Origin of the sequence: Myroides sp. A21, assembly GCF_000807225.1 — a bacterium.
GTDB classification, from domain to species: domain Bacteria; phylum Bacteroidota; class Bacteroidia; order Flavobacteriales; family Flavobacteriaceae; genus Flavobacterium; species Flavobacterium odoratimimum.
Map to the genome: position 1 here is coordinate 477,843 of NZ_CP010327.1, position 115,343 is coordinate 593,185.

Sequence of the window (115,343 nt, forward strand, 5' to 3'; positions counted from 1 at the left end):
GTAACTTTTAAATCTGATGATGCAGAAATAGCTATCTTCAAGATTCTCTGATCTGGATAATTAGCCCCTACATAGAATATAGCAGTACGTTCAGCGCATAATCCTGATGGGAAAGCTGCATTCTCTTGATTAGATCCCACTACGATAGTTCCGTCTTCTAATAAGATAGCTGCACCTACTCTAAACTTAGAATAAGGAGCATAAGCCTTCTTTCTCACTTCTACAGCCCTATTCATTAACTCTTGATCTTTTTGTTCTAATTCTGCTATTGAATCATATTCTAAGAACGTTGTTACGATTTCAATTTTTTTCATAATCCTTGACTATTAGAGATAAAAAATCCAAACGCATCTTATTGGGGATGGTTTGGATTCAATACAAATATACTATTTTTTTTAACCTCTTCGATAAGTTTTTCTACCTAAATCGAATGTTAATGAGAATCGCAATGTATTCTCCATTGGGTTATTTATTTTTGATGTTGAAAATAAATACGATAGGTCTATAGCCATCATATTATATTTAAAACCTGCTCCTAAAGTTGCATACTGTCTAGCTCCTTTTTCTGGACTTTCGTGGAAGTATCCTGTTCTAAAAGCAAATTTATTGTCATACCAATATTCTGCTCCTAGAGACCACGCTACTTCTTTCAGTTCTTCACTAAATCCATTAGGCGCATCTCCAAATGATTTAAACACTCCTTTAAGCCATCCAGTATCATTATACTCGATTAACGCTTCTGGATCATTTCTATATTCTGGTGGTGTCGGAACTAATAACTTATTAAGTTCTCCTGAGATAGTTAATGTATTCTGTTGATCAATAATAAAATCAAAACTACCTCCTAACTTTAAGTTAGCAGGAAGAAAAGATCCATACTGTTCATCTTCATACTTTATCTTAGGTCCTAAGTTTTGAATATTAAACCCAGCTCTCCATCTACCATCGAAAGTACTAAATCTAATTACATCTGATTCATAGAAACCTGCTATATCTACAGCTACTTGACTCGCCATAGAGTTAGATCCATCTAATTCTGGCATTCTAAGATTAGAGTTGATGAAACGTCCGACTACTGCCATACCAAAACGATCACTTAATTTCAATGAATAAGAAATATCAACAGCGAACTCATTAGGCTTTTTTATGATTGAACTTGATTGATAACTATCTCTAAACTCCATTTCACCCATTCCAAAATAACGTAAACTTGCTCCAATAGCACTACGTTCATTGAACTTATTAAAATAGGTTAATTGACCTAAAGCCATATCGCTACTAATTTTAGACATATAAGGACTATAGTTTACAGAAAAACCTTGTGCTTGTGTAGCAAATGCATACTTCGCGGCATTGTGTTGTTGAGAAAACACATCACTAGAAGTCGCAACCCCGATATCCCCCATCCCTGATGATCTCGCATCTCCAGATATTAATAAGAAAGGTACTCCAGTAGTTATAGGTCTTACTACTTTCTGAGCGTATATAAACTGCCCCGCTAAAACAGTAAGAAATAAGGCTGTAACTTTTTTCATCTTTATTTTTTTAAGATTCACAAATATAATCTTTTTAACATTACTAAAATCTGACTCTAGCTATTATTATAACTTATAAAAACAACAATTATTATTTTGATCTTCATTATAAACGAAATATATACCTTACTCTACAAGAAACTTTGACCATCAACATTTTAATTCTTTTTCACGTATCTTATACAAAGTAAACTTAATACTATTTTTACTCAAACTAAGGGCTATTCCTTGTATAATTCAAAGATATTCACCCCCATTTTTATACTATTAAAAGAATCTACTTCTAATTTTTGGTATTAATCTTATTACAGTACATTTTTGCATTATAATTACTTAATTAAACATAGAAACAAAAGCAAATTCACAAGAGAGAACAAGCAATCTTCTCCTTATATTGTCAATTATTTTGTATGGCATTTAAGTAATTCGAACTACATTTGCACTGCGTATAAAGTATGACTTTATACAAAACAATTATTTTTTTGTTAAGCAATACAAAATACTTTTAGACGTTATAAGTGTAATTGCTTATTAAAAAATAAAAATTATTGATACTTTTTCGATTAAATGAAAGTATTCACATTGCTAATTAAACGTTAATTATTAAATTGCGTACAATTTTATATCCATTTATAACGAGATGAAGATTAAAGAACTTTTAAACTTTCGACTACTGGCAGGTATATTAGTTGCTGCTAGTATTACGAGTTGTGGAAATTCAAACAGCAACGTATCAACGGCTACTGGTTGGAAAATCAATGATAGTAAAGGTGGTTTTCAATACAACACCAAATACGAACAACGTACTCCTAAAGGAATGGTTGCTGTAGAAGGAGGTACATTTACAATGGGACGTATACAAGAGGATATCCTTGCTGATTGGAATAACAATCCTAAAGAAATGTACGTACAATCGTTTTATATGGATGAAACAGAAACTACCAATATCATGTATAATGAATACTTATATTGGTTGCGTACTGTATATCCTCAAAACAATGAATTATATCAAGAGATTTATAAAAGTGCTATTCCTGATACGACAGTATGGAGAGGTCCTTCTGGGTTCAACGAATCACTTATCACTAGCTACTTAAGACACCCTGCTTATGCTAACTATCCTGTAGTGGGTGTTACTTGGGTACAAGCAAATGATTATGCTAAATGGAGAACTGATCGTGTTAACGAATTAGCACTAGAAAAAGCAGGTTATTTAAAGAAAGATGCTAAAATTCTTGAAGCAGGATCTGATGCTCACTTTAGCACAGATACTTACCTTATCTCTCCAGAATCTGTTTATGGAGGGAATAGCGATATCGCTTATAAAGGAAAAGGAAACAAAGCACAAGAAGGTGATCGCAACTTATACGCTACTCAAAACTCTGGTTTGTTTACCTCACAGTTTAGACTTCCTACAGAAGCTGAATGGGAATACGCTGCTATAGGATTAGTAGGTAACAGAGAGTACAACAACTATAAAGGACGTAAAAAATATCCTTGGGATAAAAGCAGCAAACGCAAAAAAGGAAAACCAATCGTTCAGAACACTAAATATGCTAACTATAAACAAGGTCGTGGTGACTATGGTGGTATAGCGGGGTGGTCTACTGACAATGGTGATATCACTAATGCAGTAAAATCATACCCTCCTAATGATTTCGGTTTATACGACATGTCTGGTAACGTTGCTGAATGGGTAGCTGACGTTTATGACCCAACTATTGATCTAAACGACACTGACTTCAACTTCTATAAAGGAAATGTTTACTATAAAAACAAAATAGGTGCTGATGGTAAAATCGAAATTACAACAAATGAAACTGTGAAGTTTGATACATTAAGCACTGGTAAATTAAGAGTTCGCAATCTACCTGGACAAATTGCTCAAGAAGAATTAGACCCTTCTATATTTGATGACAATATCCAGACAGGTTTAGGTGGTAAAATAAAAGGAGAAGGTCCTAAACCAATTAAAAAAGTTACTCTTTACGATGAGAAATCTCGTGTTATAAAAGGAGGTTCATGGAAAGATAGAGCATATTGGTTAGACCCTGCTACGAGAAGATTCTTCCCAGAAGACCAAGCTACAGATTATATTGGATTCAGATTAGCAATGACTAAAGTAGGTCCTAAATCAGATAAGCGAAAAACGAAGAATTAACATATTTTAAAATATTCTTTTTTCAAAAGCCCTAATTGTATTAGGGCTTTTTTTTATACTTTTGATTCATGGATATTACTGAAATTTACCAATGTTTTTTACAGTGTGATGGTGTATCTACTGATACTAGAAACATACATCCTAACTCTCTTTTTTTCGCATTAAAAGGAGATAACTTTGATGCTAACGAGTTTGCTCAAGACGCACTTAATAAAGGGGCTGCCTTTGTGATTATGGACAATAAAAAGCTGATTACTGATCCAGCTAAAATGCTTTATGTACCAGATGCCTTAGGAGCTTTACAACAGTTAGCTAAACACCATAGACAACAACTAGGCTTACCTATTATAGCGCTAACAGGTAGTAATGGAAAGACTACTTCTAAAGAACTTATCGCTACAGTACTAAGCAAAAAATATAAAGTAACAGCTACTAAAGGAAACCTAAACAACCATATTGGTGTTCCGCTTACATTACTTTCACTTACAGAAGAGACAGACTTAGGTATTATAGAAATGGGGGCTAACCACAAACAAGAAATAGCTTTCTTATGTGAATTAGCTGATCCTGACTTCGGGTACATTACTAACTTTGGAAAAGCACATTTAGATGGCTTTGGTGGGTTTGAAGGTGTTATTAAGGCTAAAAGTGAATTATACGACTATTTAGAAGATAACTATAAAACAGCTTTTGTCAACTTAGATGACCCTAGACAAGATGCAAAAACAATGACCTTCAGCCGTTATACTTTTGGTACAGATTCCTCTGCTGATATCGTTATTGAACAATTAGAAGCTCAACCTAACGCTACAGTATACTATAAAGGAGAGGTAATTAACTCTAACCTTACAGGAATCTATAACGCGACTAATATAGCTGCTGCATTAACTATCGGTCAATTCTTCAATGTGGATTTAAACGATATTAAAGAAGCCATAGAACACTATATCCCTACTAATAATAGATCACAGTGGATTACTAAAGATAACTCTATGATCTTATTAGATGCTTATAATGCTAATCCTAGCAGTATGGACGCTGTATTGACTAACTTTGATCAACTAAATGATCAACGCGATAAAGTATTCGTCTTAGGAGATATGCTTGAGCTAGGAAAAGAAGGTTATAAAGAGCACAAAGATATCGTGACTAGATTAAGTGATGTTAAAAATAAAACAGCATACTTTATAGGAAGAGAGTTCTTTAAAGCATCTATTAATGTCACACAAGAAGACATACACTTCTTCGAAACGTTTGACTTGTTTAAACAACATATTCTTGACCATTCTAACGAAGTATTTAAGAATAAGCTAATCTTGATTAAAGGATCAAGAGGGATAGCACTAGAAAGAACCTTAGACTTAATATAACAAAAAAGAGCTTAAATAATTATTTAAGCTCTTTTTTATTTATCTTCTTGGCTATCGATTTCCAATCTTGTAATTAACGGGAAGTGATCCGAATTTTTAAACTCTGGATAAGTCTTAAATGACTTGACATGAATACGAGGATCTACGAACACATAGTCAATACGCATCGGATAAGCGAAGTCATACGTCTTACCAAATCCTGTCCCCCCTTCTACGAATGCATCATTTAGATTCCCTCTAATATTCCTATACACATACGAGAATGCACTATTATTCATATCTCCACAGATAATCTTAGGGATAGACACATCATTCATATGAGATTCTATTAACTCGGATTGCATCTGCTGTTCTTTAAATGCCTTTGCTATACGATTAACGATTAGCTTAGACTTAGCCTCATCAATACTCTCGTGGATATCAGGGCTAATACTGATAGATTGTAAGTGAATACTATACACTCTTATTGTATCTTGATCTTTTAGAATATCTGCAAAAATCACATTGTTATTAGAACTAGGTAAGTTAATCTCTCCCTTATCTATAATTCTAAACTTAGAATAAATAGCCTGTCCCGTTTTTATCTTATTACCATGTGAGGTAATAAACTTATAAGGATATTGGCTGAACTTTATATTTGTATTCTTAGAATATTCTTGAAAGCACAATACATCAGGATCATGTAGATCTACAAACTCTTTAATCTTATCAGGAACATGCTCATCTGGGATCCAATTAAACAAGTTAAAAAGACGAACATTATAACTCATTAAAGTGAACTCCTTTTCTCCGACCTCCTCATTTCTACCTGAGAACTTATAAAACTTATTAGCAAAAGTAATCCCAAGTATTAGAATTAAAGAAGACAACCATATTTGCCTTTTTAATTGAATTAACCAATAGATAAAGAACGCTAGATTAATAATCAAAAAGAAAGGTAATATTAGCGTAAATACAGATAATAAAGGAAATAACTTAGGTGCTAAAAAAGGCAAAAAATACCCTACTAATGACATAATCGCCATTAATATATTAGTCCCAAATACAAACTTGTTAAACCAAGATAGGTTCTTCATATTTTACTCTTTTCCAGCTCTAAACAGAAAGTCTTTCTCTTCTTTAGTAAGGCTTTCATATCCAGATTTACTGATTTTATCTAATATTTTATCTATTTTCTGTTGTCTCTCATCCTTGTTTTCACTGACTGTTGTTTCTCGGCGATTCTCTTTATTATTTACATATACCTTCTTAAAACGAGTTCCTTGATTTCGTTTAAATAGGTTACTTATTTTATCAAAGATAATGCTTAAATCGGTTCCTGCCTCTAACATTTTAATATAGATCAGTCCCATTAGCGCACCACCTAAGTGAGCCAGATGCCCTCCTACATTACTTGTATTCAACTGGATAACATCTAAAATAATGATAAAAGTAGCAATATGCCACATCTTTACATTTCCGATTAAAGCTAATCGCACTTGCATCATAGGAGCATGCACTGCCACTCCTACTAATGGAGCTATAGTAGCTGCTGAGGCTCCTACTAGTATAGACCCTGTCGACATAAACATTCCACCTAGCAAGAAGATCACACCACCTAATAAAGCACCTAATAGATACAAAGTTAAAAACTGCTTGTCTGTAAAAAAAGTAGCAAATAATCTTCCTACAAAAAACAAGACAATCATATTAAAAAGAAGGTGAATCACTCCTGCATGTACGAATGAATACGTCAATAACGTCCATGGCTTATACAATAGTGACATAGGGTTACTCCCAAGAGCTAACCAAGATAATAAACTAGCGCTAAAGGAAGAAAAGAATACTTGCAACAACATAATGATTACTGAAATACCTACATTCCAGTAAATCAACTTTTGCACAATACCACCAGCTCTATACTGGAACTTCAAATCATCTAATAGCTTACTCATTATCTATCCCAACGGTTATTGTTAAACTGTGTCTTCTTATAATACATCATTAATAAATACCCCATCAATGCTCCCCCTATATGAGCGAAGTGAGCGATACCTCCACCTCCACCGAATAGACTGAAGCTACCTGCAACACCTCCGTATAAATCTATCAATAAAATACCTGGTACAAAATATTTAGCTTTAATAGGCACAGGAATAAACATCATCATTAACTCTGCATTAGGGAACATAAACGCAAAGGCCACTAACAACCCATACACAGCACCTGATGCCCCTACTACAGGCGTATTATATGCAGATAGAAAATTATGTAACTGACCATCTCCTAGTATACCTCCCCATCTTAGATCATACTTTCCTTCTTTTAATAGCGCCATTACATCACTAGCATTATACCCATTATCTGTAAGAGTAGACACAGCAGAATGAACACTAAAATAATTCACTCCTGTATGTAATAGAGCCGCTCCAAATCCACATAGCAAGTAAAAAGTAAGAAACTTCTTACCTCCCCACATCATCTCTAACGTACTACCAAAAGAAAACAAAGCAAACATATTAAACAGAATATGCATGATACTCCCATGCATAAACATATGAGTTAAAGGTTGCCAAACATAGAATGATGGACTTTCAAAATAATACATTGCGAATAACTCTTTGATCGCTGGTATAAACATACTAGCTCCGAAGAAGATTACATTCACTATAATTAAATGCTTTACTGTCTCTGATATTCTCATTATAATGCGAATTTTTTTTCTATATCCTCTACTTTCATCGTTACAAAAGTAGGTTTCATAAAAGGTGATACACTTGGTTCTTGACAAGCGAATAATGAGTTCACAATATTCTCTTGTTCTTCATCATTTAGCACAGTTCCTGTCTTCACAGATAAACTATGTGCTAATGATTTGGCAATGCGGTCACTTTGTCCCATTGCTGTCTTAGGTACTCCATCTTGGAAGTCACTAATCAAATCTTCTAATACGATAGAAGCCTCACTCTCTGATATATTAACAGGCAATCCTGAGATAACCACATAATCTTGTGTCATGTGTTCAAACCCAAAACCAGTCTGTTGTAACATCGGGTATAACTCTCTTAGTATTTCTACCTCATAAGGAGAGTAATACAATGTCAATGGAAATAATAACTGTTGAGAAGAGGCTGTATGATTCTGTATACTCTCCATAAACTTCTCATACAATATACGCTGATGCGCTCTCCCCTGATCGATGATTACCATTCCTGACTTTATCGGACTGACAATGTACTTTCTATTAATCTGGAAGCGTTTCACTCCCGTGATTTCCTCTTGTTTATTTTCGAACAGATTCCCTGTCACAAAATCACTCTCTAATTTTATGCCAGACACATCTAGATCTTCCCCAGAAGAACGAAGTCCTTCATAGAGATTCTCCCATCCTTCTATATTACTCTTAGAAGACAAGGCTCCTTTAGAGAATGAGGATGACGAACTCTTCTTCACAGAAGGTTTATTAAACTTAGATTCTATAACATCTGGTTCTTTATTTACTTTAGATCCCAGTGTGATTTCCTCTTCATATCTATCCTCTACAGTATTATTTCCTTTGCTCTCTAGTACTTCACCTAGATCATCAGTATAACTTAAAGGGCTATGATTACTTTTACTCTCTAACGTCTCACCTAAAGAAATATTTTCTTCCGTATTACTTTTACTTTCTAGGACATCTATAAAGCGGTTATTCTCTATATCATTCCCCTTATTCGTCACCTTATCCCCGAACGGATTCATGGATACATACGTCTCATTATTCTCCAGATCATCTATAAAGCGAGTGTTCTCTATACTACTATCCGTAGCTCCGATAAACATAGCCGCATTATTATCAAATGGATTATATTCAAACTTATCTGACTCTGTAAGTAGCTCTCTGTGAAAAGGGTTAAAGTTTCTATCTACTTCTATAGTAGGAGTTGATGCTTCTTTTCCCTCGAAGTCATACGGAGTATCTAAACTAGCATCTCTCTGAAAATCTAATACCGGCGCTACATTAAACTGTCCAAGACTATGCTTAATGATAGAGCGAAGAATACTGTATAAGGCCTGTTCATCGTCGAACTTTACCTCAGTCTTCGTTGGATGTATATTGATATCTATACTATCTGGTGGTACATTAAAGTAAATGAAATAGCTAGGATGTGTTCCTTCTTTTAAAAGTCCTTCATAAGCCGCCATAATAGCATGGTGTAAATAACCACTTTTAACAAAGCGATCATTCACAAAGAAGAATTGCTCTCCTCTACTCTTTTTAGCAAACTCAGGTTTCCCCACAAATCCTGTTACCTCTACGATCTCTGTATTCTCTTTTATAGGTACTAACTTTTCGTTTGTTCTAGTACCGAATACATTGACTATACGCTGACGAGCATTCGTAGGCAATAGATTAAACACTTCGCTACCATTGTGTATTAAAGAGAAATGTATATTGTGATGCACTAATACGATTCTCTCAAACTCATCAATAATATTTCTAAACTCTACATTATCGGACTTTAAGAAATTGCGTCGTGCGGGTATATTAAAAAATAAATTCTTTACTGAAAATGAAGTCCCTGCAGGAGTAACAGCTACTTCCTGACTCACTAGTTTAGTCCCTTCTATAACGATATGGGTACCTAGCTCAGCCTCATGTGTACGAGTCTTTAACTCCACGTGAGCAATCGCTGCGATAGAAGCCAAAGCCTCTCCTCTAAATCCTTTAGTACTTAGCGCAAATAAATCCTCTGCTTTGGAAATCTTAGAAGTAGCATGACGCTCGAATGACATACGTGCATCGACATCACTCATACCCTTTCCATTATCAATAACCTGTATTAAAGTTTTACCAGCTTCTTTTAGAATCAACTTAATCTCTGTAGCTCCAGCATCGACAGAGTTCTCTATCAATTCCTTAACCACAGACGAAGGGCGTTGTACTACTTCCCCTGCTGCTATCTGATTCGCTACGTGATCTGGTAGTAAACGAATAATATCTGACATCTATTTGCTCCTCTATTATTAATCTAATTGTTTAGATAAATTCCACTTAAAGGACAAATTTAAAGAATTAAAAATTCCTTTACTATTTCTCTATTGTAATTTATTTCTAAAATATAGAGGACACTTTCTGAATTATAGAATTAAACACTACTCACCTCATCCTATGACAACCTTTTTTTAAATACTTATCTAGTAAATAACATTGCTGATAAGCTCTAGAATAATTATGATGATAGTACTTCCACTCCCGTTATCATTCTGAGCGTACGAAGAATCTCATCCTACACATCCCCTCCCCTTGTCATTCTGAGCCTGCGAAGAATCCCATCCTAAAGCTGATGTAGTTGCTCCCTATTCTCCTATGCCCTAGGCATACATTCTTAATTATTAATTACTAATTCTTAATTCCCCCCTTACCTTATTCTTAGAGGAGAATGCTCTGAGAATAAAAGGAGCATCCTTGGATAAACACGCGCTCTCCTCCACTAAATACGGAGTATTGTCCATGTATTGTCGAAGGATCTTAGCAGAACCCCCTATTTATAAGGGTTGAAAGCCTATTCAAGTAAAACACAAATCTGACCCAAAAACAAATAAACAACTACAAATCAATCACTTAATAAAAACACAAGACTAAAAAAAAGCATATACTTTTTTTAATTTAAAACCCAAAAAGAAGGGAAATAGAGGGTAAAGAGTAAAAAAGTAGGATTAGTTCTCTTTAAACCCCTAAAAAAGGTGCTGAAATAGATCCATTTTTTAAAAAAGAAGAAAGATTATTTTAGAAAAGAAAAAATATAAAGAAAAGGGGTACTCACTAAACAGTATTAATAGTCTGACATCCCCTCTTACAGAAAAATATAAAACAAAAAAAGAGGATTTCTATTGCTAGAAATCCTCTATCTTATATCCTATAAATAGATTGTGCTTACGCTTTTCTATTTAAATCTATCATTTTTAAAGCTGCGATAGCTGCTTCTGTACCTTTATTTCCGTGTTCTCCACCACTACGAGCAATAGATTGTTCGATATGGTTATCTGTCAGTAGACAGAAGATCACAGGAATATCAGAGATTAAGTTAAGGTCTTTAATACCATGTGTCACTCCTTCGCATACGAAGTCGAAATGCATCGTCTCTCCCTTAATCACACACCCTACTACAATAACTGCATCTAAGGTCTCATCTACTTCTATCATTTTTTTTGCTCCGAAAATTAATTCAAAGCTACCTGGTACATTCCAGCGAACTATGTTTTCAGCTAATAGACCACAGTCTAATAAGGCTGCTTCTGCACCAGAATACAATCCATTAGTGATTTGGTCATTCCATTCTGAAACTACGATACCTACTCTAAAATCTTTCCCGTCAGGAAGTGTAGTTTTATCGTATTCAGATAAGTTTTTATTTGCTGTTGCCATACTTATTGTGCTAAACCTATCAAGGCATCTACTCCTCTGTATTCTACAGAACCTTGGTAGTTATTTTTAATCTCGTTGAAGCTCTTAAGCGCTTCTTCTTTTTTACCTAATTCTAAAGCAACTAAACCTGCTTTATTTAAATATCTAGGTGTAGTAAAATCGTTCTTCTGCTTAGCAGCTGCTTTTTGATAATACTCTAAAGCTTGCTCTTGTTGCCCTAATTCAGAGAAAGCATCTCCAATAGCTCCTAAAGCTAATGGTGCTAATACTGCATCATTTCCTTTGAATTTCTCTAAATGCTCGATTGCTTTAGGGAAATCACCTTTATGTAAATATGCTGTACCCGCATAGTAGTTTGCTAAATCTGCAGACTGTGTACCACCGTAATTTTCTATAATTCCTAAGAATCCTAGTTTACCTTCTCCACCATTAAGTGCTAAGTTAAATAAAGAGTCTTTAGCAGTACCATTCATTAAAGCATCGTTATAATAACTCTGTGCCTGAAACATTTCGTTCGCAGCGTCATCATTTTTTGGCTCAACAACAAATTTGTCATAACCAACATACCCCAAAGTAGCCAAAGCAACAGCACCTACGATACCAAAAATTACTTTTTGATTGCGCACTACCCAGCTTTCCATTCTATTTGCTCCTTGATCTAAAGAGTTAAATACCTCAGCTGTCTTACTGTTAGATGAATCAATATTGTTATATTGTTCAAACTCATTATCTTCTTTTTCTTGTTCAGGTTTAGGGGCTTTATAACCTCTTTTATTATAAGTTGCCATTTATACAAAGTTTAATGAGTCGCAAAAATAGGATTTTTATTGTAATATAAAAGTGCTTTCTATCTATATTTTTGATAATTTGCACCAAAATTTGATAAAGCACTCTCTAAAACGTTAAAATAACCAGTAACCACGTGTATTTAAAAAAATTAAACATATTAAATTTCAAGAATATTAGCGATAATACTTTCTCTTTTGACCAGAAAATAAACTGTTTTATTGGGTTAAACGGAGTTGGTAAAACCAATATCTTAGATGCTATATATTATATGGCTTACGGGAAGAGTTACTTCAACCCTATAGCTGTACAGAATATCAAACACAACGAAGATTTTTTTGTAATCGATGGTACATTCATTAGAGATGAAAAGGAAGAGCACATCGTATGTAGCCTAAAAAAAGGACAGAAAAAAATCCTAAAGAGAAACAATAAAAACTACGAACGATTCTCTGATCACTTTGGCTTTATTCCCCTAGTGATTATCTCTCCTTCTGACAGCGACTTAATTACAGAAGGAAGTGAGACTAGACGTAAGTTTATCGATAGTGTGATCTCTCAGATGGATGGCAACTATCTACAACTGCTTATACAATACCAGAAGCTAATCAGTCAGCGTAATGCGCTTCTTAAGAGCTTCGTTCAGAATCACTATTTCGACGGAGAGACGTTGGCAGTCTATAATGAGCAGATTGCAGAATTGGCACACCCTATTCACGAGAAAAGAAGAGATTTCATCAAAGAATTCACTCCTATATTCTCTCATTATCACAGTCTGATCACAGAGAATAAAGATGATGTATCTCTAGAATATGAGACGCAGTTAGATGATAAATCTATGCTAGACCTATTCGCAGAGAATCTTGCCAAAGACCGTATGCTACAGTACACCTCTGTCGGGATACATAAAGATGACTTGGCATTCGAACTGACAGGACATCCTATTAAAAAGTTTGGTTCACAAGGACAGCAAAAGTCATTCTTAATCGCATTAAAATTGGCTCAATTTGAGTTTTTAAAAACACAGCGAGGCGTAGCTCCTATCCTCTTATTTGACGATATCTTTGACAAATTAGACGAGAATAGAGTCCGCAAGATTTTAGAGCTAGTTAATTTAGATACCTTTGGTCAACTCTTTATTTCGGATACACACGCTGATCGAACAGAAAGCTTGTTAAATAGTGTAAACCAAGGTTACGAGATTTTTAAAATTCAACAAAACGAAGAATAAACTAATAATACCCCTAAGACAATGAATATTCACGAGAATGTATCGCTAAAACCATATAATACGTTTGGATTAGATGTAATGGCTAAATATTTTATTGAAATAAAACAGATAAATGATCTAAAAGAAATAGTCAAGGCTAATAAAAGTGACAAGCTATTCATCTTAGGAGGAGGTAGTAATATGCTACTAACACAAGACATCAATAAGATTGTCATCAAGCTAGATCTAAAAGGAATCAATATCATCAATGAGGATAACGACTATGTATATGTAGAGGCTGAGGCTGGAGAGAATTGGCATGAGTTCGTCCTATGGTGTATCGAGCACAACTATGGAGGTGTGGAGAACTTATCTCTTATACCAGGTAATGTAGGGACTACGCCTATCCAAAATATTGGTGCTTATGGAGTAGAGATTAAAGATGTGCTACACAGCTGTAAGGCTCTTAATATGGAGACATTACAAGTGGTTGACTTCACGAATGCTGAATGTGAGTTTGACTATAGAGAAAGTGTGTTTAAAAATGCGCTAAAGAATCAATACATCATTCTATCTGCAACGTATAAACTAACTAAACAAAATCACAATCTAAAGGTAGAATACGGCGCTATAAAAAGTCAATTAGACGCTGATAACATTACTGCTCCTAGTATTAGAGATATTAGTAATGCTGTGATCTCTATCAGACAGAGTAAGCTGCCTGATCCTAAAGAAATCGGTAATAGTGGTAGCTTCTTTAAAAACCCTATCGTAGACAGAGACACCTTCGAGAGACTGCACAGAGTATACCCTAGCATGCCTCATTATGTCATCAATGAACAGGAGGTAAAAATACCTGCAGGATGGCTAATCGAGACCAGTGGCTTTAAGGGATACCGACTAGGTGATGCTGGTGTACATGAGAAGCAAGCTCTAGTGCTAGTTAATTACGGAAAAGCAGAAGGAGGACAAATCAAGAAATTAGCAGAGACTGTACAGCGAGAAGTTTTTAAGCTATTTGGCATTTCTATTCATGCAGAAGTTAATATCTTTTAAAAATGTATTTAGCTTGTTTAAAATACTTTTATAAGTAAATATATACACCTACTTGGGGTGAATTACTACATATTTTCTTTTAGTTAATTATATCTATCTAAAAAAATATAATACAGTAGTAACCTAAAAGGTGTGTAATCAAAATATATAAACTATTTTTAAACAGGCTTCTATATTCTTTTAACAGATTAATCGTACATTTGCAGACCTTACGGGAATAGATATTCACTATGCTAACACTTTTATTTTACATTTTCATTGCTGTTATAGTTATAGAAATATTACAGTATATTATCATCTATGGACCACTAGCTATGTCTAGTAGCCTTCCGACTAAACGATACGCTGATCTAGAACCTATCTCTGTCATTGCTTATGTAAAAGATCAACAGGAGAAGTTAGAAAACTTCCTTTCTGTACTTATACAACAAGACTATCCTGAGTATGAAGTAATACTAGTCTATAGTGCGTCTGATGACGAAAGCTTAGAAATATTAGAAAAATTCTGTTTGACTTACCCTAACACTAGACTAGTCAATGTAGAAAATATCGAGGCCTTCTGGGGCAATAAGAAGTACGCTTTAACTCTAGGGATGAAGGTAGCTAAGTATGAGCGCTTCATCTTTACAGAACCTGCTGTCACTCCTATATCAGATAAATGGTTATTAGCGATAAGCAAAGGATTCTCTTCTACTAAGAAAGTAATACTAGGACATACTAAAATCGAAAAAAAGAAAAGGTCTTTTATCAATCAATTAATCCGTTTCCAAAATACGTATAAGACAATAAACCTATTCTCATGGGTATCTTATGGTAGACCTATCCACGGCAATGCTTATAATCAAGGATATAATAAAGAGTTGTTCTTTAAAGTAAACGGGTTTATAGACCATATGAAAACTCCTTATGGAGATGAGTATGCCTTCATCAATCAAATAGGGACTAGTAGTAATACAACAACTGCACATGACCGCGACAGCTTCGTATGCTTACAAGTGGAGAGCAAGACTAGTACATGGACAGGTAATATCAAGAAGTATGACTTACTCCTTAGAACCTCATCTATCTTTACACAATTTAAAATTAGATTCTTTAGTCTATGTCACCTTCTGTTCTTCGGGCTTTTCACTACACTGATCAGTTTTCTTTTTAACTGGGAAATTGTACTAGGGTTATTTGTATTCCGTTATTTGATTATATACATCTATAACTATAAGTTATTTAAAGTATTTGATGATAAAGATTTGGTGTGGACACTGCCATTCTTAGAAATTATTCATATTTTTATCACTACGTATTACTCAATACTACATTTTATTACACGTAAAAAAATTTGAAAAACTTAGTTCAAGAAAATATCCTAGCAGCTCAAAAGGGAGACCAGATAGCGTTTACCTTCTTGCTAAACCATTATTGGTCTGAAGTATATAACTTTATGCTTAAAAGAACAGCAAACGAAGTGGATGCTGAAGATATTACTATTGAAACTTTTTCGAAGGCATTTACCAATATCAGTAAGTACGATCCTACTTATGCCTTTAATACTTGGCTGATCAGCATTGCTAAAAATGTGCATATCGATATGATCAGAAAGCGCAAGAATATGTCTTTCTTAGATATCAATGACGAGGAGAATCAACAGTATCACGATATCATAGATGATACAATGAACAAAGAAGATGAACTGATACAAGAACAGAATCTAGTGATCTTTAAAAGTTATATCAACTTACTTAAACCTCATTATCAAGAGGTAATAGATATGCGCTTCTTCCAAGAAATGTCTTATAACGAAATCGCAGAAGCCTTAAATGAGCCTTTAAACAATGTCAAGGTAAAAATTATGCGTGCTAAAAAACTATTAGCAGAGATTATCCTTAAACAGATAGATCAAAACTTCTCTATCTAATCTTCACAAACTATAATACCTTATAATTAAGTATAAATTTTCGTTTCTAATAATCACAGTACGCGAAGTGACTTTAAAAATATTAGTATTATTTTTATTTACCACCCTTTATTTCACACGCAAGATTAGCAATATACTTCTATAATATCCAGCTATTTAGCCAAAATACTTCCAATCTTATAATTATTTTATAACGAGTAAAAAAAGTTCATTCAATTTTTAAAAACTGATATTTATCACAATAAAAGACAATAAGGTCTTTTATCTTTGATATACAAAAATGAACAAAAGAACACAGTTATGAATACAAAGGTACAAACACTAAAAACCAAACTTGGAGTACTACTATTATCTCTAGGTTTACTAACAATCGGAGGCTGTCAACAGAAGGACAAGACTCCTACAAAGATGACTCCAGAAATGGCTGAACAAATAGTAGTCAAAGGAGAAGCTGAAGCTGAACTAACTGCACCTCCCCTAGTACCTAAACCTGTAGGAAAAAGGGATGCAACGAAACTAATTGTTAATCTAGAGATTTTAGAACAAGAAGGTGAAATGGTAGATGGGGTAAAATACATGTATTGGACCTTCGGTGGTACCGTACCTGGTAGCTTTATCCGTACCCGTGTAGGTGATGAAGTAGAGTTCACACTTAAAAATCACCCAGATAATAAGCTTCCTCACAATATTGACCTTCACGCTGTGACAGGTCCTGGAGGTGGAGCTGCATCATCACTAGTAGCGCCTGGACACGAGGTAACGTTCTCTTTTAAAACACTACATCCTGGTCTATATGTATACCACTGTGCTACTGCTCCTGTAGGGATGCATATCGCTAATGGGATGTATGGTCTAATCTTAGTAGAGCCTGAAGGTGGACTACCTCCTGTAGACAAAGAGTACTATGTGATGCAAGGGGACTTCTATACAAAAGGGAACTATGGAGAGAAAGGGCTACAACCATTCGACATGAATAAAGCATTAAAAGAACAGCCTGATTATGTAGTATTCAATGGACATGTAAACGGACTAGTCAATGAAAATGCAATCACTGCTAAAGTAGGAGAAACAGTAAGGTTATACGTAGGTAATGGTGGACCTAACTTAGTGAGTTCTTTCCACGTAATCGGAGAGATCTTCGATAGAGTACATGTAGAAGGTGCTGATCTAATCAACGAAAACGTACAGACTACACTTATACCAGCAGGAGGTGCGGCGATAGTAGAATTTAAAGTAAATACACCTGGTACATTTGTATTAGTAGACCACTCTATCTTTAGAGCCTTTAATAAAGGAGCACTGGGAATGCTGAAAGTAGAAGGAGACGAAAACCAGAAAGTATTTGCAGGTAAAATAAAAGAAGGAATATACTTACCTGAAGGAGGTACTATACAAAATATGCCTAAAGAACCAGCTAAAAAAGAGGTAATAGAAAACAAAACGCTTGCACAACAAATAGCTGATGGTAAGAGTGTGTTTACTAGAACATGTTTTGCTTGTCACCAATCTGAAGGACAGGGTATAGAGAAAATATTCCCTCCTCTAGCGAAATCTGATTACTTAAATGCAGATGTGAATAGAGCGATAAAAACAGTTATAAACGGACTACAAGGAGAGATTACAGTTAACAAGGTAAAATATAACTCTATCATGACAAGTCAAAACTTAAGTGACCAAGAGATAGCTGACGTATTGACTTATGTGTACAATAGTTGGGGAAATAATAAAACTGTAGTGAGCCCTCAAATGGTTCAAAAAAATAGATAAAATGTTTTTTCTTGATAAATCAAACTTCATTGTGTGTCTTCTGAGCATAGTATCCTATACAGGAATATATGCTCAGAAAACGACACCGATGGTCACTATCAAAAGTGGAACTTTTGTTCCACTTTACGGTAGTACAGAAGAAGGCTATGTAAAAGTAGCTTCTTTCAAAATGGATCAATACGCTGTGACCAATGAACAGTATGTAGAGTTCTTAAAGAAAAACCCAAATTACCAACGCTCACAGATCAAAGCGTTATTCGCTAATAAAAGTTATTTGTCTCATTGGAAAAGTGATTTAGACTATGGCGACTTAAAACCTAATGCTCCTGTGACCAATGTATCTTGGTTCGCAGCTAAAAAATACTGTGAGTTAGAAGGCAAAAGATTACCTACTATGGATGAATGGGAGTATGTAGCCATGGCTGATGCTAAGAATATGGATGCTCGCCAAAAAGAAGAATACAATAAGTATATCCTCGCTTGGTACGAGACTCCTAAGACTTATGTCAATCCTGTAGGGAGCACCTTTAAAAATTACTGGGGTGTATATGATATGCATGGCTTAATATGGGAGTGGGTAGCAGACTATAATTCAATCTTCTTGTCTGGAGAAAGTCGCAAAGACAAGGGCAATGACGAGAACTTATTCTGTGGAAGTGCTTCTATTAATGCTTCTGACCTGATGGACTATGCTGCCTTTATGCGATACGGTTTTAGAGGTAGTCTTAGAGCTAACTTTACAACAAAAAACTTAGGTTTTAGATGTGCACAAAACCCTTAAAAAAAAAGAACATCATTATGAAAAAGACATTGATAGCATTACTAAGCTGCTCTACTTTACTACTAACTAGTTGTAAAGAGACTAAAGCTACAGAAGAACAACCTCAAGCTACAGAACAGACAACAGAGTCACAAGAGATTTCTGATTTGTCTATTTACAATCTACCTTCTACCTGGACTACACAAGATGGTAAGGATATTGAGTTAAAAGACTTACAGGGCAATGTATTAGTCATGGTCATGATTTATACTTCTTGTAAAGCTGCATGTCCTCGATTAGTAGCTGATATGCGTAATATCGAGGAAAGAGTAAAAGGTAAAAACGCAGATAAGGTAAAATATGTATTAGTCAGCATTGACCCACAAGTAGATACTCCTGAACGTCTAAAAGCATTTGCTAAAGAGAATCAAATGGATGGCCCTCAATGGGTATTCTTACGCTCTACTGAAGAAGACACAAGAGAATTTGCGGCTACTCTTGCTGTGAATTACAAAAAGATCTCTCCAATAGACTTCTCTCACTCTAATATCATTAGTGTGTTTAATACCAAAGGAGAATTGGATTATCAACAAGAGGGACTTGGTATAGACTATGCCCCTACTGTAAAAGAAATAGAGCGACAACTCGCTTTAATTAAATAAGAAAGTTAGTTATTAGTTTGATAATATACTGCTCTGCTTCATAATAGAAGTAGAGCAGTATTTTTTTTGTACATAAAGTGCCTTTAATTCTAGTTACTTATTTAAGAGAATAAAATAGTTCCAATAATAAAAAGCTATTACTTGATCACTTCAAAAGTATAATCAAACAATAGCTTTATATATAATAATACTAACAGGTATTTTAATAGTTAAGCAAATAAAATCAATAATACCTTTTATTTATAAATTCATTCCTCTTTATATCCCTCCATATCTAATAAAGCTACCTAATATAAGCATCACAATACTAATAGTCGTGACAGATATAATATGGAATGTCATCAAAGGTAGTTTCTTAATATCAGTCTTTAGACGAGGCAATACGTAAAACTGAGCACTTAGTGCAAATAATGCGATAGTGAATAGACATGCTAATTTTAAAGAAACAACACGTTCTATTGGAGTTTCAAAAGCAAACCAACTCGCTAACTTGACATTGTAGATATAGGCCATACGCACACCTGTCAGTAGCATAACGAATAAAGCTGGCATACCGAACCACTCATATCTACTCTCAAAGTTAAATAGCTTCTCTACTGACTTCTCTTTCCATACTTGAGGTAATATCACCACACTTAATAAGATATGTCCTCCTACCCATATAGTAGCCCCTAATAGGTGTAATATTAATAAAAGGTGTAATTCATTCATGACTTTCTAATTTTAATGTATGAGAATAATAAAAATAAGATACTGATAGGAAGTAATACAGATGCCCAAAATAAGAGTACAGGTGTATTAACTACCCAAACAACTCCTATAAAACCTTGTAAGCCTTGTATAAACAAAATTATTTCTGTCAATACAAAACCTACTACTAAGAATAGTATTCCTATCTTTAACCAAGTATTTACAACTATTCTTTTTTCTTGAACCATTAACCAAACTCCAAAACCACTCAAGACTCCTAACATATTCAAATGGATAAAACCTATGATCCAACTGCGCAAAGCTTGTAACTGAATCGCTATTGATTCTGATATAGCTAATAACTGTGTACCTATTCGCATTATAAGGCATATTCCTGCTAATACTAATAAAAGCCACACAAAGATGCTTTCATTATTATTTCGTTGCTTAAATATCTTGAAAAAGGGTTTTATTAAATATCCCACTGAATACAATTGCAATAAAACACCTACTGCATTTAAGTAATGAAGTATAGGTAATTCTACATACCAACTCACGGGTAGAGCATAAGTGAGTATTACAGATACTATCCAAGTGTAATAGAAAGGTTTAAACTTAGATAAAGAATACCCCTTAAACACAATGGCAAACAATAAGGCTAAAAAGGCAGTTAAGAACCATCCATCAAACTGAAAATGTAAGAAAAACTGTATACATATCTGATAGAAGGCACTAGCCTTCCCCATCATGCCTACTGCTGGCCCTAAGCACCAAACCCCAAAGGTAGAAAATGCCATAAAAAACAAAGAGGTTTTTAGTAAAACTCCTTGCTGTGTTCCTGAGGCAGTGTTGTTCTTCCATAAATGAATGACAAATACATAAGAACAAATAATGTGTAAAGTAGAAAAAGCAATAGATGCTGCGGCATATCCCATAAAAGGAAATGTCAGTGCCATTCCAAGCACTGCTAATTGAGTCATCCAAAAAAGTCGGGCATAAAACTTTTCTTCTTTAGGAGTTTTTATTCCAAACTGCTGGACAAACAATACATAAACCAATAAATACAACCATCCTAATAAAGCAATATGAGAGTGCGTATGTAAAATATACAAAAATGTCACTCCTTCTATCGGGTAGACGAACATACTTCTTAGCAAAAGTCCTAATAGGGCTGCTGTAAAAAAGTTGACCAAAGGAATGATATAATAGACTGGTTTCATAAGCTGTTATACAAGAAGTGCCTTAAACCCAGAATAAGCGTTAGCCAAATACTACAAAGCAATTCTACTTCATATCTCTTTCATTAGCTCTAAAACCATACTATAGTATGCTTGTATCACTAATTCAGAGCTATTTTGTATAATTACTTTTTGTTTGTCTGTCTATCACTGATTCTGGGTTAAACTTAAAGGTAAGGCACTTCTATGAAATTTGAAAAAGATTACTCGAATTTTCGTTCTAATACTATTGCACTTGGGAACAAAATATTATTTTCTAAGTGAATGTGTTTATGCAGATCATCTTCGAACTCTTTTAGCATAGCGTAAGTAACCTTATATGTATTACATCCATCTGCTGGTGGTGTATAATTATTAGACAACTCAGCTATTTTTCGGAAACGCTCACCTTCCCCATCATGTTCATGCATCATCATGGCTACTGGATTTTGTACTGTACCAAAATGAGGTGTTTCTAAAGGTTGTCCTGAGATAGTTGAAGACACCATCTTACGAATAAATGGAAACAGAACAAGCTCTTCTTTTTTTAAGTGTTGGCTTAGCTCCGCTGCACATCCAATAAACAATTCATTTATTTCAATTAACTCTGGATGTCTATCTCCATGTACTCTACTCAGTTTATTTAAAAATTGTAATAATACTGGGATCTTCTCCTCTACATATCGATGGTGTGTCTTCTCAATATAATCGGCTAACAAATCTAAAGGCCAATGTCTAAAATCGATATTGTTCTCTGCTTGTTGTGTCAATAATCGTTCTAACTCTCCAATTAACTCTTCTCTATTGACTGATTTCTTTTCACACACCTCTTCAATAGTACGTCCTCCTTTACAACAAAAATCAATTCCGTATCTATTGAATATTGCTGCTGTTCTAAAATCTTCTGCTACAAATGAGCCTACTGTTCTATTTATCATGATTGCTTTTTTTTAATGTTAATTTGAATACGAATAAAACGATAGCGAAAATACCTACTGTAAAGATTACGTCACCGATGGTACGTAGCCATTTCAGCGTATTCATAGCTGGTAGCTGCATAAGTTCGCTAGAACGTGCATACCACATACCGTGTTGAATACTTTCAATCGCTTGCCAAATACCGATAGGTAATAAACTTAAAAGTGCCATTAATAATAACCCTAAGTTCAATCCCCAGAAGCCTATTTTCAATAACTTCTCATTCCATTTAATATCTCTATATATACTTCTTAATACGAATAGCATAAGTCCAATTCCCAACATTCCATATACTCCAAATAAAGCAGTATGTGCGTGAAGAGGTGTTGTATTAAGTCCTTGTACATAATACAGTGCTATCGGTGGATTAATAATAAAGCCAAATACACCTGCTCCTAAGAAGTTCCAGAATGCCACTGCTATCATAAAGTATATAGGCCATTTATAATCCTGTAACCATCCTTTATGTGTAGATATTTTATAGTTCTCATAAGCTTCATAACCTATCAGAGTTAAAGGCACCACTTCTAAAGCACTGAACGTTGCTCCTAATGCCATTACTGCTGTTGGCGTTCCAGAGAAATATAAATGATGGAATGTACCTATAATCCCTCCAGACATAAATACAACAGTAGAGAACAATGCGCCATTAGTAGCTGTCTTGGTTTTAATCAACCCCATTCGTACGAATAAGAACGCTAAAACAACAGTTGCAAACACTTCAAAGAAGCCCTCTACCCATAAATGCACTACCCACCATCTCCAATATTCTGCTATTGCCAAGTTAGTTTGTCTTCCCCACATTAGCCCTGCTCCATAGAATAAAGCAATTGCACCACATGAGATTAAGAAAAGTATAATCAAATTGCGATGGCTTCCTTTTTCTTTCAATACAGGTAACAACGGTCTAATCATTAAAGCTAACCATACAAATAAGCCTACAAATAAGAAGATCTGCCAGAAACGACCTAAGTCTACATATTCATATCCTTGATGTCCGAACCAGAAGTTCTGTACTAAGTTTAGTTTTTGCATAATACCAAACCACTGACCAATCATAGACCCCAACACAATAATCAATAAGGCTATAAATAGGAAGTTCACTCCGAATACTTGAAACTTAGGATCCTTACCTCCTACTGCAGGTGCAATATATAATCCGGTTCCTAACCAAGCAGTAGCTATCCAAAAAATAGCCAATTGGGTATGCCATGTACGCGTTACTGAATAAGGTAGAATTTGATCTAATGGAATACCATATAACCCTTGTCCTTCTACTCCATAGTGAGCTGTTATAATTCCTAATCCTACTTGTAATAGCATCAATAAACATACTACCCAGAAATATTTCTTCAAGATAGTCATACTCTTAGTTACAGTTCCATTTGATACTGGATCTTCCATTGGCACCATATCTTCTTCCTCTTGCTTAGAGGCTACGTGATAATAAACTAATACCCCTACAGCAAAAATCAATAAGATAACACTCACTCCAGACCAAGCAATAAGAGGTGTGGTAGCTACGTTACCTACTAACTCTTCCGCAGGCCAGTTATGTGTATAACTAACATCATTATCTGGTCTATTAGTTACAGTAGCCCATGTTGCCCAAAAGAAGAAAGCATTCATTTGTTTCAATCTTGTTGGATCAGTTAGCGCATTATTAGGTATTGCATAATCTTTACGCAGTTGCGTAAATTCGGGATCATCTGTAAACAATTTAGTATAATACTCCTGAAGATGTAAACGAGCTTTATTTCGTTCCTCTGTAATCGTCAAAACACCAGTTGCTTTGTCATAAGTATTAGCTCTAATATTAGCTTGTAAATGTGCTTTTAAATAAGCCTGTTCTTCTAATGAACTATTTTCATAAGACTTATTATACTTCTCTTGAGCATAATACTCCAATAAATACAATGCTTCTCTATGCAGAAAATCAGCAGTCCAATCAGGAGCAACATAAGCTCCATGTCCCCATACAGAGCCAACTTCTTGTCCTCCTATACTCTGCCAGACATTCTGACCGTCTTTTATATCACTAGCAGTTAATACAATTTCACCATTAGTTGTTCTAACTTCGATGGGTACTGGTGGTGCTTCTTGATAAATTTCAATACCGAAATAACCGAGTACCCCAAATGAGAATAACATTACTATCGTAAATGCTATCCATAACTTTCTTTGTCTATTTTTCATACTTTTAAATAGAAGACTTTTTTATCCTTTATTGTTTTGTAAAAAAAGGGAAGTTACTTCCCACGTATAATTACAACTTCAAGAAAGTATCACCAGACTTGGTACCATTGGCTAACTCTCGCAAAGTAGTAGTTTCTAACATATTTCTCAACCCTTCTCGGATTGCTTTAAATTTAAAGTGAACAGGACATGGGTGCGTCTCAGAACACTGAGCTAACCCTAATCCACATCCCTTGTAGATAGAATCACCATCGATCACATTCACCACCTCACATAGCTTAATATTGTCTAAGTTTGCTATCGGAATTTCAAATCCTCCTCCTACTCCCTTAACTGATTCAATCACTCCACTCTTAGATAGCTTTTGAAGTATCTTAGCTGTAAAAGCTTCTGGAGCATCTATCTCTTTTGCTATTTCTTTAAAGCCTACACGCTCCCCTTTCAGTGAAGATACTGAGATAAAAACAACTGAACGAATAGCGTATTCACAAGCTTTAGAAAACATATCATTTATTTTAATAGTACAAATATAAAACAATTCTACATATAAAAGACAATAAAGTCCTTTATATATAAAATAAAAAAGCAATATCAGTCTATTGAACTAATATTGCTTCATATAGATAATTATAACTTATCTAAAAATTATTTCTTTTATTACCTCTCTCCCTAATTCTTCATTTATCATTCTAATTATCTTACTCTTTCCATAAGTTAATTCCTCACGTACGATAGGAGAAGATAAAGCTACATAAAGTACATCACGTTTTAAGAGTATATCTAATGTATAATTAGCTATTCCTGGTCCTAATAGATTCTTCCAAGCAGCACGAACATCAAGATTATCAATTCCCTTATCAAGGTTATTCTCTTTTATAAATATTTTTAAAAGATCCTGAATACTACTCTCTTCTCGTAATCGTTTATTTACATCATACTTCTTCAATGCCTAAATTATTTTAAAGTAAAAGGTACCGCCTTTTTATAATAGTAGATAATATCATTTTCGTTTTTTACAACAAACTCATCCTCATCCAATTCTACTAACTCTTCCTTCCATTCAGCAAACTCAGTCTTATACATTAACCAAGTCTTACCTGCCTCATTAACTATAGTTAGGTTTTCTTGCACCTCATTCGTTAAATACTCACCATTCACCTGTGGCATTACTTTCTGACGAAAACCAACTCCTTTATCATTTATCTCAAAGAAATCAATAGAAGAATTAATGGTATAATCTTTCACCTCACCATCTGGCAATTTTGCTTTCTCTATTTCCCAATAACCATTAATTACCTTTAAGTCCTCAGGTGTAAATTCTTTCCCACAGCTTGCTACTAAAAAAAGTATACCTATGAAAAACACTTTATATAATCTACTCATAACTATTACTTCTATTTAAAAAATGAATCAACAAATTCAAATTTATTAAACACTTGCAAATCTTCGATTCCTTCTCCTACACCTATATACTTAACAGGTATTTGGAATTGATCAGATATACCAATAACTACACCACCTTTAGCAGTTCCATCTAATTTAGTTACAGCCAAACAGTTTACTTCTGTTGCTGCTGTGAATTGCTTAGCTTGTTCAAAGGCATTTTGTCCTGTAGAACCATCTAATACCAACATCACATCATGAGGAGCATCTGGAATAACTTTCTGCATAACACGTTTAACTTTAGTAAGCTCATTCATTAAGTTTACTTTATTATGTAAACGACCGGCTGTATCTATAATTACAACATCAGCGTTCTGAGTTACTGCAGACTGCAAAGTATCAAAAGCAACAGAAGCTGGATCACTTCCCATTTGTTGTCTTACAATTGGCACACCTACTCTATCTGCCCACACTTGTAATTGATCAATAGCAGCTGCTCTAAATGTATCTGCAGCACCTAATACAACATTCAATCCTGCTTTCTTAAATTGATAAGCTAACTTTCCTATCGTTGTTGTCTTTCCAGCACCATTTACTCCTACTACCATCAATACATAAGGCTTTTTATCTTTTGGAATTTCAAACTCTGTTGCTTCACCAGATTGAGTCTCTGATAACAACCCTGCTATCTCATCTCTAAGAATCTGATTTAACTCATCTGTTCCAACATATTTATCTCTCGAAACACGCTCTTCAATACGCTCAATAATTTTCAATGTAGTATTAACACCTACATCAGATGACACAAGTATTTCTTCTAGATTATCAAGTACATCATCATCTACTTTTGACTTACCAGCAACTGCTTTAGTCAGTTTTGAGAAAAAAGAAGATTTAGACTTTTCTAAACCTTTATCTAAAGTTTCCTTCTTTTCCGAAGAAAATAACTTCTTAAAAAAACTCATATTACTTTTATTAACTACTGCAAATATAAAGAATAAAAAGTGAATCAATTTACCCAAATCACAGGATAAAAAAATAAACAACTTTTGTTCTTTTTATTATAAATGAAAAAAGCATCCATAAAAGGTGCTTTCAAATAAAACTTGGTATCATAAATATATACACAAAAAAAGCTGCCTATAATAGACAGCTTTTCAAGATCTTTATAATGGTAAAATTACTTCTTGTTTAAGAAATCATCCACAAAGTCAGGAGCCATAACAGCTTCAACGAATGTGTAAGCTCCAGTTTTAGGAGATTTAACCATTTTAATTGCTTTCGTCAACTTTTTAGAAGATGTTCTTAAAGTCGCTACGGTTTTCTTTGCCATGACTAATAATTATTTAATTTCTTTGTGAACTGTTACTTTCTTCATGATAGGATTAAATTTCTTAATCTCTAATCTATCAGGTGTGTTTTTCTTATTCTTAGTCGTGATGTATCTTGAAGTTCCTGGTAAACCAGATGCTTTGTGTTCAGTACATTCTAAGATTACTTGAATTCTGTTCCCTTTCTTTGCCATCGTATTCTATTTTTTAATGGTATGAATTATTTTACTAATCCTTTTGCTTTTGCATCTTTCAATACAGCAGTAATACCTTTTTTGTTAATTGTTTTTAATGCAGACGTTGATAATTTCAATGTTACCCATCTGTCTTCTTCAGCAATGTAGAAACGTTTTTTAACTAAGTTCACAGAAAACTTTCTCTTAGTTTTATTCATCGCGTGAGAAACGTTGTTTCCAACCATTGCTCTTTTACCAGTAATTTCACAAACTCTTGACATTATTTCTTATCTTTTATTTCAATATTCAAAATCAGGGTGCAAAGTAACGAAAAAGAAAATTATCTTACAAATTCTTTTAGGTTATTTTTTTAATATTTCATTATATATCAATTCTAAACCCTTTGCTATAGCACTGTTTATAACCTTTTCTCTTGGTTGGCCTAATTCATATTTTTTTGTAAACACTCCTATAGGCGTTGCGATTCCTATACATACAGTTCCTACCTCGACATCAGAATCTCCCTTAGATGGTCCAGCATTTCCAGTAGTAGCAATTGCATAGTCACTATTAAATTTTAATCGTGCTTGCTCAGCCATTTCCATAGCTACTTCTTCACTAACTACTGTATATTTATTTATTGTATCTTGATTAACTCCTAGTATATTTACTTTACTCTCGGTTGCATAACATACCATTCCTCCTTTAAAGTAAGCAGAAGAGCCTGGTTTAGCATTAAACATAACAGCTAACCGTCCACCTGTACAACTTTCTGCAAAAGAAATAGTTTTATTTCTAATTTGCAACTCTTTTATAATAATTTCAGGAAAGTCAATATCCTCATAAGCTCGAATATATGCTTTCACAGACTCAGGCATTCTATCAATTTGCATCTCAATGCTTTGAGACAAGAAATCTTGATTAGAACCTCTACTTGACAGACGTAATCTTACTTTACCAGGGCTTGGTAAATAAGCTAATTTTATATCTGACGGTAAATTATTCTCCCAATCTTCAAGATATTCTGCTAACAAACTTTCTCCAATACCATAAGTAATTATCGTTTTATGGATATTAAATACCCCCTTAAAGTGATCTTTAATATAAGGAACTAATTGCTCACTAAATATTGTTTTCATTTCAAGAGGAACTCCTGGAAAAGAAACAAAAGTAGTGTTGTTTTTTTGCATTAACATACCTGGAGCAGTCCCTACAGTATTAAATAAAACAGTAGAAGTAGAAGGCACTAAAGCTTGCTGTTTATTAACCTCTGAAATAGGCCTTTTAAAGTAATTCTCTATAAGTGTCGTCACATGAGCTAAAACTTGCTCATCTATGACTAGATGATCCTCAAAAAAGTCACAAAACACTTTTTTAGTCACATCATCCTTAGTCGGTCCTAATCCTCCTGTCATTATAACTAAATCCACCTGTCCCATTTGAGAAGACATAGCCTTCTCTATTGATTCTTTTTTATCAGAAATAGTTATAATTTCTGATACTTCGAATCCTAACAAATCAAGTTCCTTTGCTAAATACACAGAATTAGTATCTACAATCTGACCGATGAGAATCTCATCTCCTATAGTGATTATACTTGCTTTCATACTATTTTCTATAAGCTAAAGTCTTTCTGTATCTCTTTACGAGCTTTCTTTACTCTCTCTTTAAAGATTTTAAAAGTCTCCTTTACAGCTTTAGTCTTTCCTTTTTCTTTAGTCCATTCTTCTATTAGAGAAGCCTCTTCGATAGCCTGTTCCATTCCTAAAAACTCTAATGAAGGCATCAATATATTCATACTTTCTGCTACATTGCCATAGTTCTTATCATTGATTCCAAGCTTTATTTTTTTGACCAAATCTTTAGATTCTTCAACAAAAACGATTAAGCCAGCTTTCACTAACGCTTGGTCATCGTTATAAGTCTGTAATATAGGTCCTAAATCATAATGAAGTGCCATACGCTTATTTTACATTTAAACGGAATAACTTTTTACCTGCTAGAGTTCCTTCTAGCACATCTCCTTCATTTACTTTCCCTACTCCTTTTGGAGTACCTGTGAAGATTAAATCTCCTTTCTTCAGAGTAAAATATTTAGACACTTCTGCTATAGTCTCATCTATGTTCCAAATCATCTGTGCAGTACTAGCCTCCTGAACTGTATTGCCGTTTTGTATTAATGAGAATGTAGTATCATAAAGGTTTTCTAATTCTTGCTTATCAATAAACTCTCCTAACATAGCAGATCCATCAAAAGCTTTTGCCTTCTCCCAAGGCAATCCTTTTTCTTTTAATTTACTCTGCATATCTCTAGCAGTAAAATCAATTCCTACAGTAACCTCATCATAATATTTATGAGCAAACTTAGGTTCAATATGCTTACCTACTTTAGTAATTTTCACCACTACTTCTACTTCATAATGAATATCATCAGAAAACTCAGGAATAGCAAATGGACACTCTCTACCTAATAAAGCAGAATCAGGTTTAATAAATAATACAGGCTCTGAAGGTCTTTCATTGTTTAGCTCTTCAATATGCTCTACATAATTTCTTCCTATACAAACTATCTTCATAAAGATGTAATTACAACTTATTATTTAATTTTCTCAATTTCAGACCAGTCAATACTTTCTTAGTATACAATGGAAAATCTGCATTCTGAATCCAACCATAGTACCCAGGCTCATTCTCCAAAACATCGTCTACTAATGCTCCTTTGTGCTTTCCAAAAGTAAATATTTCTTTACCTTCTTCATTTAATGCAATAAACCCAGCGAAGTCAACACTTTTCTTACGAGTAGTAAACTCAGACAACGACTTCATATCATTCTCTAAGTCCTCATATCTATCTAATTGTGCTTTTAATATCTCATAAGTCGCATTTGTATCTGCCGTTGCTGAGTGTGCATTATCTAAATTCTCATTACAATAAAAACGATAAGCAGCACTTAATGTACGCTCTTCCTTTTTATGGAAGATTGTCTGGATATCTACTGACACTCTATTTCCCATTTCAAAATCCACTCCTGCTCTCAATAATTCTTCTGCTAATAGTGGGATATCAAAACGATCTGAATTAAACCCAGCTAAGTCAGAATCTTTAATCATATTGTACACTAGCGGAGCTAATTCTTTAAACGTTGGCTCATTCGCTACCTTCTCATCAGTAATACCATGTATAGCTGTAGACTGCGCAGGTATAGCTCTTTCTGGATTTACTAACCAAGTCTTGCTTTCTTTATTTCCATTTGGAAACACTTTTAATATCGATATTTCTACAACTCTGTCTCTTGCTACGTCTATACCTGTTGTCTCTAAATCAAAGAAACAAATTGGTCTATGTAATTTCAACTCCATTATTCTATTTTTATTTAATTACAAATATAATAAATGTAAACTTTAGCATATTAAAAACCAATACTAACTTTTTTAACATTAATAACTAATATCGACATATTTACTTTTTATTATCTTCATGAATATATAACAATTATCACAAATAATAAAGGCTATTCTTAAACAGAATAGCCTTTAAATAAAACATTTAAAATAACATATCTAACCAAATCTATGACTCAAAAGGTGATTTCTTCACCTCATCATCTATATCACTAGACAAACTTCCTAAGAACACTGTAATATCATCTATTTGCTCTTGACTTAATTTTACATTAGTTTGTAAACTAGCCATAATACGCACAGCCTCTTTCAAATCCTTCACAGAACCATCGTGAAAATAAGGTCCTGTATGCTCTATATTTCTCAATCCAGGTACTTTAAATAAATATTTCTCTGTATCTTTTTTACTTAAATCAGCTAGCCCATTATCTATCTTAGCTGATTTAGTTTCTTGCCAATAATCACCGTACACTCCGAATTTTTGGAACATCTGCCCTCCTAACGCTACTCCATTATGACAAGTAATACATCCCACAGAAATAAATGTTTCTAATCCTTTTTGCTCTTGTGCTGTTAATGCAGCTACATCTCCATCTAAGAACTTATCAAATCTACTCTCTGGCATTAATGTACGTTCAAATGCACCAATGGCATTAGTAATATTTTTAAATGTGATAGGTTCTTTATCCGATTTATACACAGCTGCAAACTTCTCCTTATACATATCGATTTTACGCAACCTATCTTCTAATTCTTTTTCATTTTTAATATTGTGCTCTACTGGATTTAGAATAGGCCCTCCAGCCTGCTCTTCAACATCTTTTGCTCTTCCATCCCAAAATTGCATATTATGCAAAGCTGCATGAAAAACAGTAGGTGAATTACGCCCCCCTAAAGACCCATCATCTCCAGGAGAAAAGGCTAAATTATCTACCCCATAGGTATTTAAGTTATGGCATGAATTACAGCTGATATTTCCATCTTTAGAAAGATTCGTATCAAAATACAAATATTTTCCTAAGGCTACTTTCTCTGGATCTAAATTTGTATTCTCTACAGAAGAAATAGGTTGAAAATAAGTTGAGGCTTTAGTTAATAATTCTGATTTGTTTTCTTCTTTATGATCTGAACTACTTGTTTGTTCCTTTTTACAACTGACAAATGCCAATAATACAGTCAATAAAACTAGATGCTTTTTCATATTTAATACTACTTTGATTTATGATATCAAGTTACTTAGTATAAAGAAGAAGAAGAATGACATATATCACCTTACACCACTACTTCTGGTTTTACTATTTATTCAACTTTAAACCCTTAAATCAACCATAAACTTAAAAATAACTATCGAAAAACAAACATCACATAATATTTATTTTGTTTTATTAAATATTTACTCTATTTTGGCTATAACCAACAACGATAAAATACTATGAAAACAATTTATTCTCTTCTTATCTCTTTCTCTTTAGCGATAATTTGTACAAGTTGTCACACCACAGAAACAATAGTATCTTCACCCTATAAACTAAAGAATGAAAAAACAGTAGTCTATTCCGCTAAAACCTTTATGTTTAAAAATTACTTTTTCACCTATGAGAACGGTGAAGCTACTTTAGTATATCAACAAGATGCTAAACTAAATGAAAAGACAGAGCCTGTATATTTAACACTAAGAGAAAATAAAGAAAACACTAGATTTCAGGAATTCACAGATAAGACTAAACAAATTACTGTAAAAATTATTAGTGATTATGAAGTAAGGTTACAGTTAGACAAAGCCCGATATACATTATATACTTCTAATCATTTAAAAGAAGTAAATGCCGATACTCAACGTATATTAGCAGATATTGCTTTATGGAAAAATGAACGTTATTAATATTATATAGCCTTCAAGGAATCAAAAGGTTTTCTACTAAGTGTAAAATAAGCTAGACTATTATAATATCTAATAAACAGAGAGGAACTATTCAATGGATAGTTCCTCTCTGTTTATTACCACCTATTTTAAAAACTACCGTTATCAAATACTATTAAAAATAGCTCCTATATTATCTTTTCTAAATATTTATAAACTTGGTTCATAAACAGAAACTTCCTCTCTTAGCCAAGTCGGAATCTCTATTGTTTTTTTCTCTTTAATATCGATCATCACCTGTGTACTCGTACCTATCGCATGCAAGATTAGATCTCTATTCTCCCCTTCACTAACAATAGCGTATTCAATCTCAAAACTCTTAACTCCCATTTTTGATATTCTTACACCAATTCTCGGGTGTCTTACATCTAACTTAATCTCTTTAATATAATTACAAGAAATATTAGCGATAACAAACATGTGCTTAAACCAGTCCCACGTTTTACTTGCCTGATTCATATAATACCCTCTACCGATTTGGAAGTAGTCTATATAGATTACATTATTAACATGTCCTAAGGCGTCCATATCACTCCATCTTATTTCTAATGGGTGGTAAAACCTAAAATCATTACTATTAAATTCCATATTTACTCATCTAAAGTTAGAGATTCAAGATATAAAAAACATATTAAACCACAACTCTACTTTCTTCATAATATCTAAACTCTAAGCAAAAAGTTTTTATTTCAGAAGTGTATTGATGTTATTCTTCATTTATGGTATTGTTCACATCATTACTTTTACTTCCAAATATGGCTTCTTTCCAATTGTAATCCTTTTTTAGAAAGCTGATTTCTCTCTTTAAATCAAATCGTTTGATAACAGTAAGATTAAATGTACTTGTCAATAGTCCTGTTTGATAATCCTTTTTCATATTTAGAAATAAACCATTCGCTATAGCAGATGCACTAATTATCCATTCTTCCCCAATATAACCAAGAGAAAAACGCCCTACTACAGAAGGATTAACTGTAAAAATTCTTTTATTCGTTAATAAGTTTTCTTCTATTGCTCCATTCACACCAAATGTAAATGCGCCTGCTACCAATACTTTTTTATACGGTACCCAGTTATACCCATACCCTATATTAGGACCAAAATGATATGTACGTTTATCATAATCTTGCAACTCTTCAGAAAAAACCGGAATATTCCGTAGTGATGAATAAAACACCCCTCCTCCTAATAATAAAGAACCTGCAGATTTTACTTGTACTTTATTAAAGTCGTAAGCAGCACCTAAAGAATACTTTTCATTATTCCATACGTATTGAAACAAGGCTCCATACATATGAATTTTAAAATCTGGAAATATATCATCCTCTGTTGGGGTATCATCTTTATGATCTCCTGTATAACGATAAAATCCTTTATTTCGTTTGTAATATAAATCAATCAGAAATTTATCTCCATAATGATGATATTGAAAATCTGTTGCTTTTGTTTTCCCTTTTTCTTTTTCTCTCATAAAAGAAAAACCATGACTAAAACTAAAAGAAGAACTACCCCATAAAAAACCTACCCCTATACTCACAGGTTTATTAGACTCAAAAGTCTGTGTGCTTTTTTTATCTTCTAAAGTATAGTCTAACGCTAATACATCCTTACCAAAAGCAAACTTAACACCATAAGACTTTATATGATCTCTTACATAAGTAGAATCAACCTGTGCAACAACAGACATTGACAACGAAAAGAATACTAATACTATTAAATACCTCACTATAACTGACAATTAATTATCTCAAAACAATATTAATAAAAAAACCTCTAGTCTTACAACTAGAGGTTTATTAAGTTTTTAATAGACTAAAAGATTTAGTTTACATCATAGTAGTCATATACATGATATTCGTTAAATGCAATTTCTTCATCACATTCTAAAGTTGAATAATGCTTCTCACCAGCATCAAATAGAACAAGATTTAAACGTTTAAATAATAAATTCAACATTTCTTTCTGTCCTTCTTCATCCAACTCTAAGGTCATTTTTACAATGTGCTCTTTACTTTCTGTGCTTTTTTGTTTATCTACACAGATTAGAGTTGCTTTAAAGTCACTAATACCTGTCAAAGATATTCCTACAACTTTAAATCTTTCTTGATCTACATCAAAGTACTCCCCAATACTACTGATGTAATTCCCTTTTTTTGCTGCGATGATATCTGATATATCAGCCGCAATACTTCCTGTGAAGTCATTGAATTGTACTTCTGCTTTCATAAAACAACAAAATTTAATTTTCTTTTCATTGATAAAGATACTAAAACATTAGTTATCACAACATTATATATTATTTTTAAATTACTATCCATTTTTAAGAAACTTTGAGACACTATAACCTATTTTTTTTGATAAAAAATAATATAAAAACCAATTATATCTTAAACAATTCAAATTATTTGTATTTTTTTAATATATACAAATACGTTTTAAAAAAGTCAAACACTCATTTTTATCAAAAAAACAAAAAATAAACATATAATATAAATATAACCTTAATTTCAAACAATATTGAAATTAATAAAACAACGAAATTTCAATATTAAAAATATATCCAAACAAAAACTATTAAAACAGTTCAACAAAAAAGTAAAAAACAACACTAACAATTCACATTACGTCAATCATTGACATTGTGAAAATCTCATAAAAGCGCGAAACAAGATATTTTTTATTAAAAACACATATTTTTTTTTATTTACAAGCTTCTTGTTGCTTTCTTTATGATGTATAAAATATCCTTAGAAGTGCTTTCGTTTTCCCATTGATTACAAATTCCTATAACAAAATCAGGCCTTGTTTTAGATGCATCATTTAACCAATTACCGACACTATCCTTCACATACTTAGAAGTATCTCCTTTCAAAGCTTCTAATAAAGGAAGTCCCATTTCAGGATCCTCTTTTAGTTTGTCAATATGTTTACACCACACTCCTCTAGGTCGAGTTGACTCTGTCGCAAACCTTCTTATGTATTCATTTTTATCACTAGTCCAGTCAAGTAGTAGTTGTATACTTTCCTCTAGATTATCTGTGATATCAGCACGTACCGCCATCCAACAAATTTCTCTAACACCAAAATGAGCATCCGCCGCAAAGTATTTAATCTCTTCTAGCTTTTCACTGATACTTAATGTTTCATCATAACCTATGAAATAGGTCGCCCAACAGCGTACTAAATCACTTTTATGCTTTTTCAGTAGCTCAAACAATTCTTCATCTTCATTTTCTTTTGTTAAACAAAACAGAGTATATCCTATACACTGATTAATAGAATTCACTGTTGGCTTTTTTATACTCTCTATAGCATCTAATACTATGTCTATATAAGTGTCTTTTTTTAAATCTGATAATACATGCTGTACCAACAACCTCTGATCAATAGCTAGCCATTCTGTCAAATTCACACTTGACAACTCACCTTTATTTAACATCGCTAAAACATCTTCAGGAATATCTTTAATTGACCTTGCTCCTTTTCTATTCTCCATAATGAACATTCTTAAAACAAAATAAAGCTCTTACGAGCTTTATTCTTTATCTATATAATATTAGGACTCTACTGTAAAGATAAATATACAGTCTAAATGTTACAAAACATTAATTACCTCTTTCAATTCTAATCGATTACCATAATTCACATCCATATATCTAAAGCTAATTCTTCCCTCTTCATCTACTAAATAGACAGCAGGTATATTTAACTCCGCTTTTTCTGTTTGATTCAGATGCTTTAGATCTATTCCAAGCATTTCATAATGAGGCTGTACGAAATCCTGCAGTTCAAATTTGATATCTAATGCCTCACCTAATGTTAAGTCCTCATCCTGAACAACCGAAAAGGGCATTTGAAGTTCTCTCTTCCATTCTCTAAGTTGCTCTATATTCATTGGAGATACCACAATTACCTCAACTCCTTTTTCTTGTAACATTGGATAATAACTCATTAAATGAGCCGTCTCTATATTACAAAAAGGACACCAATTTCCTCGTACAAAACTCACTAAGGTCTTTTTCCCTTGAAACAACTTGTCAATAGAAACCTTCTGATTATTTTCATTTATCACTTCTATAGAAGAAAACATCATTCCTACTTCTGACTTTGTGCCAAAACTTTTTGTTTGCAAATCTGCAATAGAATTTCCAAAAGCGTTTAGAATTTCCACTGGTACTTGTGATTGCATTCCTTGAGTAATTGTATCTAATGCTTGTTTTATTTCTTTCATATTAAAATCTTATTTTTGCAAAGATGATAATCACTTTATTATCATACAATACCGCATATATTTACCCCATAGGGATAAAAAAGTCACTTTTATGAATACAAAAGCACGAGCAATAGAAGAAAAAATTTGTCCACTTGAATTTGCAGTGAATGCCATCAGTGGAAAGTGGAAAATTCCCATCGTTTGGCAAATCAATCAAGGTCATAAACGACCAAGCGAAATGCTAAAAGGAATCATGAAAGTAGACCGTCGTGTACTTAACCAACAACTAAAAGAATTAGAACAAGACGGAGTCTTGTACAAAGTAAGTTATAATGAACTTCCTCCTAGAGTAGAATATTTCCTTACCCCACTAGGAGAACAATTAGTAGAAGTTTTATGGAAACTAAATACTTGGGGCGAAACCTTATTAAAAGAAAAAGAGACTACCGAATAGTCTCTTTTATATTTTATTAATACAAATCTTTACTCTTTAAAGAAATCATCATTTCATTATTCTCTACGATCATTTCTGAGTTGGTAAACTTAGCAGGGATATTAGTAGGATACCAATTGCGATCAGGTGTCACCATAATAATCAAACCTTGATCATCACCTAAAGCTAAGAATTGCTCTGTAGGCTCTGCCTTTTTAAAATAGCTTAGATTATATTCTTGAATTAACTTCTCTGCCTCGACTATTGGTTTCTCTACCACTACACCTATCTCACTAATACAAGTAATTTGTACAGGATCAAAAGGTCCTTTCAATGAAAGTAAAATATCTTCTCTTGCTATAAACTCTAAGATATTCCCGTTGTTATCTGTAAAATAAATAGACTTCGCCTTCCATGCTTCAAAATGAGTAACCAAATTACCTTCTACATTCTCTATTAAATCAACATGCTCTCTTGACCAGATTAATGCTTCTTCTATCTGATTAGAAGGAATGTTAAAAGCAAAGTGATATACATTGATAGGCGTATTTACTTCTTTAAATGTAAGAATCGTCTCTCCTGCCTGTACAGCAAAACTACCTTTTGACTCTTCAATAATATCAAAATCCAATACCTCTGTATAAAACGCTTTTGTTTCTTCTAATTGGTTTGTCTCTATATCTAAATTTACTATATACATCTTCTATTCTTTTTTATAAAAACAAATATCCTTAAACAGACTCATACTTACATATTAATTCCTCATCATTTATTTATATCTAGATAGATAAAGACTATTAATCTCTTACTTACCTTATATTACTATAAAGCATATAGGTAGTATAGTACATCTCTCCATACTTGCTATCACTTAAGAGAAAATCAAAACCAAAAACACAATCATACTTCACTTCTCCTGATTTTGTTTCGTATTTCTGAGCCAATACCTTGACTTCTTTCTCATTAAATAAATGTATCTCTAGAGTAGATCGATCTATATCCATTGCAGCAACAGCTTGCATCTCTTTACCATCAAACAACAGCGGTATACGTACTTCATTTAATTCTAAACTTTCAATATAGTTTATTCTATTTTGCTTTAGGTCATATTCAGTAGTATGTTTCTTTTGAAACCAAATATTATCAATTCCAGCACGTTGTTCAGCAAGACTGTATCTAAAGTCTTTATTTAAAAAAGCAATTTTATCTTTAGTAGAATCATAATGATAACGGTGTTGTCTTACTTCTGCATTATTTAAAGAAACTGTAATTAATTCTTCCGAAACTAAAGTATACTCTTTGATAGGTATACGTTTCTTATCTGCGTTTTTTTTATAAAAAACTAGACCTCCTATAATCAAAACAATCAACAACAGATACATCATTACCAAAAACTTAAACTTGTTCCTTTAACTTAACCTATTACAATAAACAACTCTTCCCTTTTACTCCTACTCCTTTTTCATTCTGCAGTATTAGTGTAATATTATTTTCTATTCAATCACCTCATCTATCTATAAGCTCCACCATTCCCTCTTACCTCAAACTCATCACAACAATTTATCTCTTGTACCCATTCGATAAGATCACTTTCATCTACACATAAATCACTATAATCTTCTTTATTACCTACTTCAGTATACTTTTGCTTCATATGCTTAAAGCACATCATTGTTCCAAAAGAGCTATTTCCATAAATACTATAATCCCCATATAGACAACCATAACAATTCTTAAATGAATACCCTTGAGGCAACTGTTTCTTTAATTGGTCAAACGCTACCTCAACAAATCCACTCTTCCCTACCAAAACCTCTTCCTTCCATGTCAATTCAGTCCTAACTTCTTCATGGAAACTTGCATTATCGGATTCTTTATAGCTACCATGACTAAAGCACATCATTAATTCTTCAAGCTCTGTAATCCCATCTGATGACAATAAATACTGAGATACAGTAAATTCAAATTGACAATCTGTCAAACAGTTATCTAGATCTGAGGCAAGAGTTATCCATGTACTATGAATGATTCCTTCTTCTAAATCTCCTTGATAACATAAATCAGTAAACTCTCTCCCTTTAAACAGTAATCCTTCTATTTCTACAGAGAGATATTCTCCATCGTTATGTATTTCAATAGGAATACTCTTATTCTTATGAGTATAAACACCTTGATACACCATCCTCAATCTTCTTTTATCTAATTTGGTATTTCAACAATAAAAACTTTCTAAATAACTGAATTAGAATGCAAATGTATAGCAAAATCACAAAATAACTTTATCCCTTTTGGATACTTTACATCGCTGTACACAACTCTATTAAGAAACCATTATGATCTAAAACATACCCTACCGTCTGTCCCCAAGGCTTTACTGTTACAGGCTCATATACTGTGCCTCCTGCTTGTTCTACCTTCTGGATAGCTGAGAGTACATCATCCACAACAAAGCCTAACTCTATCCCAAAAGGTTTCTCTTTATTCACCTGTTGATACCCTTTACTCAAATTACTACTTGCCAATCCTACTTGTGCAAAAGCAATCGTAGTATCTCCTGATACCAACTCTCCATAATCAGCCTCTGGAGTGATGAACTTACGCACAAACCCAAATGCCTCTTCATAAAACTTTACAGTAGTCTCTACATCTACCACATACATAATGGTATAACTATATTTTATCATTTCTTTCTATTTAAAAAATTCTTCTTCTATTTCAGTAAACTCCTCTTGCTCATAGCATTTAATAGTTTTATCCTTTATCATAAAAATAGCTTGACAATGTTTGTATAGCACATCCGCTATATGTGAAGAGATAAACACGATACTCTCTTGAGACAAATGCTCTAGATACTTCATCAAATAATAATTAGCCTCTATATCTAGCCCATTAAAAGGTTCGTCTAGTATATACATCTTATACTCTTTCTGAAGTACAGCATTGAGATAGACCTTTTTCCTCATCCCTGTAGAGAATTCCTTGATTAACTTATCAGAAGGCAAGTCAAACAACAATTGATTCCCCAGTCCTTTTTGTTGTATTAAATGTTGGTAAAAAGTATAAAACTCCTCTGCTGTTAACTCATCATATACAGCAGGTTCGGCACTGCACCAGCCTACTTCTTGCAGAGAAAGAACCTTGTCTTTTAATTCAACAGTACCTTTATATTTTTCTAAACCAAGCATACATTTAAACAGCGTAGTCTTTCCCTCTCCATTTTTCCCCATTACTCCATAAATACCTGGTTTATCTATAGTAAATTGAATGTCTTTTAGAACAAGATGATTACCATAGCTCTTTTCTTTAATATTTACTTTCAACATTCTTTATCTGATTTAATTGACGAATTGCTCGTTTATACAAAAAAGGCATCGCTAATAATGGCAATCCAATTCCTATAAGACAACTTGCTATAAACAATTGATGTTTTAATTCACTTCTATAAAAACGATATTTTAGTATTGTATTACACATTGGTAAAATTAAAACTAATACTCCCCAAAACACATAGTTCCAATCAAAAGACATTGCTAACACCAATAGTAAAACAGGCATTATAACTAGTAAAGAATTAAACATCTGTCCTTTTACCTGCTCTTCCATATACTCTCTACCACTTAACACACTTGTCATAATCTCTGTTTCCCTTTCTCTTTCAAAAGTTGGTATCATTGTTAAGATTCCTGCCAAGACAAAACTCCCTATAACCAAGTTTTCATTGCTGTATCTCACTCCCATTATACTAAACAAGATCACCAGAGGTAATATCCATAACAATTTAAACTTCCTAAAACTAATCCTCCAAAAAGGATCAACTAAAGAAAAAGGATACTTAACCACAGTTGACTGTTTCTTGGGGATAAAAGATAAGAGGTAATATAACACGACTACACTCCCCATTCCCACATACTCTCGGTTCGCTATCAGCACAACTAAAAAAGGAAAACTATACAACAGATATTCAAACCACAATACTATCCGATAATGTTTATATACTTTTAATAATTCTATATCTGTTCTACTCAAGTGATATAGAATAACATCTAGGAATACAAAATAAAAAAGACCACGAACTACTTCATAATTAAAATATGCCAACACAGCTGTACCAATATATAATCCGATGATTAATGACATAGCTGTATAGTCCCCTTTAGAGATATACTTTCTAAAACGTATTTCTATTAAGTATTTTAAGAGGGTTAACATATCTTTTTAATTTATACTACAAGATAAGTATTAAAAACTATCTATTCGTTACGAACAAAAACAAAAAAGTCGAAGCACTAACTTCGACTTTTTTTATATCTTTTTATTGGTCACTGTGTACTGTTAACAGTACACTGCAAACCTACTCCTATCCTTCAAAATCACCACAATCGTGAATATCAAAAGACTCTAATAAGCTCTTTAAAGTATAAAAGCCTGCAGGTCTATACAACTCTTGATCGATTACCTGTCCTTTTACAGTTAATTGATATACAGGATAATCATCTACTCTTTCAAAAACGAACTCATTTAATGGAGTATGTATGGTTATCATCTTATCCTTCTCTTCTATTTTAGTAATCTTATAAGAAATTTGTGTTTGCAAATCACATGCATTCATCAAGTTTATCATCTCTCCATCTATAATAATATTAGCAACGTCGCAAGCGTAGCAACTTCCTCCAAACTCTAATCCATACTTCTTAGTCACTTCTTTAGCCTCTTTATCACTAATCTCCATCGGAACTAATAGCTCACTTTGTAACTGTTTTACTAGCTCGCTTTCAGAAACAGATACGGTCGTCTCCGTACCAGCCTGTTCTACAGCTTTCTCCTCAGTTGTATTATTCTGTTTGCAGCTCATCGTTATAGCTACTATACATATCAGCATTAACGCTCTTTTCATACCTTCTATATTTTCAGCAAATGTAAATATTATTACAACTAAACAGCATCCCTAAAAACAACTAATTTGCATACTGTCGTTTTATCTGATAAGGATATAGTTCATAGATAGCATTCGCTTCATTGATAGAGTATCCCTTCTTATTATACTTCTTGAATAGTTTAAAAGTTGCATCTGCTCCTTTCTCATTCAACTTATCTTGACAAAGAGTCTTATAGAAGTATGCATCAGAGAACTCTTTATACTCCTTAATCGCCATATCAAAATAGTTAATTGCATCTTGATACAATTCTTGTTCATACTTGACAATCCCTAAATAGAACAAATCAACGTGGTGTATATCTTGAAACATTTCTTTCTGCTTCTCTACTGCTCTTAAAAAGTATTGTTCTGCTGTGTCAAATTCATTCAATTGTAAATAAGACAATCCGATATAAAAGGTATATGTATGATCCATTTCATACCTATCTCCCCAACGAGTTAGACATTCTTCAAAATCTGCAATTGCATCTTTATAAGTCTTAAGAAATACACACTTAATAAAAGCCCTATAAGGCAAATAACGCTTCACATCATAGCGTACAGCTTTATCTAAATATTCCATACCTACCTCATACTTCCTATTTTTAAAATAAGGCATTGCTTTCTGTTGCCATAGATAAGCTATTGTGCTATCCTGCTTCAGCCCTTCATCTAAATTGGTTTGCCACTTATTCATATCTAAGTAGTAATTATACTGATGGGCTCCATTAGTAGCATATTGGGTAATAATACTATCCTGTTTAACTACTTGCGCCTCACTAATTTGACGTTCTTCAATATATTTATTCTTCTCTTTAGATGATTGACATCCTACTAATACAAATAATCCAAAAGCAATAAAAGGGTATTTCATAACTATCTACATCTAAATAAGTTATTTAAAGATACTCTTTTTAACCCAGAATGAGCGATAGACATATAAACGAAAAGGAATTATACAAAAGAGGTCTGAATTAGTGATAAAAGCATACTATAGTATGGTTTTAGAGCTAATGAAAGAAATATAAAGTAGAATTGCTTTATACCATTTGGCTAATATGTATTTTACATTAAACCACTTATTCTTCTTTCTGCATGATTTCTATCTTATACATAATTAAATCTATCGCTTCATTTCTCCAGATAATATCTCCATACTCTACGATAGCCTCACTATCTATAAAAATCCCTGTAGGACTACTCCAACACAGCCATGCAATCATTTCTTCTCTTGTCCACGTAGACAGTTCTTCTTTTATCTCCACTGGAGACATACTACAAATCCTATAATTAGGATGTAAGTGAGCTTCTATATCCATAACTAAGTATTTTAAAACTAAACACTTAATTATCATCAAAGAACATTCCAAATCAATGAATAATATCAAAATAATTATCTTTTATCCACAAAAAAAGCACTGTCATAAACAGTGCTTCTCTTCTAGTATATCTTTTAAAATTCTTATATCTCATTGATTTTTTTGACAATCAACTCACATGTATAATCACTAATTGCTTTAATATCCTTAGTTTCTAATTGTTGATCATACTCTTTTTCGAATACTGTACCATTGCCTAAGTCTATCATATAAGTCAATTCAGTAAACACACAAGCTAAACCTACTTCTATAGCTTCTGCTCCTTCTATTAGTTTGAATCCATCTAAACGGATAACAGATTGTATTCCTTCAACTCTATCCCATACAATATTTGGGTTGTCTAAATCTATTTCATTAGAACTTTCCTCTTCTACTTCATTCTCTTCTGATACCTCATCTTCAGTAGCAACACTTTCTTCCTCACTAATCATAGACTCTTCTTCTACTACTTCCTCTTCATTAATAATAGACTCCTCATCTTGGTGCTCTATAGTATCAGAAAGTAATTCTTCTAACTCCTCTTCTAACTCCTCTTCTAACTCCTCTTCTAACTCCTCTTCTAACTCCTCTTCTAACTCCTCTTCTGAAACATCTAAAGTATACTGACCTATAATTTCATCAAATAAGTCTCCAAAACTCTCCGTTACATTATTTTCTACTTCTGTAAATAAAGGACGTATCGAATTCGCAAATATAGACTCTAACCAGGCAGCTGATTTTACCTTACTCTGCTCTTCTTCTTTCGCTTTTAATTGACGCTTAAGCATCTCTATTTGGTTGTAGAACTTCTCAGATTCTTCAATAGACTTCCCTTCTTGAATATCCACCACCATCTGTTGCGAACGAAGAATTTGTTGACCTATATGACCAAACAAATCATCTTTAGCTCCCTCATAGCATAATACATCCGCAAGGTATTGTTCATACGCCTTGTTCTCCTTATCTGTAATCCAAAACGGAGTATATACAAATGCAATCAAAATCTGATTACTCAGCATACGTGCGATAACTCTATTCCCTCTATCAAAAGGGCTAATCTTCAAGAAATCAACATGAAAGTTTAATGCCACATCGATAGGGTGCGGTGCATATTTCTTTCCTTTCAGTATGTAATCAATAGCCTCATTCGTACGATTAATCAACTCCTTCATCTCAGCTTTGACCTCTGCCACTCCCGTATAAGGATATTTATCCCCCTTATAAGTAACCATCTCATTAGGAGATTGCTTCCATTGTCCTATCGTTAGCTTCTTCTCTGCATCTTCTTCATACATCAGCTTAGCGTAAAGCTCTTTGATATACTTCTCAGACAGATGCACTTCTACTAGCCCTCCACCTAACATATCTTTTAAGACCTCATCGTGCTTCTTGATTTCCATCAAATCACGAAGAGGCTTATTCTCCACATTCACCATTCCCGCAATCATGCTGCGTATCTCTTCTTTAGTCAGTGTATTTCCCTCTGTACCGTTAGAGTAATAGTTACACTCTAATCTATACTTCTCTGACAGCGTTACAAATTGCTCACTATTCAATCCTCCTAGTGCCTCTACCTGTTGCTGTAAGTTATCTATCTTTATTTTTACCTCTGTATAAGTCATCTTCACTGATTAATTTAAATCTATATACCTGATTCTATTTACCTTATAAAACTCAGCGTATATAACCTCGCTATTTCTAATCTCACACCCTTTATCTAGCACAAAATACAAATAGCTAAACAGCCCTCTAAGTCCTATTGTTTACTACAAAAACAACCTTCTTATGAACTGTTTCTTTTCGGCAGGCGAAGTTAAGAATTATCCCTCATCCTAAAAAATCATGTAGTATACTATTTAGATAATATTCTGAGAAAAAATAAGCCCTGAAGTTTTATACAGTAGTATACTATTCTAAACAACAAAAGGATGCTTATTATGCATCCTTTCAATTGTCTTTATTATTCTTAATTCAGATATTATATCACTTTTATAAATTCTCCCACTATAGACATACTATCTGCATTCTCTGAATCTATAATTATATCACGATATGAATCATCATAAGAGTTTGGTCTTAATATTATTTCTGTATGCTCCCAACCATCTTCAGTCACTCTTTTTTGGCTTGAATAGGTCTTAACAGTAAATGCAGAATTAAAGTCAGGATCTTGAACATCTCTATTCTCAACCAAAACTATCTTACCATTCCTAGAACCAGCTTCTATCTTCTTAAAAATACAAATAGCACCATTCGGAATTCTCCTATTCATAGACTCTCCAACTACCTTACATGCAAAGTACTCTCCATCTTTTGTATATTTTGGTTCTACTTCAATTTCCTCAAAATCCTTTTCTGCTTGTAATTCACTAAAACTACCTGCTGCCGCATAAAAATCATATAATGGAATTGTATATTTTTCACTATTCTGTGGTTTATCTAATCCATCTGTTTCATCTTCATCACTAACACTTGTAACAATATAATTATACAACTCATTATTAACAGGCTGTTCTAATTGAAACTTAAAATGAACAACTGGTATTTCTGAATTAGGCATAAATGCTTGCTCAATGGTATTATCAATAATACTAACATCTCCCATATAATAAAAATCAGTTCCCTCCCCATCCTCTTTTTTAACAAACAATAGAATACGCTCAGAACCTATTACATTCAGAATCTCTTTACTATCCACCTTTCTTTGAGATCTTGACTCCCAAGCAAACACAGAAGGATTAATAAAGTGATCATTATATTTTATTGTTTGTTCAATGTCATCTGATTTATGATAAGTAACAAAGCAAGGTGTTATTTTATTTACAGTTCTATAACCATATACAGTACTACTAATATCAGTCTCCCAGTTTAATAAACGACAAACATCTTTGCGGCTGTACTTATTATACAATAACAATCCTTTTTTATAGTTTGTTGATGTATAATTTGCCTCATACATATTAATAGAATAATCTATAGAGTCAACCAAAAAGCTTTTAAAAATCACATCGTCCAAAAGCTCTAAAAACTCATCATGAAATTTTATAATATTATTCTCTTTAACAACTACATTCTGCTTCTTTTTAATAAATCTAAAGTTTAGATTAGATAAACATGATTCTATAGTCTCATCTAATAAAAGGTAATTAAATCTATCATTTATTATCTCTTTAAATGTTAGTACACTTAAAGCTCCTTTTTCTATGAGTTCTTTAAGTAATAAGCTCTCTTCTATTCTTTTTGCATTATTAATCTCCTGTGAAAATAGATTGAGAAGGTTTAATTTATGTGCATTTAAAACACTTTCAAAACTATTATCCACTTTAACTACAAAATTATAATATGATTTTGAATAACTGACAAACTGAAAAGGATCTCTTAACTCATTATTTAAAAAATCCATCATCATTGGTATTCTACCAAGCCTATATTTTAATGTTTGATAGTCTTTCTTTAAATCAACTAAAGCAGACATATTTGCAGTTGCTATTGACTGATAGATTCTCTCTTTAGTAATCTCATCAAAATTAATCGTTGAAGAACCTGGTAGATTCTTACTCCCTTCAGATATTAGTTTGCGTAAAGTATCTTTATTGTATGTTGTATCTCCATATAAAGCAATTGGTATTAAATAGTTATTCTTATAATTACCAATAAAATCTACTACAGTTAAAAAGTCTTTATTCTGTGTCTTTCTCAATCCTCTTCCTAACTGCTGAACAAAAACAATAGCAGACTCTGTAGGCCTAATCATCAATATCTGATTCACTTTAGGTATATCTATACCTTCATTAAAAATATCAACGGTAAAAATATAATCTAACTTATCAATATTGTCTTCTGATTCAAGTTTTTCTATAGCTATTGCTCTTTCATGTTCTGAGCTCTTTCCTGATAAAGCAATAGACCTTAAACCTTGTTCATTAAATCTTTCTGCTAAAAAACTCGCCTCATCATTAGTAGCACAAAAAACTAATCCTCTCGTAATACCATTATCACAACCATATAGTTTGGCATTTGCAATTATTTTTTCAGCTCTCTCATATTCTGTAATTAAGTTAAAATCTCGAACATTTTCTATTTCCTCATTGTTAACTATTAAATCTGAAATTCCAAAATAATGAAAGTTACTCAACATATTCTCTTTCATAGCATTATGCAGCCTAATTTCATATGCTATATTATGATTAAAAAGACTAAATATATCAAATCCATCTGTACGCTCGGGCGTAGCTGTCATACCTAATAAAAACTTCGGTGTAAAATATTCTATTAGTCTTAAGTAAGAACTCCCCCCAGATCGATGAGATTCATCTATAATTATATAATCAAAAAAGTCTTTAGAGAATCTATTAAGATTCTCTTCTTTTGATATTGTTTGTACTGTTGAGAAAATAAAATCAGCATCTATATTACGTTGATCTCCAGAAAAGACACCATATGTTTTAATATCTCCAATTAAGCTTTTAAATGTGTTTAATGCATCATTTGCTATATTTAAACGATGGACAACAAACAACAATCTCTTTGGATTAAAGTTTCTAACATCAAATGCTGATAAATATGTTTTACCAGTTCCTGTAGCAGAGATAATAAGTCCTTTATTCTCCCCTTTTACTCTTAACTTTTCTAAGTTAGATAAAGCTACCTCTTGCATTGTATTAGGCTCTATTACCACATCTTCTTCTCTATCCGCTGTACTTAACTTATCTCTTACTAACCTTTTACTTAAATAAGTTTTTTCATATGAAGATATATAATCATCTGTCACAGATATTGCTTGTTCAAAATCTGTATTAAACTCATTCAAAACATTATCAACAATATCACTAGAATCTAAACCTGATATTTTTAAATTCCATTCTTTATTAACAGTTAGAGCTTTAGAGGTTAAATTACTACTCCCTATTATTATATTATAATAATTATCCTTTTTAAAAATATATCCTTTTGAATGAGTATTGCCTTCAGTAGATATTTTTAACTCAATATTCTTAAAAGTCTTAAGCTTTTTAAGTGCTTCAGGTTGCGTAAAATCTAGATATTGAGAGACTAATACTCTTCCTTTTACACCTTTCTTTTCTAAAGCAATTAAACTATTCAATAATACGGCTATTCCACTTGTTGTAACAAATGCAACAGAAATACAGAACTCTATACAAGTATCGAACTCATTTATTATAGTAGACAATACTTTTTCTTTAGGAATATCTTTATTAGTTAATAGCCTAGGTAGATACCCTTGTTCTGCAGTAATAGTTTTATCCAAAAAACCCTTATAAATAGCATTGCTAAAATTATCATTAAACAAACTACTCATTCTTTATCAGTTTATGTACAATAGGTAAATCAGCAGCAGCCCAATCCAATGTTAATAGTTCTTCTCTCTTTAGCCATACTGAAGATATATGTTCATTCAATGTCACATCTTTATTATCCATCTGACATAAAAAACTGTGCATTGTTAATTCGAAGTCTTTATACTGATGAACTACAGTCATATATAATTCATTGATCGCTGGGCTTATATTTAATTCTTCTATTAGCTCTCTCCTTAAAGCTTCTTTTTTTGTTTCTCCTTCTTCTATCTTACCACCAGGAAATTCAAACTTTTTTGAAATATAATCTAATTTACTTTCTGCTCTCTGCGCACAAAGAATATCATTTTCATGTATTAAAATTGCCGCTACAACTTCTACTTTTTTCATACTTTCTTATAATATTTAGTAAAAATATTTTTCATGTTATCTCTTAATACCCTAAAATAACTTAGGATTCTATTTACCCCAAAATCAAAATTAGTCATATTTATCAAAAGAAACTCATTTATCCCTTTCCTTAACTCCATATGTTTCTTATCAAAATATAATAAAAAAGTTCAATACTCTATTATATTTTCATTCAAACTTAACTAAACTATTATGTTCCTATATGAGGTTTTCCGTAACCAACATCAACTTCCTCCCCCCCCATTCAAAAATTACCCCCTATTCTATTTTTCAAAAAAACACCCTACCTTTCACTATATCAAAATATTACATAAATAATAGATTCTTTTATACTAAGCAGTTATGTATGGATGAAGGTAGACTGTATCTAGCTTTAAGTGAAGTTCTTCAACACTTCTTCAACAATACCCCAAGATTGCTCTAGGAGAGAGGTAGTTTGTTGAAGGAATCTTGAAGAAGTATTGACGCAGTGTTGAAGAAATAAGAAGTTTTCTACACAGACGATAGTATCACGAATCAAAGATTTAAAGCGACATATCCTCCTTATTGGCAGATAATATGTTTGATTCCTTTATTTTATAAACAACTGATTATCTATACCTTGTATAAAACTAAAAAACGATAATTATGGCAGAAATTAAAGAAGGTATCCTAGGTGGTGTACAGGGTAAAGTAGGTACAGTAGTTGGGTATAAATACAGAGGAAAGAATATAATCAGAAGCTTAGCGCCAAAAAGCACAAAGGAGGCTAGTGAGAAACAAATTATACAGCGAAGTAAATTAACGGTAGTAGTCAAATTCTTGAAAGGGATAAAGGACTTCGTCAATATGCATTACCCTCTTTTGGAGACCGAAGATAAGACTAAAACGGGCTATGATCAGATTCGATCTGAGATCATGAAGAACGGAGTATTACTGATTGATAATATGATTCATATTATTCCTCAGCGTGTATTGCTATCCATAGGAGTACTAACTCCTGCGGCGATACAGAAGATTAGCTTTTTAAAAGAGAATAAGGTAAAAGTCAAATGGGATGATTCATTCATTAATTCGTTGACGAATACTGATGATCAATTGACGATGATTGCTTTTAACGATGAGCTTAACACCTTCTATATTACTGAAAATATTGGCAAAAGAGCAGATAAATACACTCATTTTGAGCTTCCTGCTAATTGGCAGACAGGTACTATTCACTTTTGGAGTGTGTGGAAATCTGCTAATCATGCTATGCATAGCACTAGTGTGTATCATGCACCTATAGAGTTAATCCAAAAATGATATAAAGCAGCTAAAGTCACAAATCAATAAGCGATGCAATAAATAAGGTACTAAAACGTATTAGCTAGGATAGCATTCTTTATTCTAAGTTGATAAAGAATGCTATTCTTCTGCTATACAGTTGTATTTATTATGAGAAAAAAGGTTATGCTATTTCTAAAGCTTTGACAGTGCATTTCTACTTAAACAGCTAAAAAAAGAAAAATATAATTCACTAATTCCCATAAATCAAGTAGATAATATAGTTGGTCTCATATCAATCATGGCAAAATGAATAGTAAAAAATAGCTAACTAGATACAAGCGGTTCATTATTTACTATATTTCAACATCCTTATCACAACATTTAACAATAATCAATATTATTAAAACAAAAAAAGCACAAATTAACATCCATTTTTCAGCATAATGTCCAATAAACTCATCTAAAAGTCTTTTAAAGACAAGTTTATTCTGTTTAAACTTGATACATTTGCACCCTTTAGAAGTTTTACTTCTAAAAAATTAATATATTCGCAACAGAAGCTTATAATATATTTGCTTTAACAAATTAGGGAGTCGTCGAAAACTTCTAACAAAACACACCACTGATTTAGCCTATTAGAATGCCTCCTATTATAGAGGCATTTTTACTTTATTTAGGGTTTGTTTTGTATCATACACTTCTCATATAAGCTAAGAATATTTACACGTGGTACAACCGCTGATAATGGTTTATACTTTTCCTCCTCTTTATAATAGATATAAGCTTCTGTAAATCGCTGCATAAAATAAGCTGTTAAAAAAGAATCTTCTCTCTGTTCTTTCACTAAAAAAGGAGCTGCTTTTTGATTCGCAATAGTACATTTTTGTTTGAGTTGCGGTAGTGTACTGATACTGATATTGTGTTCTCTGACCAGATTTAGATTATAAAACTCTTCTGTCATCTCAGATTCTATCGTTAGTTTGTCATTATTATTCACGCTGAAACTATACCTATACCCCTTAGCATCATCATGCTTTAATACAGTATTATACTCGTATTGGAGAATATTGATCAGTTTGTCTTTATGCTCATTAGGAACAAAGACTAACTTCTGATTAGAGACTACTTCTTTATCTTCAACCTCTCCTGTCTTTAGAATATCTACTGTGATATTGAGTTCTATGTTCTTATTATAGATATAAGGTTGATCAAAACTTATCACTGGATAAAAAGAAACATCCGCCTGATAATCCCAAACATGTTTTGCTACACCTGATATTACAATCTCATTAGCTTCATTTAATATCGCTATACACACATTCCAATCAGACATACTCGAAGTCTGATAAGGTATAAGGTAAACAAAATGTGAGGTGGTAATCGTGCTTTCTTTAAGGGCTATATTATCAAAATCTACATATTGGTAATAGGCATCAATGTCTAGATGAGTCATGATGATCTCTACACTATGCTGTAATTCATTGGATTCTACCCCCTCAGCGTGTTTGTCGATATATACGTGTTCTTGCCTAGCATAAATACAATTTATACCTGTAATGAAAAGAAACAAAACAATACGATCTAAAACCCTCATTAACTTAAATTAGACATCTATACAAACCAAATTAACTAATTTAACAAATATATACGTTTTTACTAAGCTAAAAGCATATATACTCAAATAAATATTTAACATATTGAATTAAATTAATTCAAGGTTTTAAGCTTATTATCTGATTTGCGTTTATTGGGATAAAACTCGCTTACTATAGCAATTCATTATTTCCTTAAAAAGGGTTCTATATTGTCATATATTACAGTTAATCACAGAGAAGGTCAAGCTTTACACAAGCTTACTTAGTATAATGTCTATAAAGTCTGAAAGAGAGAAAAATATAAATCACTAATGCATATAATAGCGATATTCTGCTATACATCCAGGTATAACTAATAGATTCTGTAAAAGAATATGTACTCCATGAAGCTTCCCTATCAATGAAAATACTTAGGTCTTGTAAAAACCATAATCCCACTAGTAGCATACTGTGAATAATAATCTGAATACTAAAACGCGGAATCTTAATAATAAATACCAGCAGTAATATATAAAATAGGCTAACGAATAAGGCACTTAGAAAGATATCTTGAAAGAAATTAAATGTAATATCTCCTGAAGGTTGATCTTTAAAATGATACATCGCTATACTAGTCTGTACAAAAGACATGATGATAAACAACAGTCCATAATACATGAGGTGACCCCACTTCTTTCTTGTTTTTTGTTCTTTCTGGTTCATATAATTAAAAGTTTGTTTCTATATCTTGCACTAGCTAAAAAAACACAAAACCAATGTACGATAAACCTTTTGATATTATAAAATTTTCGGCTGATAAACGCCAATATATCCCTGCTTCACTAGGGAGACAAAGTTGGATGAAAGAAACAGATGTGTTACACACAGAGATAGACATTTCTCTAGGCCAATCTCGTTATGGCGGTCCTGTAATCGACTTACCTCCTGGAGTAGATCATCCTGAAGGATTATACTATGCAGGCCAAATAGATTTGGCGTTATGTTCTCCACATGATAAAACAGGGTTATTACCAAAGACAGGGCAGCTCATTTTCTTTGCAGATATCCTAACTGATACGGGAAAGGTTATCTATACAGATGTACCTAATCATCAATTGGTAAGGCATATCGTAGAGCATGAGGACAATTTCTTCTATGGGGTACTTATCAATGAAATCACTGCTGATACAGAGCCTTTCTCTGATCGATATAGACAGCCTGAGGATGAATATGAAGAAGACGATGTAGATGAGAATGGAATGTACTGGGACTACTTCGGAGGAACCTATCTCTCTAAAATATTCGGTATATTCACTCATTGTCAATTAGGTAAGGAAGAGGTAGAAGAGTTTATTCATTCTGATAAAATAGTACTGTGGCAGATAGGAGAGAACAACTTTAATGACGATGGAGTGTTCAGTGTACTAATCAAAGAAGAGGACTTAAAAAACCTAAACTTTGACAACTGCGAATTCTATTGGGCACAGTCTTAAAAGGAGAGTCAAAATAGAAAAGTAAATACAACTTTAAAGATATTTCCTTGTTAAAATAAATTATCTTTAAGGCTAAATCAACCAGCAAATTATGACAATAAAAAGAACTTTAGTAAGCTTGTTTATACTGGTTTCCTTAACAAGTATAGCACAAGACAAAGAAGTTATTCCTTTCTCTTATAACAAGAATAACAATCAATACAAGGGACTCTCTCCTATCACTAATGCGATAAAAGATCATACAATAGTAGCACTAGGTGAAGGAACACATGGTACTAAAGAATTCAATGATTTAAGAGTAGAGTTAATCAAGGACTTAGTCACTAATCACAACTATAGAGTCATCTCTTTTGAAAATGCTTATGGAGATACTTATATGATTAATAAGGTTATTAACTCTAATGGAGATCTACAAAAAGAGATGAAAACAAACTTAGTCTCGGTATGGCAAACCAAGGAGATAGAAAATCTATTCTTATGGATAAGATCTTATAACAAAAAGAATAAAGAAAAGGTTACGCTAACTGGTGTTGACACCAATTTTCTTCACAATAGTACTTTAATTCTATTAAGTGAAAAAGATTTAGCACGCAATAAAACATATTATGAAAACTGTTTAAAACTAGCTGAAGCAGCTAAGGTACTCGATTATAATTGGGCAAAATCCAATGATGAAACCTTTGAAAAAGATTATGACAACTTGATCAAAGTAGGTACACAAGCTTTTCAATTAACAAAAGAAATGACTATTAAATACGGTGATAAACTTTCTACAGATGCAAAGATTGCATTGTATAATTTAGAGCTAGGTTTTAGAATGTTCTATGAAGTAGGTCAAAGAAATGAAAATTATACACGAGACTACGCTATGGCGGAGACAGCGATGAGAACACAATCTCTACTTAATCAGAAGATAATTATCATCGCTCATAATGCGCACATCGGTCTTACTCCATCTTTTATTGATCCAATGGGAGAATATATCAAAAAGCAATATGGTAATGAGTTTTACTCTTTAGCAACTTTTACTGCCAATGGTACCTTCAGTGCAATGAACGATAATATAGATGTAAAAGAAAGTAAATACGCTTCGTATGACTTACCTACAGTACAAGATAATTCATTAGAACAACAGATGGAGCAGTACACTGAGAAGAACTATTTTGTCAACTTTAAAAATACTCCTTCAAGTATATTTGATACACCTAAAAAAATGAACTGGATAGGGTATAAAATAATGACTCAAGAAGAACAAACAAAATACATGACTATTCCTAATGTGAAACTAAGAGAACACTTCGATGGTTTTATCTTTATGAATACAACGAATGCTTCAGAACATTTTTAATTACTAAAAAATATACTATGGGAATGATTGGAAACCTGCTTCGAGTAAGTCAAGAAGAACTAACAAGCTATGTACAGGATAGCAATTTATTTGAAGAAAGAATCTACAAAGATTACGATGAGAACGATATAGATGAAGCTCTGGTAGATATAGACAAGTCTTGGGAAGCTATTGCTTTTTTATTTGCAAACAATGTAGATGACTACTTAGAACATCCATTAGCTATGGCAATATTTGGTTCACATACTTTAGATGAGAATCAGGATATAGGATATGGTCCTGCTCGTTTTGTTACAACAGAACAAGTCAAAGAAATACACAATCTACTGACTCAACTATCAAATGAAGAATTGAGAAAGAGGTTCTCTCCTCAAAAACTTAATGAAGAAGAAATATATCCTTCATTTTGGTCAGAAGCAGATAAAGAAGAAATATGGGAATACCTATCTGCTAACATCAATACAATACGAGAGATTTATAGTACTGCAGCAAAAAACAATGAGGCTGTAATTACATTTATCAATTAAACTAAAAAAGCCTACTAAGTATTCTATTAGTAGGCTTCTTTAATTATTTCTTATCAATACATTTTACTAGTGATTCAAAAGCTTTAGTATCTATTTTTAGCTTCTTAAAGTCTGGTTCTTCAGGATCCAAAGCATTCATAGATTGATATATCCCATCTCGCTGAGGCTGTATAATAAACCACGACACTACACTTTCTACCATCTGTTGTTGTTTAGGATTATCAGATAGATTATTTCGAACATACGCCTTAATAATCACAGTCCCCCCAGTGGTATCTTCTATTCTTACATAATAATCCTTGTTAGGGTATTCGAAGTCGCTATCCTTTATTATTTTAGCTAATTGTACATTACAATCTCGCTTCACCACACTTGTTTTCTCTTTTGCGAATACACTTATACTACATACCAAAAGAAATATAGTTAAATAACTTCTTATATCTTTTCTCTTCGCCATAAATCTCCAATTTTTATTTCTAACAAAGTAATCATAATTACTATAAGAAACGCTAAAAATTGACATTCATTATTTATAACATTCATTTTTAACACATTGTAGTCTATAAAAAAAACACTTCAATGATAATAATGAAATATTACACAACAACAACCTAAACCCACTCCGAAAGATGTACAATTCTTATCATTTACAGAAAAATACATTTTAATCAATATATTCTCTTTCTTAGTAAAAAAACAACCTTTTCTAATGTTCACTTTATAATTAAACAAACAAGGCCACTAACTCTTGTCAGTGACCTTGTTCTACATATTTTTATTATCTATTAATCCTCTTTACTCCCATCATCAGCCATTCGGACAATCTTAGGCGTAAACATCGCTACTACATCGACTAACTCTCCCTGTGCAGCCATCACCTGATGAATATCTTTATAAGCCATAGGAGCTTCATCTTTACCTGCTCCTATTAACTCTACACCATGATCTGACAATACTGCTTTTATATCAGCTGCTTTCAGAGTCTTGATAGCTTGTGTTCTGCTCATCTGACGTCCTGCTCCATGTGAAGCAGAGTTTAAAGCTTCCTCTTCTCCTTTACCTCTCACTAAGAATCCTGGCGCAGTCATAGAGCCTGGTATAATCCCCATCACTCCTTTACTCGCAGGAGTAGCTCCTTTACGATGTACAATAACCTCTCTACCTTGGTACATCTCCTTCCACGCAAAATTATGGTGATTCTCCACTTTGGCTAATACCTCAGCACCTATTGCTTTAGTTAGTTTATCATGAATGACCTCATGACAAGCTGAAGCATAATCCCCTGCCAAGTTCATCATCGCCCAATACTCTTGTCCTGCTTCTGAGTTTAGATCAAGGTAAGCCAAGTTTTTTGCTTCATAAGGTAACTTACAGATATCTTTAGCGATTTGCGTATATCTACCTGCTATAGTCGCTCCCATTCCACGAGATCCTGAATGTGTTAGTAAAGCTAAGTAAGTCCCTTTATCTATATTCAATACCTCATCTCTCTCCATGAACTCCATCAATCCCCATTCTACAAAGTGATTACCTCCACCTGAAGACCCCAGTTGTTCCCAAGCTTTATCTTGTAAGTTCTTAATAAATGGGTTTAGATTAAACTCTCCTCTATCTAAGACATCATGTTGTGCTTTATATTGTCCTTGGAATCCATGCCCTGCTCCAAACTTAGTATGCTTAACCAACTGTTCTTTCAATAAGTCTTCCATACCGTAGAACTCCACACCTTTAATATCAAAAATAGACAACGCCATTCTACACCCAATATCTACTCCTACACCATAAGGTATCACAGCATTCTCAGTAGCTAATACTCCTCCGATAGGTAATCCATATCCTTGATGTGCATCAGGCATTAACGCACCTGCTACAGCCACAGGTAGCTTTACCGCAGTTTGCATCTGCTTAATCGCTCCGTCTTCTATATGATCAGCACCGTATACTGTATACCCTACAGCCTCCTCTCTCAGTGGAATAACCTCTTCTTCTACACGTTGTCCCACGCCTTCTATAATAGCGGTAGCCAACTTCCCAAATACCTTATCGTTTAAGTAATCTTCTGCATTAGTAAGCACTGCTTTATAATGTGCTAACATCTCCACCTTCGTATAACCTGTTCTTTTCTTATTCGCTTTTAGAGCAATACCCAATAACTCTGTTTGTGGGTATCCTAAAACAATTAAATCATTTCCATTAATCGGTGTATTATCTTTCATAGTTTCTCAATTTACAGTCAACGGTTTACGCTGTGAACTGTAAACCGTCCACCGTTAACCAATTAACTAATTAACTAATTCTTAAAATATTTTATATAAGCTGTATTGTGATACTCCTCTTTTGTTTCATAAGCAATGAGTACCTTAGCCTGTTTACTTGTTTTATCTATTGTTGTTACTCCTCGTGTTGTTAAGAACACCAACTGTCCATCTTTTGTTTCTTCAATATTGGTCAATGGTTTAAACTCCTCTGTGATTGGGTAAGTTGCTAATTCTTTACCTTGAAAGTCTAATACAAACACCATAGTCATAGTGTACCCAATAAGATGCTCTCCTGATTTGTGCCAATTCACAATTTCTTCTGTTGAACCATAACTCCATTGCTCTTCACCTGTCTTAGCATTTAGCCCTATTAGAGCTTGAGCATCACTATCTGATTTGCGCACTTGTACTACATAAGTTTTTCCATATAGTGCTGTATTACTATCAGCATTAGTCGCTAACCTAGAGTATTCTTTAGACTGATATCTCCATTTATAAATAGACAAGTTGTCTTTAAAATTATTCTTTGGATCCATAATATCGTCATTGTCTCCCTTCACATCAGCATTCTCATTAAAGGGAATAGCATAGAACATACCGTCTTCTTCTCCAAAGTACAACGTTTCTCCATCACTACGCATCTGTGCGTATAACGGGCTGTCAAATGTGATACCGTCATACATGCCATAGCTCGTACCAGTTCCTTTCAGTGAATACTTGTTTAAGTAAATACCCGAATTAACGAATACCATCTCTTGACATAGAACCGGTTGAGAAAGATTGTACTTCGTCTCTATCCCTTCTATTTTATATTCACTACCATCTGTTTTATTAATCACATAGAAGTAAGGATCATTTCCTCCACCTATACTGACCATATACACCTTGTCTTGATACTGTAGAGGTTGACTCATAAAGTAAGGCTCTCCTCTGTCGGCTGCATTACTGCCTTCGTCGCCTACAGCCATATCCATTACACCAGTCTGAGGAGCTGTGAATACCCACTTCTCTTTCCCTGTCAAGAAATCTAAAGCGACTAACTTTCCACTCTCAAAAGGCATATACAACGTATTCTCATCAAAAGTGAACTTGTTTCTGTTTGCGCCTTCATCTTGTGCAGAAGTGTATTCCCACACTACTTTTTTATTATCTAAGTCAAAGTTGACTACCTTGCCACTAGAACTGAACACAACAGTCTGATTAGATACATTAACAACAGTATCTTGCGTCTGTTTATTCTGACACCCAAAAAAGGCAAATAGCGCTGTAAGTGATACTAAGAGTTTTTTCATATTGTTTTGTTGTTTTTAAACTGCTCGCAAATATATTATTTTTCACAATTCACTAAGCAGTGAATTAACTCACTTATTCAATAAAATCCTCTTATCTTTATCGTTCTATTCTCAGAATGAATGAAAGAACCCCGTCTATATGTTGACTTCAATGAAATGATAGATTTCAACATAGTACTACTCTCCCAAACGGACTATAAAACTGACTCCTTAGGTAACGTTATTTACAGGAAGGCAACAATGTACTAATCTATATGGATGATTCTGATGAATATGGCACTCCTGATAACTTACTCGCGGAAGGTATTGCTATCCTTAACCCAATACCTAACCACATTGCTAAATGGTGTTGCTTAATCAACGACAAGGGTATTTATCATGAGTCAGTTCTATAATACTTAACCATCTATCACGCTTATTTAGAATTGAGACACAATATCTTGCGCCTCTACAAAACCGCTAGTCATTCACCCATACAACTCCTCTCTTATCTCTACCAATACCTTTTCTGCCCTATCAAGGTCAGGTCGATTAGGCAAAGGCGAATCTACATACAGTCGTTCTACTTCTTCTTGTAACTCTGTTACCTTATCTAACAATTCTTCATAGCTATAATGTCCGGACTTTATCTTGAGCAATTCTTCTCTATACGGACTGCGTACTATAACTATACCCGTCATAAAGATGTCTCGCACAGTGAGCATCAGCCTGACCGTATGCATCATATTCTTACTGTCGTATCCACCAGCATGGCTCATTGTTGTCACATACCTTGCCTCGTTACGCTTTTCTACCCAATCCCAATACTCTTTGTACTTCTTGCAATGTGTAGAGTAATCATCTGCCTTGCACAGCAAATAAGCTGTTAGCTCTTCACCTTTAGCCACACTGCTCAGACTTACTTCATTCGAATTGTCATAACGCACTATCCCTTTATACCCCTTATCTCCTACCTTATCACAAAATAGTGCATAAAGCTCTTTTTGAGAAGACAGCTTGACCAATCCACATTGCCCTTGTGCTATCTCTTTCTTGTTGAGCCAATCTCTTAACGACATAGTTTGCACCCCCTCTAAGACATAACAGAAGTCGAGCAACTCTTTTCGCTCCTGACCCATTGGGTTAAACACTTTCTTATTTAATCCCTTAGCTTTCTTCACTTGACTCATTGCATATCCAGCAAAAGTATCTTTAGACAACTTAGACAGATAATCTCTCATCACTATCTTATCCATTACGGGATGCTTATACAGCACCATCTCATCAGGTGTAGCTAACAGTTCCAGTATATTAGGGTTATTCTTACTCAACAACTCTATAAAACGCCCTATCTCATAATACACGATATCATTAGTCTCATTGCTGATCTGTGGAAGGTAATCCATACCGTAAAACTGTTCTTTAGGCAAGTAATACACTCCTCTTATATCCGTATCCGAATCTTTAGTTGCTAAGCCATATGCCCTACTCCCACTTATACATTCGAACAGGAGCAATCCTCTGTCTTTCATCTCTGTTATTGTCATTGTCTTACCTCCTTTCTAAAAAACCTATTTACCAATTCATTGTCAAAACTTCCCTTGCTCTTTACCACTGTAACCTTAGACAAACTCTCATACAAGTCATACACATAGTCCTTTAACCTCGCATCCCAAGTGTACCAGTCCTTCTCAGTCAAGCCTTCTTTCTCTTTTATCAATAAGAGTATGTATGCAGTAAGCTTATCATCATTAACCACCTTTAGCAAGGGCTTAAACTCCATAGGTGCTATCCTATTAAACTCTACATTCCACTTAGCAGACAATAGTGCTCTAAGGATATAGAACAGTGTCTTGTACTTCACCTGCTCATCCGTATGCTCCAACAACATCTTCTTTGCTAAGCCCAGATAATGATGTGTATGTGTCTGTTGGCAATAATAGTCATGGCTCAATGCCCACATTGCTACTCTAAACCCTTCTGCCTCTTTATAAACAATAGGCGATTGTAACCACTCAAACACTGTTGTATTAGACTTAATTAGCAATACCAATACCTTCTTGATATCCCAAGCATTAAAGTCCCATACCTCATCTATCGGCATATCTATAAAATCACTTGTATCTACCACACTCAAATAATTATCTATCTTCTGCTTATAAACCAATCGAACATCGTAATCACTGTCCTCAGAAGCAAAACCCCAAGCTCTACTTCCTGACTCACACGCATACAATACTTCTATGTTATGTGACTCTTCTATTTCTTTTATCTTTTTTAATATTATCTCTTTCATAGCATTTTATCTTATTGATTCCTCACAAAACTACTTATTCACCTTTCATGCTTTTTTTGAAGTGACTATAATGAACTCATTTGACTCATTATAGTCGCTTTTGGTATCAAAAAGTGGGACAAGAAGAATGGCTTATGGTTATTGTTTTACAGTGAGTCAAGACGCAAGAAATTGAATCTCTACAACACCATTAACTGTCAACTAATTAACCTCATCACATTAGCCGAATCAATAGCCCATTTAGCATCGTACACCTCATCTGCTGCTTCTACTGAATACACAATGTTCATTCCTTGTGCTTGAGCCTTAATCATTAACAAATCTGCTACTTTCGTTTTGGCTTCTAACTTCTTTAAGAATATGTTTAATGTTTTGCTATCCAATGACTGTATATTTTGTCCACCGAATGCCATCTCTAACCATATAATCTCTCCTTTCTCAACATCCAACACCCCAAATACCAATCCTTTTGTCAAGCTATTTGTCACACGTACTTGGTGAATTACAGCTGACGGATCGTACGCTACGCCCTTATTGTTTGATACAGTCATCGGATACTTAGCATCCATCCACCCTACTACCAAGTTTGGCGTTATAGCTCCATTACTATAAGCATTGCTTGTAAAAGTTACATACTTCGTCTTTGCTCTTCTCAATGCTTGCACATCTATGTTTATATACTCGGCAGTACCTATCTGATTAGGAATACTTCTGATATCTCCACTATGCTGACATCCTAATGGCGACAAGCTGTAATAACTACACACTTCTACCTTATCTGTATAAGCGATATGACAGCTCAAATCCATATCTAAATGTTGAGCAGGCAAACCTGCCCCCCACTGCATAAACAATCTTACCTCATGTCCTTCTAATGGAAACTTAGTCCCCATTAACGCTACAGGCAAGTCTTGAACATTATCTGCTCTATCCCCTATTGCTAAAGGAATGTTATACAAATCCTCGCTGATATAGATTGTTTTATTCTCATTCTTTTGCATTGCAAATCGACGCATCACTTCTGTCAACACAAAAGACTCTATCTTACCCACCATTGCTTTTAATGTAGCCTCATCATACGCTTTTACCCATTGATTCACAGCTATCACTTTATTCACTCCACCTAATGGCTTCATTACTCTACTGGCAGTTGGGTCAAAATACGTATCTGCATACATATTCAACGTCAATAACAACCTCATTGGTACTTTATCTACCACCTTAGCAAAGTGTTCTAAAGTAACGTCGTCACCAAAACACAACATACTTGAAAACAATGAACGAGCGAATAACCCAGGACGCGACTTTAGCAATGCAAAAGCGCGGTCTGCATCCATCTTTAATCTGTAGTGTTCTATTCTACCTGCTGTCACAGTATAGATTTGATTATAGAATACATCTAATAACTCTGTTAATTGTTCAAACCCCGTTCTCTTGCTGTATTCAGCTAAACGCAAGGCTCTGATGAAACGGATCCACATACCGCGTTTAGGGTGCATATTCTCACACATCAACTCGATATCCATCGCCATCTCGTTTAACCAAGTAGCCACCATTAATGCTTCTTTTCTCGAATACTTTAACTTCAAGTTTTCTTTCACATCTTCTTTCGCTCTATTACTCGAATCTAACCTCATCTTAAAATGAGCGTGATTCTTCGCTTGACGAGCGATAATAGTCTTTGGCAGTATCAATTGTAAGAAACCTGTTTTCTTATACCACAAGTATCTCATGATATCTGTTGGGCTTTTTAACAACGCTCCCGCCTTAGCTATCTCACCTGCCTCTACATAACAGTCGATTAACAACATCAATGTCTCCTTCATCTTCACCTCTGCCGCAGGCAAAGGATATACTGCCAACAACATTTTTAACGAGTCTATCTGCGTCGCATCCAAAGCAGTATTAGCCTTAATCAAACCTTCTAAATAAGTAGTTGCCTCTTGATCTTGCCATAAGTCCAATACCTTCATTTTACTACCTCCACCATACAACTTTAATTGTTCAAACTCAAATGGCGTCCCACAGAATGGACATCCGTTATATCGTTCTAAGGGAAAGGTCTTTTTAGGAATCTTATGTCCACAACTTAACGTCTCATCATTAGAAGTACCAAACCAATTTGCCATATAAGTAATATAATGGTCTAAGTCTGTTTCTCCTGTTGGTATTAACCAATCTTTCACTAACGGAGTCCAATTGTGCTTGGTTCCTAATATACCTTGCAAAGTGTTATAAATAACTTGGTATGTTTCAGAATCAACGTATTTTAACGCATTCAACAACTCTTCACTCAACCCAAATCCAAGCTTTCTCACATTCTCTACAAAAGAGAATACTTCTTTATTAAACGTTACAGTTATAGCTGTATCTGCAACATAAATAGCTTGATTTCTAATCGCTACTCTTAATACATTTGTTTTCATAATTATTAAATTTAATCAGGTAAGGGCAGGTTTGATACAAGGGAAATGTTTAGAAGTAAAACCTACTTGACCTCAATTACTAATCTTTATTTTGAGCTTTTATTAGGTCGCTCTAACCTATCATTCTTTTGTTAAATCAGGTAAGGGTGGGCTTATTAGCTATCCAAAAGTGTAAAGAAGTAAAACCCACTTGACCTTGATTATTATTGTGAAACAGACAGGAATCGAACCTGCATCTTGGAGTCCCTCAGTGGAGTAAATCACACTTGACCTTTTGGTAATTGCATAATTACTATACTCCACGTTTTACCTAATTAAACTACTACCTCTTTACCATCCACTGTTAACAGTCAACCGTAAACTATCTTGAAAACACCTCTTTCAATTGTTTCAAGACATTACCGCCACCAGACAAGCTGATTTCTCCTACTTTATCAGCGATCTTTTCGATGTATTCCATTTCTTTTAATCGCATTAGCATTTCGTTCTCTTCCATCAACTTCGCTGTGTTTAACAAGCTACGTGTAGCAGCTGTCTCTTCTCTACGCGTGATCATATTTGCCTGAGCTTTTTTCTCGGCGATCAACACCTGATTCATGATCTCTCTGATATCCCCTGGTAAGATGATATCTTTGATACCACAGTTTTTTACTTCGATACCTAAAGATGCTATTTCTTCTTTCACCCCATTCAAGATTTCAGAAGACAAGTTCTCTTTGCTCTCCATCAATTCATCAAAAGACATTCTACCGACTTTCTCTCTTAACATCAATTGCACTACATTATACATCTGTTTCTCCACCTCCTTGTTGTCCACATAGGCATTCAACAAATCTTGTACTTGGTACACCAAATTGAAGTTGATACGCAACTGTACTTTGTCTTTCGTCAATATCTCTTGCCCATTCATATCCATCACTTGCTGACGTATATCGACAAGGATGATTTGTACCTTGATATCGTTTTTCCAATATCTGTATTCACCAGCATTCAAGACCTCTTGGAACTGCCCATCCACGAATAACAATCCTTTCTCATTAGCCCCTACCGTGTACATTCTCACGAAGTTTGACATATTGCCTTTCCCCATGATATTACGAGCGATAGTCTTGTCCACTTCTAATCCATCTATAGTATACCGCTCAAAAGAGTACTCAGTCGCAGCCTTCCAATAGATATGTCTACCAGCACCTAATACTACATTAAACACTTTGTTTTTATACACCAATACCACTTCATTATCCATCACGTCGATCACCTCTAACATTCCTCTTAACTCTGTATTTAATAACAGAGCTTCTATATCTCTACGCATACCGAAGTACTCAGACATATTGTATTCCATCACCTCTTTCTCACCCCATAACCAGTATTCACCAGCAGTATATACTCTCTGTAATTCTCCTTGTTTAAACACTAAGGCAACGTGATTTGTTTTTACTTGTAACTTTTTCATAGCTGTATATTTTTAATATTTTACGTCTTTATCATAAAGAACAGTCTAAATAGCCTTCACTTATCTCAGGCGGAAAAAGAAGTAAACTGTACAATAGAATAGCTTGTGTATAGTCCTGAATGTCTCACTGAGCAAGTCATCCACCCTATATCATCCCTTATCCCTCTTCTACAGCATAGCTTGTTTTTACAGGCTTTGATAAGTTGTCTTTTATTCTCTTAGTCTAAGACTGTATGAAGAAAAGACAGAAACACTATTTAACTGAACCTTTTTTATATGGAGAGGATTTTTAATGAAGTTCCTCTTCTTCTCCAAAATTGCTTAAAAGGCAATTGTTCTGATCTAACCGCTAATCTATATTACCCTGAGGTAATAGTAGGATTCGAACCTACGACATGAACATTTTACTAATCCCATATTAGTTGTTCTTCTGATTACAAACAGGATAAGGTAAACTACTGCCCCTTACTTCTGCGCTATACTGAAACGCTTCCAAGGTTTGTATCTTTCGAACAGTACAAAGATGCATACCTACCTACGCAATCAAATTGCGCACTAATAAATATTTGTAAAACTTTTTATTAACCACTAAATATCAGCTAATTACAATTATAAATAATTCAAACAAAAAACAACTACGCAATTATACTGCGTACATAAAGAGAAGAATAAGTATATTTGATTAAGAAAAATAACATAAAACGCATGGCAACGAACAAATTAGCACTATTGCGCTACCGAATTATTGATGAATGTCTACGAAACAGATTCAGAAAATGGACACTGAATGACCTCATCGAGAAGGTAGCTGATGCCCTATACGAATACGAAGGTATAGACACTGGTATCAGCAAGCGTACGATACAGCTCGACATACAAGCAATGCGTAGTGATAGCCTTGGATATAACGCTCCTATCATCGTAGTAGATAGAAAATATTATACCTATGAGGATGCTAACTACAGCATCAAAAACTCTCCTATCAACGATGCAGATACAGAAAAGCTAAAAGAAGTAGTCGCTATCCTGAAACACCTCAACGGATTCAGTCAAGTAGATGAGATGAGTGAAGTCATTGCGAAGTTGGATAACAGTTTACTGACCCGTAGTACGAAAGCGCCTAACTATATACAAATGGAGGGCAATAGTTTGCTAAAGGGAATTAAATTTATCAGTCCTTTATATGATGCCATTAAGAATAAACAAACCCTACTAATAGAATACAAATCTTTCAAGTCTAAAGAAGCTACTAAGAATATCTACTATCCATACTTATTAAAAGAGTATCGCAACAGGTGGTTTGTAGTCGTGCGCAGTAGTAGCCATAAACATTTACTGACATTGGCACTTGACCGTATCATCAATGTATATGCCTTAGCAAACGAACCTTATAAAGAATATGAAGGAGTAGACTTTGACCGATATTATAATGATACCCTTGGAGTAACTAAGACAGAACAAGATCGAGCTCAGAAGGTAATACTATGGGTGAATGCCTATAATATGCCTTACGTAAAGACCAAACCCCTACACCACTCTCAGCAAGTATTAGAAGAAGATGAGACAGGTATGAAGATACGCATAGATGTGGTTCTTAACTTCGAACTCGAGAGAGAAATACTTGGCTTCGGTGAAACGCTGAAAGTCATCGCTCCTAAGATATTACAAAAACGAATAATGAAGCGAGTGATGAAAATGAATGAACAGTATATGCCCCCAACAGAAAAAGAAGAAATTTAAAAGAATACTTTCTAAATTAAGTAACTTCGTCACTTATTATTTTGAATGAACAAACCCCCATACCTAATGGACAAACAACAAATAGAAGAAATATTCAATATGACTTTTGCAGGGTTAGCCCTATTCTATCGCGACTGTGAACTAAGTCAAGAGTTAATCGATAAATATCATATTGGGCAGATTATACAAGAATGCGGTTTCACAGATGCTACTTATAAAGGAGGCGGACTTACTACCAACTTGCGTTACCTTATCGCCTCTGCTCATGCTAAAGATGTAGCAGCTCTTGTTCCTCAGATGGAAGAATACGGATTAGTAATGATACAGTCAGGCGCTTACTATAAAGTATTGGATATTCACACTATTGATAATAAAACACAAATTGTATTACTGCATATTGCTGAAGAAACCAAAGAATTCTTTGCGACCAACTCTTCTAATATAGAAGAGCAGATTGTACAGAAAGCAAGAGAAGGATTTGAACTTAAACTACACACTCAACCTATCCCTTGCTTACAAACAGAAGAATGGATAGACAGAACAGCTCTTCCTATGGGAATGAGTGATACAGGAGAATTCTTTATATAATAATTCTCTTATTAAAATATACTGAGAGCTTAGGTAATTCATATTATCTAGGCTTTTTACTTTAATACTCATTCATTTCAAAAAATAATAATCGCAAATGATTATGAATCACTCACATAAAATCATGTAACTTTGTATTCTCAAAAAAGAAAGCACTTCCTATGACCAAAAGAATATTATTGTTTATAATTATTATAGGTTCAATATTAGGTATTTTCTTATTTATACATCATAATAACACCTCTCCTGATCATTCTTATTTTAAAAGAATAGTAGTCCAACAAGATACAATAAACATCAATATTGACTTTAATAGGATTCAACTCAATGAAGAAGATTTTATAGAAGCTATCCCTACATTTAACAATAGAAACAAAGAATATCTACAACAAGATTATAATTCTGACACAAGTCTTGTACAAGAATACATCACCTTTCATTTAGAAGAATTACAGAGAGAAGAGCTAGCGTCATTGGGGATAAATAACCTATCCAAAGAAGGAAATACTATCTTATATCAAAAACTCAAACTAGTTCATATTTGGTTGTATCCAGTAGATGAGCTAAACAAAAAGTATTATTTAGTATTTGACTACAGTATTGGTAAAGAATACGCAGATGCCGTAATTGTGATAAGAACAGACTTACAGGGTCATTTGATAGATATTAATTGGGAAAGTTAAATCCTTATATTAATGCTCTAATAAATACCACTATTTACTAAATTCAATAGAAGCTTAGAAGCCTCATCTCTACCATACAAGAATAAACAGAGTTACAAAATATCTAAAAACCAAAAGCCATAGTGTAATATTTCCTTTTGATGACATTGTTTAGGGGCATCATAGGTCTTATAGACCATCTCACCTACTTCAAAAGGAACAGGCTTTTTAAACATTGGCCCGTCATAGACAAAGGTATGAAACTCGCCATTCTCTCCACAAGGATCAACTCCATCAGGCAAATCTTCTATAAACTGCTTATCTATCGTACGTCCAACAAAGCTTTTGTCGAGATATTGCTCATTGACACAAACGACAATTGTTTTCAAACCACAGTCTACCATTTCGTGAATTAATGCTGTTGTATCTCTATTCCACAGTGGAAATACGCCTGTGATTCCTAACCTTGCTAGCTGTGCCTCTCTAAACGTTTTTAAGTCTTCTAAGAGAATATCTCCATAAATACTATCCAATATACCTACACGCTTATACTCTTCCAATTGAGTCATTATAATAGCTTCATACTCCTGTAGAGAGAGCTTTTCATGAAGGTGTACTATATCTAAAGAGATTCCTATGCATTCTGCTTGTCGTTTTAATACTTCTTCTCTTATCCCATGCATAGATACCCGCCCGAAATGTTCATTAACAGTAGTCATTAGACGCACTACTTCTAACTCATTACTTTGTTGTATCTGATATAAGGCATAAGCAGCATCCTTCCCACTACTCCAGTTTAAAAAAGCATTCTTCATTATTTCGTTATTTTTTGGTCAAAACAAGATATAAAAAAACGGTCTCACTACTGTGAAACCGTTCTATATTTATTTTATCAAGAATTATATCTCTCTATTAGGATCGAATGCTTCTAATATTTGAGCCACTCTCTGTACGAACTGTCCTCCTAATGCTCCATCTACTACTCTATGGTCATAGCTGTGAGATAAGAACATTTTCTGACGGATACCGATAAAGTCTCCTTCTGGAGTTTCGATAACAGCAGGTACTTTACGGATAGCTCCTAATGCAAGGATACCTACCTCTGGTTGGTTGATAATTGGCGTACCGAATACACTTCCAAAAGTACCAACGTTAGTTACTGTATACGTACTACCTTGAGTATCGTCTGGTTTTAATTTACCAGCTTTAGCACGATTACCTAAGTCATTAACCGCTTTAGCCATACCTACTAAGTTTAACTGATCAGCATTTTTAATTACTGGTACAATTAAGTTTCCGTTTGGTAATGCAGCAGCCATACCTAAGTTAATATTTTTCTTCTTAATGATATAATCACCTTCTACAGAGATATTCATTCCAGGGAAGTCTTTTAATGCCTTCGCTACAGCCTCCATAAAGATAGGTGTGAACGTAAGTTTCTCTCCTTCTCTCTTCTCGAATGAATTCTTCACTTTATTTCTCCAGTTCACAATATTCGTCACATCTACTTCGATGAATGACTGTACGTGAGCAGAAGTCTGTACAGACTTCACCATATATCCTGAGATCAGCTTACGCATACGGTCCATCTCTACGATTTCGTCAGCACCGTTTACAGATACTGGAGCTGCTTTAGAAGCAGTTTGAGCCGCTGGAGCAGGAGTAGCCTTTGGCGTTTCTACTTTTACAGCTGCAGCTTGAGGTTGGTTTCCTCTATTTTTAATATAATCTAAGATATCATTCTTAGTTACTCTTCCATCTTTACCAGTACCCGCTATCGCTTCTAATTCAGCTACAGATACCCCTTCTTCTTTAGCTATATTTTTAACTAATGGAGAAAAGAACTTATCAGAGTCTGAAAAATCAACAGGCGTAGCTACTGTATCTTGTGCTACTGCTACAGTCTCCGCTACAGCTTTTGCCTCTGCAGGTGCACTGCTTGCTGCTGGAGCTGATGCAGGAACATCACCTTCTGTTTCTATGATTGCGATTGTTTGTCCTACTTGAACAACATCATCTACTTGGAATAAAATCTCTACTAAAGTTCCTTCAACCTCTGATGGAACCTCACTATCAACTTTGTCTGTAGCAATTTCTAATACTGTTTCATCAGCGTCAATATGATCCCCTACATTCTTCAACCAGTTTGTAATTGTTGCCTCTGCAACACTCTCTCCCATTTTGGGTAATTTCAATTCGAACTTTGCCATATTTATAACCTAAGGTTGTGTTTTCTTATACAAATTACAAATTTAATAATATTTCAGACTTTTTACAGCCATTTATAAAATTATCATTCTATCAAAAACTATACTTCTCTATCCTTATTTCTCTCATTACATCTATTTAAATAATCCATTTTTACATATTTTCTTTTGAATTTTATTCCAAACTACGCAATTCATTTTTTTAAATAAAAATGTCGTATTAAGTCAAAAAAGCTCTTCTCATAAGGATACTTCGTGAAATATACAAAAAAACAAAGCACCAAAAACTTTCTTCAATATTAAAACTTTGCAAAATAAAAAAACCGACCATCACTGGTCGGTTTTTCTTATCTCTAAAAATAATATTTTTTATTATTTGATAGTATTACGTTTACGATCTGTCTCTTTTAAGAAGATTTTTCTTAAACGTAATGACTTAGGAGTCACCTCAACGTATTCATCTTTTTGGATGTACTCTAATGCTTCCTCTAATGAGAATTTGATAGCTGGAACAATTCTAGCTTTATCATCAGCACCTGAAGAACGTACGTTAGATAGTTTTTTCGTTTTAGTAACGTTAACAGTCATATCATCACTACGTGTATTCTCACCGATTACCTGTCCTTCATAGATATCCTCGTTAGGATCAACGAAGAATTTACCACGGTCTTGTAACTTATCGATAGAATAAGGAATAGCCTTACCATTCTCCATAGAAATTAATGAACCATTGTTACGTCCAGCGATTTCTCCTTTGTATGGTTGGTATTCTAAGAAACGGTGTGACATAATAGCCTCACCAGCAGTAGCTGTTAATAACTGGTTTCTTAAACCGATAATACCTCTAGAAGGAATTAAGAATTTAATAATCATACGATCACCTTTAGGCTCCATACTTAACATCTCACCTTTTTTCAAAGTAACATATTCTACAGCACGTCCAGATAAGTTCTCAGGAATATCAATAGTTAATTCTTCTATCGGCTCACATTTAACACCATCAACTTCTTTGATGATTACCTGTGGTTGTCCGATTTGTAATTCGTATCCTTCACGACGCATTGTCTCGATCAATACAGATAAGTGCAATACACCACGTCCGAATACCATAAATTTATCAGCACTATCCGTTTCGTTTACACGTAGAGCTAAGTTTTTCTCTAACTCTTTAGCTAAACGATCTTTGATGTGTCTAGATGTAACGTATTTACCTTCTTTACCGAAGAATGGAGAGTCATTAATAGTAAATAACATACTCATTGTTGGCTCATCGATAGTGATAGTTGGTAATGCTTCTGGGTTTTCGAAGTCAGCGATTACGTCACCGATCTCAAATCCTTCGATACCTACTACAGCACAGATATCACCTGCGTGTACTTCAGATACTTTTTTACGTCCTAATCCTTCAAAAGTATGAACCTCTTTAATTTTAGATTTAACAGTTTTACCGTCTCTCTTAATTAAAGAAACATTCATTCCCTCTTTTAAAATACCTCTATGTAAACGACCAATAGCAATACGTCCTGTAAATGTAGAGTAATCTAAAGATGTGATTAACATCTGAGGAGTACCTTCATTCATTTTAGCAGCTGGAATATGCTCTAAAACCATATCTAATAATGGTTCGAAAGAGTCTGTTGGTTTTTTCCAATCATCAGACATCCAGTTGTTTTTAGCAGAACCATATACAGCTGGGAAATCCATCTGCCATTCTTCTGCTCCAAGTTCAAACATTAAGTCAAACACTTTCTCGTGTACTTCCTCTGGAGTACAGTTTTCTTTGTCTACTTTGTTAACAACCACACATGGTTTTAAACCTAAACTAATCGCCTTTTGAAGTACGAAACGAGTTTGAGGCATTGGTCCCTCAAAAGCATCTACAATCAAAAGAACACCATCAGCCATATTTAAAACACGTTCTACCTCTCCTCCGAAATCCGCGTGACCTGGAGTATCGATAATGTTAATTTTTGTTCCTTTATAGCTTACCGAAACGTTCTTAGAAGTAATAGTAATACCTCTTTCTCTTTCGATATCTTCGTTGTCTAAAATCAACTCTCCTGATGTTTCATTCTCACGAAATAATTGACAGTGGTGTAAAATTTTATCAACCATAGTAGTTTTACCGTGGTCAACGTGTGCTATAATAGCAATATTCCTAATTGGTGTCATATAGGGATTTTAAAATTAGAATTTCTTTCTCGCTGCAAATATATTCATTTAAAAATGAATAGTATCAACAAAAAAAGCTCTCAGTATTGAGAGCTTGATATTTTTTACTTACAAACCAAATCGTTGTCTCTATAATACTATAAAGCAGCAACGTGTTTTGTTAATTTTGATTTCAAGTTAGAAGCTTTGTTGTCATGAATGATATTTTTCTTAGCTAATTTATCAATCATAGAAACAACTACAGGTAATTTAGCAGCAGCATCTTTTTGATCTTCGATCAAACGTAAAGCTTTGATAGCATTACGAGTTGTTTTGTGCTGATATCTGTTTAATACTCTTTTCTTTTCGTTACTTCTAATTCTTTTTAAAGCTGACTTATGATTTGCCATTTCTTAAATATTTTATTAAGTCTATACTATTTTTCTCTTGTAGTCCGTAGGGGAATCGAACCCCTGTTACCAGGATGAAAACCTGGCGTCCTAACCCCTAGACGAACGGACCAATTAATTGTAATAAATAAAATTCTCAAAAAGAGAATCTGTAGTCCGTAGGGGAATCGAACCCCTGTTACCAGGATGAAAACCTGGCGTCCTAACCCCTAGACGAACGGACCAATAATTGTAATATATAAATCCCCAAAAGAATATCTGTAGTCCGTAGGGGAATCGAACCCCTGTTACCAGGATGAAAACCTGGCGTCCTAACCCCTAGACGAACGGACCAATAATTATAATCTATAAACTCTCAAAAAGAGAATCTGTAGTCCGTAGGGGAATCGAACCCCTGTTACCAGGATGAAAACCTGGCGTCCTAACCCCTAGACGAACGGACCAATAATTATTTATATATTTTTTAGTCAAAGAACTTTTGTAGTCCGTAGGGGAATCGAACCCCTGTTACCAGGATGAAAACCTGGCGTCCTAACCCCTAGACGAACGGACCAATTTGCATTAGATAAATCCTCTTTAAAGAGAACTCTGTAGTCCGTAGGGGAATCGAACCCCTGTTACCAGGATGAAAACCTGGCGTCCTAACCCCTAGACGAACGGACCATTTGTTTCTCTAATGCGGATGCAAAACTACAATAAATTTTTTATCCCGCAAGAGAAAAACAAAAAAAAATGAAATTAATATGCTTTTGCAAATAATACTCTACCCTTAGAAGGCTTGCCTGTTAGCACACATATTCCCTCTTCCTCTTTTCTATCAATTGGAATACAGCGAATTGTAGCTTTTGTAAGGTCTTTGATCTTTTCTTCTGTCTCAACAGTACCATCCCAGTGTGCAGAAATAAATCCTCCCTTACCTTCTAGCACTTCTTTAAATTCTTCAAAAGAATTCACCTCAGTGATATGCTCAGCTCTATAATCGTAAGCTTTCTTAAATAAGTTACTTTGGATAGTCTCTAATAGATCTTGGATATATTCTACGATACCCTCTTTAGACACCACCTCTTTAGTAAGCGTATCACGACGTGCAACTTCGAAAGTTCCATTCTCTAGATCTTTAGGCCCTACAGCTACACGCACAGGCACTCCTTTTAGTTCGTACTCAGCAAATTTCCATCCTGGCTTATATGCTGTACGATCATCAAATTTGAAAGAAATATTTAATTTCTTAAATCTATCTGTAATCTTTTTCACTTCCTCACGAATAGCATCTAACTGCTCGTCAGTTTTATGAATAGGTACGATAACTACTTGTATAGGTGCTAAGTTTGGTGGCAATACTAAACCATTGTCATCAGAGTGAGTCATGATTAATGCTCCCATCAGACGAGTACTCACTCCCCATGATGTAGCCCATACGTGCTCTTGTTTCCCTTCTTGTGAAGTAAACTTAACATCAAATGCCTTAGCAAAGTTTTGTCCTAAGAAATGTGATGTACCCGCTTGTAATGCTTTACCATCTTGCATTAGTGCCTCAATACAGTAAGTCTCAATAGCTCCTGCGAAACGCTCATTCTCTGTTTTGAATCCTTTTACTACCGGAATAGCCATAAAGTTCTCTGCAAAGTCTGCATATACGTCTAACATTTGTTCTGCCTCTGCCACAGCTTCTTTCTCAGTAGCATGCGCAGTATGACCTTCTTGCCATAAAAACTCAGCTGTTCTTAAGAATAGACGAGTTCTCATTTCCCAACGAACTACGTTCGCCCATTGATTCACTAAGATTGGTAAGTCACGGTATGACTCAATCCACTTTCTATATGTATCCCAAATAATTGTTTCTGATGTAGGACGTACGATTAACTCCTCCTCTAACTTAGCATCTGGATCTACCTCTATCGTTTTTCCGTCTTCTCCTGTTTTTAATCGGTAATGAGTTACAACTGCACACTCCTTAGCAAATCCATCTACGTGACTTGCCTCCTTACTAAAATAAGATTTGGGGATAAACAAGGGGAAATAAGCATTTTGGTGACCAGTTTCTTTAAATTTCTTGTCTAACTCTGCTTGCATCTTCTCCCAGATAGCATACCCGTAAGGCTTGATAACCATACATCCACGTACACCTGAATTCTCTGCCAAATCTGCTTTGACAACTAATTCATTGTACCATTTAGAGTAGTCCTCACTTCTTTTAGTAATATTCTTGCTCATTTTTAATATATTAGCAGTTAAAATTGTTTAACTCTTAATTAACTATAATAATTCCACAAAACTAACTAAATTTGTTTTGACCGACAATTAAAAAAACAACGAAATGAAAACAATTATCCAAACTTCTAGATTATTAAGCAAATTAGGTATGTTTTTGCTTATAGGAGGATTAACTGTTTCTTGTGGTTCGTATTATAATACCTCTTATCACGATGGTATATATAGTCAAGGTGAGAATACTCAACAATATCGCAACAATCAAAATCCTGACGCTAATTACTATGCGGAGTATTTCAAGTCAAAAAGTGACGAGTTTGAATATTTCACTGATGTAAATCAATATACTTCACCAGTCAATGACAGTGTTATTCAACACAAACCGAAACAAGCTGTATCTTACGGCTCTTGGGGTACTGAGCCTAGCAGTGTAAGTATTAATTACTATAATAATAGTTACGGATACCCTTACTATGGATATGGTGGCTATGGTTATCCATACTATGGCAGTTATTGGGGTGGTTATTACGATCCTTTCTATAGCCCATACTATTGGGGTGGTGGATTTGGTATGAGCTTCGGTTGGGGCTGGGGCGGTGGATACTATGGTCGTCCATGGGGTGGCTATTATGGCTATCCTTATTATGGAGGATACTACTCACACAGACCTAATTACTACTATAATAATGTAGCTTATCCTACAGGAGGAAGATCTAGCTACACTAGATCATCATACAACTCTAACAACGGATATAGAGGGAATAGCAACTCTGCCTATACAAGAAGTAGCTACTCTGGAAGAAGTAATAGTAACTACTCTAATAGCAGTAGATCGAGTTATAGCAGATCAAGCTACCAAACGAATAATAGAGGAAACAGCAACTCAGGTTATAACAACAACTCTAGAAGTTCTTACTCAAGATCTTCTTACGGTACTAGTTCATATAACAACGCTCGTTATAACAATAACTCTTCTAATAATAGCAATAGCAACTATAATAATAACTCCAGAAGTTCTTATTCACGTAGCAGCTACTCTACCCCTTCTTCTTCATACTCGCGCAGTAGTGGAAGTAGTTACAGTGGAGGATCTAGAAGCTCTTCTAGCGGTGGAGGTAGTTCACGCAGTAGTTACAGTAGATAATATATAAGTAAACAAGACAGAAAAAATGAACAAGTATTTTTATACATTAGTAAGTTCTATCTTACTATCCGCAGCAGCCTATGCTCAAGAAACTGCACCTACAGATGTCATGAGATATAATCAATCAGATCTAAATGGTACAGCTCGTTTTAGAGGAATGAGTGGAGCTTTTGGTGCAGTAGGGGGAGATTTATCTGCCACGAATATTAACCCGGCAGGGGGAGCTATATTTAATTATAATACAGCAGCTTTCAGTTTATCTTATTTAGCTAGAAACAATAAAGCTAACTACTATGGTAATAATACGTCAAAAAACTATGATGGTCTAGACTTAGGTCAGATGGGAGCAGTATTTGTTTTTAACAACTACAATGACAACGCTACGATGAAAAAGTTCACGATAGGACTTAACTATGAGAGCACTAAGAATCTAAGAAACGACATCTTATTCAGAGGAACGAATACACACAATAGTTTAGGAGACTATTTCCTAAACATGGCTAATGGAGCTAAAGTACCCCATGGTATCGCACAACCACAAGCTAACTCTGCAGAGCAAGCCTATATGTATGCTGGTCATAATGGAGGGTTCGTAGGACAACAAACCTACTTAGCACACGAAGCATGGTTAATCAATAAAGGTACACAAGACGGAACATATACAGCGAACTATAATCAAAATAGTCAGTATAACCAAGCTAGAACATTTAGCAACAGCGGGTTCACAAACAAGTTTGCAGCTAACTTTGCAGCACAACTTGGGCAACGATTCTACGTAGGAGCAAACCTGAATATTCACGTAGTAGATTACACTCAGAGCAGCCTTGCTCAGGAGACTATCGCTACACCAGGAGGAAAAGGATCTATTCAGTCAATGAGTTACTTTAATGAAGTCTATACTTATGGGACAGGATTCTCATTTAATATAGGAGCTATTGGACAGATTACGGAATCTTTAAGAGCAGGTCTGGCATACGAGTCACCTACTTGGTACTCTCTAAAGGATGAATTAATCCAAGGGCTTTCTACATCTCGTGTAGGTGAGAATAATGCTGTAGTAGATCCTAGAGTAGTGAATGTATTCGATCGTTATAGACTGAGAACCCCTTCTAAATACACAGGGAGTTTAGCTTATATCTTTAAAGATAAAGGACTGATTAGTGTAGATTATACATTCAAAGATTATAGCAATAACGAGTTCAGACCTACAGGTAATGATACTTACTACGGCTTAAACCAAGGAATCAATACCATGATGACAGGAGCAAGTGAAGTACGTGTCGGAGGAGAATACATTATCAAGCAAGTAAGCTTAAGAGCTGGATATCGCTTCGAGCAGAGTCCTTATAAGAAGGATTATAAAATGTATAGTGACCTAAATGGCTACTCTGCAGGTATCGGATATACTTTCGGTAGTTCTCGTTTAGACTTGTCTTATTCTAGAACTTCACAGTCTTATAATTCTTACTTAGTTGATACTACAGGTATAAATCCTTATAAGCCTGCTAATATTAAAACGACAGATAACTTTGTAAGTTTGACATACAACATTAATTTCTAATTAGATTAGAAGTTTAAGTACTTAATCTCTTTATCGGATAAACTGATAAAGAGATTTTTTTATTATACCTTTGCAGTTCGATTTTTATAAAAATAATAATAAGCAAATAATGAAGTATATTTTTAAACTTTTCGCTGCAATATGCTTGCTTGCTACTGCTACAAGTTTTGCTCAAGAAGGTGTAACTACTCCTCTGCGTTATACAGATTCTAACAAAGGTAAATTCTACATTTACTGGGGAGGTAACCGCGGTACTTTCAGTAATTCTGACATTCGATTTAGAGGTGATGACTATGACTTCATCTTACAGAATGTAGAAGCATCTGACAAACCTAAAGGATGGCATATCGACTACCTTAACCCTACTCGTATGACTATTCCACAAACGAACTTAAGAGTAGGTTACTTTATCACTGATAAATATAATATCTCTTTAGGAGTTGATCACATGAAATATGTAATGGATCAAAACCAAACAGTAGGTATCTTAGGATACTACCCTGGTCAAGGTTCTTACGGAGAAACTATCCCTGGACACCCTAACCAAGTAAATCTAACTGAAGATTTCTTAATGTTCGAACACACAGACGGATTAAACTATATCAACGTAGAGTTAAACCGTGTGGATGACATCTCTAAACTTTTTGGAGTATGGAACACAGATAAAGTTCAGATCAACTTAACTGAAGGTGTTGGAGCTGGTATTGTATTCCCAAAAACAAATACTACTTTATTAGGTAAAGAAAGATATGACGAATTCCACGTTTCTGGATTTGGTCTATCAGCTAAAGCAGGTCTTAACGTGACTTTCTTTAAACACTTCTTCGTTCAAGCAGAGTTAAAAGGTGGATACATTGATATGTATGATGTACGTACTACAGCTAGCAAATCAGATAGAGCTATGCACAACTTCTGGTTCGGAGAAACAATCATCGTATTCGGTGGTATCTTTAGATTATAATAAAGACACATAAACAAACAATATACCGAGAGGCTATCATTTATTCGATAGCCTCTTTTTTATTCTCATCATTTACCACACATACCGTATAAATAGAACCTCAGCACTATTTGTTCGTTTAGACCCCCTACTTTATCTCATGATATAGTCCAAAACGAAGACTAAATTTATTCTTCTTCATTTTCTCTTTTACTTCTATTTATTGATCTATTTCGCCCCTTAAGAATCGTTTTATAGTAATTTATCCCCTTTATTTTACTCCTTTTTTACTCAAAACCAGTTTTCCCCCTACTATCACTATCCTTTTCTTATAAAAAATTATATCTTTTTTATACTCATATCGAGAACAAATAACAATAAAAACCTAAATATCAAATCATTACTAAAAAACACCCTTTTATTACCATTCAACCTTAACACCTCACTATCCTACTAAAAACAAGCCTTCATACCTATTCCTTCAACACTTCTTCAACATTTCCCCAAGATTGCTCTAGTTTAAAGCACTTTTCTTGAAGGAACATTGAAGAGGTGTTGTCGCAATATTGAAGGGGTAAATATTATTCTTAAGAAACAGGACTCTTCAAAATCTTTAGGTGTTTCGTAAACACCTAAAATTAAAAGACAACGATGGCGCTGTACAATCAAATCTTATCTCTTACATCGATTGATTTATATCCCTCATAAAATCAAGGTTCTAAAACAGAATGCTTATAATTAGACTACTAGATTCACATAATTATACTAAAGCGCTTAGTTTGTAGCTAAAAAAAATGTAATTTTGCAGTCCAATTTTTTTAAATCAATGAGAACCAAAACTTTAAAAAAGAATAAAATCAACGTAATTACTTTAGGTTGTTCAAAAAACGTTTACGATAGTGAAGTGTTAATGGGACAATTAAAAGCAAGTGGAAAAGAGGTAACACATGAGGCTGCTAATGATGAAGCTAATATTGTGGTGATCAACACTTGTGGTTTTATTAATAACGCAAAAGCGGAATCAGTAAACACAATCTTAGAATACGTAGAGAAAAAAGAGGAAGGTATTGTTGACAAGGTCTTCGTTACTGGATGTTTATCTGAGCGATACAGACCTGATTTAGAAGCTGAAATCCCTAATGTAGATCAATACTTTGGTACGACAGATTTACCTTTGTTATTAAAAGCATTAGGAGCTGACTATAAACACGAATTATTAGGAGAGCGTCTGACGACTACTCCTAAAAACTACGCTTACCTTAAAATCGCTGAAGGATGTGACCGTCCTTGTAGCTTCTGTGCTATCCCTTTAATGAGAGGAGCACACGTATCTCAACCTATCGAGAAATTAGTAAAAGAAGCTGAGGGATTAGCTAAAAACGGAGTAAAAGAGTTAATCTTGATCGCTCAAGATTTGACTTACTACGGATTAGATTTATACAAAAAGAGAAACTTAGCAGAGCTATTAGAGAACTTAGCGAAAGTAGAAGGTATCGAATGGATCCGTCTTCACTATGCATTCCCTACAGGATTCCCTATGGATGTATTAGAACTAATGAAGAGAGAACCTAAGATCTGTAACTACCTAGACATCCCTCTACAACATATCTCTGACAATATCTTAAAGTCTATGCGCCGTGGTACTACACAAGCGAAGACTACTAAGCTATTAAAAGAGTTTAGAGAAGCTGTACCAGGTATGGCTATTCGTACGACATTGATCGTAGGATACCCAGGAGAAACAGAAGAAGACTTCCAAATCTTAAAAGATTGGGTACAAGAAATGAAGTTTGAACGCTTAGGATGTTTTACTTACTCTCATGAAGAAAACACACATGCTTATTTACTAGAAGACGATGTTCCAGAGGAAGTAAAACAAGCTCGTGCAAACGAAATCATGGAAATCCAAGCACAAATCTCTTTTGATCTAAACCAAGAGAAGATAGGACAGACATTCCGTTGTATCATTGATAGAAAAGAAGGTACTGAGTTTATAGGACGTACTGAGTTCGATAGCCCAGACGTAGATAACGAGGTAAGAATAGACGCTACTAAACACTATCTGAAAATAGGTGAATATGCAGATATCCACATCGATAGTGCTTATGAGTTTGACTTATTCGGTACACCAGTAAAATAATATTTAAAAGCTGTTCTTCACTGAACAGCTTTTTTTGTACCTTTCTTTTAGAATCTAAAAAATTATTTAATCATACCGTCTCTGGCTTCTCTCCTATCAAGGCGTTTATTTTAGTTTGTTTACACAACAATAATATTAAGGTAAAGTTGACAATACATAAAACATTCATCTTTGTCCTAATCAATTAAAACAGATACCATGAGATTCCAAAAGAGACTATTAGTTTTATGTTTAGCTATGAGTTCATTTGCATTTGCACAAGATAATAAAGTATTGCGTATCGCACATAGAGGTGCTATGGGGCACGTAACGGAGAACACAGTAGAATCTGTACTGAAAGCTGTAGAGATGAAATCTGATGCAATCGAAATAGACGTTTTTAAAGTAAAAGATGGCGCTCTAATGGTACATCATGATGATACCTTAGAACGACTAACGAACGGTAAAGGAAATATCGAACAATATACTCAAGCAGAACTACAAGCGCTACTAGTAGATGGTAAATATAAAATGCCTACCCTAGAAGATATTATTGCTGCTATCAATAGGAAAGCGGTATTAAATATAGAACTAAAAGGAGCGAATACCGCAGAAGGTACATACGCTATCATCCAACAGTTCAAACAAAAAGGATGGACGAATGCAGACTTTATCATCTCTAGTTTTAAATGGGATGAATTAGAAAAAATAGCTGCTCTAGATCCTAATTTAGACATCGCTGTACTGACTTCTAAAGAGCCAGCTGATGCTATTAAATTTGCACATAAGATCAAGGCTGTAGCGATCAATCCTTACTTCAAAACATTGAATGAGAAAAACGTGAGTAAAATCAAACAAGCTAAGTTAAAAATATATCCATATACTGCGAATGAGGAGAAAGATATCCAACGTCTAAAAGACTTAAAAGTAGACGGTATCATCACCAACTTCCCAGAGAGAATATAATACATTTTGGTTAGGTTATTTTAAGCAGAAAGGCGTATTCAGTGTGAATACGCCTTTTATTTTATTCGTTATTTATACTTTATATTGCTTCAAAGAAACCTGTGAAATACTGTAAGAATAACACCCATAAGATGATAATCGTAGTACCTAATATCGCTCCAAATAATCCACCGAGTACGAAGTCCTTTTGCTTCAACATCCCTGTACCAAAGACAATGGCATTAGGCGGCGTAGATACTGGTAAGAATAATCCACACGAAGAACAAAGTCCTACCACTAACCCTACCGGTAATAACTGATCTGTAGGTAGTACAATAGCGGCAATATTAATCACAATAGTAGCTGTAGCAGTACTACTCATAATATTAGAAAACAACACTGTCACTACTGCGAAAATAATCATCATCACGATCATATTAAACTCCATCCCTGCTAAGAACTGAGAGTAATATGGTGCTAGTAGCTCTTTAATAGCCATCCCTAGAGATAACCCTCCCGCTACTAGCATCAAGGTATCCCAAGGCAATCTGCGCACGTCCTCTGCTGTGATAATCCCCAACATCGGCAAGAACATAATAGGCACCATCGCGGCTCCTGCTGTAGGTATATGTAATCTACTTCCTAACATCCACATCAATACTGTCACTCCTAAGATGATAATAACGGCTAGACGCTGTAAGCGCATACTATTCGTCATTTCTAAGGCTTTGTTTGCAAACGAAACATCTAATCCTTTTACCTTAGAAGTATACTTGCGCACTACAGCATACCAGAATGTTCCTAATAAAACTACGGCTGGTAAGAACCCTAATAACAACCACTGAGAAAACGTAACATCGAATCCTTTAGATTTCAATACGTTCACTACGATTAAGTTAGGAGGTGTAGATACCATACTCATCATCCCTGCAAAGGTAGCAGCAGCTGGAATACTGACTAAGATAGCCTTAGACATATTAGAGTCTTTCCCCTCTCTATCTATCAAGGGCATCACTGAAGCTAATACCATAGCAGCAGTCGCTGTATTCGAGATAATCAAGGATAGAACTGAAGTAACAATGATAATACCTAATACTAGCATATTAGGATTAGAGCCAAAAATAGAAATGGTCTTCTTAAACAACGACAAGTCAAGATTGGTCTTCCGCATTCCTTCACTCAAGAAGAAACCTCCTAAGAATATCCAGATCACACTGTCTGACCAGGTATCTGATATCTCCTGGGGCGAAATCGTGGCTCCCTGTATATTCCCCATGGTATAGACGAGAAAACCTATAATCATAATCCCTACCGCAAAGGGAGGAATGGCTTCTGTCGCCCAGAGTAATATAGAGAATATTAAAATAAACATGGTGTATTTCTGAGCTTCACTAAAAACATCTGGAGCTAAAAAATAAGTACCTAACAGTGCAGCGACTAAAGAAAAGAAGAAAATACCTACCCTCGTTTTGATATTCCACATATTCCACGAAGCCTCTATTAGAAGCTCACTGTAGAATCGGATACCCGTTCTAATCTTCCTAATCTTGTCAAAGTAATCAAATTCCATATTCTTGTATTTAACCTTTAAAATTACAACAAATTAGTACATCAAGCCACTTTTACTATTGTATAATAAAAACAAAAGTGGAACTCTGACGAGTCCCACTTTTAAGAATTAGTGCATTAACCTGATAATCTATTAACTATGAAAGCATTAATTAAAACTATATTTTAACCCTATTTGTATTTGGTATGGGTTTCCTCTATTGACAGGAGTCCCTTTTGTATTTACTCTATAATTAAATTGTTGTGTAGCTTGATCAAAACCTGGTAAAGCAGCTGTCTCCCCTTTCTTAGGTACCCCTAAAGCATATAGAGACTGCGTTCTCATAGATTTATTCACTCCCCAATCTTTATTCAATAAGTTCGCTACGTTAAATACATCTGCTGATAGCTCAAACTTGTGTTTCCCTTTAACATGGAAAGTCTTCGCTATACGCAAATCAAATACACCATAGAAGCTATTCTTTCCTCCGTTTCTCTCTGCTATTTTACCATAGCTATCTTGGATATAATTTTTAAGGCTACTGCTTACTTCTGGATTATCCATAATCGCTTGTAATCCATCCTTAATATGCTGTGGAGTCTTAGGATCATTGATATCAAATACATACGCTAAGTCATTATTACCACTAACAAAATCTCCATTCGTATTACCTCCTGATAATAAGCTATATCTCGTTCCTCCAATACCAGAGAATCTCACTCCTACATTCACTCCGTAGAAACTAGGTGCATTACCATACACTACTAACTTATGTCTAAAGTGATTATCAGAATAGCTCATCTTGCTTAAATCTCTAGGGTCATCTGCTACTGGTAGTCCTAGTGTAGCCGAGTTAGCTACGTTTCCATTATAAGAAGTATTGTCCTTAGTAGAGTTCCAAGTATAACTCACTGCTATCTGTCCATCTCTGTAATAGTTATAATTCGTGTCAAATACTAAAGCATAGTTATTTACTTTTCCTTCACTTACTAACTCTAATACACGACCTAGTTGGTTTGATTTTCTACCTTGTTTCCAATCAGAAGCACCGTTCGCTAAAATAGTTTCTGCAGGGACGAATACACCTCTTCCTCCTTCATTGTCTAAAGTAAAGAATGGTTTATCCACCATATTTCTATCTTTATAGAAGTAGTTATTACGAGCTAAGTTCATATACCCTGTCACACTCACCTTAAATCTACTGCTGAAGAAGTGTGTATACGATAAGTTAGCCTTATACACCATCGGTACTTTTGCATCTTTTCCTGTGAAGTTGATTGTGCTTAACTGATGTTGAGTCAAAGAAGGTATTGTGTTTTTATCTTTTCTATAAGCTTCAAAGTCTGGAGTAGGTACATCAGCTCCCATTACATCCACAGTAGCTAGCTTACTTCCATCAAAAGTAAGGTTGTTAATCAATGCATAGTTATTCACATCCGAACCAAAGATACCTCCACCTAGACGGATATAGTCTGTATTGTTCTCATTGATATTCCAATCAAACTGAATACGTGGCTGTACAATCAAAGACTTAAAGTTATTGTCTGTTCTTAGTCCTAGCTCATCATATACTAACTGGTTAAACTTAGCTGTCGGATACTTCGCATAATCTAAACGAAGCCCTAAAGTCATATCTAAACCAGGATATAAAGAAGTCTTCATTTGTCCATAGATACCCGCATTTAATATATTCCCATCGACAGTAAGGTCATCTACTAAAGGTACTTCTCTATAATATCTATAAGGTCTTAGATTCTCAAAGCTATCCATAGATGAATATCCTAGAGCAGGATCATTATTAAAATGGAAACGTCCATTCACTTCACTACCATATACTGACTTAGAATTAGTCTGCATCACGTCAACACCGAAAGTATAGTTTACTTTATCTGTGTTATAGTATAAATTATTTACAACCTGAAAAACATTGTTGGTGAACTTCTCTTGTGCAAAACGGTGTCCTCCCAACTGTATATTCGCTGAGCGCACACCTCCTCCAATATTAGAAGTTACGTTCTCCACAATAGCACGTGGTATATACCATCCTGGTAACTCTGCACTCTGATGACTATCCTGGAATGTATATAAGTACTGTACTTTTAACTCATTAGTCAGCTTAGGACTGATATTCGTTCTTAATGTAGCTAATAAACTGTTGTCAACACTCTTATCTGTACCATAAGATTCGTATAGATTAATCTGTGTGTTATCTCCTAATCCTAGTGGATTATAGTCATATGTAAGGTTATTTCTAACCGTCAATAAGTTGTTCTCGTTAATCTGCCAATCTAAACGTAAGAAGGCTGCATCAGAGTTTCTTCTCTTGTCAAATGTTCCGTACTGAGGATTATTAGACACACCATATTTATCACGAGCAATACCTACGAACTTATCTAAAGTCTGGTTAGTAATACCGTATCTATCCTCATCTGCTGGCCCATTAATATCTGCAATCACTAGTGATCGAGTGTCTAACTGGTGATCCCATGCTACAAAATAATGTAGTTTATCCTTAATAATCGGGCCACTTAAAGATAGTCCATATTGATAAGTAGAGTAATCTCTATCCCCTTTCTTATTTCCGTTGATATCATACGGGCTAGATAACCAATCTGCACGCATATAAGAGAACATCGAAGCTGAGAACTCATTGGTTCCAGATTTAGTCACTGCACTTACGGTTCCTCCTCCACTTCTTCCTAATGTCACATCATACTGATTCGTCACTACCTGAAACTCACGTACTGCCTCCATAGATACAGAATATGGAGCACCACTTCTACTAGTAGTCGCCCCTCCTGATGTAGGATTCTTAGCAGTAGTACCATCTATCGTAAAGTTAATAGAAGATCCTAGTTGTCCTCCTATAGACCCTCCATTCGATAAAGGTGATAAATCCGTTAGGTTAGCAAAATTACGTCCGTTAATAGGTAAATTCTTTATAGAGCTTGCTGTAAAAGTAGTCGCTGCCCCCAAAGACTCCTTCTGATTCTTTAAGCTCTTTCCATCAATAACGATTTCTTCTAAATGCTGATCATCTAATCCAATAACAATATCTACGAATACATTATCACCTTGGTTTACGTAGTACCCCGTTTTTTTTACTTCTCCACCAGTCTCATCCTGTGTAACAACGATATAAGGACCTCCTAATGGAATTTCTTTAAAGACAAACTCCCCATTAGCATTCGTCTTAGTGCGGGTGGTAAATCCTGTAGAGGTATTTCTAATCATAACTTCTTTTCCCTGTTGGATCGCATTATCCTGTAATACGATCCCTTGGATAGAAGCTTGTGTGGTTTGAGCAAAAACTTGTGCACTAAATAAAGTCGCACATACCAAACCTGCTAATTGTAATTTTTTTTTCATTTACGTTACTACTAGTTGATTAATGAAGTCAAATCTATTCTTCCATTATTATCTCTAGATGTTTAGTGCGTAAAGAAATTGTCATTTTTAAATTCAAGAATTCTAAGAGTTATTATTAAAGTGTTAACTCATAGTCATCTTATACTAAAGTCTGTCTTTTTCTGTCATCTCTATTTCTTTAGAACTGTATTTTACCTTTTGGTTTCCTAAATTATACTTTAAAGAAATAGCAAAACCTTGTGTATCGCTATAGTCTTTAAAGTAGTTATTTTGATTCGCATAGTTAGTACTAATGATCTGTCTGTCACTACCAAAAATATTATACACATACAAATTAGCAGATAACTTATTCTTCAAGAACTCTCTACTCATGATAAAGTCTGTACGCTGATAACTACTTATTCTAAAAGTTCCTTGTACACCTGGTGTATAAAAACTATAAGTCAACATCGCTTTCCAATTACTCTTTTTTTCTAAAAGTGCAGAAGCATATAGTTGCCCTCCAAAACCGAATGCATCATTCTTATACAACTTCTTATCTAGACCATAAAAGTAATCTTCCTTATACTCTAATCTTAAATAGCTATTTAGAGTCAGCCACTCTCCTACTTTATACGGCGTGTTTAAACTCATCCCTGCTACCTGTCTCTTATCTATATTTGTATAGTGATATACTAATGTATTAGTAGCATCCTCTTGATATGATATTTCCATAGATGGATTCTGCTCTCTCTTATAGTACATCTCTAAACTCCACTCTTTATAATCATAACTCAGACTAAAATTATGACTGATTGTTGGTTTTAAATCAGGGTCTCCTTGAAAGTAAGAAAACAAATTATAATAACTCTTCGCTGGGTTCATCCAAGAATACGAAGGTCTGTCAATGCGCTTGCCATACGAAAAGCCCAAATGATGATCGTCTGTTACATCATACTTCACATAGGCTGTAGGAAATAACTTAAAGTATGACTGTGTGTCACTCCCTACCCCTGTGCTCTTCGTCTGAATGCCTGTGTACTCTCCTCTCAATCCTGCTTTAATCTGCCATTTATCCCATTGCTTCGTAAATGAAGTATATCCTGCCCAGTTGATTTCTTGATAATCATAATCGTTACTCTTGTCTTTATTAGGATTCCCTGTTTTAGTATCAAAAAAGTCTAATGAATATAAAGCTTTGACAATACTATACTTTCCTCCTAACTCCCACTTCGTTGTTTCTTTATCTATCGTATAATCAATACCAGATACAGCTAATCGTGTACGCGAGTTATCTTTCGTTGCGAAAAAGCGTTCAGTTGGTACTTGATTTTTAAAGTTTAATTCAGTTCGTACATCTTGGTTATCTTTCTGGTTATCATACGTAAAATAAGAAGACCATAATAAGTTTTTCTCTTGACTAAACTTCTTGTCTAACATAAAATACCCTGTGTACGTATCCATATTAGCACGCTTCTTATTAAAAGTAGTATAGTTAGATTCTACAATCCACTCTTTATTATAGATTAATGTAGGGATGACATAATCACCTTTGGTTTGCTCATTAATATAGCCATCCCCTCCTAATGTCAGTGTCAATGTACTATCTACCTTTACATCCATCTCCGCATTAAAACTATGTCTTCCTCTCATCTTATTCATACGAGTCAGGTCTGTACTCCAACGCTCTCCGGTCTCATAGATAACGTTGTCTTCATTATAGCGTACTCCTGATCCTTTTGTATAAGAATAATTTCCAGATAAATTCACTTTATCACCAGAGTAAAAATGTTGTGTACCTAAGGTGTTAACTGCATAGGTAGTTTGTTTAAAACGATCTGTTACACTCCCTTTATATCCTAAGTTTACGTTCTTTTTTAATTTAATGTTCAATACTGTTCCCCCCTGAGCATCATACTTAGCAGGAGGATTAGTAATAACTTCTACAGCCTCTACCTGTGTACCATCTGTAGATTCAAGCATCTCTTTTAACTGCTCTCCTGTCAGCATCACCTTTCTATCGTTAATCGTCACCAATATACTAGAGCTCCCACGGATACTTAGGTTATCTCCTATCGCATTGACCCCAGGTGTTTGTTTCAGAATATCCCACGCATTCGTAGTCGCTAATGGTGTGTCTTGCACATTAAATACTAATCTGTCTATCTCTCTTTTTATAGTAGGACGCTTAGCGGTAATCATTACTTCTTCTAAAATAGCATTATCTTCTGCTAACTCTACTACAGCTGAAGTGGTACCTAAAGCTATCGTCTGAGATTTAAATCCTACATAACTAAATTCTAATTGGGTAATCAATGTATTAGCGTCTAAATCATAAACACCTTGTTCATCTGTATAAACAGACTGTACTATCTTGCCATCTGCATCTTTAGCTACAACAGTAACAAAAGCCAATAGTTCCTTTTTATTGTCTATTACTTTTCCTTTGATCTGAGAGTTTGTTGTTTGTGCATTTACTAATACACTTAACAATAATATGCTCCATAAAATAAGTATGCGTACCATAATTTCATTAATTTTAAACAAAGGTGCTGTATTCAGAAAAAGAAGGCGGTTAATGAACGGTTAATGAACGGTTAACAGCAAAAGCCTCTTGATGTATTACTCTCTTTTTAAAGTATATTTGTGTATATGAAAAAGCTAAATTCTAAATATTACTTAATCATCTTTTGTTTGTTTTATATACTTCTTGTAGGGGTAATGATTTTTTATTTCATGCAAGCAGTTAAACTAAAACAAAAAGAAATAAGTAGTATCTCTCATCAAAAAATGGATGATTTACTAGAGGAGCATTTCTACAAAGAAATTAGCTTAACAAAAGAAAATTTACTGTATACTTCTTTTTTAGACCTACTGCAGCAAAAAACAACCTTAGAAAATATCAAAACAGACTTTACTTCTGTCCTAGACAAGAATAATGAATTGTTTACAAAAAAGATAGACAGTACGTTCTCTACCTTAGGATATGAAGTGGCTGCAAAAATAGTTATCAAACAAGTAGTTATACATGATAGCAAAGAGGAGTTATTAGATAAACCTTTTGTCCTTTTAGAAACAAAGCGAAAACTGAACGCTCCCCAAAGAATAAATACTTCTGAATGGGAAATTAATGAGACTAGTATAAAGGATGAAGGTGATACATGCACAGAATGTCCTGATAGTTATAAACTACATATCACTATTTACCAAGAAAGATTTATAGAGGTAACTAATTATTTAAGCTTAACACTAAGGCAGTTATTTCCCCTTTTAAGTGGTTCTATTCTAATCTGTGTTTTTATTCTCATATTATATTATACTACTTATAAAGCTATCAAAAGAAAGGAAAGAGAAATAACTAATCTCTACAATATGGTAGATAATGTCTCTCATGAGTTTAAACTACCTATCGCTACTCTAAAATATGGTTGTAAGAATCTGTCGAAAGAATATGAGTCTCCTACAGTGAACCTTCTACTCCGTCAAGTAGATCGATTAGACCGATTACAGAATAGCCTTAATCCTATCCTATCAGATGAAGAAGAAGGTTATAAAAAAGAAGATGCTTTAGTACTGATAGAGGATATCCAAAACCTGTATCCTGAAGTACTATTAGCTATAGAATGGAATGCTAAAGATGAACTAAATCTCTCTAAAACTAAAATAGAAACTGTACTTCTTAATCTATTAGAAAACAGTATTAAATATGGTGGAACAGAGATTAAATGTATTATCTCATCAGAAGCTAATCAGTATACTATCACAATTATAGATAACGGAATGGGTATCGCTAAGGATAAACAGAGTGATGTCTTCAAGAAATTCTATAGAATACGAGAAGGCAATATCCATAATACCCAAGGACTAGGCATCGGATTATACCAAGTACAACAAATAGTAAAATCACTTCACGGAAGTATTAATATAAATAGTAAACTACAAGTAGGGACTACTTTTAAAATCACAATACCTTATGTATAAATTGTTATTAGTAGAGGATGATATTGATTATGGTACAGTTATCCAACAGTATTTAGGTATCTGTGGTTTTGAGGTAAAATGGTTCACTACTCCAGAAGAAGTTATAGATACTGTAACACAAGAACACTTTGACTTAGCGATATTAGATATTATGCTCCCTCAGAAAGATGGTTTTACCTTATCGAAAGAGATTAATACGGTATTACCTAACTTGCCTTTCTTATTCTTAACAGCAAAGAACCAAAGTATTGACCGCTTAATGGGGTTAAAGTTAGGTGCTGATGATTATATATCTAAAACATGTGATCCTGAAGAACTAAAGCTTCGAATAGAGAATATCCTAAAGCGAACTGCTGTACCAAAAACAGAACAGTACTTATTAGGCAGCTATACTTTTAATCCTATACAGCTAAAGCTGAGTCATCCCTCTGAAACGATACGTCTGACAGAACGAGAAAGAGATTTATTACTTCTATTAATCAGTCATAATGGTGATATTATCTCTCGTGAAGAGATCTTACAGAAGCTTTGGCCATCTGCAGACTACTTTAATGGACGTAGCTTAGATGTATTCGTCACTCGCTTGAGAAAATACTTTCAACACGATGAATCAATAAGTATCCTGAGTTTAAGAGGGGTTGGTTTTGAGGTGAACTTATCCCTTAAATAAGCTTGGTACTACTCCGTAGTAGCAATATAAAAAGGGACTGCGAGTAAGATCACAATCCCTTTACTTATTCTATTTATCTTGAAAACGTTTGAGAAAAGTCTCGTTCAGTTTTCCTTTATCTTTGATTCTGCTTAAAGCTTCTAAGGCTTTCGTTTTATAACTTTCATCCTTAGTCTCTTTAAATAATTCGTCTGAAGCAAGTGCATAATTAGCATTAAAGTCATCTAGCGTATTAAAAGTAGTTTGGCACTTATCTAAATATTCTAAACCTGCCTCATACTGAGTATCCGCTATAAAGAGTATTCCCTTCATTAAATATACTTCTTGCTGTCGTTGCTCCGTCCAGGTATTCTCTGTTATATACAACTCTTCTGCAATACTTAATTTTTGTAGTCCATTAGCAATGTCTCCTAAAGAAGTAGCAGTAAGTCCTATTCCATAATATCCATCAGGGTCATTGGGAAAGTCCTTGATCAATTCTTCGTATTTCTTTCTCGCTAAACCAATATTTCCAACTCTTAAAGCTGCTTCTGCTAATTCCTCTTTAAACACTGAATTACTCTTACTAGCTAAACTATCAGCATAGTAATAATACGTTACTGCGGCTTCGTGTTTATTTTGTTTAGTTAAAGCCACTCCAGTGAAGAAATATGCATCACAAAGTGTTTTATCTCTTTCTATTAAACTAAAAAACACTTTACCTGCGATATTATAATACTTAGGTGAATTAAGAGCTTCTAAGCCTACTTTATATAATCGTTCTACTTCTGCATCATCAGATGGACAACTAAGCTCTAAATCATCATAAGAACACTTATAATCAACAGTCTGAGCATAAGTAAAGTTATACGTAAGACACCAAGTAGTAAAAAGTAGAAATACTACAATCTGTAATTTATCTCTGGTAAACAATCTCGCTGGTAGGAGATGCATTATAATATTCATTATTTTCTTGTTCTTTAATACGATCAGTAAACAACACTCCATTCAGGTGATCAAATTCATGTTGTATAATGACAGCTGTAAAACCTTCTATCACTTCTTGGAAATGCTCTCCACTTAAATCATAGTAAGTAATCTGAATAGCTAAGCTTCTATATACTTCTCCATATTCATTAGCAATAGATAAACACCCTTCTTCTCCTCTTCTCAATATTTTAGAATACCATACAATCTCTGGATTAATAAAGAATTCGAATGGTTCTCCTTTTTTATCCATTCGTTGCACTAGAAAAACTCTTCTATTGATACCTACCTGAGGTGCTGCTATCCCTACTCCAGGTTTCTCTTCATTGCGAACAGTTTTATACATTCTCGCAATCAGATATTTTAAGTTCTCATCTGTCGGTAATACTTCTTCACATCTCATTCTAAGCACTTGTTCTTCCACAGGGCTATCTACCTGATAGACATGCATTGGTTCTTCTACAGTACTTTGTTGTATAAGAAGATTTTCTATATCGTTTAACTTGGTGTAAGTATTCATTTTATTTTGTTTTACAAGTCAAAAATATAACTTAAATCACATATAAATAAAAAAAGCCCAGAGAATCTCTGAGCTTTTTACTTATGCCGACTTAGGAAGACTATCAGGGGCTTGTACTGGCAGTACCTCTGGTAGAGCAGGGATAGAATCATTCACTGATTTTACATCTGTACCTTCATCCTCATCTTCGTCATCATCCTTTGCTCCTTGTCCCAATACTTCACTTGCTTTATATCTACCTAACTTAATTTTAAAATCTTCTGCATTACCTGTTATTCTCATTGGTATTCCTATAATACCTAATGGAGGCAATCCCAATCTAAATCCAATATTTAAATCTCCATCTAAACTTACTTGTCCCTCAAAACGTGGCCTAAAACCAGCCATCTTCATTTTAGTTCGTTCAATAGTCATTACATTATCTTTAATAGATGATTTAATATTAACGTCAGATAATGTTCCTTTTTCTAACGATTTAGCATCCGTCTTATCTGCAATAGCTCCTAAAAGTTTAAATCCTTTAAAACTAATATTTGCTAATGATAATGTACCTTGACCTTCAATGCTCTTCATTACAGGGAACATACTACTGTTTAATTTCCCTTTCAAACTATAATCTAAAGAAACCGTTCCGTAAGCATCCTTCGCCATTGTCACCATTTCTCTAAACAAAGTAATTTCTTTATATGCTCTTTGAATATCAAATTCAGAAGCTTTTAAATGATAACTAAACAATGCACTTCTATAACCTGTTGGTTCATAAGTTCCATTCATAGCAACATTTGTTCCTATCAAATTAAACTTAGTATCTTTCAAATCTATACCTCCTTTAAAAACAACTAGATTACCTGTAAAGTTTTCAATATTGTATTCTGTGTATTTAATCTTATCAGCTACAGCATTAAAGGCAATATTAATGTCTTTAGGAACCTGAATAACACCTGCGTTAGATGTATTTGCTGTTGTGACATTACTAGTTTTATTATTTGCAAACATCATAAATTCATCAACATTCATATAAGGAGTTTGTAAATCAAAGTTCCCTTTTAAAGTATCTCCTTTCAGCATATAACCAATCACATTCGTCAAGTATCCATTCATAGAAAATTTAGAACTACCATAAGTAGCTTCAAATTTCTCAAACTTCATCTTTTCTTTATAGAACTTGAATACTCCTTTTTTAATATGTAATGGTTTTGGGAACATCTCAGAAGTCACAGTTATATTGTCTACTTCAAATTTCCCACCATTCTTTAATTTATCAAAATCTCCTTTTACAGCATCACTTTGTAATCCACTTAAGAAAAGACTCGTTAATAATCTACCGCGTACATCTATTCCATCAATCTTAAACAACTTATATAGGTTACCTATATTCAATGTTCCTTTTGACTTCACATTATAATTTAAGTTATTTAAATTATACAAACTAGCAGCTAATTGGAAAGGTTCTCCTGCTATTTTAAAGTCAATTGGTAAGACTTTAATTGTTAAGTCATGTAGAGATCCACGCTTACTCTTAATGATCGTATGAATCTGAATATTCTCTATTGGTAAGTCAGGTATACGTTTAAATTGAACATATCCATTGACAAACTTAATTTCAGAATCAATTACAGGGAATAGTTTACGCTTTGGCTCGTATGTTCCCTTTATACTACCCTTTGCATCAATCACACCTCTAAGCACAATATCTTCTATAGGTATGAATTCCTTTATATTCTCTAAGTCCACTTTAGCATCTACATCCGCCTCAATATTGTAATCACGTAGATTCTTTAGATATATATTACCTTTTATAAAATTACTCATAGCAGATAACGAAATATCAGCAATTCTAACAGAAGTATTTTTATAATTAGAATCCTTAGCTGCTATATCAAAGTTAAAGTTAATAGCTTCTAATGCTTCTGGTAATTGTTCTAACTTAAAATATCCATCTTTTATAGATCCTTTTAAATCGAATTGAGGAATACTAGTGATAGTACTGTCTCTATATACCTTACGTAAGGTTCTTCTTTCAATAATACCTTTAGAGTAAGTTCCATCAAAAGCTCCATCCAAAGCTAATTCACCACGCATAGCAAATCCTTCAATACCTATTGCTTTTTGAAATAAATCAAGATTAACTATTGAATTTATCTTTCCTTTTGCATTGATAACGGTCAAGCCCTCAACTTCTGCATTGATATCAGTATGTTTATTATCTAAATCAAAAGCCAACTTATTAATAGACACTTTTCCTTTTTCTATATCTAACTTTGGCATTGAATAAGCAAAGTCAAGTTCTACATTTTCTAAAGGCTTACTAACTTGTTTATTTTGTATAAATCCATTCTTTAACTTCAATGATAAATCTACATTAGGACTTAAAGTATCAACAATAACATATTTACCTTTTAATAAAAACTTACCATTAACATCTCCAGCAAATTTAGTATCATCCAACCAATATTGATACTCTGGTGGTATTACTGATAACAGTTGTTCTAGAGTAGCATTCTCTGTTTTAATATCAAAAAGCATATCATAGCCATTCTCAATAAAACCAAAATGTCCTTTAAAATCAACAGGTAAACCTTTAATACGTAAGTCGTTCTTTTCAAAGACAAATGTTAAAGACTTTGTATCTACTTTAGTTTGAAGCTTAGCTAAAATAGGTTTTTCTTTCACATAGTGAACTCCATCAAAATTCAAATCAAAAGAATGTATACTTGCTTTACTCAACAAATCAAATACATCATCGCTCATATTTCCTTGACCAACATAATCAAAATCAGAAGCTATGAAACTCAACTTACTAGCTAAATCATTATAGATTATTTCTGCATTATCAATATGAAGTTCGTCAATCTTTAATTCAAGACTCTCATCGCTTTCTTCTTTTTCATCTGATGGTACAAAAACATCATAATTTGCTTCTCCTTTTTCTGTAACATTAATGTGAACAATAGGACTATCTACGTATATTCTATTAAAAGCTAATTTACCACCTACTATACTAAAGATATCGACACCTAAACTAACAGATTTAGCTTCAAATAAATGATCAGAATACAATGAATCTAATTGTACACCAGCTATACTAGGATTAACTACTGTAGCTGTTAATAAAGGAAATCTATTATAAAATGATAGATCAATTTTCTCAAAGTCTACTTCTCCCTTGATGGATTCTTTCATTAATTCCTTTACCTTAACATTTATTTGATCTGCATAAAATACTGGTACAATATACATTAGTGCTAATACTAATACACATAATACTCCAATGCCTATTCCTAATCTAATAAGAATTTTTTTTACAGTTTTCAACATAGCTTACTTAATCTTCAATATGCGTACAAAGTAACATCTTTTTTTCGCAACTTTAACAAACTTAAACAGAAATATAGTACAACATCTTGTCTGCAGAAACAAAATATGACTAATCCATATAAACAAAAAATCCCCAACCTCATACGAGATTGGGGATTCTATAAAGAAAGGCGGCGACATACTCTCCCACTGGTTAGCAGTACCATCTGCGCTAGCGGGCTTAACTTCTCTGTTCGAAATGGATAGAGGTGAGCCCCGCTGCAATAACCACCTTAAATCGGTTGTTACACGATTGAGCGTAACTAATATTTTTAACTATATTGATATTTTAAACTTAACTATACTTTAGAAAGTTGCCCTCCCCTTGTATTAACAAGGGGAGATTCACATAAGCTTACGGGTTATTAGTACTACTCGACTTTGACATTACTGTCTTTACATCTATAGCCTATCAACGTTGTAATCTCCAACGACCCTTTAAAGAAATCTCATCTTGTGGTGGGTTTCGCACTTATATGCTTTCAGCGCTTATCCCTTCCCAACGTAGCTACTCTGCGATGCCCCTGGCGAGACAACAGATGCACTAGAGGTTGGTCCAATTCGGTCCTCTCGTACTAGAATCAGATCCACTCAAATTTCTAACGCCCACAGTAGATAGAGACCGAACTGTCTCACGACGTTCTGAACCCAGCTCGCGTGCCACTTTAATGGGCGAACAGCCCAACCCTTGGGACCTTCTCCAGCCCCAGGATGTGACGAGCCGACATCGAGGTGCCAAACCCCCCCGTCGATATGAGCTCTTGGGGGAGATCAGCCTGTTATCCCCGGCGTACCTTTTATCCTTTGAGCGATGGCCCTTCCATGCGGAACCACCGGATCACTATGCTCTACTTTCGTACCTGTTCGACTTGTTAGTCTTTCAGTCAAGCTCCCTTATACCATTGCACTCTACGCACGGTTACCAAGCGTGCTGAGGGAACCTTTAGAAGCCTCCGTTACTCTTTTGGAGGCGACCACCCCAGTCAAACTACCCACCAAGCAATGTCCTCCTCAATCAAGGAGTTAGATCTCAAATAAGCAAAGGGTGGTATTTCAACAATGACTCCACAACGCCTAGCGACGCCATTTCACAGTCTCCCACCTATCCTACACATCACTTATCCAAGAACAATACTAAGCTATAGTAAAGGTGCACAGGGTCTTTTCGTCCCACTGCGGGTAATCGGCATCTTCACCGATACTACAATTTCACCGAGCTCATGGCTGAGACAGTGTCCAGATCGTTACACCATTCGTGCAGGTCGGAACTTACCCGACAAGGAATTTCGCTACCTTAGGACCGTTATAGTTACGGCCGCCGTTTACTGGGGCTTCAATTCAATGCTTCTCCGAAGATAACATCTCCTCTTAACCTTCCAGCACCGGGCAGGTGTCAGGCCCTATACGTCATCTTACGATTTTGCAGAGCCCTGTGTTTTTGATAAACAGTCGCCTGGACCTTTTCACTGCGGCCAGCTTGCGCTGGCGACCTTTCTCCCGAAGTTACAGGTCTATTTTGCCTAGTTCCTTAGCCATGAATCTCTCGAGCGCCTTAGGATACTCTCCTCGACTACCTGTGTCGGTTTACGGTACGGGTACTAATAATCTAAGTTTAGAAGCTTTTCTTGACAGCCCTTAGGCACACTATCTCGTTGTCCGAAGACTCAAAGTACTATCGCATTTCTCCAAGTCTGACGCATTTTACTATCAAACCTATAGGTACGTGCTTCAACGAACTATTCCGTCAGTTCGCGGTGCTTTCATCACTGTGTCACTCCATCACAATTATTAGTAGTACGGGAATATTAACCCGTTGGCCATCGACGTCCCCCTTCGGGTGTGCCTTAGGTCCCGACTAACCCTCAGCTGATTAGCATAGCTGAGGAAACCTTAGTCTTACGGCGGGGGTGTTTCTCGCACCCCTTATCGTTACTTATGCCTACATTTTCTTTTCTAAAAGCTCCAGCAATTCTCACAAATCACCTTCTGCGCCGTTAGAATGCTCCCCTACCACTCACGCAACTAAATGCGCAAATCCATAGCTTCGGTAGTATACTTATGCCCGATTATTATCCATGCTCGATCGCTCGACTAGTGAGCTGTTACGCACTCTTTAAATGAATGGCTGCTTCCAAGCCAACATCCTAGCTGTCTGGGCAATCAAACCGCGTTTTTTCAACTTAGCATACATTTGGGGACCTTAGCTGATGGTCTGGGTTCTTTCCCTCTCGGACATGGACCTTAGCACCCATGCCCTCACTGATGATTATCATTACTTAGCATTCGGAGTTTGTCAGGAATTGGTAGGCGGTGAAGCCCCCGCATCCAATCAGTAGCTCTACCTCTAAGTAACTATCGATCATCGCTGCACCTAAATGCATTTCGGGGAGTACGAGCTATTTCCGAGTTTGATTGGCCTTTCACCCCTACCCACAGGTCATCCGAAAACTTTTCAGCGTTAAACGGTTCGGTCCTCCATTTAGTGTTACCTAAACTTCAACCTGCCCATGGGTAGATCACACGGTTTCGCGTCTACCACTACTGACTAAAGCGCCCTATTAAGACTCGCTTTCGCTACGGATCCATGACTTAATCACTTATCCTTGCCAGCAACGGTAACTCGTAGGCTCATTATGCAAAAGGCACGCCGTCACCCCACAAAAGGGCTCCGACCGCTTGTAGGCGTATGGTTTCAGGATCTGTTTCACTCCGTTATTCACGGTTCTTTTCACCTTTCCCTCACGGTACTGGTTCACTATCGGTCTCTCAGGAGTATTTAGCCTTAGCGGATGGTCCCGCCAGTTTCAATCAAGGTTTCACGTGCCCCGACCTACTCAGGATACCACTATTCTTATCTTCTCTTACTTATACGGGACTATCACCCTCTTTGGTTTACCTTTCCAGGTAATTCTAATTAAATCCGCAAGAAATCTCGTGGTCCTACAACCCCAAAATTGCCGTAACAACTTTGGTTTGGGCTATTCCGCGTTCGCTCGCCACTACTTACGGAATCACTTTTGTTTTCTTCTCCTCCGCCTACTTAGATGTTTCAGTTCAGCGGGTTCGCCTCCTATTAGGATAATATGTCTTCAACATACTGGGTTGCCCCATTCGGATATCTACGGATCAATTCGTGTGTGCCAATCCCCGTAGCTTTTCGCAGCTTATCACGTCCTTCTTCGCCTCTGAGAGCCTAGGCATTCCCCATACGCCCTTATTTTGCTTATGTGCTTACAATTCTTGCGAATCGTACTTTCTATATATTTCTATATCTTTTTTATTCTTTCTAACTGTTTTGTTAGTTAAGTTTTATCAATATGTCAATGAACTTCTGGACTTCTGTCCTAGTGGAGAATATCGGAGTCGAACCGATGACCTCCTGCGTGCAAGGCAGGCGCTCTAGCCAGCTGAGCTAATCCCCCATATCTAGTGTTTGGTTAACAGCTTACAGTTAACAGTAACTTTTGGGCGGTTAGTTTAACCTCTAGTATTTCCTTCAAATTAGTAAATTAGTAGTCCCGGGCAGACTCGAACTGCCGACCCCTACATTATCAGTGTAGTACTCTAACCAGCTGAGCTACGAGACTCTGTATTACTTAATTCTTTTATTCTTTTTTTTGGTATTAACAGCGAGAGTAAAGTATCATACTTCTATAATTATTCTCTAGAAAGGAGGTGTTCCAGCCGCACCTTCCGGTACGGCTACCTTGTTACGACTTAGCCCTAGTTACTAGTTTTACCCTAGGCAGCTCCTTGCGGTCACCGACTTCAGGTACCCCCAGCTTCCATGGCTTGACGGGCGGTGTGTACAAGGCCCGGGAACGTATTCACCGGATCATGGCTGATATCCGATTACTAGCGATTCCAGCTTCATAGAGTCGAGTTGCAGACTCCAATCCGAACTGAGACAAGCTTTGGAGATTCGCATCCTGTTGCCAGGTAGCTGCTTTCTGTACTTGCCATTGTAGCACGTGTGTAGCCCAGGACGTAAGGGCCGTGATGATTTGACGTCATCCCCACCTTCCTCACGGTTTGCACCGGCAGTCTTGCTAGAGTCCCCGCCACTACGCGCTGGTAACTAACAATAGGGGTTGCGCTCGTTATAGGACTTAACCTGACACCTCACGGCACGAGCTGACGACAACCATGCAGCACCTTGTAAATTGTCCGAAGAAAAATCTGTTTCCAAATCTGTCAATCTACATTTAAGCCCTGGTAAGGTTCCTCGCGTATCATCGAATTAAACCACATGCTCCACCGCTTGTGCGGGCCCCCGTCAATTCCTTTGAGTTTCATTCTTGCGAACGTACTCCCCAGGTGGGATACTTATCACTTTCGCTTAGCCACTCAGTCCGAAAACCGAACAGCTAGTATCCATCGTTTACGGCGTGGACTACCAGGGTATCTAATCCTGTTCGCTCCCCACGCTTTCGTTCATCAGCGTCAATAAATACGTAGTAACCTGCCTTCGCAATTGGTATTCCATGTAATATCTAAGCATTTCACCGCTACACTACATATTCTAGTTACTTCCATACTATTCAAGTCAAACAGTATCAATGGCCGTGTCTTAGTTAAGCTAAGAAATTTCACCACTGACTTATCTGACCGCCTACGAACCCTTTAAACCCAATAATTCCGGATAACGCTCGGATCCTCCGTATTACCGCGGCTGCTGGCACGGAGTTAGCCGATCCTTATTCTTACAGTACCGTCAAGTCCCTACTCGTAGGGAGGTTTCTTCCTGTACAAAAGCAGTTTACAATCCATAGGACCGTCATCCTGCACGCGGCATGGCTGGTTCAGAGTTGCCTCCATTGACCAATATTCCTCACTGCTGCCTCCCGTAGGAGTCTGGTCCGTGTCTCAGTACCAGTGTGGGGGATCTCCCTCTCAGGACCCCTAATCATCGTTGCCTTGGTATGCCGTTACCACACCAACTAGCTAATGATACGCATGCCCATCTTATACCGATAAATCTTTATTATCAATACGATGCCATATCGATAAACCATGGAGCATTAATCCGAATTTCTTCGGGCTATTCCCCTGTATAAGGTAGGTTGCATACGCGTTACTCACCCGTCCGCCGGTCTCAAAAAAGCAAGCTCTTTCTACCCCTCGACTTGCATGTGTTAGGCCTGCCGCTAGCGTTCATCCTGAGCCAGGATCAAACTCTTCATCGTATATTTTTAATTTCGTAAATTAAAAAAGTATAATTCCAAATCTTGCGATTTGCCTTACTCTCTTATTTGTATGCTGTCAATCCAATATGTTTATGAACGTGTCTTCTTATTTCTAAGCCTCACTTGTTTTTCAAAGCGAGTGCAAAAGTAGAACTTTATTTTTTACAATCCAAATGAATTTGAATATTTATTTAAAGTTTTTCCTTTTTTCAGTAAAATTTGTAGATAAAAAATCCTCGCTAGAAAATCAGCGAGGATTTCTAAAGAAAGGCGGCGACATACTCTCCCACTGGTTAGCAGTACCATCTGCGCTAGCGGGCTTAACTTCTCTGTTCGAAATGGATAGAGGTGAGCCCCGCTGCAATAACCACCTTAAATCGGTTGTTACACGATTAGCGTAACTAATATTTTTAACTATATTGATATTTTAAACTTAACTATACCTTAGAAAGTTGCCCTCCCCTTGTATTAACAAGGGGAGATTCACATAAGCTTACGGGTTATTAGTACTACTCGACTTTGACATTACTGTCTTTACATCTATAGCCTATCAACGTTGTAATCTCCAACGACCCTTTAAAGAAATCTCATCTTGTGGTGGGTTTCGCACTTATATGCTTTCAGCGCTTATCCCTTCCCAACGTAGCTACTCTGCGATGCCCCTGGCGAGACAACAGATGCACTAGAGGTTGGTCCAATTCGGTCCTCTCGTACTAGAATCAGATCCACTCAAATTTCTAACGCCCACAGTAGATAGAGACCGAACTGTCTCACGACGTTCTGAACCCAGCTCGCGTGCCACTTTAATGGGCGAACAGCCCAACCCTTGGGACCTTCTCCAGCCCCAGGATGTGACGAGCCGACATCGAGGTGCCAAACCCCCCCGTCGATATGAGCTCTTGGGGGAGATCAGCCTGTTATCCCCGGCGTACCTTTTATCCTTTGAGCGATGGCCCTTCCATGCGGAACCACCGGATCACTATGCTCTACTTTCGTACCTGTTCGACTTGTTAGTCTTTCAGTCAAGCTCCCTTATACCATTGCACTCTACGCACGGTTACCAAGCGTGCTGAGGGAACCTTTAGAAGCCTCCGTTACTCTTTTGGAGGCGACCACCCCAGTCAAACTACCCACCAAGCAATGTCCTCCCCAATAAGGGAGTTAGATCTCAAATAAGCAAAGGGTGGTATTTCAACAATGACTCCACAACGCCTAGCGACGCCATTTCAAAGTCTCCCACCTATCCTACACATCACTTATCCAAGAACAATACTAAGCTATAGTAAAGGTGCACAGGGTCTTTTCGTCCCACTGCGGGTAATCGGCATCTTCACCGATACTACAATTTCACCGAGCTCATGGCTGAGACAGTGTCCAGATCGTTACACCATTCGTGCAGGTCGGAACTTACCCGACAAGGAATTTCGCTACCTTAGGACCGTTATAGTTACGGCCGCCGTTTACTGGGGCTTCAATTCAATGCTTCTCAACAATTACTCATCGATAACATCTCCTCTTAACCTTCCAGCACCGGGCAGGTGTCAGGCCCTATACGTCATCTTACGATTTTGCAGAGCCCTGTGTTTTTGATAAACAGTCGCCTGGACCTTTTCACTGCGGCCAGCTTGCGCTGGCGACCTTTCTCCCGAAGTTACAGGTCTATTTTGCCTAGTTCCTTAGCCATGAATCTCTCGAGCGCCTTAGGATACTCTCCTCGACTACCTGTGTCGGTTTACGGTACGGGTACTAATAATCTAAGTTTAGAAGCTTTTCTTGACAGCCCTTAGGCACACTATCTCGTTGTCCGAAGACTCAAAGTACTATCGCATTTCTCCAAGTTCGACGCATTTTACTATCAAACCTATAGGTACGTGCTTCAACGAACTATTCCGTCAGTTCGCGGTGCTTTCATCACTGTGTCACTCCATCACAATTATTAGTAGTACGGGAATATTAACCCGTTGGCCATCGACGTCCCCCTTCGGGTGTGCCTTAGGTCCCGACTAACCCTCAGCTGATTAGCATAGCTGAGGAAACCTTAGTCTTACGGCGGGGGTGTTTCTCGCACCCCTTATCGTTACTTATGCCTACATTTTCTTTTCTAAAAGCTCCAGCAATTCTCACAAATCACCTTCTGCGCCGTTAGAATGCTCCCCTACCACTCACGCAACTAAATGCGCAAATCCATAGCTTCGGTAGTATACTTATGCCCGATTATTATCCATGCTCGATCGCTCGACTAGTGAGCTGTTACGCACTCTTTAAATGAATGGCTGCTTCCAAGCCAACATCCTAGCTGTCTGGGCAATCAAACCGCGTTTTTTCAACTTAGCATACATTTGGGGACCTTAGCTGATGGTCTGGGTTCTTTCCCTCTCGGACATGGACCTTAGCACCCATGCCCTCACTGATGACTATCATTACTTAGCATTCGGAGTTTGTCAGGAATTGGTAGGCGGTGAAGCCCCCGCATCCAATCAGTAGCTCTACCTCTAAGTAACTATCGATCATCGCTGCACCTAAATGCATTTCGGGGAGTACGAGCTATTTCCGAGTTTGATTGGCCTTTCACCCCTACCCACAGGTCATCCGAAAACTTTTCAGCGTTAAACGGTTCGGTCCTCCATTTAGTGTTACCTAAACTTCAACCTGCCCATGGGTAGATCACACGGTTTCGCGTCTACCACTACTGACTTAAGCGCCCTATTAAGACTCGCTTTCGCTACGGATCCATGACTTAATCACTTATCCTTGCCAGCAACGGTAACTCGTAGGCTCATTATGCAAAAGGCACGCCGTCACCCCACAAAGGGGCTCCGACCGCTTGTAGGCGTATGGTTTCAGGATCTATTTCACTCCGTTATTCACGGTTCTTTTCACCTTTCCCTCACGGTACTGGTTCACTATCGGTCTCTCAGGAGTATTTAGCCTTAGCGGATGGTCCCGCCAGTTTCAATCAAGGTTTCACGTGCCCCGACCTACTCAGGATACCACTATTCTTATCTTCTCTTACTTATACGGGACTATCACCCTCTTCGGTTTACCTTTCCAGGTAATTCTAATTAAATCCGCAAGAAATCTCGTGGTCCTACAACCCCAAAATTGCCGTAACAACTTTGGTTTGGGCTATTCCGCGTTCGCTCGCCACTACTTACGGAATCACTTTTGTTTTCTTCTCCTCCGCCTACTTAGATGTTTCAGTTCAGCGGGTTCGCCTCCATATTGGATAGTATGTCTTCAACATACTGGGTTGCCCCATTCGGATATCTACGGATCAATTCGTGTGTGCCAATCCCCGTAGCTTTTCGCAGCTTATCACGTCCTTCTTCGCCTCTGAGAGCCTAGGCATTCCCCATACGCCCTTATTTTGCTTATGTGCTTACAATTCTTTCGAATCGTACTTTCTATATATTTCTATATCTTTTTTATTCTTTCTAACTGTTTTGTTAGTTAAGTTTTATCAATATGTCAATGAACTTGTGGCGAATCGCCACTGATAATTAAACCAGTTTTGATTTTATGCCGTAGTGGAGAATATCGGAGTCGAACCGATGACCTCCTGCGTGCAAGGCAGGCGCTCTAGCCAGCTGAGCTAATCCCCCATATCTAGTGTTTGGTTAACAGCTTACAGTTAACAGTAACTTTTGGGCGGTTAGTTTAACCTCTAGTATTTCCTTCAATTTAGTAAATTAGTAGTCCCGGGCAGACTCGAACTGCCGACCCCTACATTATCAGTGTAGTACTCTAACCAGCTGAGCTACGAGACTCTGTATTACTTAATTCTTTTATTCTTTTTTTTTGGTATTAACAGCGAGAGTAAAGTATCATACTTCTATAATTATTCTCTAGAAAGGAGGTGTTCCAGCCGCACCTTCCGGTACGGCTACCTTGTTACGACTTAGCCCTAGTTACTAGTTTTACCCTAGGCAGCTCCTTGCGGTCACCGACTTCAGGTACCCCCAGCTTCCATGGCTTGACGGGCGGTGTGTACAAGGCCCGGGAACGTATTCACCGGATCATGGCTGATATCCGATTACTAGCGATTCCAGCTTCATAGAGTCGAGTTGCAGACTCCAATCCGAACTGAGACAAGCTTTGGAGATTCGCATCCTGTTGCCAGGTAGCTGCTTTCTGTACTTGCCATTGTAGCACGTGTGTAGCCCAGGACGTAAGGGCCGTGATGATTTGACGTCATCCCCACCTTCCTCACGGTTTGCACCGGCAGTCTTGCTAGAGTCCCCGCCTTAACGCGCTGGTAACTAACAATAGGGGTTGCGCTCGTTATAGGACTTAACCTGACACCTCACGGCACGAGCTGACGACAACCATGCAGCACCTTGTAAATTGTCCGAAGAAAAATCTGTTTCCAAATCTGTCAATCTACATTTAAGCCCTGGTAAGGTTCCTCGCGTATCATCGAATTAAACCACATGCTCCACCGCTTGTGCGGGCCCCCGTCAATTCCTTTGAGTTTCATTCTTGCGAACGTACTCCCCAGGTGGGATACTTATCACTTTCGCTTAGCCACTCAGTCCGAAAACCGAACAGCTAGTATCCATCGTTTACGGCGTGGACTACCAGGGTATCTAATCCTGTTCGCTCCCCACGCTTTCGTTCATCAGCGTCAATAAATACGTAGTAACCTGCCTTCGCAATTGGTATTCCATGTAATATCTAAGCATTTCACCGCTACACTACATATTCTAGTTACTTCCATATTATTCAAGCTCTGCAGTATCAATGGCAGTGTCCTAGTTAAGCTAGGAAATTTCACCACTGACTTACAAAGCCGCCTACGAACCCTTTAAACCCAATAATTCCGGATAACGCTCGGATCCTCCGTATTACCGCGGCTGCTGGCACGGAGTTAGCCGATCCTTATTCTTACAGTACCGTCAAGTCCCTACTCGTAGGGAGGTTTCTTCCTGTACAAAAGCAGTTTACAATCCATAGGACCGTCATCCTGCACGCGGCATGGCTGGTTCAGAGTTGCCTCCATTGACCAATATTCCTCACTGCTGCCTCCCGTAGGAGTCTGGTCCGTGTCTCAGTACCAGTGTGGGGGATCTCCCTCTCAGGACCCCTAATCATCGTTGCCTTGGTATGCCGTTACCACACCAACTAGCTAATGATACGCATGCCCATCTTATACCGATAAATCTTTATTATCAATACGATGCCATATCGATAAACCATGGAGCATTAATCCGAATTTCTTCGGGCTATTCCCCTGTATAAGGTAGGTTGCATACGCGTTACTCACCCGTGCGCCGGTCTCAAAAAAGCAAGCTCTTTCTACCCCTCGACTTGCATGTGTTAGGCCTGCCGCTAGCGTTCATCCTGAGCCAGGATCAAACTCTTCATCGTATATTTTTAATTTCGTAAATTAAAAAAGTATAATTCCAAATCTTAGCGATTTGCCTTACTCTCTTATTTGTATGCTGTCAATCCAATATGTTTATGAACGTTGTCTTCTTATTTCTAAGTCTCACTTGTTTTTCAAAGCGAGTGCAAAAATAAAAACTTATTTCGAATTAGCAAAACTTTTCTAGAAAATATTTTCCTTTATTTTTTCGCTCAACTCCCGTTTTTACTGAAGCGGACTGCAAAGATACCACCTTATTTTTTACTTATCCAAATTTATTTTTATAAATTTTTCAAAGCTTATTTTTAGTCGTTCTTGCTTCACTTTTTGTTTATGATCGTCTGCCTCTAGAGTCGTTATCACTTCTCTAATGCGGATGCAAAAGTAGTATCTTTTCCCTTACTTCCAAACTTATCTTTGCCTTTTTTTAAAGGTTTTTGAAAAGTATTTCATAACTCATTATTATACCACCTTTTACGAGTAAAAGTTTTTTTATCTTTTTTTAAAGGTTATAGCGTTATGGCGTCTCTATACTATATATACGTAAAGAGCAGCGCTTCATCTTGTACTCTATTATATATATGTAATAATTGAGAATATGCCTTCTTATGCCCTTTCTGTCTATTTCTAAATGTTACTTTATCCTATATAAAGGTGTTTTATCTACTTTTTTGTAGTTGATCTACTTATATAGGTGTGTGTTTTTTGAAGAAAAGTTCATTATTAAGTAGCTATATCCTTGTTTTGAAGAAAAACTAACACACTTTTTTTATTCTCACATTGAGCACTTACCCTCACAAACAACTGTCTATCAACAAGTAAAGTATATTACCAGTATTATCTTTCTAAAACCAAAACACTTCCTAATCCCAGTAATAACAAGCCTTTATACCTACTTCTTCAACACTGCTTCAACATTTCTCTAAGATTACTCTACCTGAGCACCTCTTTCTTGAACCAATATTGAAGAAGTCTTGTCGCGCTCTTGAAGGGGGTTAACTTATGATGACAATAAAAAAGCCCTAGACTATATAGTCCAGGGCTGTATATGAATATAAAACTATTCTAAAATATTATCTAATCGTAATCGTGCAGTTCGACAGATCTTCTATTATTGCTAAAGATTCTACCCTTACTCCTTGCTCTTCTATTAACTTACGTCCGTCTTGAAATGCTTTTTCTATAATGAATCCCATTCCTACTAAATTAGCACCAGACTGTTTTATTAAATCTAGTACTCCTAAAGCAGCATTACCATACGCTAAAAAGTCATCTACAAATAAAACATTGTCTGTAGGCTGAAGAAAATCATTACTTATAACTACATCATACGTTCTATCTTTAGTAAAAGAGTGTATCTGTGTATGTAACATATTTTCCATTGTGCTAGGTTTTTTCTTCTTAGCGAATACCACAGGAAGATTTAATAAATATCCTGTCATAATAGCTGGAGCAATCCCACTAGCCTCAATAGTCATAATTTTATTCACATTAGTTCCTGCAAATCTTCTTACGAATTCTACTCCAATAGATTTCATTAGTACAGGGTCCATCTGATGGTTGATAAAACTGTCTACTTTTAAAATTCCTCCTTCAAAACATCTTCCATCTTGCAAAATTCTCTCTCTTAATAATTCCATATATGTTGTGTTGTATAATTATAAAATGAAAAGGACGACTAAACTTCCTTTGAAAATTGCAAGCGAATTTACGCATAATCCTTTTATCCCTATCCTAGTTCCTTTAAATTCTTTACTCAAGCAAGAAAAAACAGCCTCTATTCTTCTATTAATTTATACCATCCTCTTAAAACTACGTCTTAACACAAAAATCACTACAATAAAAATAGCCCAATCAATCAAAGCACTTGCCCAATAAATACCATTAATCCCAAAAATACGGGGCACAACTAACATAATAGGAACATACAACACTAGCTGTCTAAAAAGCGCAACCAAACTAGCTGGCCTCGCATTCTCTACAGATGGAAACCAAACCATACCCATGAATATAGCTGGCAACACCAACAAAACACTCATATAGACACGAAAATTAATCAATTGATCTATTGAAAATAATTGGTTTGGTATCATTAAGGATAAGACATCCTGAGGGAAAAACATTACTAAACACCAGAAGGGTAATAATAGCCCTACTCCAGTCCAAGTAAATAACACATACGATCGCTTAGTACGAACATAATTCTGGACACCATAATTCATCCCTGCTACTGGCTGAAGTGCACGCATCAATCCGAACATAGGTGTACACAATAATAAATAAAAACGATTAACAGCAGTAAAGAAGGTAATGTCACTATCTGTACCATACTTAGACAAGGCATTAAAAATGACTATATTCTGAATGACAACCATCACCATCATAATCATGGCAGGCATTCCTAGCTTAATAATAAATCTAGTAATCTGCTTATCATTAAAAAATGACCAAACATTAGTCTTAAAAGAAGATTTAGAAAAATGATAATACCCTATACCTAGAATAGTATAAACAATCATCGATACATTAGTAGCCCAAGCAGCACCAACTACCCCACCTCCTAATGTAGAGATAAAAATAGGCTTAAGTACTATATCGATTATTAACCCTATCGCTATCATTATAGCTGCAGTCTTCATCTTTCCTTCTGCGCGAATCATCATATTCAACGCTAAACCATGTACCCAAAAGAAAGTACCTAATAGAATAACCTTATAATACTGGGAAGCTAAAATAGCTATCTCCCCTCTGCCTCCCATCAAATAGATTAGTTCATCGGCAAAAATATAGGCGGGAAGCATAAAAGCCACGGAGAATAAAATGCTAAGAAAATTAACTGAACCTAAACATCTAGCCAAATTACTCTGATCATCTGCTCCTATCCAAATACTAATAGCGGCACCTGCACCCGTGCCTATAAGGCTACCGATAGCTTGTCCAATCTGTGCTAAAGGAAAAGCTATCCCAACAGCTGCCAATGCTGTATCATTAATCAGGTGCCCAACAAAGACACCGTCTAAAAAGTTATTTAGCCCAAATAAGACCATCGCTATAATAGCTGGCCAAGACATCTGCCACATCACATTAGGCAAATTGCCTTTTAAAATCAATTGTTTCTGTTTATCCATATTTATAAGTGAATGATTTAATAATTCTCACAGATAAACATTAGAAACAAGGATAAGAAGATTTCTTTCTTTACAACTTAGTCGCTTTTAGAATAACAAATGGACGTACAACAGCTTGTCCCAACTTATTAGTTGTATTCTCCATATACTGCCATTGTTCTATATTATAGAAACCAATATTAGTCAATAAACGAATAAGCCACTCTGTCTTATGAAAATGGAAGACTTCTTCTGTAGCAAAAGCTTGTTTTAGAGCAAAGTCCTTCTGAATATACGATAAAGTTAATTGTCCTTCTGAACGTAAAATACGATATATATCTTGAAAATACTTATTTGGCTCTTCCCAAAAATAAATAGTGTTGATCGAAAAGAAACCGTCAAAAGATTTGTCTTCAAAATCCATTCTTCCTGTATCATTCCCTAAAGACAATTTGACTTTACTTTCTTTTATTAGCTCTTTATTGAATTCGGCTGCTTCACTTAACATGACATCAGATAACTCAATACCTTCATAACTCAAGCTTTTTTCTTTAGAAAACAAATATGGCAAATGGCGACCATTACCAAACCCTAATTCTAGAATATGCATCCCTGCTTTAATGTTTAAGCGGTCAATAGTTTTATAAATCATATTGCTATTGGATGCATACATCCTATTTCCAACCCTAACTCCATCATCTCCACTAGGACATTTAAGCTGCTTTGCTAATTCAATATTATCCATTGGCTCCATATACTATAAATTTTGACCAAATATAGTTATTTAGAATTAATCTTAATAATTATATTTGTGCAAATTTCCTTCATGTAACTAAAATAGTTGTTACCTAAAAAGGAATAAACTTTACGCAAAACGGATTATTATGGAAATGATCATTAAGGACATCAATACAAAAGAGATCTTACTAGAGAAAAGATATCAAACTTTATGCTCAGAAACAGCTAATCTAGATAAATGTAAGACCATACGCATCCACAATGATATAGTAGAAAATAAAGTAACAGAGTACTATAATCAGAATTCTATTCTAATCTTCGGGATGATGAATATAAAAAAGGATATCTCTATAGAGATGTATACAGATGAACCATTTTATGAAATGCACTTTTGTATAAATGGTAGATCAGCCTTTAATTCGACTTACAACAATGTAAAGTTTAATAAAAATCAACACAACCTATATTTACAAAAAGAACTACAAGGTACTTTTAAACAAAATGAAAACAGCAATGAATATATGGAGGTACTATTCCCTCAAGACCATGTGGACTCCTTAATTAATCAATATGAAGGTCTGATCCCTCCTATCAATAAAACAAACAACCAGTTATTCCAAAACAATGCTTTAGTAAACGTAGAAATAAAAGCAGTTCTTACCGAAATTTATAACACAAATAGAACTGGTGTCATGAAACAATTATACTTAGATGTAAAGAGTAAAGAATTACTCCTATTACAATTCGAGCAATATATACGTTTAAATTCCAATAAGGATTTGACAAAAATATCTCTATCTGATAAACAAAAACTGGCAGAAGCTAAAGAACACATAGAACAAAACTATCAAGCCCCTCTTAGTTTATCAGAACTTGCACTAGAAGTGGGATTAAATGATTATAAACTAAAGAAAGGCTTCAAAGAGGTCTACAATACTACAATATTCGGATATGTGTATCAATTAAGAATGGAATACGCTCATAAATTGTTGCGCAACACAACTATACCTATCAAAGAAATAGCTCACTACTGTGGATATGAGCATGTACAACACTTCACTTCTGCCTTTAAACGTATGTATCAAACTACACCAGCTAAATACAGAGAAGCTTAGAATTTCTTCTTTAAGGGGCTTATCAAATTTCTTTTGAAAGCTCTGACTTCCTTTTTAGGATATGGTAGTTTAGTGATATCAACATCTCCTATCCCTTGAACTCTAACCATAATCTCAAGAAGAGTAATTTTAGCTCTAGTGTTCTCTTGTGTGATGACAAACTTAACCAGATCAGATTCATAGTAAACGCTATCTTTCTGTCCCTCTTCGACATCTAATAATCTACCTAGTACATATTAATCATTTAGTTCATAATGTATCAAATCATTAACCGAGTCAATTACAATAGGTCTTTGAACAGGAGTAAGTTTATTATTCCACTCCTGCACTTTTTCTACTTGAACTTCATTTAATTTTTGAATCAGTTCTCTCTTCGTTCCTTTAAAATAATACTCTTGGTCCTGAATAGGATAAAAAGTAGATACTTTAGGAATCTGAGAAGTTGCCATAAAAGAAAAAATAGAAAGATAAATCACTCCTACTTTGGCACTGCGATATGATCTATGGATAGTAATATTATTAAATACATAATAGGACAACACCACACTGACTAAAGCCATATAGTCAGTATAATCAACCACCCGTCCGATAGATAATCCAAAACCATTAAGCCATGATAACACAGGGGTAGATAAAGGACTTTTAAACCATATAAACAATAACACTGTACTTATATGAATACCTCTAGTATATTTTGGAAAAAAGGCAGACCAAAAAAATGGGAAGATAAATAGTCCTGTAAAATCTGATAGTTTGCCCGTTATCACATTAGAAAACTCTTCTTTCAACCAAAAATCATTACACAGAAGCAAAGCTAGGCATACTAAAAATAAAGGATGTAGAATCTTATTAGAATGTGTAACTATAGGCATCATAGACAGATTAAAAACTTAAAAGTAATAAAAAAACCCCAAGAGCGACAATCTTGGGGTTTTCTAACAAAAATAAACTAACAACTCAATAAACAACAAATACTTGAAGTACTGTATGATTACATTGAATCACATACATAACCTGCGACAACAAATAGTTATGTAATATTATTAATTACCTTAATAGGCTATATTCAAATCTTGGGTATCCACGTTCACCTTTTTCATTCATAAAGCTCAATACACGCATCTTATAGTAGTTGCCTTTTGAATCTTTAATTACGTAAAAGATATTAGTAAATAATTTTTTATCATTCGCTACGTCCCTCCATGTACCACCTATAGTACGTAAATCTAAAGATAGTGCGCTTTTATCTACATCAGCTAAAGAGAAATTCTTATACATTGTTTTATCCTTTTCAGGTATTGTAACTTTATAAGCAGTAACACCCGCATATCTATTGTTTACAATAAAATCTGAATAACCATAAGAACCTTTAGGATCTCCGTTTTGATCAACTGTATTTGTAAATACAGTAAAGTTTAAATCCCATTTTTGTTTACTTGGTTCAACATTAACAATCTTATTAGTATCGAAACTAAAGAAAACAAAGTTATAAGATGAATTCTTCTCTATAAACACTTCCTTATGTGTACTATCATTTAAATCTGCATACTGCAGTAGATAACCTTGATCTTTTCTTAGTATTCTAATCTTCTTCCATCCTCTTGTATCACCAGTTACATTTACAGAACCTGCAGCAACACTAGAAGCACCAGGTTTAAAACCTAAGTTTACTAAATAAACTTTATTTTCATCAGGGTTAAGTTTTACCTCCTTAATTGCTGTTGCTGATAATTCACCAGTAGGAGCATCTATATAAGCAACATTAGCTGGATCAAATGTACCTATCTGTACCTGAGTTTTTAGACTCGTTACATCACTTTCTCTCACTTTATCAATATCTGTACTTGATAAAGCACTTGTAGCCATATAAATAGATCCGTTCAATTTAACTCTAAACTCTTTATCTGCATAAAAGGCTAAGTCCCAAGAATCACGTTGTACAAGATACATTGCCTTTCCTCCTAAATCTACGTATACTTGTTTAGGTTGGCTCGGTCCACCAATAGCAGGCATTAAAAGACCTCCAATAGCTGTATCAAAACTAACCACCATCACATTATATCCTTGAATCTTAGGTTCTTTTATTGAATAATTAACCTTCACTATATCAAACTGGACTGTCTTATCAGAACGATCATAAGGATATATTAGGTTATTAAATACAAAATTCACTTTTCGATCGCCTTTAGCGAAAGGAATAGTTAATATACCCGCTTTAGCACTTGGAATAGTATTATAATCTACATCATATCTTGCATTTACTTCAGAAACTCTCATCTCAATACTACCCGCTTCGGCAGCCGGTTCAGAAAAAATCACATTTAATTCTTTCTTTTCTACGATTTCTCCATAACTGATAGATTGTTCTTCATAAGCTACAATAAAATCCCTTGTGTCACTATTACCATTCTTAGAATCCTTTTCACATGATATCATCATAAAAAGAGATACAATAAATATGCTAATATGTAATAAACGTCTCATCATCATTAAAAACCTAATTTATATTGTAATTTTACAAAGAAGCTTCTTCCATATCCCAGTGGTTGTGAAGGAGAAGAAGAGCTATGCGCTGTTCCAGAACTTGTTGTTGATGTTAAATCTTTAACATCAAATATATTTCTTACCCCAACTGTTGCAAACAACATATTCTTAAAGAAAGGCTGGCGGACACTAAAATCCATCCAAGAATAGCTTTCTTGCTTTCCTTTCATATAGTATTCACCAAAAAGATCTGACTCCATCTTATAACGATACTCTTCCCCATTAAATTTATAATATAACGAGAACATAGTCCCTGTAGATGGCAACTTATAACTAACATTAGCTGTCACTTCAGGAGTATATAAGAATTTATCTGTATCACTAGGAGCACCATATATTTGCTGAGCAGCCCCTGAATAAGTAAAACCAAGACCTACATCTAATGTTTTCCAACGCAATTGATTCAAGAAAGTTACTCCTATATTTCTATAACGATTAACATTATGATATTTATACTTAAGTCCTGATGGATCAATAATCTGAATTACATCAATCTTATCTTGTACATTCAAAAAACGTCCAGTCAAACTACTACTAAATTCAATATCTTCACTAAATTCTACTGCCTTTTTAATATTCAAAAAGAACGTCTTCCCTTTCTCAGGATTTAAATTTGGATTACCTTGTAAATCATGATTAACGTCTACAAAATACGTATATAACTCTTCATAATTAGGCAAACGAGGTGATGTGCCTACAGTAGCACGAATCTCATAATTATTTGGCAATACATATTTAAGCATTAAACTCATAGCATGCTGACTGTCAAAAGTATT

93 protein-coding genes, 11 tRNA genes and 6 rRNA genes (2 of these 110 cut by a window edge) are annotated in these 115,343 nt (G+C 35.0%); 26 read left to right on the forward strand and 84 right to left on the reverse strand.

Annotation, left to right across the window (positions count from 1 at the left end):
* Positions 1-314: the 5' portion of a cytidine deaminase gene (locus MYRA21_RS02230; RefSeq protein ID WP_006260273.1), read on the reverse strand. 169 nt of this gene lie to the left of the window's left edge; the window shows 314 of its 483 coding nt (coding positions 1-314); the start codon lies at positions 312-314; its stop codon lies beyond the left edge, outside the window.
* Positions 315-395: 81 nt separating this feature from the next.
* Positions 396-1,535, reverse strand: coding sequence for a type IX secretion system outer membrane channel protein PorV (gene porV, locus MYRA21_RS02235; RefSeq protein ID WP_006260274.1), 1,140 nt, complete (start codon positions 1,533-1,535; stop codon positions 396-398).
* A gap of 640 nt (positions 1,536-2,175) precedes the next feature.
* On the opposite strand from porV, the gene gldJ reads away from it, so the two are divergent.
* Together gldJ and murF are read left to right on the forward strand one after the other, a co-directional pair.
* Positions 2,176-3,696, forward strand: coding sequence for a gliding motility lipoprotein GldJ (gene gldJ, locus MYRA21_RS02240; RefSeq protein WP_006260275.1), 1,521 nt, complete (start codon positions 2,176-2,178; stop codon positions 3,694-3,696).
* 68 nt (positions 3,697-3,764) lie between these two features.
* The gene (murF, locus tag MYRA21_RS02245; protein WP_006260276.1) at positions 3,765-5,066 is read left to right on the forward strand and encodes a UDP-N-acetylmuramoyl-tripeptide--D-alanyl-D-alanine ligase; all 1,302 of its coding nucleotides are present in this window, start codon (positions 3,765-3,767) and stop codon (positions 5,064-5,066) included.
* Positions 5,067-5,101: 35 nt separating this feature from the next.
* On the opposite strand, the gene MYRA21_RS02250 is transcribed toward murF, so the two are convergent.
* From MYRA21_RS02250 to MYRA21_RS02275, 6 genes are all read right to left on the reverse strand, one after another.
* Positions 5,102-6,142: an endonuclease/exonuclease/phosphatase family protein gene (locus MYRA21_RS02250; RefSeq protein WP_006260277.1), complete on the reverse strand. Its 1,041-nt coding sequence runs from the start codon at positions 6,140-6,142 to the stop codon at positions 5,102-5,104.
* Between the two features lie 3 nt (positions 6,143-6,145).
* Positions 6,146-7,000 (reverse strand): rhomboid family intramembrane serine protease, encoded by an 855-nt coding sequence (locus MYRA21_RS02255; RefSeq protein ID WP_006260278.1) that lies wholly within the window; start codon positions 6,998-7,000, stop codon positions 6,146-6,148.
* Positions 7,000-7,749 carry a rhomboid family intramembrane serine protease gene (locus MYRA21_RS02260; protein ID WP_006260279.1) on the reverse strand — a complete coding sequence of 250 codons (750 nt, stop codon included), beginning with the start codon at positions 7,747-7,749 and terminating at the stop codon, positions 7,000-7,002. The genes MYRA21_RS02255 and MYRA21_RS02260 overlap by 1 nt, the downstream gene beginning before the upstream one ends.
* A complete protein-coding gene (gene mutL / locus MYRA21_RS02265) occupies positions 7,749-10,034 on the reverse strand; it encodes a DNA mismatch repair endonuclease MutL (protein ID WP_006260283.1) in 2,286 nt (761 codons plus the stop codon). The genes MYRA21_RS02260 and mutL overlap by 1 nt, the downstream gene beginning before the upstream one ends.
* A 928-nt stretch (positions 10,035-10,962) precedes the next feature.
* Entirely contained in the window at positions 10,963-11,454 is a 492-nt protein-coding gene (gene ribH / locus MYRA21_RS02270) for a 6,7-dimethyl-8-ribityllumazine synthase (protein WP_006260284.1), read from the reverse strand.
* Between the two features lie 2 nt (positions 11,455-11,456).
* Positions 11,457-12,242, reverse strand: coding sequence for a YfgM family protein (locus tag MYRA21_RS02275; RefSeq protein WP_006260285.1), 786 nt, complete (start codon positions 12,240-12,242; stop codon positions 11,457-11,459).
* A gap of 134 nt (positions 12,243-12,376) precedes the next feature.
* On the opposite strand from MYRA21_RS02275, the gene MYRA21_RS02280 reads away from it, so the two are divergent.
* From MYRA21_RS02280 to MYRA21_RS02310, 7 genes are all read left to right on the forward strand, one after another.
* On the forward strand, positions 12,377-13,471 hold the full coding sequence (locus MYRA21_RS02280; protein ID WP_006260286.1) for a DNA replication/repair protein RecF: 1,095 nt from the start codon (positions 12,377-12,379) through the stop codon (positions 13,469-13,471).
* Positions 13,472-13,492: 21 nt separating this feature from the next.
* Positions 13,493-14,506 (forward strand): UDP-N-acetylmuramate dehydrogenase, encoded by a 1,014-nt coding sequence (gene murB / locus MYRA21_RS02285; RefSeq protein ID WP_006260287.1) that lies wholly within the window; start codon positions 13,493-13,495, stop codon positions 14,504-14,506.
* A 230-nt stretch (positions 14,507-14,736) separates the two neighbouring features.
* Complete coding sequence (locus MYRA21_RS02290) at positions 14,737-15,843, forward strand: glycosyltransferase family 2 protein (protein WP_006260288.1); 1,107 nt, start codon at positions 14,737-14,739, stop codon at positions 15,841-15,843.
* Positions 15,840-16,415 carry an RNA polymerase sigma factor gene (locus MYRA21_RS02295; protein ID WP_006262003.1) on the forward strand — a complete coding sequence of 192 codons (576 nt, stop codon included), beginning with the start codon at positions 15,840-15,842 and terminating at the stop codon, positions 16,413-16,415. The genes MYRA21_RS02290 and MYRA21_RS02295 overlap by 4 nt, the downstream gene beginning before the upstream one ends.
* Before the next feature lie 267 nt (positions 16,416-16,682).
* On the forward strand, positions 16,683-18,182 hold the full coding sequence (gene nirK / locus MYRA21_RS02300; RefSeq protein ID WP_006260290.1) for a copper-containing nitrite reductase: 1,500 nt from the start codon (positions 16,683-16,685) through the stop codon (positions 18,180-18,182).
* A gap of 1 nt (position 18,183) precedes the next feature.
* Entirely contained in the window at positions 18,184-18,963 is a 780-nt protein-coding gene (locus tag MYRA21_RS02305; RefSeq protein WP_006260291.1) for a formylglycine-generating enzyme family protein, read from the forward strand.
* Between the two features lie 17 nt (positions 18,964-18,980).
* Positions 18,981-19,604: an SCO family protein gene (locus MYRA21_RS02310; protein ID WP_006260292.1), complete on the forward strand. Its 624-nt coding sequence runs from the start codon at positions 18,981-18,983 to the stop codon at positions 19,602-19,604.
* A 258-nt stretch (positions 19,605-19,862) separates the two neighbouring features.
* Here MYRA21_RS02310 and MYRA21_RS02315 read toward each other — a convergent pair whose 3' ends face one another.
* The 16 genes from MYRA21_RS02315 to MYRA21_RS02385 form a co-directional block, all read right to left on the reverse strand.
* On the reverse strand, positions 19,863-20,315 hold the full coding sequence (locus MYRA21_RS02315) for a CopD family protein (RefSeq protein ID WP_006260293.1): 453 nt from the start codon (positions 20,313-20,315) through the stop codon (positions 19,863-19,865).
* The gene (locus MYRA21_RS02320) at positions 20,312-21,514 is read right to left on the reverse strand and encodes a hypothetical protein (protein ID WP_006260294.1); all 1,203 of its coding nucleotides are present in this window, start codon (positions 21,512-21,514) and stop codon (positions 20,312-20,314) included. The genes MYRA21_RS02315 and MYRA21_RS02320 overlap by 4 nt, the downstream gene beginning before the upstream one ends.
* A 221-nt stretch (positions 21,515-21,735) precedes the next feature.
* Positions 21,736-22,449 carry an iron-sulfur cluster repair di-iron protein gene (ric, locus tag MYRA21_RS02325; protein ID WP_006260295.1) on the reverse strand — a complete coding sequence of 238 codons (714 nt, stop codon included), beginning with the start codon at positions 22,447-22,449 and terminating at the stop codon, positions 21,736-21,738.
* Positions 22,439-24,685, reverse strand: a complete 2,247-nt coding sequence (locus MYRA21_RS02330; RefSeq protein ID WP_006260296.1) for a nitric-oxide reductase large subunit — start codon at positions 24,683-24,685, stop codon at positions 22,439-22,441. Before MYRA21_RS02330 ends, ric begins: the two co-directional genes overlap by 11 nt.
* A gap of 70 nt (positions 24,686-24,755) precedes the next feature.
* On the reverse strand, positions 24,756-25,190 hold the full coding sequence (locus MYRA21_RS02335; RefSeq protein ID WP_006260297.1) for an Rrf2 family transcriptional regulator: 435 nt from the start codon (positions 25,188-25,190) through the stop codon (positions 24,756-24,758).
* Between the two features lie 129 nt (positions 25,191-25,319).
* Positions 25,320-25,631, reverse strand: coding sequence for a DUF721 domain-containing protein (locus MYRA21_RS02340; RefSeq protein ID WP_006260299.1), 312 nt, complete (start codon positions 25,629-25,631; stop codon positions 25,320-25,322).
* A gap of 8 nt (positions 25,632-25,639) precedes the next feature.
* The gene (locus MYRA21_RS02345) at positions 25,640-26,068 is read right to left on the reverse strand and encodes a hypothetical protein (RefSeq protein WP_006260300.1); all 429 of its coding nucleotides are present in this window, start codon (positions 26,066-26,068) and stop codon (positions 25,640-25,642) included.
* 11 nt (positions 26,069-26,079) lie between these two features.
* Positions 26,080-27,033: a signal recognition particle-docking protein FtsY gene (ftsY, locus tag MYRA21_RS02350; RefSeq protein WP_025124486.1), complete on the reverse strand. Its 954-nt coding sequence runs from the start codon at positions 27,031-27,033 to the stop codon at positions 26,080-26,082.
* 215 nt (positions 27,034-27,248) lie between these two features.
* A complete protein-coding gene (locus MYRA21_RS18720; RefSeq protein ID WP_006260302.1) occupies positions 27,249-27,401 on the reverse strand; it encodes a DUF4295 domain-containing protein in 153 nt (50 codons plus the stop codon).
* Positions 27,402-27,410: 9 nt separating this feature from the next.
* The gene (gene rpmG, locus MYRA21_RS02355; RefSeq protein WP_006260303.1) at positions 27,411-27,593 is read right to left on the reverse strand and encodes a 50S ribosomal protein L33; all 183 of its coding nucleotides are present in this window, start codon (positions 27,591-27,593) and stop codon (positions 27,411-27,413) included.
* 26 nt (positions 27,594-27,619) lie between these two features.
* Positions 27,620-27,856: a 50S ribosomal protein L28 gene (gene rpmB, locus MYRA21_RS02360; RefSeq protein ID WP_006260304.1), complete on the reverse strand. Its 237-nt coding sequence runs from the start codon at positions 27,854-27,856 to the stop codon at positions 27,620-27,622.
* 81 nt (positions 27,857-27,937) lie between these two features.
* Positions 27,938-29,182, reverse strand: a complete 1,245-nt coding sequence (locus MYRA21_RS02365; protein ID WP_006260305.1) for a CinA family nicotinamide mononucleotide deamidase-related protein — start codon at positions 29,180-29,182, stop codon at positions 27,938-27,940.
* A gap of 8 nt (positions 29,183-29,190) precedes the next feature.
* On the reverse strand, positions 29,191-29,535 hold the full coding sequence (locus MYRA21_RS02370; protein WP_006260306.1) for a hypothetical protein: 345 nt from the start codon (positions 29,533-29,535) through the stop codon (positions 29,191-29,193).
* A gap of 4 nt (positions 29,536-29,539) precedes the next feature.
* On the reverse strand, positions 29,540-30,151 hold the full coding sequence (locus MYRA21_RS02375; RefSeq protein ID WP_006260307.1) for a fumarylacetoacetate hydrolase family protein: 612 nt from the start codon (positions 30,149-30,151) through the stop codon (positions 29,540-29,542).
* 10 nt (positions 30,152-30,161) lie between these two features.
* Positions 30,162-30,935, reverse strand: a complete 774-nt coding sequence (locus tag MYRA21_RS02380) for a 3'-5' exonuclease (protein ID WP_006260308.1) — start codon at positions 30,933-30,935, stop codon at positions 30,162-30,164.
* A 211-nt stretch (positions 30,936-31,146) separates the two neighbouring features.
* Positions 31,147-32,178 carry a cytochrome-c peroxidase gene (locus MYRA21_RS02385; protein WP_006260309.1) on the reverse strand — a complete coding sequence of 344 codons (1,032 nt, stop codon included), beginning with the start codon at positions 32,176-32,178 and terminating at the stop codon, positions 31,147-31,149.
* Positions 32,179-32,409: 231 nt separating this feature from the next.
* Between MYRA21_RS02385 and MYRA21_RS02390 the strand changes: the two genes are divergently transcribed.
* On the forward strand, positions 32,410-32,859 hold the full coding sequence (locus MYRA21_RS02390; RefSeq protein WP_006262012.1) for a hypothetical protein: 450 nt from the start codon (positions 32,410-32,412) through the stop codon (positions 32,857-32,859).
* A 189-nt stretch (positions 32,860-33,048) separates the two neighbouring features.
* Here MYRA21_RS02390 and MYRA21_RS02395 read toward each other — a convergent pair whose 3' ends face one another.
* The 5 genes from MYRA21_RS02395 to MYRA21_RS02415 all read right to left on the reverse strand — a co-directional run bounded on the left by MYRA21_RS02395 (position 33,049) and on the right by MYRA21_RS02415 (position 37,129).
* On the reverse strand, positions 33,049-33,486 hold the full coding sequence (locus MYRA21_RS02395) for a thioesterase family protein (protein WP_115283947.1): 438 nt from the start codon (positions 33,484-33,486) through the stop codon (positions 33,049-33,051).
* 118 nt (positions 33,487-33,604) lie between these two features.
* Complete coding sequence (locus MYRA21_RS02400; RefSeq protein WP_006260312.1) at positions 33,605-34,624, reverse strand: DUF4421 family protein; 1,020 nt, start codon at positions 34,622-34,624, stop codon at positions 33,605-33,607.
* A gap of 95 nt (positions 34,625-34,719) precedes the next feature.
* Positions 34,720-35,124 carry a hypothetical protein gene (locus MYRA21_RS02405; protein ID WP_006260313.1) on the reverse strand — a complete coding sequence of 135 codons (405 nt, stop codon included), beginning with the start codon at positions 35,122-35,124 and terminating at the stop codon, positions 34,720-34,722.
* Positions 35,125-35,602: 478 nt separating this feature from the next.
* Entirely contained in the window at positions 35,603-36,394 is a 792-nt protein-coding gene (locus MYRA21_RS02410; RefSeq protein WP_006262015.1) for a DNA alkylation repair protein, read from the reverse strand.
* Between the two features lie 99 nt (positions 36,395-36,493).
* Positions 36,494-37,129 (reverse strand): peroxiredoxin-like family protein, encoded by a 636-nt coding sequence (locus MYRA21_RS02415; RefSeq protein ID WP_006260315.1) that lies wholly within the window; start codon positions 37,127-37,129, stop codon positions 36,494-36,496.
* A 91-nt stretch (positions 37,130-37,220) separates the two neighbouring features.
* On the opposite strand from MYRA21_RS02415, the gene MYRA21_RS02420 reads away from it, so the two are divergent.
* The gene (locus tag MYRA21_RS02420) at positions 37,221-37,565 is read left to right on the forward strand and encodes a helix-turn-helix domain-containing protein (protein WP_006260316.1); all 345 of its coding nucleotides are present in this window, start codon (positions 37,221-37,223) and stop codon (positions 37,563-37,565) included.
* A gap of 16 nt (positions 37,566-37,581) precedes the next feature.
* Here MYRA21_RS02420 and MYRA21_RS02425 read toward each other — a convergent pair whose 3' ends face one another.
* From MYRA21_RS02425 to MYRA21_RS02480, 12 genes are all read right to left on the reverse strand, one after another.
* Positions 37,582-38,244, reverse strand: coding sequence for a VOC family protein (locus tag MYRA21_RS02425; RefSeq protein ID WP_006260317.1), 663 nt, complete (start codon positions 38,242-38,244; stop codon positions 37,582-37,584).
* A 109-nt stretch (positions 38,245-38,353) separates the two neighbouring features.
* Positions 38,354-38,929 carry a hypothetical protein gene (locus MYRA21_RS02430; RefSeq protein ID WP_225581638.1) on the reverse strand — a complete coding sequence of 192 codons (576 nt, stop codon included), beginning with the start codon at positions 38,927-38,929 and terminating at the stop codon, positions 38,354-38,356.
* A gap of 125 nt (positions 38,930-39,054) precedes the next feature.
* The gene (locus tag MYRA21_RS02435) at positions 39,055-39,726 is read right to left on the reverse strand and encodes a DUF6304 family protein (protein WP_006260319.1); all 672 of its coding nucleotides are present in this window, start codon (positions 39,724-39,726) and stop codon (positions 39,055-39,057) included.
* 115 nt (positions 39,727-39,841) lie between these two features.
* Entirely contained in the window at positions 39,842-40,204 is a 363-nt protein-coding gene (locus MYRA21_RS02440) for a VOC family protein (protein WP_006260320.1), read from the reverse strand.
* A 30-nt stretch (positions 40,205-40,234) separates the two neighbouring features.
* Positions 40,235-40,867, reverse strand: a complete 633-nt coding sequence (locus MYRA21_RS02445; RefSeq protein WP_006260321.1) for an ATP-binding cassette domain-containing protein — start codon at positions 40,865-40,867, stop codon at positions 40,235-40,237.
* Complete coding sequence (locus MYRA21_RS02450) at positions 40,848-41,753, reverse strand: hypothetical protein (RefSeq protein ID WP_006260322.1); 906 nt, start codon at positions 41,751-41,753, stop codon at positions 40,848-40,850. The genes MYRA21_RS02445 and MYRA21_RS02450 overlap by 20 nt, the downstream gene beginning before the upstream one ends.
* Before the next feature lie 148 nt (positions 41,754-41,901).
* The gene (locus MYRA21_RS02455; RefSeq protein WP_006260323.1) at positions 41,902-42,438 is read right to left on the reverse strand and encodes a hypothetical protein; all 537 of its coding nucleotides are present in this window, start codon (positions 42,436-42,438) and stop codon (positions 41,902-41,904) included.
* A 61-nt stretch (positions 42,439-42,499) separates the two neighbouring features.
* The gene (locus MYRA21_RS02460) at positions 42,500-43,333 is read right to left on the reverse strand and encodes a tetratricopeptide repeat protein (RefSeq protein ID WP_006260324.1); all 834 of its coding nucleotides are present in this window, start codon (positions 43,331-43,333) and stop codon (positions 42,500-42,502) included.
* 205 nt (positions 43,334-43,538) lie between these two features.
* Entirely contained in the window at positions 43,539-43,778 is a 240-nt protein-coding gene (locus MYRA21_RS02465; RefSeq protein WP_006260325.1) for a hypothetical protein, read from the reverse strand.
* A gap of 143 nt (positions 43,779-43,921) precedes the next feature.
* Positions 43,922-45,439, reverse strand: coding sequence for a Fic family protein (locus MYRA21_RS02470; protein WP_039328471.1), 1,518 nt, complete (start codon positions 45,437-45,439; stop codon positions 43,922-43,924).
* Positions 45,440-45,795: 356 nt separating this feature from the next.
* Positions 45,796-49,137 (reverse strand): DUF3427 domain-containing protein, encoded by a 3,342-nt coding sequence (locus tag MYRA21_RS02475; protein WP_006260327.1) that lies wholly within the window; start codon positions 49,135-49,137, stop codon positions 45,796-45,798.
* Positions 49,130-49,525, reverse strand: coding sequence for a (deoxy)nucleoside triphosphate pyrophosphohydrolase (locus MYRA21_RS02480; RefSeq protein ID WP_006260328.1), 396 nt, complete (start codon positions 49,523-49,525; stop codon positions 49,130-49,132). Before MYRA21_RS02480 ends, MYRA21_RS02475 begins: the two co-directional genes overlap by 8 nt.
* 648 nt (positions 49,526-50,173) lie before the next feature.
* Here MYRA21_RS02480 and MYRA21_RS02485 point away from each other — a divergent pair.
* The gene (locus MYRA21_RS02485; protein ID WP_006264458.1) at positions 50,174-50,830 is read left to right on the forward strand and encodes a DUF6266 family protein; all 657 of its coding nucleotides are present in this window, start codon (positions 50,174-50,176) and stop codon (positions 50,828-50,830) included.
* Positions 50,831-51,467: 637 nt separating this feature from the next.
* Here the strand turns inward: MYRA21_RS02485 and MYRA21_RS02490 are convergent.
* Both MYRA21_RS02490 and MYRA21_RS02495 read right to left on the reverse strand, forming a co-directional pair.
* Complete coding sequence (locus tag MYRA21_RS02490; protein ID WP_006260331.1) at positions 51,468-52,388, reverse strand: hypothetical protein; 921 nt, start codon at positions 52,386-52,388, stop codon at positions 51,468-51,470.
* A 259-nt stretch (positions 52,389-52,647) separates the two neighbouring features.
* Complete coding sequence (locus MYRA21_RS02495) at positions 52,648-53,091, reverse strand: hypothetical protein (protein WP_006260332.1); 444 nt, start codon at positions 53,089-53,091, stop codon at positions 52,648-52,650.
* Positions 53,092-53,144: 53 nt separating this feature from the next.
* On the opposite strand from MYRA21_RS02495, the gene MYRA21_RS02500 reads away from it, so the two are divergent.
* The 3 genes from MYRA21_RS02500 to MYRA21_RS02510 all read left to right on the forward strand — a co-directional run bounded on the left by MYRA21_RS02500 (position 53,145) and on the right by MYRA21_RS02510 (position 55,736).
* Positions 53,145-53,861 (forward strand): DUF1963 domain-containing protein, encoded by a 717-nt coding sequence (locus MYRA21_RS02500; RefSeq protein WP_006260333.1) that lies wholly within the window; start codon positions 53,145-53,147, stop codon positions 53,859-53,861.
* Positions 53,862-53,952: 91 nt separating this feature from the next.
* On the forward strand, positions 53,953-55,209 hold the full coding sequence (locus MYRA21_RS02505; protein WP_006260334.1) for an erythromycin esterase family protein: 1,257 nt from the start codon (positions 53,953-53,955) through the stop codon (positions 55,207-55,209).
* 17 nt (positions 55,210-55,226) lie between these two features.
* Entirely contained in the window at positions 55,227-55,736 is a 510-nt protein-coding gene (locus tag MYRA21_RS02510) for a YfbM family protein (RefSeq protein WP_006260335.1), read from the forward strand.
* A gap of 43 nt (positions 55,737-55,779) precedes the next feature.
* On the opposite strand, the gene MYRA21_RS02515 is transcribed toward MYRA21_RS02510, so the two are convergent.
* The 8 genes from MYRA21_RS02515 to MYRA21_RS02545 form a co-directional block, all read right to left on the reverse strand.
* On the reverse strand, positions 55,780-56,193 hold the full coding sequence (locus MYRA21_RS02515) for a hypothetical protein (protein ID WP_006260336.1): 414 nt from the start codon (positions 56,191-56,193) through the stop codon (positions 55,780-55,782).
* A gap of 328 nt (positions 56,194-56,521) precedes the next feature.
* Positions 56,522-57,952: an RtcB family protein gene (locus MYRA21_RS02520; RefSeq protein ID WP_006260337.1), complete on the reverse strand. Its 1,431-nt coding sequence runs from the start codon at positions 57,950-57,952 to the stop codon at positions 56,522-56,524.
* Between the two features lie 74 nt (positions 57,953-58,026).
* Entirely contained in the window at positions 58,027-59,286 is a 1,260-nt protein-coding gene (locus MYRA21_RS02525; protein ID WP_006260338.1) for a PQQ-binding-like beta-propeller repeat protein, read from the reverse strand.
* A gap of 467 nt (positions 59,287-59,753) precedes the next feature.
* Positions 59,754-60,812 carry a DNA polymerase beta superfamily protein gene (locus tag MYRA21_RS02530; RefSeq protein WP_006266982.1) on the reverse strand — a complete coding sequence of 353 codons (1,059 nt, stop codon included), beginning with the start codon at positions 60,810-60,812 and terminating at the stop codon, positions 59,754-59,756.
* A complete protein-coding gene (locus MYRA21_RS02535) occupies positions 60,809-61,561 on the reverse strand; it encodes a nucleotidyltransferase domain-containing protein (RefSeq protein WP_006260341.1) in 753 nt (250 codons plus the stop codon). Before MYRA21_RS02535 ends, MYRA21_RS02530 begins: the two co-directional genes overlap by 4 nt.
* Before the next feature lie 197 nt (positions 61,562-61,758).
* The gene (locus MYRA21_RS02540; protein WP_006260342.1) at positions 61,759-63,987 is read right to left on the reverse strand and encodes a hypothetical protein; all 2,229 of its coding nucleotides are present in this window, start codon (positions 63,985-63,987) and stop codon (positions 61,759-61,761) included.
* A 209-nt stretch (positions 63,988-64,196) separates the two neighbouring features.
* A tRNA-OTHER gene (locus tag MYRA21_RS19040) sits at positions 64,197-64,316 on the reverse strand.
* 32 nt (positions 64,317-64,348) lie between these two features.
* Positions 64,349-65,443 (reverse strand): slipin family protein, encoded by a 1,095-nt coding sequence (locus MYRA21_RS02545; RefSeq protein WP_006260343.1) that lies wholly within the window; start codon positions 65,441-65,443, stop codon positions 64,349-64,351.
* A gap of 705 nt (positions 65,444-66,148) precedes the next feature.
* On the opposite strand from MYRA21_RS02545, the gene MYRA21_RS02550 reads away from it, so the two are divergent.
* The 3 genes from MYRA21_RS02550 to MYRA21_RS02560 all read left to right on the forward strand — a co-directional run bounded on the left by MYRA21_RS02550 (position 66,149) and on the right by MYRA21_RS02560 (position 68,454).
* Positions 66,149-67,183, forward strand: a complete 1,035-nt coding sequence (locus MYRA21_RS02550) for a YafY family protein (protein WP_006260344.1) — start codon at positions 66,149-66,151, stop codon at positions 67,181-67,183.
* A gap of 66 nt (positions 67,184-67,249) precedes the next feature.
* Positions 67,250-67,771, forward strand: a complete 522-nt coding sequence (locus MYRA21_RS02555) for a hypothetical protein (RefSeq protein ID WP_006260345.1) — start codon at positions 67,250-67,252, stop codon at positions 67,769-67,771.
* A 161-nt stretch (positions 67,772-67,932) separates the two neighbouring features.
* Positions 67,933-68,454 carry a DUF2004 domain-containing protein gene (locus tag MYRA21_RS02560; RefSeq protein WP_006260346.1) on the forward strand — a complete coding sequence of 174 codons (522 nt, stop codon included), beginning with the start codon at positions 67,933-67,935 and terminating at the stop codon, positions 68,452-68,454.
* A 92-nt stretch (positions 68,455-68,546) separates the two neighbouring features.
* Here MYRA21_RS02560 and MYRA21_RS02565 read toward each other — a convergent pair whose 3' ends face one another.
* The 11 genes from MYRA21_RS02565 to proS form a co-directional block, all read right to left on the reverse strand.
* Positions 68,547-69,248, reverse strand: coding sequence for a diphthine--ammonia ligase (locus MYRA21_RS02565; RefSeq protein ID WP_006260347.1), 702 nt, complete (start codon positions 69,246-69,248; stop codon positions 68,547-68,549).
* An 84-nt stretch (positions 69,249-69,332) separates the two neighbouring features.
* Positions 69,333-70,643, reverse strand: a complete 1,311-nt coding sequence (locus MYRA21_RS02570; RefSeq protein WP_006260348.1) for a dihydrolipoamide acetyltransferase family protein — start codon at positions 70,641-70,643, stop codon at positions 69,333-69,335.
* Positions 70,644-71,012: 369 nt separating this feature from the next.
* Complete coding sequence (typA, locus tag MYRA21_RS02575; RefSeq protein ID WP_006260349.1) at positions 71,013-72,812, reverse strand: translational GTPase TypA; 1,800 nt, start codon at positions 72,810-72,812, stop codon at positions 71,013-71,015.
* Positions 72,813-72,949: 137 nt separating this feature from the next.
* Complete coding sequence (gene rpsT / locus MYRA21_RS02580; protein WP_006260350.1) at positions 72,950-73,201, reverse strand: 30S ribosomal protein S20; 252 nt, start codon at positions 73,199-73,201, stop codon at positions 72,950-72,952.
* A 40-nt stretch (positions 73,202-73,241) separates the two neighbouring features.
* Positions 73,242-73,313, reverse strand: a tRNA-Glu gene (locus tag MYRA21_RS02585).
* 40 nt (positions 73,314-73,353) lie between these two features.
* A tRNA-Glu gene (locus tag MYRA21_RS02590) sits at positions 73,354-73,425 on the reverse strand.
* Positions 73,426-73,462: 37 nt separating this feature from the next.
* Positions 73,463-73,534: transfer RNA gene (locus tag MYRA21_RS02595), tRNA-Glu, on the reverse strand.
* A gap of 38 nt (positions 73,535-73,572) precedes the next feature.
* A tRNA-Glu gene (locus MYRA21_RS02600) sits at positions 73,573-73,644 on the reverse strand.
* A 38-nt stretch (positions 73,645-73,682) separates the two neighbouring features.
* A tRNA-Glu gene (locus MYRA21_RS02605) sits at positions 73,683-73,754 on the reverse strand.
* A 38-nt stretch (positions 73,755-73,792) separates the two neighbouring features.
* Positions 73,793-73,864: transfer RNA gene (locus MYRA21_RS02610), tRNA-Glu, on the reverse strand.
* A gap of 75 nt (positions 73,865-73,939) precedes the next feature.
* Positions 73,940-75,415 (reverse strand): proline--tRNA ligase, encoded by a 1,476-nt coding sequence (gene proS / locus MYRA21_RS02615; protein WP_006260351.1) that lies wholly within the window; start codon positions 75,413-75,415, stop codon positions 73,940-73,942.
* 103 nt (positions 75,416-75,518) lie between these two features.
* Here proS and MYRA21_RS02620 point away from each other — a divergent pair, with 103 nt between their 5' ends.
* The 5 genes from MYRA21_RS02620 (at position 75,519) to MYRA21_RS02640 (ending at position 82,142) form a co-directional block, all read left to right on the forward strand.
* The gene (locus MYRA21_RS02620; protein ID WP_006260352.1) at positions 75,519-76,556 is read left to right on the forward strand and encodes a hypothetical protein; all 1,038 of its coding nucleotides are present in this window, start codon (positions 75,519-75,521) and stop codon (positions 76,554-76,556) included.
* A gap of 25 nt (positions 76,557-76,581) precedes the next feature.
* Positions 76,582-78,117: an OmpP1/FadL family transporter gene (locus MYRA21_RS02625; RefSeq protein WP_006260353.1), complete on the forward strand. Its 1,536-nt coding sequence runs from the start codon at positions 76,582-76,584 to the stop codon at positions 78,115-78,117.
* 109 nt (positions 78,118-78,226) lie between these two features.
* Positions 78,227-79,078 (forward strand): membrane protein, encoded by an 852-nt coding sequence (locus tag MYRA21_RS02630; protein WP_006260354.1) that lies wholly within the window; start codon positions 78,227-78,229, stop codon positions 79,076-79,078.
* Between the two features lie 805 nt (positions 79,079-79,883).
* Positions 79,884-81,197 carry a 30S ribosomal protein S12 methylthiotransferase RimO gene (gene rimO / locus MYRA21_RS02635; RefSeq protein WP_006260355.1) on the forward strand — a complete coding sequence of 438 codons (1,314 nt, stop codon included), beginning with the start codon at positions 79,884-79,886 and terminating at the stop codon, positions 81,195-81,197.
* Positions 81,198-81,395: 198 nt separating this feature from the next.
* Positions 81,396-82,142, forward strand: coding sequence for a glycerophosphodiester phosphodiesterase family protein (locus MYRA21_RS02640; RefSeq protein ID WP_006260356.1), 747 nt, complete (start codon positions 81,396-81,398; stop codon positions 82,140-82,142).
* Between the two features lie 79 nt (positions 82,143-82,221).
* Here MYRA21_RS02640 and MYRA21_RS02645 read toward each other — a convergent pair whose 3' ends face one another.
* From MYRA21_RS02645 to MYRA21_RS02655, 3 genes are all read right to left on the reverse strand, one after another.
* Positions 82,222-83,691: a DASS family sodium-coupled anion symporter gene (locus MYRA21_RS02645; protein WP_006260357.1), complete on the reverse strand. Its 1,470-nt coding sequence runs from the start codon at positions 83,689-83,691 to the stop codon at positions 82,222-82,224.
* 147 nt (positions 83,692-83,838) lie between these two features.
* Positions 83,839-87,039, reverse strand: a complete 3,201-nt coding sequence (locus MYRA21_RS02650; protein WP_006260358.1) for a TonB-dependent receptor — start codon at positions 87,037-87,039, stop codon at positions 83,839-83,841.
* 144 nt (positions 87,040-87,183) lie between these two features.
* The gene (locus MYRA21_RS02655; protein WP_006260359.1) at positions 87,184-89,544 is read right to left on the reverse strand and encodes an outer membrane beta-barrel family protein; all 2,361 of its coding nucleotides are present in this window, start codon (positions 89,542-89,544) and stop codon (positions 87,184-87,186) included.
* Between the two features lie 126 nt (positions 89,545-89,670).
* On the opposite strand from MYRA21_RS02655, the gene MYRA21_RS02660 reads away from it, so the two are divergent.
* Positions 89,671-90,999 carry a sensor histidine kinase KdpD gene (locus tag MYRA21_RS02660; protein WP_006260360.1) on the forward strand — a complete coding sequence of 443 codons (1,329 nt, stop codon included), beginning with the start codon at positions 89,671-89,673 and terminating at the stop codon, positions 90,997-90,999.
* Positions 90,992-91,669, forward strand: a complete 678-nt coding sequence (locus MYRA21_RS02665) for a response regulator transcription factor (protein ID WP_006260361.1) — start codon at positions 90,992-90,994, stop codon at positions 91,667-91,669. The genes MYRA21_RS02660 and MYRA21_RS02665 overlap by 8 nt, the downstream gene beginning before the upstream one ends.
* A gap of 69 nt (positions 91,670-91,738) precedes the next feature.
* On the opposite strand, the gene MYRA21_RS02670 is transcribed toward MYRA21_RS02665, so the two are convergent.
* The 16 genes from MYRA21_RS02670 to MYRA21_RS02745 form a co-directional block, all read right to left on the reverse strand.
* Positions 91,739-92,614, reverse strand: coding sequence for a M48 family metallopeptidase (locus MYRA21_RS02670; protein WP_230486187.1), 876 nt, complete (start codon positions 92,612-92,614; stop codon positions 91,739-91,741).
* On the reverse strand, positions 92,565-93,155 hold the full coding sequence (gene def, locus MYRA21_RS02675) for a peptide deformylase (RefSeq protein WP_006260363.1): 591 nt from the start codon (positions 93,153-93,155) through the stop codon (positions 92,565-92,567). Before def ends, MYRA21_RS02670 begins: the two co-directional genes overlap by 50 nt.
* Positions 93,156-93,236: 81 nt before the next feature.
* The gene (locus MYRA21_RS02680) at positions 93,237-96,473 is read right to left on the reverse strand and encodes an AsmA-like C-terminal region-containing protein (RefSeq protein ID WP_006260364.1); all 3,237 of its coding nucleotides are present in this window, start codon (positions 96,471-96,473) and stop codon (positions 93,237-93,239) included.
* 165 nt (positions 96,474-96,638) lie between these two features.
* Positions 96,639-96,748, reverse strand: a 5S ribosomal RNA gene (rrf, locus tag MYRA21_RS02685).
* A 109-nt stretch (positions 96,749-96,857) separates the two neighbouring features.
* Positions 96,858-99,741 (reverse strand): 23S ribosomal RNA (locus MYRA21_RS02690).
* 119 nt (positions 99,742-99,860) lie between these two features.
* Positions 99,861-99,934: transfer RNA gene (locus MYRA21_RS02695), tRNA-Ala, on the reverse strand.
* Between the two features lie 91 nt (positions 99,935-100,025).
* Positions 100,026-100,099, reverse strand: a tRNA-Ile gene (locus MYRA21_RS02700).
* Between the two features lie 81 nt (positions 100,100-100,180).
* Positions 100,181-101,698 (reverse strand): 16S ribosomal RNA (locus tag MYRA21_RS02705).
* Between the two features lie 265 nt (positions 101,699-101,963).
* Positions 101,964-102,073: ribosomal RNA gene (rrf, locus tag MYRA21_RS02710) — 5S ribosomal RNA — on the reverse strand.
* Positions 102,074-102,181: 108 nt separating this feature from the next.
* Positions 102,182-105,075 (reverse strand): 23S ribosomal RNA (locus MYRA21_RS02715).
* A 151-nt stretch (positions 105,076-105,226) separates the two neighbouring features.
* Positions 105,227-105,300, reverse strand: a tRNA-Ala gene (locus MYRA21_RS02720).
* Positions 105,301-105,391: 91 nt separating this feature from the next.
* Positions 105,392-105,465 (reverse strand) — tRNA-Ile (locus tag MYRA21_RS02725).
* 82 nt (positions 105,466-105,547) lie between these two features.
* Positions 105,548-107,065 (reverse strand): 16S ribosomal RNA (locus MYRA21_RS02730).
* Together the 16S, 23S and 5S rRNA genes with 4 tRNA genes alongside form the textbook arrangement of a ribosomal RNA operon.
* Positions 107,066-108,136: 1,071 nt before the next feature.
* Entirely contained in the window at positions 108,137-108,703 is a 567-nt protein-coding gene (gene xpt / locus MYRA21_RS02735; protein ID WP_006259458.1) for a xanthine phosphoribosyltransferase, read from the reverse strand.
* A gap of 153 nt (positions 108,704-108,856) precedes the next feature.
* The gene (locus MYRA21_RS02740; protein ID WP_006259459.1) at positions 108,857-110,191 is read right to left on the reverse strand and encodes an MATE family efflux transporter; all 1,335 of its coding nucleotides are present in this window, start codon (positions 110,189-110,191) and stop codon (positions 108,857-108,859) included.
* Between the two features lie 70 nt (positions 110,192-110,261).
* Positions 110,262-110,924 carry a class I SAM-dependent methyltransferase gene (locus MYRA21_RS02745; protein WP_006259460.1) on the reverse strand — a complete coding sequence of 221 codons (663 nt, stop codon included), beginning with the start codon at positions 110,922-110,924 and terminating at the stop codon, positions 110,262-110,264.
* 130 nt (positions 110,925-111,054) lie between these two features.
* Between MYRA21_RS02745 and MYRA21_RS02750 the strand changes: the two genes are divergently transcribed.
* On the forward strand, positions 111,055-112,023 hold the full coding sequence (locus tag MYRA21_RS02750; protein WP_006259461.1) for an AraC family transcriptional regulator: 969 nt from the start codon (positions 111,055-111,057) through the stop codon (positions 112,021-112,023).
* Between the two features lie 236 nt (positions 112,024-112,259).
* On the opposite strand, the gene MYRA21_RS02755 is transcribed toward MYRA21_RS02750, so the two are convergent.
* The 3 genes from MYRA21_RS02755 to MYRA21_RS02765 all read right to left on the reverse strand — a co-directional run.
* Complete coding sequence (locus MYRA21_RS02755) at positions 112,260-112,898, reverse strand: hypothetical protein (protein ID WP_006259462.1); 639 nt, start codon at positions 112,896-112,898, stop codon at positions 112,260-112,262.
* A gap of 172 nt (positions 112,899-113,070) precedes the next feature.
* The gene (locus tag MYRA21_RS02760; protein WP_230486186.1) at positions 113,071-114,462 is read right to left on the reverse strand and encodes an HmuY family protein; all 1,392 of its coding nucleotides are present in this window, start codon (positions 114,460-114,462) and stop codon (positions 113,071-113,073) included.
* 50 nt (positions 114,463-114,512) lie between these two features.
* Positions 114,513-115,343, reverse strand: partial view of a TonB-dependent siderophore receptor gene (locus tag MYRA21_RS02765; protein WP_016650416.1) — the 3' portion only. 1,293 nt of this gene lie beyond the right edge of the window; the window shows 831 of its 2,124 coding nt (coding positions 1,294-2,124); its start codon lies beyond the right edge, outside the window; it ends in the stop codon at positions 114,513-114,515.

Coding starts and splice junctions, on each gene's coding strand:
- porV (WP_006260274.1), bottom strand. CDS start 1,535: ATGAAAAAAGTTACAGCCTTATTTCTTACTGTTTTAGCGGGGCAGTTT.
- gldJ (WP_006260275.1), top strand. CDS start 2,176: ATGAAGATTAAAGAACTTTTAAACTTTCGACTACTGGCAGGTATATTA.
- murF (WP_006260276.1), top strand. CDS start 3,765: ATGGATATTACTGAAATTTACCAATGTTTTTTACAGTGTGATGGTGTA.
- MYRA21_RS02250 (WP_006260277.1), bottom strand. CDS start 6,142: ATGAAGAACCTATCTTGGTTTAACAAGTTTGTATTTGGGACTAATATA.
- MYRA21_RS02255 (WP_006260278.1), bottom strand. CDS start 7,000: ATGAGTAAGCTATTAGATGATTTGAAGTTCCAGTATAGAGCTGGTGGT.
- MYRA21_RS02260 (WP_006260279.1), bottom strand. CDS start 7,749: ATGAGAATATCAGAGACAGTAAAGCATTTAATTATAGTGAATGTAATC.
- mutL (WP_006260283.1), bottom strand. CDS start 10,034: ATGTCAGATATTATTCGTTTACTACCAGATCACGTAGCGAATCAGATA.
- ribH (WP_006260284.1), bottom strand. CDS start 11,454: ATGGCAACAGCAAATAAAAACTTATCTGAATACGATAAAACTACACTT.
- MYRA21_RS02275 (WP_006260285.1), bottom strand. CDS start 12,242: ATGGCAACTTATAATAAAAGAGGTTATAAAGCCCCTAAACCTGAACAA.
- murB (WP_006260287.1), top strand. CDS start 13,493: ATGAATATTCACGAGAATGTATCGCTAAAACCATATAATACGTTTGGA.
- MYRA21_RS02290 (WP_006260288.1), top strand. CDS start 14,737: ATGCTAACACTTTTATTTTACATTTTCATTGCTGTTATAGTTATAGAA.
- MYRA21_RS02305 (WP_006260291.1), top strand. CDS start 18,184: ATGTTTTTTCTTGATAAATCAAACTTCATTGTGTGTCTTCTGAGCATA.
- MYRA21_RS02310 (WP_006260292.1), top strand. CDS start 18,981: ATGAAAAAGACATTGATAGCATTACTAAGCTGCTCTACTTTACTACTA.
- MYRA21_RS02315 (WP_006260293.1), bottom strand. CDS start 20,315: ATGAATGAATTACACCTTTTATTAATATTACACCTATTAGGGGCTACT.
- MYRA21_RS02320 (WP_006260294.1), bottom strand. CDS start 21,514: ATGAAACCAGTCTATTATATCATTCCTTTGGTCAACTTTTTTACAGCA.
- ric (WP_006260295.1), bottom strand. CDS start 22,449: ATGATAAATAGAACAGTAGGCTCATTTGTAGCAGAAGATTTTAGAACA.
- MYRA21_RS02330 (WP_006260296.1), bottom strand. CDS start 24,685: ATGAAAAATAGACAAAGAAAGTTATGGATAGCATTTACGATAGTAATG.
- MYRA21_RS02335 (WP_006260297.1), bottom strand. CDS start 25,190: ATGTTTTCTAAAGCTTGTGAATACGCTATTCGTTCAGTTGTTTTTATC.
- MYRA21_RS02345 (WP_006260300.1), bottom strand. CDS start 26,068: ATGAGTAGATTATATAAAGTGTTTTTCATAGGTATACTTTTTTTAGTA.
- ftsY (WP_025124486.1), bottom strand. CDS start 27,033: ATGAGTTTTTTTAAGAAGTTATTTTCTTCGGAAAAGAAGGAAACTTTA.
- MYRA21_RS18720 (WP_006260302.1), bottom strand. CDS start 27,401: ATGGCAAAGAAAACCGTAGCGACTTTAAGAACATCTTCTAAAAAGTTG.
- rpmG (WP_006260303.1), bottom strand. CDS start 27,593: ATGGCAAAGAAAGGGAACAGAATTCAAGTAATCTTAGAATGTACTGAA.
- rpmB (WP_006260304.1), bottom strand. CDS start 27,856: ATGTCAAGAGTTTGTGAAATTACTGGTAAAAGAGCAATGGTTGGAAAC.
- MYRA21_RS02365 (WP_006260305.1), bottom strand. CDS start 29,182: ATGAAAGCAAGTATAATCACTATAGGAGATGAGATTCTCATCGGTCAG.
- MYRA21_RS02370 (WP_006260306.1), bottom strand. CDS start 29,535: ATGGCACTTCATTATGATTTAGGACCTATATTACAGACTTATAACGAT.
- MYRA21_RS02375 (WP_006260307.1), bottom strand. CDS start 30,151: ATGAAGATAGTTTGTATAGGAAGAAATTATGTAGAGCATATTGAAGAG.
- MYRA21_RS02380 (WP_006260308.1), bottom strand. CDS start 30,935: ATGGAGTTGAAATTACATAGACCAATTTGTTTCTTTGATTTAGAGACA.
- MYRA21_RS02385 (WP_006260309.1), bottom strand. CDS start 32,178: ATGAAAAAGCATCTAGTTTTATTGACTGTATTATTGGCATTTGTCAGT.
- MYRA21_RS02390 (WP_006262012.1), top strand. CDS start 32,410: ATGAAAACAATTTATTCTCTTCTTATCTCTTTCTCTTTAGCGATAATT.
- MYRA21_RS02395 (WP_115283947.1), bottom strand. CDS start 33,486: ATGGAATTTAATAGTAATGATTTTAGGTTTTACCACCCATTAGAAATA.
- MYRA21_RS02405 (WP_006260313.1), bottom strand. CDS start 35,124: ATGAAAGCAGAAGTACAATTCAATGACTTCACAGGAAGTATTGCGGCT.
- MYRA21_RS02410 (WP_006262015.1), bottom strand. CDS start 36,394: ATGGAGAATAGAAAAGGAGCAAGGTCAATTAAAGATATTCCTGAAGAT.
- MYRA21_RS02415 (WP_006260315.1), bottom strand. CDS start 37,129: ATGAAAGAAATAAAACAAGCATTAGATACAATTACTCAAGGAATGCAA.
- MYRA21_RS02420 (WP_006260316.1), top strand. CDS start 37,221: ATGAATACAAAAGCACGAGCAATAGAAGAAAAAATTTGTCCACTTGAA.
- MYRA21_RS02425 (WP_006260317.1), bottom strand. CDS start 38,244: ATGTATATAGTAAATTTAGATATAGAGACAAACCAATTAGAAGAAACA.
- MYRA21_RS02430 (WP_225581638.1), bottom strand. CDS start 38,929: ATGATGTATCTGTTGTTGATTGTTTTGATTATAGGAGGTCTAGTTTTT.
- MYRA21_RS02435 (WP_006260319.1), bottom strand. CDS start 39,726: ATGGTGTATCAAGGTGTTTATACTCATAAGAATAAGAGTATTCCTATT.
- MYRA21_RS02440 (WP_006260320.1), bottom strand. CDS start 40,204: ATGTATGTGGTAGATGTAGAGACTACTGTAAAGTTTTATGAAGAGGCA.
- MYRA21_RS02445 (WP_006260321.1), bottom strand. CDS start 40,867: ATGTTGAAAGTAAATATTAAAGAAAAGAGCTATGGTAATCATCTTGTT.
- MYRA21_RS02450 (WP_006260322.1), bottom strand. CDS start 41,753: ATGTTAACCCTCTTAAAATACTTAATAGAAATACGTTTTAGAAAGTAT.
- MYRA21_RS02455 (WP_006260323.1), bottom strand. CDS start 42,438: ATGAAAAGAGCGTTAATGCTGATATGTATAGTAGCTATAACGATGAGC.
- MYRA21_RS02460 (WP_006260324.1), bottom strand. CDS start 43,333: ATGAAATACCCTTTTATTGCTTTTGGATTATTTGTATTAGTAGGATGT.
- MYRA21_RS02465 (WP_006260325.1), bottom strand. CDS start 43,778: ATGGATATAGAAGCTCACTTACATCCTAATTATAGGATTTGTAGTATG.
- MYRA21_RS02470 (WP_039328471.1), bottom strand. CDS start 45,439: ATGACTTATACAGAGGTAAAAATAAAGATAGATAACTTACAGCAACAG.
- MYRA21_RS02475 (WP_006260327.1), bottom strand. CDS start 49,137: ATGAGTAGTTTGTTTAATGATAATTTTAGCAATGCTATTTATAAGGGT.
- MYRA21_RS02480 (WP_006260328.1), bottom strand. CDS start 49,525: ATGAAAAAAGTAGAAGTTGTAGCGGCAATTTTAATACATGAAAATGAT.
- MYRA21_RS02485 (WP_006264458.1), top strand. CDS start 50,174: ATGGCAGAAATTAAAGAAGGTATCCTAGGTGGTGTACAGGGTAAAGTA.
- MYRA21_RS02490 (WP_006260331.1), bottom strand. CDS start 52,388: ATGAGGGTTTTAGATCGTATTGTTTTGTTTCTTTTCATTACAGGTATA.
- MYRA21_RS02495 (WP_006260332.1), bottom strand. CDS start 53,091: ATGAACCAGAAAGAACAAAAAACAAGAAAGAAGTGGGGTCACCTCATG.
- MYRA21_RS02500 (WP_006260333.1), top strand. CDS start 53,145: ATGTACGATAAACCTTTTGATATTATAAAATTTTCGGCTGATAAACGC.
- MYRA21_RS02505 (WP_006260334.1), top strand. CDS start 53,953: ATGACAATAAAAAGAACTTTAGTAAGCTTGTTTATACTGGTTTCCTTA.
- MYRA21_RS02510 (WP_006260335.1), top strand. CDS start 55,227: ATGGGAATGATTGGAAACCTGCTTCGAGTAAGTCAAGAAGAACTAACA.
- MYRA21_RS02515 (WP_006260336.1), bottom strand. CDS start 56,193: ATGGCGAAGAGAAAAGATATAAGAAGTTATTTAACTATATTTCTTTTG.
- MYRA21_RS02520 (WP_006260337.1), bottom strand. CDS start 57,952: ATGAAAGATAATACACCGATTAATGGAAATGATTTAATTGTTTTAGGA.
- MYRA21_RS02525 (WP_006260338.1), bottom strand. CDS start 59,286: ATGAAAAAACTCTTAGTATCACTTACAGCGCTATTTGCCTTTTTTGGG.
- MYRA21_RS02530 (WP_006266982.1), bottom strand. CDS start 60,812: ATGACAATAACAGAGATGAAAGACAGAGGATTGCTCCTGTTCGAATGT.
- MYRA21_RS02535 (WP_006260341.1), bottom strand. CDS start 61,561: ATGAAAGAGATAATATTAAAAAAGATAAAAGAAATAGAAGAGTCACAT.
- MYRA21_RS02540 (WP_006260342.1), bottom strand. CDS start 63,987: ATGAAAACAAATGTATTAAGAGTAGCGATTAGAAATCAAGCTATTTAT.
- MYRA21_RS02545 (WP_006260343.1), bottom strand. CDS start 65,443: ATGAAAAAGTTACAAGTAAAAACAAATCACGTTGCCTTAGTGTTTAAA.
- MYRA21_RS02550 (WP_006260344.1), top strand. CDS start 66,149: ATGGCAACGAACAAATTAGCACTATTGCGCTACCGAATTATTGATGAA.
- MYRA21_RS02555 (WP_006260345.1), top strand. CDS start 67,250: ATGGACAAACAACAAATAGAAGAAATATTCAATATGACTTTTGCAGGG.
- MYRA21_RS02560 (WP_006260346.1), top strand. CDS start 67,933: ATGACCAAAAGAATATTATTGTTTATAATTATTATAGGTTCAATATTA.
- MYRA21_RS02565 (WP_006260347.1), bottom strand. CDS start 69,248: ATGAAGAATGCTTTTTTAAACTGGAGTAGTGGGAAGGATGCTGCTTAT.
- MYRA21_RS02570 (WP_006260348.1), bottom strand. CDS start 70,643: ATGGCAAAGTTCGAATTGAAATTACCCAAAATGGGAGAGAGTGTTGCA.
- typA (WP_006260349.1), bottom strand. CDS start 72,812: ATGACACCAATTAGGAATATTGCTATTATAGCACACGTTGACCACGGT.
- rpsT (WP_006260350.1), bottom strand. CDS start 73,201: ATGGCAAATCATAAGTCAGCTTTAAAAAGAATTAGAAGTAACGAAAAG.
- proS (WP_006260351.1), bottom strand. CDS start 75,415: ATGAGCAAGAATATTACTAAAAGAAGTGAGGACTACTCTAAATGGTAC.
- MYRA21_RS02620 (WP_006260352.1), top strand. CDS start 75,519: ATGAAAACAATTATCCAAACTTCTAGATTATTAAGCAAATTAGGTATG.
- MYRA21_RS02625 (WP_006260353.1), top strand. CDS start 76,582: ATGAACAAGTATTTTTATACATTAGTAAGTTCTATCTTACTATCCGCA.
- MYRA21_RS02630 (WP_006260354.1), top strand. CDS start 78,227: ATGAAGTATATTTTTAAACTTTTCGCTGCAATATGCTTGCTTGCTACT.
- rimO (WP_006260355.1), top strand. CDS start 79,884: ATGAGAACCAAAACTTTAAAAAAGAATAAAATCAACGTAATTACTTTA.
- MYRA21_RS02640 (WP_006260356.1), top strand. CDS start 81,396: ATGAGATTCCAAAAGAGACTATTAGTTTTATGTTTAGCTATGAGTTCA.
- MYRA21_RS02645 (WP_006260357.1), bottom strand. CDS start 83,691: ATGGAATTTGATTACTTTGACAAGATTAGGAAGATTAGAACGGGTATC.
- MYRA21_RS02650 (WP_006260358.1), bottom strand. CDS start 87,039: ATGAAAAAAAAATTACAATTAGCAGGTTTGGTATGTGCGACTTTATTT.
- MYRA21_RS02655 (WP_006260359.1), bottom strand. CDS start 89,544: ATGGTACGCATACTTATTTTATGGAGCATATTATTGTTAAGTGTATTA.
- MYRA21_RS02660 (WP_006260360.1), top strand. CDS start 89,671: ATGAAAAAGCTAAATTCTAAATATTACTTAATCATCTTTTGTTTGTTT.
- MYRA21_RS02665 (WP_006260361.1), top strand. CDS start 90,992: ATGTATAAATTGTTATTAGTAGAGGATGATATTGATTATGGTACAGTT.
- MYRA21_RS02670 (WP_230486187.1), bottom strand. CDS start 92,614: ATGAATATTATAATGCATCTCCTACCAGCGAGATTGTTTACCAGAGAT.
- def (WP_006260363.1), bottom strand. CDS start 93,155: ATGAATACTTACACCAAGTTAAACGATATAGAAAATCTTCTTATACAA.
- MYRA21_RS02680 (WP_006260364.1), bottom strand. CDS start 96,473: ATGTTGAAAACTGTAAAAAAAATTCTTATTAGATTAGGAATAGGCATT.
- xpt (WP_006259458.1), bottom strand. CDS start 108,703: ATGGAATTATTAAGAGAGAGAATTTTGCAAGATGGAAGATGTTTTGAA.
- MYRA21_RS02740 (WP_006259459.1), bottom strand. CDS start 110,191: ATGGATAAACAGAAACAATTGATTTTAAAAGGCAATTTGCCTAATGTG.
- MYRA21_RS02745 (WP_006259460.1), bottom strand. CDS start 110,924: ATGGAGCCAATGGATAATATTGAATTAGCAAAGCAGCTTAAATGTCCT.
- MYRA21_RS02750 (WP_006259461.1), top strand. CDS start 111,055: ATGGAAATGATCATTAAGGACATCAATACAAAAGAGATCTTACTAGAG.
- MYRA21_RS02755 (WP_006259462.1), bottom strand. CDS start 112,898: ATGATGCCTATAGTTACACATTCTAATAAGATTCTACATCCTTTATTT.
- MYRA21_RS02760 (WP_230486186.1), bottom strand. CDS start 114,462: ATGATGATATCATGTGAAAAGGATTCTAAGAATGGTAATAGTGACACA.